The sequence below is a fragment of the Marivita sp. S0852 genome (assembly GCF_046591575.1).
Lineage (GTDB): Bacteria > Pseudomonadota > Alphaproteobacteria > Rhodobacterales > Rhodobacteraceae > Marivita.
The window spans coordinates 115,343-210,760 of the sequence record NZ_JBIQWA010000008.1 but is presented as its reverse complement, the minus strand read 5'-3'; the positions used below and the strand labels follow the sequence as shown (position 1 = coordinate 210,760).

Here is a 95,418-nt window from a genome sequence, read left to right as displayed (position 1 = left end):
AATTCCCTCGCCGCGATGTTCAGGATGCCGTGGACATGCGGGAGGTATGATCGCCAGACTTCGATGCGGAATGTGTCTTCGGCGTCTCGGATGAGGGTGATCTGTGCGTAGTCGAAGACTGTCCGCTTGGCGCTGCCTGCTGGGATGCGGGACAGGTCGAGGGGGCATCCGACCGAGAGCAGGTCTGCGGCGGAGGGGCCTGTGAGTTCGATGGTCACTTCGCGGTCCGAGATCACCACGAGGCTGTGGGCGGTGTCGTCGCGCAGGGCATCAAAGGCCGATACGATGGCCTGCTGGTCCTCTTCGGCGGCGTGCAGCAGCCATTCATCGGGGCCGATGCAATAGGCGGCGCGGGTGTCCTTGCGGCTGCCCTGCCCGATCTTGCCGGGCAGGTCGAGCCCGAAAGCCGCCGAGGCTTTGGCCAGGTCGGCCGGCGCAATGCGCAGATTAAAGCGGGCCACGGGTGGCAGGATGGTCACCGATACGGTGTCGAAAGATGTTACCGGAGCATTCATGGGTTTGCCCTCCTCACTCGACCTTGAGGCGGTCGCCCGCCGGGTCATAAAACACGGTTGAGGTGACTTTGGCCGGAACGGCCTCACCATTTTCGGTGGGGATGTGCAGCGTGTCATCCATGCGGTCGAACCCGCCTTCGACCACCGCCATCGCAATGGACCGGCCCAGAGCCTCTGACCAGTAAGACGAGGTCACATGCCCGATCATCTTCATCGGCTTGGCCTGTTTCGGGTCGTCCACAATCTGTGCGCCTTCGACCAGCACGGTTTTGGGGTCGTCTGTCAGAAGACCAACCAGCTGCTTGCGGTTCGGGGCCACGATATCGGGGCGATCAAGCGACCGCTTGCCCACAAAGTCGAGCTTTTTCTTGCCAATCGCCCAGCCGATGCCCGCATCCTGCGGGGTGACCGTGCCATCAGTGTCCTGACCGACAATGATAAAGCCTTTTTCGGCGCGCAACACGTGCATGGTTTCGGTGCCATAGGGGCAGATGTCGTATTGCTGACCGGCCTCCCACAGCTTTTCCCAAAGTTCTTTACCGTGACGCGCAGGCACGTTGATTTCAAAGCCCAGCTCGCCGGTAAAGCTGATCCGGAAGAGCCGCGACGGGAAGCCCGCGACGGTACATTCGCGCACCGACATATGCGGGAACGCTTCGCCGGACATATCAATGCCCTCGACAAACGGCGCCAGCAGCTTGCGTGCGTTTGGACCGTTGAGCGCGATGGTGGCCCATTCCTCGGTGGTGGAGGTCAGCCAGACCTTGAGGTCAGGCCATTCGGTCTGCAGGTAATCCTCCATCATGTTCAGCACCCGGGGTGCCCCGCCCGTCGTCGTGGTGACATGGAACAGGTCATCGCGCATCCGGCCAATGACGCCGTCGTCACGGATGAACCCGTCCTCGCCCAACAGCAGGCCATAGCGCGCGCGGCCCACACCCAGCTTGGTCCAGGGGTTGGTATACATGCGGTTCATGAACTCGGTCGCATCGGGGCCAGAGACCTCGATCTTGCCCAGGGTAGAGGCGTCAAAGATACCGAGGCTCTCGCGCGTCGCCTTGCATTCGCGCGCCACCGCCTTGTGCATATCCTCGCCCGCCTTGGGGAAGTACCAGGCCCGCCGCCACAGCGCGACCGGTTCGAACTCGGCCCCATGCTCTTCGGCCCAGGCATCGATGGGCGTTTTGCGCGTCACCTCAAAATGCGCCCCCTTGTGATAGCCGCAGAACGCGCCAAAGGTGGTGGGCGTATAAGGCGGACGGAACGTGGTCAGACCCACCTGCGGGGCGTCCTTGCCCAACGCATCGGCGGCAATGGTCAGCCCGTTCATGTTCGACAGCTTGCCCTGATCGGTCGCCATGCCGTTGGTGGTGTAGCGCTTGACATGTTCGATGGATTTCATGCCCTCGCGCACGGCCAGACGGATATCCTTGGCGGTCACATCGTTCTGGAAGTCGACAAAGGCCTTGGCCTTGCCGGGGCTGCGATCGGTCGGCAGTTCCTTCTGGGTGATGCCGGTGCCGGTGCGGTCATCGGCCACCTCATAGGTCGCAGCACCCGCTGTGCCACCCAGCGATGCAACCGCGTCGGCCCCGGCCTTGGTGCCGTCTTCCAGTGCGGCGGCGATACCCCAAAGCCCGCGACCCGCACCTGCAATGTGCACATCCTCGGTCTTGTGACCGGGCAGATAGGCCTTGGCCTCGGCGTCCCAGTCCAGCGATCCCTTGGTGTGCGAGAAGAGATGCAGCGACGGTGTCCAGCCGCCACACACCAGTACGGCGTCACAGAACAACAGATGAGCAGACCCGACCTTGCCGTTGCGCACCGGGTTCACCCGCAGCGCACTGACCCGCAGGCGGCCCTTGGTGCCGGTGGCGGTGTAGCCAAGATAGGTCTTGATGCCGCGGTCCTTGGCTGCGTCCTGCAAGGCCTGGGGCACATCGTCCCGCGTGTCGACAATCGCCACAACCTTTGCGCCCGCATCGGCCATATCAAACGCGCTGTACCAGGCGCTGTCATGGCTGGTCAGAACGACGGGTTTCTTGCCCACCAACACGCCAAAGCGGTTGAGGAAGGTCTGCGCGGCCCCCGCCATCAGGATGCCGGGTGTGTCATTGCCGTCAAACACCATCGGGCGTTCGATCGCACCCTGCGCCAGAACCACCTCTTTGGCGCGCACCCGCCACATCCGTTCGCGCGGCGCGCCTTCGGGCACATCCGCCATGTGGTCGGTCAGCTTTTGCACCAGACCGATCATGTTCTGGTGGTAATACCCCATCGCCGTGGTCCGCGTCATGCGGGTGACATTGGCCATCCGATCCAGTTCGGCCAAAGCCCCGTCCAGCCAGTCCCATGCGGGCTGGCCGTCGATCGACACCGATGGTTCGGACAGAAGCGTGCCGCCCATTTCCGGGTTTTCATCAACCAGAACAACCTTGGACCCGGCACGCCCGGCCGCCAGAGCCGCCGCAATGCCAGACGGGCCAGAGCCCACAACCAGCACATCGCAATGCAGATACCGGCTGGCATAGGTGTCGGGGTCAACATGGGTGGGGGCTTTGCCCAGGCCCGCCGCCTTGCGGATCAGCGGCTCGTAGACACTGTCCCAAAAGCTGCGCGGCCACATGAAGGTCTTGTAATAAAACCCGGCCGAGAACAACATATAAAGCCGGTCATTGATCGCGCCCAGATCGAACTTGAGGCTGGGCCATTTGTTCTGGCTCTCGGTTTTGAGGCCGGGATAAATCTCTTGCATCGTGGCGCGGGTGTTCGGCTCGAACCGGCCCCGCCCCCGGGTTGTCCCGATCAGCGCGTTGGGCTCTTCCGAACTGGCCGTGACCACGCCGCGCGGGCGGTGATACTTAAAGCTGCGCCCCATGAGGTGCACCCCATTGGCCAGCAAGGCCGAGGCCACGGTGTCGCCCTCGAACCCCTGATAGGTCTGGTCGTCAAAGCTGAACTTGACAGGCTTGTCCGTGTTCACACGGCCCCGGCCTTTTACGCGATACTCGGTCATTCTGCGGCCTCCAGTTCGGTCATGTCAGGACGGGACTCACCGGCCTTGTAGGTGGTCAGGAAACGGTCGCTGACCGTGTCGCGCAGCGCGTTGAAAAACCGCCCGCAGCCGTTGATGTGACGCCAGCGTTCGGCATGCACTCCTTTGACATTGGTGCGGATGAACAGAAAATCGCGCCATTCTTCGTCGCTCAGTTTCGACGGATCGGCAGGGCGGCTGATATGGGCTTCACCGGCATAGGCAAATTCCAGTTCGGGAAGCGTATCGTCGCAATAGGGGCAATGAATCAAAAGCATCGGTGGTCCTCCCTTAATGTGCCACAGCGGCAGCAGCGGCTTCGTCGATCAGACGGCCGGTGGTAAAGCGTTCAAGCGTAAACGGCGCGTTGACCGGGTGCGGCTCGTCCTTGGCCACGGTCCAGGCCAGCGTATGCGCCGCCCCCGGTGTCGCCTTGAACCCGCCCGTGCCCCAGCCGCAGTTGACGTACAGACCCTTGACCGGGGTCTTGCCCAGAATGGCCGACCGGTCCGGCGTCACATCCACGATGCCACCCCATTTGCGCAGCATCCGCATGCGGTTGAAGATCGGGAACACCTCGCAAATCGCCGAGACCGTGTGTTCGATCAACGGCAGGCCGCCGCGCTGCGAATAGCTGGTATACTGGTCGGTGCCCGACCCGATGACCAATTCGCCCTTGTCGGACTGGCTGATATAGGCATGCACGGTGTTGGACATCACAACGCAGGGGAAAACCGGCTTGATCGGCTCGGACACCAACGCCTGCAGCGGATAGCTTTCCAGCGGCATCCGCACGCCCGCACTGTCCATGACAACCGATGTGTGACCAGCAGCCGAGACCGCAACTTTCTTGGCCTTGATGAACCCCTTGGCCGTATCAACACCCTCAACCGACCCATCGGCACCGCGCCGGATCGCGATCACCGGGCAGTTCTGGATGATGTCCACGCCCCGCTTGGCCGCCGCACGGGCATAGCCCCAGGCCACCGCGTCATGCCGCGCGGTCCCGGCGCGCTTTTGCAGCGCAGCCCCCATCACCGGATAGCGCGCATCCGGCGAGATGTTCAGCGGCGGGCAGAATTCCTTGGCCTGTTTCGGCGTCAGCCACTGGTTGTCCACCCCGTTCAGGCGGTTGGCGTGAATGTGGCGCTGGAAGCTCTGCACATCATGCACATTATGCGCCAGCATCATCACGCCGCGCTTGGAATACATCACGTTGTAGTTCAGTTCGGTCGACAGATTGTCCCACAGATCCAGCGCGTGATCATAAAGCTTGGCGCTTTCGTCATAAAGATAGTTCGACCGGATAATCGTCGTGTTGCGCCCGGTGTTGCCACCGCCCAGCCAGCCCTTCTCGATCACCGCAACATTGGTGATGCCATGTTCCTTGGCCAGATAATACGCAGCCCCCAGACCATGACCGCCCGCGCCGACAATGATCACATCATATTCGTCTTTGGGCTGTTTGTCGGGCCATTGCTCGGGCCAGTTCTTGTGGCCGGACAAAGCATTCTTGAGAAGCGACATCGCAGAGAAATGGGTCATGAGGCTGTCTTTCTGAGCGGGAAAATACCAGGATCGAAACACCCTACACAGGTCTCAGCTCCAGCACTGTATATCCCCGCCAGACTCGCGTTATATTCACGCCATGACACACCTCAACACCAACCACAAACCACGCCTCCGCGTCGGGTTCATCCTCACCAAAAAGTTCACCCTATGCGCATTCGCCAACTTCCTAGACGTCCTAAGACTCGCTTCAGACGAAGGCGACAGATCAAGACCTATACTGTGCAAATGGAAGGGTCTTGGAGACATAGCCTACGAGGTAGAGCCAGCTTGACCTGCATCGCCTTTCGGAGATCCAAAATGGAAACACGCCACGCCCCTTTACAGGCCTTTCTTGATGCCCTCGGGGATGCCTATTTCGCGCGCACAAGAGATGCGGCCGCCATCGTCTCTTTGCATAAGATCTTTGCAGATCTGGAAAGCGTAGAGCATCCAGCCCTTGCAACGGGCCGCAGATTGCCGATCTGCGGTGTTCTGGACGACCTGAAGCCGTCGTCACAGGCCAAGGATGAGCATGATCTGCAGCATGTTATGACGCGGTTTTTAGCGCTTGAGCCGACTTTGGTTTGGCAAAGGCGGCAAGGCGATTGGACCGGGGCCAGTGAGAATTTTGGCGAAAATCATGCCAATACGATCATTGTGGGGCCCGGGGGATTGGAACAGCGCACAGATGTTTGGCTGGGTGTTTCATTGTTGGCACCACATGTGCTTTACCCCGATCATCGGCATACGCCGGAAGAAACCTATCTGGTGATGACACAGGGCGGGTTTAGACAGGGCCGCAACCCGTGGGTGGATGTGACGAGGGGTGAAACCTTTTACAATCCCCACAATATCCTTCATTCAATGCGCTCCGGGGATCACCCCTTGCTGGTCTTTTGGGCGCTGCGAGAGAAAAGCGAGGCGGACGCATTGGTTTGAATGCCAATGAAAAAGGCAGGCTTTGGCAGCCTGCCTTTCCAGGGTGTGATTGGAGATGCGCGGATCAGGCGGTAACGACGCGCTTATCCTGACCGAATGTCACAACGCTCACTCCGACATAAAGCGCGGTTGATACGGCGCATCCGACCAGAGGCCCGACAACCCAGCCCGCATCGCCCCAGACCAAAAGATAGCCTGACGTGCAGAATCCTCCGATCATGGCAGCCAAGGCACCGTAAGCGTTGCCGCGCCAGAAGGCCGAGACAAAGATCGGTCCAACAAGGGCGGCGAGCAACGTCCCCGTGCCCAGAATACCCAACCAGGACAGGAAAAACGGTGGCGCGTAGATCATCATCAGCAGGCCGATCAGGCCGAACACCACAACCGCCATCCGGTTGATAAACAATGTCGTCTTCGGATTTTCGTGGCCTGGGAAAAGCGCTCTGCGCAGATCGTGTGATGCGGCCGATGCCACCGTGTGCAACAGCGAGTTTGCCGTGGACTGCATCGCAAAGAGGATGCACAGCGTGATGAAACCGCCCAAAACGGGATGTAGGAACGTCTCAAGGTAAACCGGCATGGCCTGATCCGCCTCGGCAAGCTCTGGCATCTTCAACCGCATGTAGAGGCCGACAATCGGGATCAGCGATAGAATACAGGCAAACGGCGCAACATAGAGCGCGACGGTCGAGAACTTTACGTCCGCGCGGAATGCCAGGAACCGGACAGCCATATAGGGCAGAACAGCCGAGAACATGAAGGCATAAGGCAAGACAAGATAGACAGCCCCTTTGGCCTGACCATACGGATCAGAGGTCACAGGGTTTACAAGATTGGGATCAACTTCGTTCAGTTGCGCAATCATTTGTGTCAGGGGAATATCACTGAACATCTGGATACAGACGATCAGCGCTGCAATCAGCATACCCATCAACATCAGGGTGTCGGTCCAGGCAACGGCTGTCAGCCCTCCCAAAACCGTATACAAGATGATGATAGAGATCATCACAGTGGCACCCCAGACCTGCGGCAAGTCAAGCCAACCCGCGGCCAGGATACCGACCGCCTTGATCTGGCTGGTGAGAAACACCAGCAGAAGCACGATTGTCACAAGCGCGGCGACACCCTGAACCAGCCTGGACAGACCACCGGTACCATGCAGATTGGCGGCGTATTCCGGAATCGTGTTACTGCCCATGTCGGCGGCACGGCGCGACAGGAACTTGGCAAAGAACAAAACGGCAATCACCATCGCGGGGGCAAACATGAAATTGCCCAGAATTTCGATCGCGCCGAATTCATACGCAACACCCGGCGAGCCCATGAAGCCCCAGCCGGAATAACCGGTCGCCACAATTGTCGCGGCACCGACAAATGGGCCAAGCGACCGACCGGCAACCAGAAAGCCGCTTTCATCATCATTGTTGGAATGTACGACTTTGCTTGATTTCCAACCCAGCCAGATCAGCGCGACAAAGGACGCGGCCATGATCAGCCAGTTGATCCATGGAATACTGTCCATGATATCCTCCTCCGAAAATGTAGATGCGGCGCCGTTTGTCTTCCGGCGCGTGTGATTGGGATCAGTCTTTGTCGCGCACGCGATCCAAAACCCATGCAACAAGCGCGACGGCGATGGTGGCGATGCTCAGAATGACGAACCAATCAAGGACCCAGGAATTCAAAAACATGCGCTCCTCCTGATTTTGATGTTTCCGGATGTAGAAACGCCCCGGCGATGTGACGGCCGGGGCGTTTTGGATGGATCGGGTTCACTTCGATCCTGATTTGACGATCAAGTGATCGGGCCCGTATGGGAAGCCGGTGATGTTCCGGTTGCCATCATCCTCGATGACGAGGATGTCGTGTTCGCGGTAGCCGCCTGCGCCGGGCATGTTTTCCGGAATGGTGATCATTGGCTCCATCGAAACAACCATGCCTTTTTCCAGAACTGTCTCGCAGTCTTCACGCAGCTCAAGACCAGCTTCGCGGCCATAGTAGTGGCACAGAACACCAAAGGAATGGCCATAGCCAAAGCTGCGGTATTGCAGCAGATCAGCTTCCTGATAGATCTCATTCAGCTCTTTCGCGATGTCAGAACATTTTGCGCCTGGCACCAGCAATTCCTTGCCGCGATCATGCACTTTGCAGTTCAGTTCCCACATCTTGATGTGTTCGTCGCTGGCGCTCTCGGCAAACAAGGTCCGCTCAAGCGCGACATAATACCCTGCAACCATCGGGAAGCAGTTCAGCGACAGGATATCACCATGCTCGATCTTGCGGCTGGTGACGGGGTTGTGCGCGCCATCGGTGTTCACACCGGACTGGAACCAGGTCCATGTATCCAGCAGCTCGCCATCGGGCCAAACCTTGGCAATTTCGCGGACCATCGTGCCGGTCGAGTGCAGGGCCACTTCGTGCTCTGGCACGCCAACGGCGATTGCCTCGACACAGGCGGCGCCGCCGATGTCGGCAATGCGCGTCATCTTTTCGATATGCGCAATCTCTTCGGCGGATTTGATCATGCGCAGACGCATCGACGCTTCGGCAATGTCAACGAATTCAATGTTGGGGAATTCGGACTTCAGCAGGTTCAGCGTGTCAATCGTGATGTGATCGAATTCAATGCCCAAACGCTTTACGCCGCCGGTAAGTGTGCGGATGGCATGAAAATAATTGTCTTTCTGCCAATCTGTGTAAGTGACGTTCTTACCACCAAAAGTACGGCGCCACGGCTGGCCGCCATCAATGCCGGCACTGATGGACGTCGCAATGTTGTGGTCAACAAGGAAACCGTAACGGCGGCCGAACTGGCAATAGAGGAAATCCGAATAGTAGTTCACGCAGTGGTAGCTGGTGAAGAGTGCAGCATCGATGCTTTCCTTCGCCATATGGGCGCGGATATCATCCAGACGGCGCTGCATTTCAGCATCCGAGAAAGTGCCCGGTGCTTTTTCGCCGTTACCGACGTAATTTTGTAGACGTTCGCGTTCCATGAAATCCTCCAATTCGTGATAAGAGCTCGCACGACTCTTTATGCCCCCTTAACAGCGCCAGTTGCGTGATTCCGTCAAACGATGTTATCTCAGAGTAGCATTAGTTTTTTTCAACCAGAGGCGATATCATGGCGTTACCACCCTTAAACGCACTGCGTGCCTTTGAAGCGGTGGCGCGATTGGGGTCTTTCAAGGCGGCTGCCGATGCGCTTTTCGTCACGCAATCGGCGATCAGCCATCAAGTCCGCAACTTTGAATCCTGGCTTGGCGCGCCTTTGTTTCAGCGCGAAGGCAATCGGGCAACTTTGTTGCCGCACGGGGTGGAACTGGCCAATTCATTGACCGTTTCGCTGGCTGAAATCGACGCGGCCTGTCATCGCGCGCGATCTGACAACAGCCGTCAACCCTTGGTCATCGCTGCCATTCCATCGGTTGCCATGTGCTGGCTAATCCCGCGTCTGGCGTCCTTTCAGGAGGCGCATCCAGGGGTTGAGACACGCATCGTTTATGCCATCCACGGCTATGAAATTGACTTTTCCGATGTTCACCTGGCCTTTAGTTTTTTGCCCGAAATGCCCAAGGGGCCATCTATTGAGGCCAGCCTTTTCCTGCGGGGGGATAGTATCCCGGTGTGCAGTCCAACTTTGCTGGCGCGCCGTGGCAAGTCTGTCGATGATCCCGGCGATCTCAAGGAACTTGGATTGCTGCATGATGGCGACAAGACAGGATGGCGCCACTGGTTTGATCACAGCGGCGAAGCCGATCCTGGCCCGCTTCCCGGCACGAGTTTTGAAGACTTCAACCTGCTACGCGCGGCTGTGTTGTCTGCTCAGGGCGTCGCCCTTTGTCCCGTCGCCATGATCGAGGCAGATCTTGAGACCGGTGCGCTGGTCAGCCTATCGGACAATCCGATGGCCTACGGGTCGGATTATTTCCTGATCACGTCAAAACGCGCACCGGTGGCATTGCAGGCCCAGATCAAGGTTTTCTCGGACTGGGCCATGTCAGAACGGTGAAACCGCGTCCGGTCTAATCGGTGTCTTCGACGTCTGAAATCCAGGTGCCTGCCGCCACGCCACGCGGGAACCCAAGTGGACCAATGGCCAGCAACGCAACCTGTTGCAGATCCTCATATGGAATGCCCTCGGCCAGACCGCGGCGGGCGTGTGAATGAACCGCCCCTTCCGAAGCCGCCCCGATGGACAGCGCAAGTTTGACCAAACGCCGTTCCCGATCTGTCAGGCCCCCTGCATTTGCCGTTGCTTCGCCAAGATCGGAATAGGCGGACCAGACGGATGGATATTTCTCGGCCAGATCACCGGCCGCGCCGGGTAGGTTTTTGCTCATGTTTGAGGTCCTTTATGTGATATCTGCGTCGGACCATGCCACATTATGTGCGACATGGCGATTAAGAGCGCCGGGTTTTTAACCACCCAACACTGACATATGTCGCGCAACCGCTGGGATCGCCATTTTGCCCGCGTCGAATTGATGGCGTTCCGGTTTGGCTTGCAAGGCAATCCGGATGGCCTCAACAGTCGCGTCTTCGGAGTGGCGCAAGGGCGCACGCAGATCGACAGAGCCGTCGTCTCCCATACAGGTATAAAGCCGCCCGGTGCAGCTTACGCGGACACGATTGCACAGCGCACAGAAATTGCAGGACATCGGCTGGATAAAGCCAAGCAGACCGCCGGTTTGCGCCACATACATAAACCGTGCCGGCCCCCCCGTACTGCGATGATGCGGCTTAAGCGTCCAGCGTTGGGCCAGATCGTGTTGCAGATCACGCAATGACAGCGCTGTGTCATCGCGGTTTTGGCCGGTTTCGCCCAGCGGCATCTCTTCGATCAATGTCAGATCCATGTCACGGGCATGGGCAAAGCGGATCAGGTCATCCACTTCGTCCTCGAACGCACCGCGACTGGCGACGGCATTGAGTTTCACCTTGAGCCCGACCGCAAGGGCCGCATCGATCCCGTCTAGAACATTGGAAATGTCACCAAGCCGCGTCACTGCGCGATAGCGGGCCGGATCAAGCGTATCAAGCGACACATTCACCCGTCGCACCCCGCACTGCGCCAACGCCTCGGCATGGCGAGCCAATTGTGTGCCGTTCGTCGTCAGGGTCAGTTCATCCAGCGCACCCGTTCGCAAATGGCGCGACAGATCGTGGAAAAGGTCAATAACATCCCGCCGCACAAGCGGTTCGCCCCCGGTCAGGCGTAGTTTGCGCACGCCGTGACGGATAAAGACATCACTCAGCCGCGACAATTCCTCAAGGCTCAGCACATCGCGCTTGGGCAGAAACACCATTTTTTCAGCCATGCAATAGGTACAGCGCAGGTCGCACCGGTCAGTGACGGACAGGCGCAGATAGCTGACGCGGCGTCCAAAACTGTCAACAAGCTGCGATTTCAGCGTTGATGCATCAAGCGGCATGGCTTTGCTCCGTTTGTGCCAATATCCAGTTCAGAACCACATCGCGATCCATGGGCAAATCACAGGCGATGCCATCACCGAACTTAGCCCATGCCTCTGCAAAGGTCGGTCGCACTGCCGTCAGAACAGGTATGCCAAGGGTGATGGCGCTGCCAATCAGATCGCGAAACCCGCGCCCTTCGCTTTCGCCTTTGCCAAATCGATTGAGAATTAGAAGATCCGCACCCTGGTCAAGTTCGCGTGCGATGAAAGCAGAACATTCGGCAAGCGCACCCGGATGCAAGCGACAGCCATGCGATTCGTTGCCCAAAGGTTGCGAAATGCGGAACGTGCGGTTTGAATGCAGCGTCGTGAGATCCATGTCAGCGCAATGGCATGCGCCGAAGGCCATACCACGGCTTTGCAATGCGCCGCGCACCCGCAGCCCGCGTTGGGCGGTGTATTGTGCGATGTCGGCCAGAAAACCGTCAATATCGGCGCTTTCAAAAGAAACGGCGGCAAGCGGGAAATAGGTCATTCATCTGGTTCCATTTAACAGAAAGACTGCCACTGCACGGACATGCCACAGGCAATTTCGTCGCAATCGGCGGGCACAATGGCCAAACCGTCTGCTGCGCTCAGCGGAAGCAATGTTGCGGAAACACTGTTGCCCAGACGGGTCAGAACAGGCCGGCCAAGATCGTCATATGCCGTCACACAAACTGGAAAAACCTCGGCACGTCCGGGCTTGCGGGTCCAGTCGAACCCGGCAATCCCGGTGTCGGGCGCGAATTTGCCTGACGGCGTTCCCGTCAGGTGCGCAAGTTGGGGCAACAAAAACAGATGAAACCCGACATGTGCTGCAAACGGGTTGCCCGGCAATCCGGTAAAGGCTGCCTGCCCCAATCTGCCAAACATCACCGGTTTTCCCGGTTTCAATGCAACGCGCCAGCCGTGCAGATCACCTCCGGCGGCGATCAATGCGTCGCGTATGTGATCCTTGCCGCCCATCGACACCGCGCCGGTTGTGACAATCAGATCAACCCGGTTGCATACCGTGCTCAGGGCCATCTGCGTTGCAGATGCATCGTCAGGAAGAATACCCATATCAACCACCTCGGCACCGGCTTGTGTCAACAAGGCGCGCAGCAACGGGCGGTTGGCATCCGGAATTTGTCCGGGCTGAAGAGATCCGGTTTTGACCTCATCTCCGGTCGAAAACACAGCCACACGCGGACGGCGCATGACCGCTATGGTGCTGATGCCATTGGCCGCCAGCAATCCGATGTGATGCGGGGCAAGCACAGTCCGTGCCGCGATGATCTGTTGATCCTCTGTCTGATCGCTGCCGTGGCGGCGGATGTTGGTGCCCTTAGCCGGAATAGTGTTCACATGAACTTTGTGGGTCTTGTCGATACAGGCTTCGATCATCACAACGGTATCCGCGCCTTTCGGCACAGGGGCACCGGTGAAGATGCGGAGCGCGGTGCCTTTGGGAAGGCCACGCGGAGCATCCCCGGCCGCAACAGTGCCCGAGATCGGAAGACAGCAGCGCCCTTCAAGATCAGAGTGACAAAACGCAAATCCATCCATTGCGGCATTGTCAAAAAACGGCATCGCATGGGGGGCAAAAACAGCTTCAGCCGAAACCCGGCCTAACGCATCATCAATCGCAAGGTGTTCGGTGTCACAAAGTGGCGTGACCTGACGCCGCGCACACGCGATTGCGTCGGGTATGCTCAGAAGATCACCAAGTGCTGCGACGCTGTCACAATCACAGCCGCCAATAGTGCGATCCATATGCATGAGGCACATCCCTTCTTGCGTGATCAAACTTTGTGGAAAACGCGCAGGCGATCGGAAATTCCGGTCGCCTGCACAGGTTTCGTGCTTACATCGCAGCGTCAGCGGCGTTCTTCATGAGGTAGTCCATGACCAACGCGGCTTCGTCTTCATCAAGCCCAGCCCTTGGGAACATTGACGGGGTGATGCCCTTCCACTGTTGCTGGGTGAAGTGGGTCACTTCACGCGGCGCGTGGCAGACGGTGCAACGCTCAAAGTAGATCTTCTCACCCGGCCCCATATCCGCATAGAGCTTTTCGGTCAGTTCATAAAGACGGTCGACCCCGATCTTGTCATAGTCGATGGCTGCATATTCGTAATCCTCAAGGATCTCGGGCTTCTCATAAGCCAGGTTCGGACCTTCCGGATCTTCACATTTGCGCATCGAACACAGCGTGGTGTTGGCGGTGGTCGCCTGTGCCACACCCGAGGACCGTTGAGTCGAGGTCAGGAAGTTGACCAGACCAGAGTTACACCGCCCTTTGCTGTCAAGCTGTGGCCATGCGCCCTCATAGATCGACACCACGCCTTTCATGATTTCGTCGCTGACAACAGCGCCTGCAATCACGGTGCCACGGTCGTTATACAGCTCGACCAGATCACCATCTTCGATCCCGCGCTCTGCGGCATCCTCGGTGTTGATCCGAACCGGCTCACGCCCCTGCACCTTGTAAAGGTTGCGCAGGTTTTCCGATTGGTCCATCTGGCTGTGCAGACGGAACCACGGGTGCGGCGATACGACGTGCAGCTGGCCTTCCTTGGCGTTGCCAAGATACTCGTGCTTCTCCATCCACATCGGCATGCCAGGCATGTCTTCGATGTCCAGTTTGGCGAAATCTTCGCAGAACATCTCGATCTTGCCGGATGTGGTGTGCAACGGTGCGCCTTCTGGATCATTGTAGAACTCGCCGTGACGGGTCCACTTGCGAGCCTCGTCGGGCACCTCCTGACGGGCAAAGCCTTTTTCCCAGAACTCCTCGAACGGAGTGTGTTTGGATGCACTGGATTTCTCGTAGGCCATACGGATGTGGTACATCTTATCTTCACCATCGGTGAACTGTGCCCAAAGACCCAAGGTATCAGCCAGCCCTTCGAAAATCTCGTAATCGGGGAGGCTTTCGCCAACCGGTTCGATTACCTTTTTCATCGCATAGACCTTGTCGTTGGAATAGGTTCCGCCAGAGCTGATATCGTCTTGTTCCAGGGTCGACGCTGCAGGCATGACGATGTCGCACCACCGGGTTGCGGCTGTCCACCAGACGTCCACGCTGACCACGGTTTCCACCTTTTCCAACGCTTTGATCAGACGGTTGGTGTCTTGCTGATGGGACATGAAGTTGTTGCCCGCGTTAAAGACGACCTTCACATCTGGATAGGTGTGTGTGTTGCCGTTGTAGAACACCTGCTTGCCCGGGTTTTCCAGCATATCGGTGATCCGGCTTGCCGGGCAGACAGTTTTGACAAAGTTCCGACCTTGGGACAGTCCGGCAGGGTTCGATTTGCCCGAGGCAGGCATACCGCCGTTGCCGTAGTGCCAGCTAAAGCCGACACCGCAACCGGGTTTGCCGATCTTGCCGGTCAGGGCGGCAAAGTTGATGATCGCCCAATGGGTCATCTCGCCGTGTTGCGCACGCTGCAGTGCCCAGGCACCCGCAATGTTGGTGTTCGATTTGGCAAAGAGCTCGGCCATCTCACGGATTTTCGCCGCATCAATGCCAGTAATCTCGGCCGCCCATTCCGGTGTTTTCGGAACGCCGTCATCATCGCCTTTGACATAGGCGATCCACTTGTCGGCACCCACTGTGTAGGTGTCCATATAAGCGCGGTCCTCAAGACCCTGCTCAAGCACGTGATGCGCCATAGCAAGGAACAGCGCGACATCGGTATTCGGAACAATCTTGACCCAATCAGCATCCAGATATTCGTCGGATGCAGTTTTCTGTGGGTTGATCGAAATGAATTTCACGCCCGAGTCGCGGATGGTTTCCCAATGCGCATACATGCCGTGGTCTGCAACACGGTATTCGACACGGTTGTTTTTGATCGGGTCACAGCCAACCAGGACGAACACTTCGCAATGATCGCGGATGGTTTCCCAGGCGGACTGGGTGGAATACACTTCCATATCCCCGATGATGTGCGGCAATGCCACCTGCGACGCGCCCGCAGACCAGTCACCCGCGGTCACCGTGCACCCGCCGATGAGGTTCATCAAACGGCCCTGAAGCACGTTCGGACGGAACGTGCCGGCGTTGGACCAGCCACCGTAGGACGAAGAGAAAATCGCTTCGTTGCCGTGGTTGGAGGCGGTATCAAGCAACGCCTTGGCGGTGAGGCTCCAGGCGGTGTCCCAATCGACGCGCACATAAGGTTCTTTGCCGCGCAGTTCAGGTTTGATATCGCCGGTTTCCCATCCTTCAAGATAGGATTTGCGCACCATCGGATAGTTAATGCGGGACTTGTCATATGTCCGGTCGAGGACACCTTGTGTCAGCATCTCTGTCGGCCGGGCGTCGATATCCATGATATGGTTGATGCCCACCAGCTTGCCATCGCGCACAACCGCCTCGAACGGGCCGTAGTGTGTTGCGTGGAAGATTCTGTCATTGAAAGAGTTTGGGTCAAGAGCGGCCAGTGCTGTTGTTCCCATAAGGTTTGCCATGCCGAATGCGGCAGCACCCCCTTGAAAAAATGCGCGGCGGGTTGGGTTTGAAAAGGACATGCGGGCCTCCTGTGGCTTGCGATCTGGCCTCACATTATTCGTTGGGGGATCTGCAAACCTTGACTCGGCGCAATTCAGCTTGTTCGAAAATGTAAAGAAATGTAATATCCACACTATGAGCCAACATATCCTCATCGTCGAAGACGACCGCATCACGCGGATGCGTTTGGCGGCCTATCTGCGAGAGCAGGGGAATCGAGTCAGCGAAGCCGAAAACGCTGACGACATGGAAGAGATCATCGCAATGGACCCACCAGAGCTTTTGCTGGTGGACATCAATCTGGACGGCAAAGACGGGCTGACCATCACCCGAGAACAGCGCGCCGTGTCGCGGGTTGGAATAATCCTTTTGACCGCACGCGACGATCAAGTCGACAAGATTGTCGGGCTTGAAATGGGTGCCGATGATTATGTCACCAAACCGTTTGACAAACGCGAGCTGGCCGCGCGGGTCAAGAACCTGCTGGCCCGCATTGCCGACATTGGACAAGCGCCGCAAGGGGCACCACCCGTCACCGATTTTGGTCCCTGGTGCTTTGACCGCATCCGCCGCCGGTTGGTGTCAGCTGCGCGGACCGAAACATTGACCAAACAGGAATTTGAAGTGATGACAGCGCTCGCTGATCATCCCGGTCAAACCCTGAGCCGCGGGCGATTGGCCGAGATGATGGGGCGCGACGCGATGCGATCTAATGATCGGATGATTGACGTGGTCGTCGGACGGCTTCGCAAGAAACTCGAAAACGACCCAGCCGCCCCAGAGTGGATCTTAACAGAACATGGCAAAGGCTATCATTTTGTCGATCCACAAACCGTTTGAAGCCCGGCCCTAAGTGTGTCGGCGGCGTCGCCCGCTTGCGCGCGTACTTCATCAAGCAGGTCCTTTCCGGCACCGCCCGTGCTTTTTTCCACCTGCGCCAATGCTTTGCACAGGCCATCCAACCGAAAATTCGACGCGGCCCCTTTCAAACGATGCGCCAGCTTGCGCTGTAGCTCTGGTGCTGCAGTTCGCATCGTTTCGATTGATTTTGGCAAATCATCAAGGAACTCTTGAACAATCTGCTGTGTGGTCTCGGCTCCAAGATCGGCAATATCTCCGCGCAGACTATCCACCACACGACTGGCCTCTTTTGATTTGGGCCGGTTCAAGACGTCGGTCAATGCACGGGGCGAGATTGGTTTGGCCAGAATGCGTGCGACGCCAATCTGTGCCCGGTTTTCGGCGGTATCCTCGATCAGATGAGCGGTCAACGCGACCAACAACGGACCATCATCCGTTTGACCAATTTGCGCCGCAACCTCTTCTCCGCGCATGTCGGGCAAGTCCAGATCAATCAAAACCAGATCGAATGTCTGTGCTGTGACTGCCCGCAAACCATCACCGCCGGTTTTGGCCTCTGTGACATGACATCCCAACCGTTCCAGATAGCCACGCGCAACCATAAGGTTGACCGGATGATCATCAATGACCAACACGCGATGATCCATGGGGGCCTCTGGGGAATGGCGCTCGTCGGGTTTCACAAGATCCGGATCACCCATGGCCAGTGGCACGGTCAAGGTAAAACGGCTGCCGACGCCAACCTCGCTTTCGATGGAAAGCGAGCCGCCCAAAGCCTCTGTCAGGGTCCGCGAAATGGCAAGCCCAAGCCCCAATCCCTCAATCGCGGAACGCTGTGCAGAATCCGCACGGGTATACGCCTCAAAGGCAGAGGATACGGCTTCGCGGCTCATGCCGACACCGGTGTCGATGACGCTGAAGCTGACAACAGGCTGATCTGTCACTTCGTCAATGGCGTGATCTACGGTCAAGGTTACTGTCCCGGCTTTGGTATACTTCACTGCGTTGGAAATCAGGTTGGCGACCACCTGACGGATTTTGACCATATCGCCGAACAGAACCGGCGGTGCAGGCTCTGCTAGGTCCACACCCCATGTCAGACCTTTTTGCACAGCCAGTGATTGCAGCTGATGTCCCATCTGCCCGACCAGATCGCGTAGTATGAAATGCACTGGCGTTACACGATTTGTGCTGTCCTCGCTGCTTGCAAAGTTAAGAATATCGTTTGTGATCTCCAACAGGTTTTGGGCGGATGTCAGCGCCGTGTGAACCCGCTCTTTGCGTTCTGTGTCTTTGGTTTCGGCCTCTAAAAGATCCAGCATTCCGATAATGCCATTTAAGGGTGTCCGGATTTCGTGGCTCATTCTGGCAAGAAATTCGGTTTTGCTGCGGTTGGCCGCATCCGAAGCCTGCATTTGTGCGACAACATCACCCGTCCGTGCGATCACCTCCTCTTCCAGACTGTCCCGAAGTCGCGCAGCGTCGCGGGCGCGGTTGCGCAGGATATTCAGCGCTTTTTCCATGCGGCCGATTTCATCTGGCCCGCTGATCGCGATAGGATCGCCATACTGGCCCCGCGCCACCGCAACGATCCGGCGAGAGATATTGGCAAGTCGCGCGATCAACTGTTTTCGGGCATAGAACCAAAGGGTGCCGCCAAGCGCGATCACCGTTGCGACGAGCGCCAGCAATCCACCCAGCATCCAGGTCGATTGTCGATCGACCGCTGCAATCCGGGCCAACCCGTCGGCTTGCACCCTGTCGCGGGTTTCGCGCGCCTGTTGAAACAAGTTCGAGATAATATCTTGCAAAAGCACCCGGTCTTGCAGGATCTGGTTTTGCTGCTCAATCAATTCGATCTGCAGATCAAGCAGACCACCCGAGTCCAAGGCGCCTTGCTGACTTTTCAAAAGCTCTGTCGCTTCCGCCGCAGACACGGGCGACGGCATAAACAGAACGCGGCGCAACACGGTGTTGATATTTGTCGATATCCTTTGCCGCGCTGCGTTGACCTCTGCCTTGCTGCGCATCACAGGCACCCGTTGAAACTGCAACCGCACGGCGTCCGATATCCGCGCCAGTTCGGTCAGACGTTCAAAGGCAAAGAAATACCGATCCGCCAAATCATCAAGTGTTTGCCGGGGAGAGTCGCTCGGGTCTGCATACAGATCGGCGATACCAGCGGTAATTCTAAGACGGGCGAGATCCGTCTCTGCTGTAATCAACGTGTCCAACCGCGCGCCGTTTTGCGCAAGCGTCAACATCTGTTCATCAATGCGGGCTTCAAGGCGCAAGACATCCCGCGCGTTTGCGGTCATGCGTTCGACAATCTGTTGCGCGCGCGACGTTTTAGGGGCCACCGTATCGGACGGTTGCAAATCCGCCAGTGACAGCGCGCCCTCTTCGATGGTCACGACCGCCTGCTCAAGCGCGGTTGCAACTTGGTCCAGCGCTTCGGGAGTGTCGGCCTCGACGAACGACGATGCAAGTGACCCGACCAATTCTGCGGATGCGCCAATCCTGCTGGCAAGTTCGATGGCAGGCAGCGTGTCTTGAACCAGTGTATTGTGCGCATAGACCAGATACCGGTTGACCGCAATTGCAGCGATGCCCACGATAATGGCCAAAGCTGCCATTGCGCTCAGGATCTGGATCAGTCTCGTGTCAAAGCTTGTTCGTCGCATTGTCCAACAGTACGGGGCCGCTTTTGCCGGCACAATGATTGCTGTCGGGCTTTGTGCAACGATACTGATCACAAGCGCCAACGCACAGAAAACGCGTCTTATCTGTGTGCTTGTCCCGCATTTCAAGGATGAGTACTGGCTCAGTGTTGGATACGGGCTCGAACAGGAGGCCGCACGTCAGGATATTTCACTGCTGTTCTTTGAGGCAGGCGGCTATCGCGCCCGTGCCACCCAGATCGCGCAGTTGGACACCTGTGTCGACAGGGGCGCGGATGGCATTCTGATTGGTGCTGTGACGTCGGATCATCCGGAACTGACCGACGCCATTGCGCGTGTGGCCCGAACTACACCGGTGTTTGGCTTGGTAAATGCGCTGAAATCGCCGGAACTTTCCGGGCGTATCGGTGTCGATTGGACGGATATGGGCCGGGTTCTGGGCGAATATCTTGGTCAGATGCATCCGACGGGAACCGCGGTCCAAACTGCGGTTTTTCTAACCGGACCAAAGGAAGCGGGATGGACTGGTCCACTTGAGCAAGGGTTGCGCCAGGGTCTGGCGAATAGCGCCGTTAAAATTCTTGATGTGTTTGCCGCCGACACTGGGGTGCGGGCACAATTGGATCAGTTGGAGCGCGCAATTTCGCAATACCCAGATGTCGATTACATCATCGGAAACGCCCCCGCGATTGAAACGGCTTTCGGGTTTCTGGCGGCGCAGAACATGCCCGATCCTCCGGCGCTTCTTTCAACATATGTCAACCATTCGGTGCGGAGGGGTTTGGAAAACGGAAGCGTTCTGGCAGCGGCCTTCGACAATCCTATGGAACAAGGCATCCTTGCGATCCGGAGCCTGTCATTGTCGAATTCCCGCACCGAGGACGACAGGGTCACCGAACCGATTGTCGAGCTTCTGACCCACTCTGACAGCAGTTTCGATCACGTCCGCACCTCGCCCTCGGACTATTTTCCTACTCTGCGATAAGTGACACGCGCCACGGCGTTTCATACCGTGGCATGTCTCGGATCATCAGAATGCCGGTCAATGACTTGTCCCATCCGAAAACGTGATCTTGTTGTGCACATTGTATTTGCCAGAGGGTTTGCTCATTGGCAGTCGTTTGACCTCTTCCAAGGTCGCCGCGTCATAGACAATCACCGCGCCGTCCTCTTCCCAAAGGCTGACCAGCGCGTGTTCACCGGTCCGGTCAAATTCAACATGGGCTGCGGTCTGGCCCGGAGCAGGACGCAGGGTTTTCACGATCTCAAGCGTGTCTTTGTCAATCACGTGCATCACATCGCGGTTCGGGCCAAAGAACACATCTGCCCAAAGATATTGCGAATTTTCGTGACTGCGCAAAAAGAAGCCCGGACCCATTGTGTCGATCTGGGTCACAATTTGCCATGTCTCAACGTCGATCACCGACAGCTTTGCCTCGCGCAGATGCGGCGTCGCCATAACCCGGCGGCCCTGATATATCCACGAAATACCAGAACCCAGATGCGGAAGCCCGGACAGCGGCAGTTCGTGGGTGGGGCGACCGACATTCAGGTTTACCACAACGCCATTTTCGCTTTCCCGCGCGGCACCGATCAGGAACCGGTAGTCAGGGGTAAAGAAAAAGTCGTCCAGCGGTTCTTCCAACTCGATCCGTTTGCGCGCAAAAAGACCTTGTGACGACGGGATGCCCTCGACCATATCTTTTTCGTGACTGTGCACAAACCCCTCGTAGACGGGTTCGGCATTTGGATCTGTGGCGACTTCCCAGATTTCCGGGATGTCTTTGAGAGCCAGAATAAAACTATTGCGCTGTGGGGCTTGATAGACCGCTGACACCCGAGAGCTTTCGCCCTCTTTGCCGATCACATCAAAGATTTTCTGCACCGAGAGGTCTTCGGTAGACAGGATGGTCAGGCTGTGCGGCAGGTAGTTGGCCACGGCCAGAAATTTCCCGTCTTTCGACATCGCAATATTGCGGCTGTTTACTCCGGCGCGCAGGCGGGCGACCTCTTTCATCGACCAAAGATCAATTTTCTGGACCCATCCGTCACGCGACATGACAAACACATATCGCCCATCGGGACTGAATTTCGGTCCCCCATGGACGGCCAAAGGAGTGGGCAAGCGGGCCAGCACCTCAAACCGGTCGCCATCCACGATGCTGATATGGTGATCGCCGGTTTCGACGACGACAAAAATGTTCAGAGGATCGGCATTGTGCTGCGGCGCATCGGGCGCGACATAGTCGGGGTTCACCTCAAGCGTTTCGGCAATGCGGTCCGCGTCCCAAACCGGGATATCCGGCAGGGGCGTATGAAGGAATGCCGCCAATTCGGCCATGTCGTCCGGCGTGATCTGATCGTCAAATCCGGGCATTTGCGTGCTGATGCGGCCTTTGCCAATCACCGCAATCAGATCATCGCCCTTCAATCTGCGCAGGCTTTCCGGGATCAACGCAGGACCAAGCCCGCCAAGGCGGTCATCGCCATGGCAGACCGCACAATGCGTGGCGTATGTCACGGCGGGGTCCGATTGTGCAACAATCGGCAAAAGCGCCAAAAGACTAGCTGAAAAGATGCGCCGGATCATGCCGTTTCCCTGTAAATTTACGAAGTTCAACGCGCGGAGTGGCGTCCTCGACACCGATTTCCGCGTCACTCAGATAACATGCGGGATCTTCCTCCCACGGATCGCCCGTCAGTTGCAGGGCGCGAATGCGCGTGTTGCCACCACAGACCGATTGATACGCACAGGCACCACAGCGCCCCTTGAGCGGACGTGGCCGGGTGCGCAGAAGCGCGAGCATGGCATCATCGCCTGTCCATAGTTCTGAAAACTTGGTCTGTTTGACATTGCCGACGGTGTAGTCCGACCAATAGGTGTCGGGATGCACCTTGCCGGTGGGGTCGATATTGGCCACGCCAACGCCCGACGAATTGCCGCCCCATGCCTCTAGATGCCGGGTCAGATGGGCGATCTTTTCCTCTGGGAACCGCTCGGACGCCCAGTTGAGAAAGCGCACTGCGTCGGCATCGTTGTTGCCGGTGACGACCTCAAAGTGCTTGCCGTTTTGTAAGGCTGTCCAGGCGCGGTCGAGCAATAGATCTACGCATTTGCGCGCACGCGAGTGTCCGGCATCTTCGCCCCGATTCTTGTTGCCGCGGCCTGCGTAGACCAGATGCGAGACATAGAATTTGTCGATGCCCTCGGCCTCGCACAGATCAAGGATATCGCCCAGTTGATCCGCGTTGTCCTCGGTCGGGGTAAAGCGCAGGCCCACCTTGATGCCATGCTCTTTGCAAAGCCGCGCACCTGCCAATGCTTCGTCAAACGCGCCCTCCTGGCCACGGAACCAGTCATTGGTCGCCCCCACGCCATCGATGCTGATGCCAACGTAGTTAAATCCGATCTCGGCGATCTCTTTCACCGCCGCTTCATCAATCCGCGTGCCGTTGGTCGACAAGGCGAGATAACGCACTTTCGTGCGGGCATAGCGCGCCAGTTCGAACAGGTCCGGCCGCGACAAGGGTTCCCCGCCCGACAGGATCAGTGCAGGGATTTTGAATTCGGCCAGATCATCAATCACGCCAAGCGCCTGTTCGGTCGACAATTCACCGGGAAAGACGTTGTCGGACGAAGTGGTATAGCAATGACGGCATTTCAGGTTACAGCGCCGCGTCAGGTTCCAGATCACCACAGGGCGCACATCACCGCGTCTTTGGCGCGGCGGCGTTGGCGTGATCAGTTGCTCCATATATTGGGTCAAACGAAACATCAGGTTCCCTTCTTTGCGGTTAGCCGCAATCCGGTTTTCTTGAGAATTTGGGTGGAATAGAGCACATCACAGCTGCGCACAGCGTCGCCAAGGAACCCGCGCAGATGCTGGCGTTTGGCCTCGACCTCGGCACGGTCGGCACCATGCAGCATCGCAAACAGGTTGTAGGGCCACAGCGGCAGGTGACGGGGGCGCAGGTAGCAATGGGTGACGTCCTCCATCGCGCCAACCAACGCGCCCAGCTCTTCGGCTTGGGTATCGTCGACATCCCAGACGGTCATGCCATTGGCGACCATGCCCAGCTTGTAATGGTTGGGCGCAATGCCAATCCGGCGGATGATCCCCTGCCCCATCAGCGCATCAAGACGGGACATCATGTGGTCTTCGTCGATGCCAAGCTGATCGGCAATCACCGCGTAAGGCTCTGACACAAAGGGCAGGCCCGCTTGGCAGGCTTTGACGATGGCGCGGTCTTCTACAGATATGCTCATGCCGCCACCCGGAACCCGATGAAAAACTCTTTGAGTTTCGGGAATTGATAGACCGGAAGCCCGGTCGCCTCTTCGATCCGCGATGCCGTTGCCCCAATCCCTTCTGGCGTTTCCGTCGCCAGCACGAACCACATGTTCAGGCGGTGGTCTCGGGCGTAGTTGTGGGCAACTTCGTCAAATCCGTTGACGATTTTGGTCATCTCTTCGAACTGGTCTTCGGGGATTTCCATCGCGCACAGGCAGAAGGCACCGCCCATCGCGGCGGCATCAAGGAACGGGCCAAATCGGGTGATTACACCTGCCTCTTTCATTGCGGCAAGTCGCGCGATCAACTCTGCTTCGGTCAAACCCAACTCTTCTGCCGCCACGGCAAACGGGCGCTTGGCGACCGGGAATCCCGACTGCAGCGCGTTGATGATCCGGCGGTCGGTGTCGTCAATTTCCATTCGGTGTCTCCGATGCAACGTCGATCAGGGCCCCGCGCTGGCGAAAACAGCGGGTGCTGAACAAAATGCGGTATTCATAATTGACCATCCCGGCGGCAACGCGCGCCTGCGTTAGCACATCCAGTGTTTCAGACCGGCTGCGCCCGTGGATCATGCAATACAGCGTATAGGGCCAGACATCGGGTTCAGCCCGGCGCTCGTAACACAGCGTCACGCCCTGAACTTTGGTCAGAGCCGCACCGCAGGCTTCGATCTTGTCGGGTGGCACCACAAATACGCACATCGCATTGGCACGCCAACCCAACGCGCGATGGCGCACGATCAGGCCAAGTCGGGACAATATTCCTGCCTCGGCCAATACGCGGACCCGATGGATCACCTTTGCTTCGGTTTGACCAAACCGGTCGGCCAGGAATGCAAAGGGTTCCGGTATGACCGGTAAACCATCTGACAAGGCCTGCATCAAAGCGCGATCTCCATCTTCGATGTCAATGTCATCGACATACACACGCGGCGCAGGCACCGCGTTCGAGCCGTCCAGTGCAAAGCCAAGATCCACGTTGAACGGGCGCCGCAGCCGAAGATCAAGCACGCGCAATCCAGTTTCATCGCTGATCCGCGTCAGGATATCGTTCACAAACGCCCGCGTCGGTCCGGTGGCGACAAACCAGATGTTCCATTCGTTTTCGCGCTGGTAAGAGTGATTTACGCCTTCCTGCGCGTTGATGATTTTTGCGACTGTCTCAATCTGATCTTCAGGGGCGGCGACTGCGGCCAGGGTGCTGGCGGCCAGTGTATTGGGGCGACAGGTGGCCCCCACCCGGCTGATGGCCCCTGATTTGAGCAACGCTTGCAGCCGGTCAATGACGCGCGCCTCGGTCGTGTCCAGGTGATCAGCGATCACCTGAAATGGACGCGAAACGAGCGGTAAGGCCCGCTGCCAGTCGTTCATCAACCGCCAGTCCAGCGCGTCCAGCGACAGGTTTGTTTCCTCAAAGCCCAATGCGATGTGCCCTTGCTGTAAAGAAAATACCGGATGGCGTATCAGCGGGAATTTCGCCCAGCTTTTCAAATGTTTCGGTGTCGTAGATGTCAATTCGATTCGCATCGCGCACCGACATCCACACCTGATGACCCCGTGCTGTGAATTCCATGTGCAACACCGCAGGACCAGGGTTCAGCGTATGAATGACCTCGCCAGACTGGGTGTCGATCACCTCGACCGTGTCGTTGTTGGGATGAGCATAATTCACCCAGACATGGCGCCCGTCCGGTCGCGCAACGGCAAAAATCGGTTGTCCATGTGTTTTCGTGCGCCCCAGTTCGGTGAGGTTCTGTGCGTCCAGCCAAAGCACCTCTTGCCGTCCAACCGCCGGCAACGCAAACCGATCCCCGGCCAGCGCCCATCCTTCAAGATGCGGCATTTTGTAGACCGGCAACGGCTCTTCCCCGCGTCCGTAATTTGGAAGAATACGCTGTGCTGTCGGCGTATCGGACCAAAGATCCAACGTGGTCAGACCATCTTCGCCAAACAGGCCAACGATATAGCGGCGCCCATCACCGGTAATCAGCGCATCATATGGGTTGATCCCGATCTCGGCGATCTTGGTCAATTCCGGCGCATCGCCGGACATATCCGCAATCCAGGTTTCTCCGTCATCCCAAAGCGTAAAGACAAAGCGGTCGCCCGGAGCATCCACAAGCCCGATGGTTTTCGATCCTGTTGGAAAGTCCGCGACCATTTCAAGCGTGTCTGCATCAAACACCCGCACGCCGCCGGGTTCGTAATTTGACACTGCCACCAACTGTCCGTCATCGGAAATCGCGCCGCCGATGGAATTACCGCCCTGTATCACCCGCCCGGCGATGGATTGAGTAACAAGGTCGAGTTTGGTCAATGCACCATCGCGACCGAAAATATAGGCATAGCGTTCATCGGGCGAAAACACCGCACTGGCGTGGGACAGATCGCCAAAGCCGTCAACTCTGGCGAGCACATCCATGTCGGATTGGTCAACGATCAGCACCGATCCGGTGGCACGCTCGATCACAACGCCCAGATCGCCGGTGGCATGTACCTCTGTCTGTGCCATCGCCGTGCTTGCGAGGCCCAAAGAGACAAAAAGACTGGCTATCAACCGTTTCATTCGCGGGCCTCTAGAAGATATGCGGCAATCCAGGCCGCCTCGGCTTCGGTAAGCAACGCGCGCCATGGCGGCATCGCGGTGCCGGGGATGCCATCAAGGATTATGGTTTGCAGTCCATCGACGGTGCGACCTTCCAGCGCTTCTGGTGTGATCGGGCTGCCCAATCCACCGGTCATTTTCAACCCGTGGCAAGATCCACAATCCTGAACCACCAGATGCGTCAGTCGTTCCTCATGCGAGGACGACAATGGTGTCTCGGCCAGTGCGGCCAAGGGGAATATCAGCGCCAGAAGGAATGCCGTCTTAGCCATGAAGCACCTGTCGCAATTCGGGCGCATCCAAAATCGCATCAGTCGCGTTTTGACCCATATCGTCAAGCAAGCTGACAACACGACCCACAATGAACAAAACCGGTCCGGGAACCGGGATCACGGCACGTTTCGTTTGCAGCGCACCCAGTTGCGTGACCAGGCGTGTTTCATTTGGCCGCGTTCCGTTCACCACGACCAGGACGGGGTGTTCGGCCGGAAGCCCATGGTTCATCAATTCGCCTGCAATATACTGCATATTCGCGTGGCCCATATAGACGACCAGCGTGGTGTCGGTATGGGCAAGCCCGTCCCAATCAAGATCAAGCGGCATGTCTCCACGGCAGTGGCCAGTGACGTAGCGCACGCTTTTGGCAAGGCCGCGATGGGTCAACGGGACACCCGTAGATGCCGAAACCCCCTGAGCGGCTGTAATGCCCGGGGCAAAGCTAACCGGGATACCTGCGTCGCGCAGGACTGCGGCCTCTTCCGATCCGCGGCCAAAGATCATCGGATCGCCACCTTTGACGCGGGCAACACGCTGTCCGGCCTCTGCAAGACGCAAAAGCAAAGCATTGATCTCATGTTGTGGCACCGGATGGTGGTTGGGCTTCTTACCAACATCAATGCGCTGAACGTTGGCTGGGATAAGGTCGAGAATGGCTTGCGATACAAGCCGATCGTGCACGACCACATCTGCCTCTTGCATCATGCGAAGTGCCTTGAGTGTGAGTAATTCCGGATCACCGGGGCCTGCCCCGATCAGAAAAACCTCACCTTGGGTTGATCCATTCAGCATATTGCGTCCTTGAATTCGCGTTCCAACCTGGAACAAGGGAAAAACCGGGCGCGGCAGGAGGGAGACCCTGCCGCGCCCGAAAAGCACGACGATTTTAGTAAACGTCTGAACGTGTGTTGAAGACGTTGAACTTGCCGGTTGGTGTGACCAATCGCTCGTCTTTAATCACGTGCTTCATCTCAAGTGTCTTGTCGTCAACGATGACAATCGCACTTTCGAGGTTGGCCGCGTTCCAGACCGAGAACCAGATCTCGTTGCCTTCTTTGTTGAATTCGCCCTGAACAACACGGGGCTGGCCTTCGGCGATGCCGGCCCATTCAACAATCGGAAGCACGGTATATTGCGGGTCTTCCTGATCAAGCTCGTCGATCTTGAAGACAGCCACCGAACCGGACACCTCTGCATCGGGATTAAGTGTGGCATCGACATAAAGGTTGTTCGATGTCGGGTGCGACTTCACGAACAAAGATCCGCCACCAAGCGCATAAAGCTGCTGCACCATTTTCCAGGCATGCTCGGGATGTCCTTCTGGGTCTGTGCCGATCAAAGCAACAGTTTCATCCCCAAGGTGCGAGGTTGCCCAAACAGGTCCGTAGGTCGGATGGTCGATATTGGCACCACGGCCCGGATGCGGAGTCTCGCCATCGGTTTCGATGATCGCGACCTTCTTGCTTTCCTTGGTGTCAATCACAACGATCTTGCCGCGCGCATTGGCTGCGGTCAGGAAATAGCGCTGCGTACTGTCCAGACCGCCATCGTGCAGGAACCGCTCGGCGTTGATTTCCGTTGTTTTGAGCGCATCAATATCGGAATAGTCGACCATCATGATCTTGCCGGTCTCTTTCACATTAACCAGGAACTCCGGCTTGTAATGTGATCCGAGAATCGCCGCGACGCGGGGTTCTGGGTGGAACTCCTGTTCGTCATAGGTCATGCCGCGTGTCGATTTGATCCGCAGAGGCTCAAGCGTATCGCCATCCATGATCACAAACTGCGGAGGCCAATACGCGCCCGCAATGGCATATTTATCCTCGAAACCTTCAAACTTGGACGTTTCGACAGACCGCGCTTCGGAACCGACCTTGATCTCGGCCACAGGTCCAGGTGTTTCCATCCAAAGGTCGATCATAACGACCTTGGCGTCCCGTCCGATGACAAACAGATAGCGACCAGAGGCCGAAATCCGGCTGATATGGACGGCATATCCGGTTTCGATGATCGTCTTGATTTCGTAATCAGCGCCATCAATCAGCGCGATTTCACCAGCATCCCGCAGGGTAACCGAGAACAGATTGTCGATATCGATATCGTTCATCTTTTCTGTCGGGCGTTCCTCTGGCGGAACAATCACCTTCCAGCTGGCGCGCATCTTGTCCATGCCCCACTCTGGCGGCGTGGCAGGCTCAAGCAGCAAGTAACGCGCCATCGCGTCAACCTGCTCTTCTGTCAGATCGCCGGACGTACCCCAGTTGGGCATACCAGCGGGCGAGCCGTATGTGATATAGTCACGCACATATTCATAGCCGTTTTCGCGCATGATATCCGGCGTCAGAGCCTTACCCGTCGCACCTTTGCGCAGAACGCCGTGACAGCCAGCGCAGCGTTCGAAGTAAATCTGGTTCGACGTCTGGTATTCACTCGGTGTCATCACGGGATCACCCGGCTTGCGACCGGGGATTTCGACCCGCAGCTGCCCCAGCGTTGTCATCGAGGGCTGATAGGCCCCCGCTGCGTCATCGCCGTGATCAGCAGGCTTTTCCTGTGCAAATGCCAGCGTGGCAGAAAGGGACAGAAGTGCCCCAGCCGCAACTGAACGTGTTAATGTTGAAATGGACATGGTTGTTGCTCCAACTGCGAAAAAATTCGGCTTTGTTCAGGCTAAACGGCGCTGGCATGCGCGACCTTGACTTAGGTCAAGACGCTCCTAAGGAATGCGTGCCTAACTCGGCCCAGCCATGAAAAAATTTTCGATATCTTTCGCGTTCCTCATCGCTTTCCTGTCTCTTTTCGGGATCAATCCCGCATGGTCACAAAGCGGTATGGACACCATGCAAGCCGCGCAATTGCTTGATCTGGATGACGCCAATATCCTGATTCAAAAAGAAGATGAGCCTGTACCGAAATGGCGGATCATTTCGGCGGGTGACAGAACCCTTTTAGGATATATCGGCTCCACCTGGGATCTGTTGCGATCAACCGGGTACTCTGGAAAACCGATTGACATGCTGGTTGCTGTCAATGCGTCTGGCACCATCACCGGGGCGCAGCTTGTCGACCATGCAGAGCCTATTCTGACACTTGGTTTGTCCGATGAGGACATTGCGAATTATGTCAGTGGTTTTGCTGGCCTGCGAATGGGTCCTGAGGGTCTTGAAGGCGATGCGCCTGATGTCATCAGCCGGGCAACCGTTTCGACAGGTGTGATTCGCGATTCGATTCTGCACACGGCGCGCGTTTTGGCGCAATCCGATTCGGGTGGCCTTGAGCGTGTCACATATGAGCCCGCCACATGGGCAGCCTTGGAGCGGATGGGTGCCTTTGCCACAACCCGGGTCAGCCTGCGCGACGCGCGGGCAGCCCTGCCCAATGCCAATCCGCCGATCCCCGATAAAGAGGGTACCTTCCTTGAGCTATGGATCAGCGTGCTGGACCCTGCCACCATTGGTCAGAACCTGCTGGGTCCACCGGGGTTTCGACGTGCGATCGCAGCCGTTCCCGCAAATCACGACGCGCTTCTGGTGGCCTCACGCGGGCTGCATTCGCATCGCGGCACGGCCTGGCGCAGATCGGGCGTCTTCGACCGCGTTGTGGTTGAACAGAACGGCATAGAATACACCCCCCTCTCGGAAGGGTATCAACGCTTGAATCAATTCGAGGCAGCGGGCGCACCCGAGGTCAAAGACGCAAGCCTCTTTGCGATCCCGCGTGATCAGATTGATCTGTCGTCACCGTTTACCGTGACGATTCTGGCGACGCGGGATGACGAGGTCCTGCCGATATCTGCATCGCTTGCTTTGGGCGAAACCTTTTTGCGGCCCGCCACGGCCGTGCCGGTCCCTCCTCCGGCATGGCGCGAGGCCTGGGAAGACAAGACCCTGTCACTTGTCACACTCTTTATAATGCTCGCAATCCTGTTCCTGATTCTGTTTTTTCAGGATGCCTTTGTCAAACGGCCGCGGCTTTGGTTCTGGGGTCGCACCCTGTTCTTGCTGACGACATTTCTGTGGTTAGGCATGGTTCTAGGAGCCCAGCTTTCGGTGGTGCAGGTGGTTGCGTTTCTTCATTCCCTGCTAACCGGATTCCGTTGGGAAACCTTCCTGATGGAGCCGATGATCTTCACACTGTGGGGCTTTACCGCGCTGGGTTTGCTGTTTTGGGGCCGGGGCGTGTTCTGCGGATGGCTTTGTCCGTTCGGCGCATTGCAAGAACTCATGAACCAAGCGGCGCAGCGTCTGGGCATCAAACAAATTGTCGTTCCCAACGCCGTTCATGAACGACTATGGGTGATCAAATACACGCTCTTTCTGTCTATTTTGGCCTTGTCATTTTATTCAATGAAAGATGCGCTGATCCTTGCCGAAGCAGAACCATTCAAAACCGTCATTTCGATGCGTTTCATGCGGGCCTGGCCATTTCTGCTGTTTGTGGGAATTATCCTGTTTGCAGGGCTGTTCATAGAACGGGCCTATTGCCGCTATATCTGCCCACTGGGTGCAGCCCTGGCGATCCCGGCCAAACTCAAGATTTTTGACTGGCTGCGCCGTCGGCCCCAATGCGGGCGGGAATGTCGGTTATGTGAACAGAAATGCACCGTTGGGGCCATCGACCCGCTCGGTCGGATCAATCCGAATGAATGTATTTTATGTTTGCGGTGCCAAATGATCTACCACGACCCGCATACTTGCATCGTTCTCAAACGCCGCAATCGCACGGCGTGACCATGAGTCAGGCGGCTGCGTCCACGGCATTTGCCAAGGGCGCAGGCAGGTCGAATTCCGCCAGCACACGTTTTCGTGCCTCCGGCGACATTTTGCGTGCGGTTTTGGCGACGATATCCAGAACCTTGTCTTCGGGATGTTTGGCGGCGAAAGGCGCGAAGTACCATTTCAGGAATGTGAAACAGATCACGTCCTCAAGCTGCTGAACCTCCTTGTCGCGTTTGATACCTTCTTTGCGCAAAAGAACACCAACACGATCGCAGGCATCTGCCGGATACCCCGCTTCCGCCATAAGACCAGCCAGACGTTCGCCGTGTGCGCGACCTTGATCGCGGCGCCAGGTCAGATACCCTGCCCGGCCCTCTGGATACTCTGAACGTTTGAGCAACCAGCGTTCGATATGTTGTCCACGCGCCGCGATGCGCAGCACATCACTGGCGCTGTCGCCAAATAATCGATCAAGCTCGGATGTCATGCGGACACCGTAAAGATACGCCTCTGGCTGCTCTGTTCCGGTGTCATCAAGGTCTGTCTTTGGATCAGCACGATTTGCCGCGTCAATCGCCGCAAGCACACTCCCAAGTCGATCTGTCATACACGCGCGCTCCATGCCTCTGCGGGGTCTTCGTCGGCATAGTCCAACAAACGTTCCACTGATTCAATCACTGCGTGGTTCTTTTTGATTGTCACGCCATAAAGCCTGAGCCGCCGAAACGCCCGAGACAAAGATTCCGGCTTCATGCCAAGCCAGGCGGCTATCAAAACCTTGTCATAGGGCAGTATGACTGTGCAGTTGCCTTTTTCATCCCGACACAAGGATAGCAAAAAATCGGCGATCCTTTGTCCAGCCGTGTGGCTTTTCAACTGTTCGACATGCTGAACAAGACAGCTTTTTTGATGCAGGGCGCCTGACAGCATAGACTGGCACAGCGCCAGATCCTCTGCCATTGCCTTGGACAGAAATTCCGACTCGATCTGCAAAACAGCGGCTTCGGTCACAGCTTCTGCGCCTGCCAGGAATGTCTGATCCGGAACGGCGGCTTCCTCGCCGAATGTGTCAGATTTTGTAAACACTCCGACAACGGCCTCATTGCCGCACGGTGTCATGCGATATGTTTTGATCCAACCATCCAGCACGATAAACAAACTGTGTGCCGCTTCGCCCTGAAGAAAGATAGAGGCTCCGCGGTTTACACGGCGCATAACAGAGTTTTTGATCAGATTCAGCGCATTATCCTTCGACACATGTTGAAATATCGCAGCCTCACAGGCCGTTTCAAACATACAATCCATTCTGCAGCGTCCCTTAGTTCCTGCAGCAGGCTGGCTAGGCCGCTGCACATAGTGAGTCCCGGTACATCCAGGAAACAATTTTGTGTCACAATAAGTTGACAGTTTGGTCTGTCTTTGTGATTCCTCAAATTTCTGAGCGAAAAATGTGAACCGGGACTTTTGCAAATCTGAGCAGCGCAACACGTCCGCTCAATATGCGTTGCGACAAAGGCTCAAACACCAGTGGATAGAGTGACGGCGGAACAGTCAGTGACGTATTGCCGCTGGTTGGCTATGGGGACAGGTCGCCTGCAAACTTATCCCAGATCGCACCGGACACGCCCTGTCGCTTTCCAGTGGAAGAGCGCTTAAACAGACATTCGCAATGACGCAAAAGCACGACACCTCCCGCTAAGCCTAAACAGCAATTGCCCAAGGAAACAGCTCATGGATGCGTCTCTTCTTACGCGGCAGGATCGCGATGTCCTGAAGACATCTGCCCTTTGCTCGGCGATGCACCCGGATGAGATTGCGGATTTTGCGGCGCGGGGAACGATCAAAACGCTTGGGCGATCAGACTATCTGTTTCAGCAAGGCGATGCCGGTCATGATTTTTTTCTGATCCTGGAGGGATGGGCACAAATCACCCGCGATGAACGTGACGGGTCCAACACGTTAATCGCCACATTCCAAAAAGGAGACACACTTGCCGAAGCTGCGGCTTTGCTTGGCAAGGCGTATCCCGCGTCTGCGCAAGCCATGACCGAATTGCGGGTCTTGTCCATGCACGGCGCGTCACTGCTTGATTTGATGCAAACTGACCGCAGGATGCTGGCGCATACGCTTGCCTCGCAGTATCAAAAACTCCACGCTTTGGTGGACCAGATCGAAGAGCTGAAATCCAATACCATTCGGGAGCGTCTGGCCAAATTTCTGCTGGATCTGAACGCAGACATGGAAACCCCGACTCAGGTGACACTGCCCTTCAGTAAATCGCTGATTGCAGCGCAGCTTGGAACAAGCCCGCAACAATTGTCGCGCACTTTTTCGGATTTGCGAAACCATGGCGTGCGTATCAAGGGGCACCATGCCCAGATCGAAAACCCGGCCGCGTTGCGCGCACTTGTTGCCAAAGACTAGCTTTTTGCCCGATAGGCGATTTTCGCACCGTCAAACGCTTTCAAAAGATGGTCGGTTTCGGTCTCGGTCAAACAACAGGCGGCTGTCGAAACGGCATCGGCAACCGCCGCATGATCATGCGTGATGCTAAGCGTGGACCACAGGTCCGCCGACACTCCCGTTCGCGCGTCAAGGATATGCCCCGCCCCCTGCCCCAGCAGGGTTCCCGCACCCGAAGATGTGGCAAGCGCGTGATCCCGTAGTGATATCATCTTAACAACCTGACCGGCAGAATCCGCAACACCCGCCCGCCAAGCGGTTCCATCCGGTCGCGTGCCCAGCACCCGCTGCTCGCCTGCGTCGACCACAACATCGACCAAACCCTGCCCTCGTAGCATGTCGGCGATTTGGTCAGTGATATACCCCTGCGCAACTCCGTTCAGCGTGAGCGCCATATTCGGCCGAAGGGTGACAAGGTCAGATGAAAACAGAACATCAGCAAAGGTATACTTGTCAGCTGGCTGTTCCAGGTCCATCGCGCGCGCCTGCCACAGCGGCTGCACCGTTGGGTCAAATGCTCCGAACGAAGCGGACCAGACCGTGTGCGACAGATCAAGCACCTCAATCAGCTCTGGCGACGGGCGCGCCAAAGTCTTGTCTGAGTTCAATCGCGACAGCTCTGACATTCGGTCATAGAGGCTAAAGATGCTTTCAAGGCGCGCGATCTCGTCACGCACTAGCGCGAAAACAGGGGCGGCCTCATCCTGATCCAAACCGGACAGCACGATTTGCGAGTCAGCGCCCAAAGCCGTGCCACGCCACTGCGCAACCGGCGCTTCCGCCCATGCATGTGCTGATACGCCTGCAAATGGCAGCGCAGCCGCTATTTGCAGAACTCTACGTCGCGTCCAGACAGATTGTGTCACCTGTTATCCTCCCGCCTGACGACCGCCGCACCTTACATTCACGCACTGTATCGGCACGGTTCGACCCGCGTAGCAACTCCTCTGAAGGATGCTTAGCACCTATGCGCGGAGAGACCTTGATCAAAGTCAAAACCAGTTAAGCGCGCTGTTTGACAAATGGGTTTCAAACGATACGCACACACCACGAACATCGCGTCCGGTTCACTTTGTCGATGCATGAAGTTCCCGCGTTGTGAGCACCGGTGATGCATCAAGATCATTGGCATCCAACATGGATGCGACGCGTTGCAAGGATGCAACAAGCTGGGATTGCTCCCAATCATGCATCCGATCAAAGGCGCGCACAAACCGTTGTTGAAGAGCGTCTGGCGCGGCGTGCACGGTTGCACGGCCGACCTCTGTGATTGCCAGATTTGTCTGACGCCGGTCGGTTTCCGACCGGTTGCGTGTCAGCATACCAGACGCTTGCAGTTTGTCGATGATGGCCGTCACGGTGGCCTGCGCAATGCCCATCTGGGCGGCCAAAGCCTTTGGCGTCATCGTAAAGTTGTCTTTGAAATCCAAAAGCTGCAGAACCCGCAGCTGCGCTGGTGTGACACCTGTCGCGTTGGCAAGTTCGCGATCGTACATCGACGTCGCGCGCAGAATGCGCCGCAGGGCAATGAGGCATTCATCAATGCGTTCCGAAGACGGGCTTTCCATAAACGGATTATGCCACAGCATCTGCAGAAATTTCAACGTACGAAGTATATTTAGAAAATATATTAGCTTTACTAAGGATACCATTCAGAATGCTAAGCTATTTTTGTGGAGTTTTTTACATTTATGGGGGTTTTTTGCCTAAATTTCCGTATAAGCGCACAAAATTGTGCTTCACTGGTTGAATTATTTTTTCAGTCCTTTATCTACGAAGCAGCAATTTTGATGAGGACCCATGCCCGAAGATATGACCGCTTCGACCACCCCGAGCCTTCGCCTACGCACGCCAGACCCTAGCGACGGCGCAGATATCTGGAGCTTGATCAAAAGCTGCAAACCTCTTGACGAGAACTCGATGTATGCAAATCTGATCCAAGCGGATCATTTTCGCGATACCTGCGTGGTCGCCGAATTCGAGGGTGCCATCTTGGGCTGGATCTCTGGCCACATTATTCCCAACACCAAAGAGCTTTTCGTCTGGCAGGTTGCTGTCAGCCCGAATGCGCGCGGGCTGGGGCTTGGCAAGAAAATGCTTCTGGAGCTGATCAATCGCGATAGCGCTCGCGATGCGGTCGCGCTCAAAACCACGATCACGCGCGACAACGACGCGTCATGGGCCTTGTTCAAAAGCTTTGCATTCGCCGTCGGCGGCGATTTGCAGCACGCATCACATTTCGACCGGGACGCGCATTTTGCCGGCCAGCACGAGACCGAACACATGGTCACGATCACGCTTCCCGAACGCGGCACGCTGCAACACGCAGCCTGAAATCAACACTGACCCCAATTATCCAACGCATCGAATGCGAAAGGAAAAGCTATGCCTAAAGACATGACCTCAGAGACAATATTTGAACGCCGCGAAAGCGAAGCCCGGTCATATTGCCGAAGCTTTGAAACCACCTTCGTCAAAGCCCAAGGCGCTGAAATGACGGATGAGTCCGGTCGGACCTATATTGATTTCCTCGCCGGATGTTCTTCGCTTAACTACGGACACAACGATCCAGACATGAAAAAAGCGCTGGTCGATCATATCATGGCCGACGGTGTCACCCATGGCCTGGACATGCACACCGACGCAAAAGCCCAGTTTCTTGCCGCGTTTGAAAATATCATTCTGAAACCGCGCGGTATGGACTACAAAGTTATGATGACCGGTCCAACCGGCACCAATGCCGTCGAAGCAGCAATGAAACTGGCGCGTAAAGTAACAGGTCGCCGCAATATCATCGCCTTTACCAACGGATTTCACGGAATGACGATGGGCGCGTTGTCCTGCACAGGCAACGCTGCCAAGCGGGACGGGGCCGGCGGTGGGCCGCTGTGCGGTGTTTCGCGGATGCCGTTCGAAGGCGCGTTCGGCAATGATGCCGATACCTTGGCGCAGATCGAAACCTTGTTGGAAAACCCGTCAAGCGGTGTGGATGCTCCGGCTGCGTTCATCGTCGAACCCGTTCAAGGCGAAGGCGGCCTGAACGCCGCATCAACGAAGTGGCTGCGCGGCATCGCCAAGCTGGCCAAAAAGCACGGTGCGTTGTTGATTATTGATGACATCCAGGCCGGTTGCGGTCGCACCGGCACGTTCTTCTCATTCGAAAAGATGGGGATAGAGCCCGATTTGATCCCGATGGCAAAGAGCTTTTCCGGAATGGGCTTGCCCTTCGCGGCGTTGTTGGTGAAGCCAAAACACGACATCTGGAAACCAGCAGAACACAACGGCACATTCCGGGGCAACACACATGCATTTGTAACGGCACGGGTCGCTTTGGAAAAATTCTGGTCTGATGATTCCTTCGAGCATGACATCGCCAAGAAATCAGAAGCCCTGACCGAAGGGTTGCAGGACGTGGCAGCGCTTGTCCCGGGGGCGACGCTGAAGGGGCGTGGCATGATGCAGGGCGTTGATGTTGGGTCGGGCGACTTGGCCGAGGAGATCTGCGCAAGGGCGTTTGAAAAGGGCCTGATCATCGAAACATCCGGTGCCTACGACGAAGTCGTGAAGGTGCTTGCTCCTTTGACAATTCCGGATGCTACCTTGCAGACCGGTCTTGAAATCCTAAAGGATGCGACATGGGACGTGACGGTTGGACAAGAAAAACACGCAATGGCGGGAGAATGATTCATGATCGTCCGTGACTTCAATGAAATTGTCAAAACCGAACGCAACCGCGTGGTGACAGATGCGAATTGGTCATCTGTGCGAATGTTGTTGGCCGATGACGGAATGGGTTTTTCCTTTCACATCACCTTTCTGGACGCCGGGTCCGAACACACGTTCGAATACAAGCATCACTTTGAAAGCGTGTATTGCGTGCAGGGCAAAGGTTCGATCACCGATCTTGCAACTGGCGAAACGCATCAGATCCATCCGGGTGTGATGTACGCGCTGAACGAGCACGACCGTCATACACTTCGGGCGGAAGAAGAACTGGTCATGGCCTGTGTCTTTAATCCCCCTGTCACCGGCACAGAGGTGCATCGTGAAGACGGTTCTTACGCACCCGCAGAGGATGCCTGACATGAGCCACACCGTAGAAAAAATCGGCGGCACATCCATGAGCCGTATCAATGAACTGTGCGACAGTCTGATCATCCGAGGCCGCGAAGGCGACGCGCTTTATGGGCGTATTTTTGTGGTGTCCGCCTTTAGCGGCATCACCAATCTTTTGCTGGAGCACAAAAAAACCGGCCAGCCCGGAGTGTTTGCCGCCTTTGCCAACCAGGATAGCGATCATGGCTGGTTTGAATGTCTGGATCGCGTGTCCGAGGCGATGACGGACGCGCATAGTCAGGTGCTTGGCAATTCTGCCGACATTGAACGTGCCAACGCTTTTGTCGATGATCGCCTGCTCAATGCCCGCAATTGCCTGATCGACCTGCAGCGCTTGTGTTCTTATGGGCATTTCCGCCTGTCAGAGAACATGGCGCAAACACGCGAGTTGCTCTCTGGTCTGGGGGAGGCACATTCCGCCTTTGTCACAACGCTGATGTTGCAACGCGCGCAGGTGAACGCGCGGTTTGTCGATCTGTCCGGTTGGCGCCAGGAAGGGAATGTCACCCTTGAGGAGCGGATTCGGACCGCGATGGACGGCATTGACCCCTCGACGGAAATGCCCATCGTGACAGGCTATGCGCAATGCGCTGAAGGTCTGATGAGCCAATATGATCGCGGCTACTCCGAGGTTACGTTTTCCCAACTGGCAGCGTTGACCGGGGCGCGCGAGGCGATCATTCACAAGGAATTTCAACTGTCTTCCGCTGATCCAAATCTTCCGGGCATCAAGTCTGTCCGCAAGTTGGGGCGCACGAATTACGATGTTGCCGATCAGCTGTCCAATATGGGAATGGAAGCGATCCACCCCAAAGCGGCGAAAACCCTGCGACAGGCCGAAGTTCCATTGCGCGTCACCAACGCCTTTGAGCCCGATGACCCAGGCACCTTGATCGACGATCAAGCCCCGGAAACGGCGGCGGTTGAAATCGTGACCGGACTGGAGCTTTTCGCGCTAGAGCTGTTCGAGCAGGATATGGTGGGTGTCAAAGGATATGACAGCGCAATCCTCAATATACTGACACGGCACGATGTGCGCATTGTCTCGAAAGTGTCCAATGCCAACACGATCACGCATTATGTCGATACATCCATGAAGGTGCTGCGCCGAGTCGAGAAAGACCTTGCAAGCCTGTACCCTGCTGCTGAAATCTCCTCGCGCGCGATTGGCATGGCGTCGGTGATCGGGCGTGATTTGGCTGGATTGTCGGTTCTGACCCGCGGATTGCAAGCGATCGCCGATGCGGGACTGGAAGTCATCGGTGCCAGCCAAGGCCCGCGCAATGTCGATGTGCAGTTCATTCTGGAACGGCAATTCGTGAACCCAGCAATTGCCGCATTGCACAACGCTTTGGTTGATCAAAAGAACGACATGCCGGTCCAGGCCGCTGCGTGATACCACCTGAGTGGCCTGGATTTGTCCGGACGATTTGGACAGAACTTCGCCTACACGGTGAGGACCGCGTGAGCCTCTGACAAGGGGGGGGAAATACGCATTCCAATCGCTAAGGTTGTCTTTGGAATAGCCACCGATCCTGCCTGACGCCTTAAAGTAGAAGTGCTTCGCAATTCTAAAGTTTTTCCTTGATATCCGCACAGTGCGGTGAAAGTGTGGCACCGCTGGTCGGGGGGAGTTCGACCAGATTGGACAATGCAAATCGTGCGCGCCACTGTGCTGCGCCGATTCATTTTCACGGGGAGGTAGAAAATGACAGATACCAATAAGATGGGACGCCGATCCTTTTTGAGAAAAGCAGCCCTTGGCGGCAGTGCCGCAGGGGTTGCGGGCCTTGCCGCGCCAGCGGTTTTGGCGCAGGCACCGATGGTCCTCAAGATGCAGACATCTTGGCCTGCCTCCAACATCTGGCAGGAAATGGCACAGGATTACGTCACCCGCGTCGAGGCGATGGCAGGCGGGCGGCTCAAGATCGATCTGCTGCCAGCCGGTGCCGTCGTCGGCGCGTTTCAGGTGCTTGATGCAGTCAATGACGGGCTTCTGGATATCGGTCACGACGTGCCGGTCTACTGGTATGGCAAGAACAAGGCGGCCTCGCTCTTTGGCACCGGGCCGGTTTTTGGGGGTTCGGCCACCACGATGCTGAACTGGTTCTACGAAGGTGGCGGCAAGGCGCTTTATGATGAACTCACGCAGGACATCATGGGCCTTGACGTGGACGGCTACATGGCTTTCCCAATGCCCGCACAGCCCTTTGGCTGGTTCAAGGACCCGGTCAGTCAGGTGTCTGATCTCGATGGTTTCAAGTACCGCACTGTGGGGCTTGCCGCCGATCTGATGAACAAACTCGGCATGTCGGTGGCGCAGCTTCCCGGTGGTGAGATCGTGCCCGCGATGGAGCGTGGTGTGATCGACGCGTTCGAGTTCAACAACCCCTCTTCGGACCGCGATTTCGGTGCGCAGGACGTCGCCAAGAACTACATCCTGTCCTCGTATCATCAGGCGTCAGAAAGCTTTGAATTCCTGTTCAATGGCTTGACGATGGAAGATATGGAGCCCGATCTGAGGGCGATCCTGATCCACGGTGTCGAGGCCGTCTCCACCGCCAATACCGCCAAGGCAGCGCGGCGCTACTCGGCCGATCTGGCCTATCTGCGCGACGAGGCCGGTGTCGATGTGCAGCGGACCTCGGAAGAGATTCTTGCGGCCCAACTTGACGCCTGGGACGAACTTATCCCAGAGCTGGAGCAGGATCCCTTCATGAAGAAGTGCCTCGACAGCCAGCGCGCATGGGTCGACCAGGTGGTCTATTACGAGTTGATGAACTCGCCCGACTATACGCTCGCTTACGAGCATTACTTCCCCGGCAAGCTGAACCTGTAATCCAAACGACCCCTTCCCGCTCAGGGCGGGGGTCACACCTTTGGGGAAGGACGGACCCTTGCTGAGTTATATCCGCTTTGCCGACGCCCTGTCCGCGTGGTTCGGCAAATCCTTTGCCTGGCTGATTATCTTCATGGCAGTGGGCACAGGGTATGAGGTGGTTGTGCGCTACCTCTTTAATAATCCCACGGTCTGGGCGCTTGATGTGTCTTTCATCATGTATGGCACGCTTTTCATGATGGGCGGGGCCTATACGCTGTCGCGCGGGGGCCATGTACGGGGCGATTTTCTCTATCGGCTCTGGTCGACGCGCTGGCAGGCGCGGGTCGATCTTGTGCTTTATTTCGTTTTCTTCTTTCCCGGCGTGTTGGCGCTGATCCTGGCGGGCTGGAAATACGCTGACCGATCCTGGCAATACGGCGAAGTGTCGGTCAACAGCCCGGCCGGCATTCCGATCTACCAGTTCAAGACCGCGATGGTGGCTGCCGGTATCCTGTTGTTCATTCAGGGCATCGCAGAAGTCATGCGCTGCATTCATTGCATTCGCACGGGCGTCTGGCTCAAGGCCGACGAGGACGTGTTCGAAACCGAGGATCTGCTGATGCAGAAGGCCGCAGAAGCCGAAAAGGACGCCCATCCATGACCGATCCCCAGGTCGCCCTGTTCATGCTGGGCTTGTTCATTGTCTTTGTCTTTTTGGGATTTCCGATCGCCTTTACGCTGATGGCCATGGGCATCGGCTTTGGCTATTACGCCTATTTCGACGAACGCCGCATGTGGCGCGCTTATGACCGGCTTGAGGCCGAAACGGCAAGTTGGTGGGACAGCACCAGCCTTTGGATCGAAGGGTTATTCAACAACCGGATATTCGATCTTTTCGTCAATCAGACCTATACGGTAATGTCGAACGAGGTGCTGACGGCAGTACCGCTTTTCCTGTTCATGGGCTATATCGTAGAGCGCGCCAATATCGTTACGCGCCTGTTCGATACGCTCAACATCGCCTCGCGCAACGTACCGGGCTCGATGGGGGTTGCAGCACTTATCACCTGCGCGCTTTTCGCCACTGCAACCGGCATCGTCGGCGCGGTGGTCACGCTGATGGGGCTCTTGGCGCTGCCGGCGATGCTCAAAGCGCGTTATTCGCACAGTTTCGCCTCGGGCATCATCTGCGCGGGTGGTACGTTGGGCATCCTAATCCCGCCGTCGATCATGCTGATTGTCTATGCGGCGGCCTCCAACGTGTCGATTGTGCGGCTTTACGCCGGGGCGCTATTACCGGGGCTGACGCTCACCGGGCTTTATCTTGTTTATGTGGTGGGCCGGTCGATCCTGCAACCCAGCGTCGCCCCCAAGCCCACTGTCGACGACATTCCGGACGTCCCCAAGGGCAAGCTCATCATGATGATGGTCACGTCCTTTTTGCCACTGGCCTTCCTCATCCTGGCGGTTCTGGGCTCGATCCTCTTTGGCCTTGCCACCCCGACCGAAGCAGCCTCCATTGGTGCGCTTGGTGGTATCCTTCTGGCGCTGATCTACCGCGCGATGACATGGCAGCGGCTGCGCGAAAGCGTCTATCTGACGGTGCGGACCACCGCGATGGTGTGCTGGCTTTTCGTCGGCTCCTACACGTTCTCGTCGGTCTTTTCCTATCTTGGCGGCGAACATGTGATCAGCGAATTCGTACAATCGCTGAACCTGACGCCCATCATGTTCCTGATCCTCGCACAGCTTATTATCTTCCTGCTGGGCTGGCCGCTGGAATGGTCCGAGATCATCATCATCTTCGTACCAATCTTCCTGCCGCTTCTCGCCATCTTCGAAATCGACCCTCTGTTTTTTGGCGTGCTGGTGGCGCTTAACCTGCAAACCAGTTTCTTAACCCCGCCAATGGCAATGTCGGCCTATTATCTCAAAGGGATTGCTCCGCCGCAGGTCAAACTGACCGAGATTTTCGCAGGATGCCTGCCGTTCCTTGTGTGTGTGATCCTGTCGATGCTGCTCATGTACATTTTCCCGCAGATCGTCTTCTACCTGCCGGAACTGTTTTATGGGTGACACGGCTGTAGCAGATGCCGTCACCCTGCGGGACCGGATCGCAAAAGGCGAAATCCTGGCCGCCGATGTGGCCGAGGCGCAGATCGCCCGGATTGAAGAGGCGGACAAAAAGATCGGTGCCTATTGTTGGTTCGATGCGGATTATGTCCGACGACAGGCGCAGATGCTTGACAAACAACGCAGCGCCGGGCGGCCCATCGGTCCTCTGCACGGGCTGCCGGTGGCGCTTAAGGACGTGATCGACAATGCCCGCATCCCGACCGAAAACGGCACCTCTGTCGATGCGGGGCGGGTTCCGACCGAAGATGCGGACTTGGTGAAACAGCTCAGGTCCGCTGGTGCACTTATTCTTGGGAAAACCGTAACAGCCGAGCTTGCCTTCATGACTCCAGGCAAGACGCGCAACCCGCATAACCTCAACTGCACCCCCGGCGGCTCTTCTTCGGGGTCGGCAGCGGCGGTCGCAGCGGGAATGGCACCGCTGGCCGTGGGCACGCAGACCGGTGGATCGGTGATCCGCCCGGCCGCGTTTTGCGGCGTAACCGGCTTCAAACCGACCTTCGACGCGATATCGCGCCGCGGGGTGCTGGCACAATCGCCGAGCCTCGACACGGTGGGCGTCTTCTCAACCACCCCGCGCGAGGCGGCGCTTTTATGCGACACGCTCTTTGCGCACGAACGCGCGGGCGTGCCGATGCCGCCGCCGCACTTGCTGAAAACCGTTGATGCCGGCGCGCCGCTGCCGCCGGTTTTCGCCGTATTGCAACCACCCGCCTGGGACCGCGCCGCGCCTGAAACGAAAGATGCCCTGGCCGAGCTGACCGAGGCGTTGGGCGAACAAGCCTTTGAATTCACCCTGCCTGCGCTGTTCGACGAGGCCGCCGATATCCGCTACCGCATCAACATCGCGGAAATGGCACGCTGCTATCACCGCTATAATGGGCGCGACGGTGTTGGCGACGCCGTGCAAATGGCGCTTAAAGAGGGCAACAAGGTGTTGGCGCGCGACTACATCGCAGCGCTTGACTGGCCTGATGTGCTTAATTCCGCACTGGACGAGGTGTTTTCGCGCTGCGACGCGATCCTCTGCCCTGCCGCTCTTGGACCTGCTCCGGGGATTGAAACCACAGGCGATGCCATCTTCAATGGCCTTTGGACGCTGTGCCGCACACCTGCTGTCACCGTCCCAATCATGGATGCGGGTGGATTGCCGCTTGGCGCACAACTTGTCGGTCCAAGGGGCGGAGATGCCCGCTTGCTTCGTACCGCCCAATGGCTCTACGATTGGATTGACACAGCAGGAGGCTCGGAATGAATCGCACCATGGCCGTGATTGCCTTTGCCGTTCTGGCGGGGTTTATTGGTATCCTTGTCGTCAAGGTGCCCAGCCCGGACCTGATCGCGGTCGCCCTGCTAACGCTTGGCCTGGCGGCTTATGATCTGGCAACATCCTCCGGAAAAAAGTGACCGGTCGGCCACTCGGCAGGTGCACATTCACGCGAACCGCTATGGCCCCGCACCGGAGATGGCGCGCCGAAACAGGGTGAGTGACATCACAAAGAAGGCCAGGCCCAGTGTGGTGACCAACACGAATTCCGGCCAGACGATATCAAGCCCGGCCCCGCGATAGACCACTGCTTCGGAAAAGCTCATGTAGTGGCGCGAGGGCAGGAACCAGGTCACGTATTGGAGCCATTGCGGCTGGCTTTCGACCGGGCTCATGCCTCCTGACAGGATCATCATGGGCAGGATGGTGATGATCATCAGCAGGGCGAATTGCGCCATGGAGCGCGCGGCCGTCCCCAGCAGGATGCCCACCGCTGCAGCCGCGAACAGGTAGACGAAGGTGCCCGCCAGAAACAGCGGCACGGACCCGGCTACCGGCACGTCCAGAAGCCCCTGCACAACGAACACCAGCGAGGCGGTGAAGGCCACAAACACAATCGCCGCATTGGCCAGCACCTTGGACATCGCGATCTCGAACGGGGTCACGGGCATCACCAGCAGGTGACCGATCGTACCGTGCTCGCGCTCGCGGATCAGGGCGGCACCGGTCAGGATAACGGTCAGGATGGTCAGCCAGTTCAGCAGAGCCGAAATCGCCTCGAACCAGGTGCCATTGCCGTTGGGGTTGAAGGCCCGGCGCAACACCAGATCGACGCTCAGATCGGGGCTGATCCCGGGGCTGACGAAATCGCGGGCCTCGGACATGAGGATCGAGCGGATGTAATTTGCGCCCACCGTCGCCTGCATCACGTCGGTGGCATCCACGTTCAACTGGATCGTCACTTGCCGACCTTTGCGCAAATCCGACGCCATATTATTGGGAAGCACAATGACAAATGTATAAAGATCTGAATCCATTGCGGTGTCGATGCGCCCGGCGTCAATGTTTTCCGGGGTCTGAAACCACGGATCATAAAGCGCCTCATGCATGGCGCGCGACAATTGGGACCGATCATTGTCCACAAAGGCCACGCTGGCATTGCTGACCGTGCTGCCCGCCGATTGGGATTGGACATAGATGCCTGGACCAAAGGCATAGGCCACCAGCACCAACAGCAGCCAGTCGCGCAAGACACTGAACAGTTCCTTGCGGCTCAGCCAGACGATATTCCCTAAAATCCGTCTCATCGTTATTGCGCCTGTTTCTTGAGCAGCAGCAGCGCCGGGATCAGAAAGACGGGAATGAAAAGCGCGATCCAGGCGATATCTGTGCCAACAGAGCTCAGCCCAAGCCCCTTGGTGAAAGTGCCGACGCTCATGTGCATGTAGTAATGCGTGGGCCAGGCGGTCCCGATCAACCATGCCCCTCCTTCCAACGTCGAAACGGGTTGCAACATGCCCGAAAAGATCACCGTCGGCATCATCGAAATCACCGTTGTTGCAAAGACCGCTGCAACCTGCGTGCGTGTGAAAACAGAGACCAGCATTCCGTAACTTGTGGACGCCATCACATAGACAAGCGCCCCCGCCGCCAGCACCGGCAGGCTGCCTTTGAAGGGCACGCCGAACAGGTAGACGGCCATCACTGTCATGATCACGAAGTTGATCAGTCCGATTGCGATATAAGGCAACTGCTTGCCCACCAGAAATTCAAACCGCCTTGTCGGGGTGACGTGAAAGTTCGTGATCGTGCCGATTTCACGCTCCCGTGCCACGCTGATCGCCATGAGGATCGCCGGAAACATCAGCAGAAGAATAGCGGGAACCGCCGGGGCGATGGCGTAGATGCTGTCAACTGTCGGATTGTAGCGAAACCGCGTCTGAATGCTGAGCCCCTGATCGGTCGGTGCGGTGCTCCGCGCTGTTTCGGCCTGGGCGGCCAGATAGTTCGAATGCCCACCCTGCACATAGCCCTCGATGGTCGAGGCGCGTTGCGTGTTGGCCCCGTCGATCCAGGCCGACACATCTGCCGCGCGCCCTTCGCGGAGGGCCTTTCCAAAGCCTTGCGGAATATCAAGGATCAGCGTGGCGTCGCCGGATCGCAGCCGGTTCACCAACGCCTCGCGGCTGTCCACCGGCGGCATCTCCTCGAAATACTGTGAACCCCGATAGGTCTCCAGATAGGCACGGCTTTCGGGCGAACGATCCTGATCGAAAACGGCAAACGCCATATCCTCCACATCCATGGAAATCCCGTAGGCGAACAGGAACATCAAAATAATACTGCCGCCAAAGGCAAAGGTGAGCCTGATCGGATCGCGCATCACCTCGAAGGTCTCGCGGCGCGTATAGGCCAGCAAGCGGCGCAGGAAGGCCCCGCCCGCCGTGCTGCGCTCTTGCTCTGTCTCATCGTCGTTTAGATCGGCACCAGACCCTTCTGCGGCGGCGTCCTCATCGGCGGCTTTGATATGGGCGATGAAGGCTTCCTCTAGATCACCGTTGCCCTTGTCATCCGCAATGTCGGACGGCGTTCCCACCTCCAGAACCTGGCCTTTGTGCATCAGTGATATGCGATCACACAGGGCGGCTTCATTCATGAAATGGGTCGAAATGAAGATCGTCACACCGTCCTCGCGTGACAGGTCTGACAGGATTTGCCAGAACGCATCGCGCCCGGCCGGGTCCACCCCCGATGTCGGCTCGTCCAGGATCAATAGTTCGGGACTGTGAATAATCGCGGCGGCCAGCGATAACCGCTGGCGCAGGCCAAGCGGCAGCTCTCCGGCTGGGTCAGCGGCGTGGGAAGTCAGCCCGAACTGATCCAGCAAATCGTCGATCCGGTCTTCGATTTCACCCGGGTCCAGACGAAACAGCCGCGCATGCAGCCGCAGGTTCTGGCGCGGGCTGAGTTCGGAATAGAGCGAAAACGATTGGGTCATATAGCCCACCCGCTGCCGGGTTTTGATATCGCTGGCGTCTACTTTATGGCCAAACAAAGAAACCGACCCCTCGGATGCGGGCAACAGTCCGGTCAGCATCTTCATCGTCGTTGTCTTGCCCGACCCGTTCGAGCCGATGAAGCCAAAGATCTCGCCCTGCTCGATCTTGAAGCTGACATCATCCACAGCGGTGAAATCGCCAAACCGGCGGGTCAGGCCGCTGGCCTCGATCGCAATGTCGCGCTTGTTGTCTTCAAGCGGTGGTATCTCCAGATCGACCTCTTCACCCCGTTCGTCTTCAGGCAGAAGCGCGGTAAACGCCGCCTCCAGCGTGTTCGTGTCAGTCTCTTCGCGCAGCTCCTCGGCGCTGCCACTGGACAGGATGCGCCCGGCGTGCATCGCATGCAGATGATCAAAATCCTCGGCCTCGTCCATATAGGCGGTCGAGACCAGAACGCTCATGTCCGAGCGGGACTCGCGGATATCGTTGATCAGCCCCCAGAATTGCCGCCGCGAGAGCGGATCGACACCGGTGGTCGGCTCGTCCAGGATCAACAGATCAGGATCATGGATCAGCGCACAGCACAGACCCAGCTTCTGCTTCATGCCCCCCGACAGCTTGCCCGCGATGCGGTCCGCAAACGGGTCCAGACGTGTGGCTTTCAGCAAACGGTCGATCCGCGCGTCGCGCTCGGACGCGCTTTGCCCGAAAAGCCGCCCGAAAAACTCAAGGTTTTCGCGCACGCTCAGCGACATATAGAGGTTCTGGCCCAGACCCTGTGGCATATAGGCGATGCGCGGAAAAACAGCGTTGCGGTGCGCGGCCTTTCGCATCGGTCCGCCCAGCACCTCGATCTCGCCCTGCTGCATCTTGCGCGCGCCGGCAATAAGCCCCATCAGTGTGGATTTGCCCACGCCATCCGGCCCGAACAGGCCGACAAGCCGACCGGGTGCAAGCTTTAAGGATATATCGTCAACCGCAACCGTCTCGCCATAGCTGTGGCACAGGTTGCGGACCGTGACGACAGGGCTTTCACTTTCCGACATGCCTAGTTCCCGCGCGCCAAAGGTGCCGCGTCACTCAGGGTCAGGTTGTCGGGCCACGCCACATCCTCAGAGCCTGCCAACCGGATATGACCAACGCCGCGCATGCCCGTTTTGACATAGTCAATATTCCGCTCGATCAGGTCCTGCGGTACACGCAAACGCACGCGAAACATCAAATCGGCACGCACGTCCTGTGTTTCCACATGTTCGGGCGTGAATTGCGCCTCTGGCGAGACAAATGTCACCTGTGCGGGGACCACCAGATCAATCCCGTCAAGCGCGATACGCGCCTCGGCCCCGATGGCCACACGGGCCGCCTGTGCAGTGGGCAGGTAAATCTCCATATAGATCCGCGACAGATCCACCAGCGTCACGATGCGCGCGCCAGAGGCCAACACCTCGCCCGGCTCTGCCAACCGGTAAAGAACCCGGCCCGTGACCGGCGCTTCGATCTCTGCATCCTCGATCTGGGTGGTGATTTCCCGACTTTGCGCGCGCGCCGCGTCGGCCTGCCGTTCTGCTGCAGCCAAACTCGCCTGCGCTGCCGCCAGCCCGGCGCTCGCCACATCCCGTTCCGATCTGCGGCGATCCACCTCTTCTTCGGTGCCAAATCCACGATCAAACAGCTGCTGCGCACGGGTCAGCTCTTTTTCCGCGAATGTCAGATCGGCCTGGCGCTGATCGATCATCGCCTCCGCCTGTGTCGCCTGCGACTCGGCGCTGGCCACATCTGCTTCGGCGCGCGCCAGTTGCGCCTCTAGCGTGTCTGTCTTGATGCGGGCCAGAATGTCGCCCGTCTCGACCAGATCGCCCTCCTGCACCTGAACTTGCAGAACACGGCCCGTGATCTCGGTCGCCACATCAACCAGATTGGCTTCGATGCGGCCGTTGCCCTCGGCAAAATTCAGCGGACCGTCATTCTGTTGCGCCTGCCAATAGAAATAGCCGACACCACCCGCAACAGCTATGACAGCGGCACCGATCCAACCAAACAGTTTGCGCTTTTTCGTCATGTCGTCACTCCGCTAACCTCATCTGGTTCTAAGCTCTCGATGACCGTCTGGATTTGACACAGGTTAATGGGAGTGCAGTTTTGAACTGGAATAACGGTTTGCATATTCACAGACCGCAGGCATCGCTTTGGCCTATGCACGGCGCTGAAGACCCAACCGCGTGTCGCGAACAGGAGAAACCGCGTGCCCCATGATCATGGTCATATCGACCCAAACTCAGGAGACAAACGCGTCGCTATCGCCATCTGGGCCAACGGGTTACTGACTGTTGCTCAAATCATCGGCGGCATCCTGTCAGGCAGTCTTGCGCTTATCGCTGATGCGATTCACAATTTTTCGGACATGGCGTCATTGGTGATTGCCTATGGCGCGCGCAAAATCGCCCGGCGCTCTGCCGATGAAAAAATGACATTCGGTTATGGACGCGTCGAGATCGTGGCTGCGCTCATCAACTACACATCGCTGATCCTGATCGGGTTTTATCTGATCTACGAAGGTGCGATGCGCTGGATCGACCCGCCAGAAGTTGCCGGATGGACTGTTGTGATCCTGGGCTGCATTGCTTTGTTTGTCGATGCTTTGACTGCTGCGCTGACCTGGTCGATGCAGAAAGACAGCATCAACATCCGCGCGCTCTTTTTACACAATCTGTCAGACGCGCTGGCCTCTGTGGCGGTCATCATCGGGGGAACCCTAATATTGCTTTACGATCTGCACTGGATTGATCCCGCAATCACCATAGGGATCGCAGTCTATATTTTGTGGCTGGCCTTGACCGAGATCGGTGGCCCGATCCGCATTCTGATGCTTGGAAGCCCGCCGGGGATCGACACCGAGGCGGTGATCGCCGCCGTTGAAAAGGTGAATGGCGTGAGCGAGGTTCATCATGCGCATTTCTGGCAGATGGAAGAACATGCGGCTGCGCTCGACGCCCATATCGTTGTCCATCAGGAACGTTGGACTGACATTGAGGACATAAAGATCGCGATCAAGGCCCGTCTTGAGGAGCATTTCGGCATCACCCACTCCACGCTGGAATTCGAGCGTTCTGATCATAAACATCACGATGCGAAACGCTACGGACACGGATGAAGTGGCGCGGATTGAGTAATCTTGAAAATTCAAAACCCAGCCAACTCGCCCTATGCAGGCAACACACCGTCAAAATGCCGGGTTGCGGGTCGTCCGATCAGCGGCATCCGCCATCGCGTTTCACCCAGACATACCGCCCGGGCGTCACGACCACCTCGCGGGTGACTTGCTCTGTGTGGCCGGGACGCTGGCGATGAAGGACTCGCCCGTCTTGAACTGTCACACGGTCAACCACGTCCTTGTAAAGCGCCGGGATGACCTGGCGTACCCTCCGTTCGGGGGCGATCTGAACCTTGCGTGTTTCAATACGGGTGACGGCGGGTTCGACCCTTTCGATCTGCTGCGCCGGCTGCACCACAACGCGGCGGGTTTCCGTGCGATAAACCGCCTCCTCCTGGCACAGCACACGTTCTTCCTGACCGTTGCGGACCTCAATTCGGTAATAATTGCGCGCGGGGCGAACCAGCACCTGAACGGGTCGCGCCTCGATTAAGGCTGGAATGTTCTCCACCACTTTGCGCGCGGGTTGGACGACAACGCGCACGCGCCGTGTCTCGAACCGTGCCGGGATCACACGCCACTCCACACGCTCCGGGCGCACGAGAACGCGGCGAATGCGCGACTGCGTGATTGGCGGGACATATTCGCTCACTGTGCCGGGATAGGCGCGTCACCGTTTCGGTGACACGCCGGGTGACCGGCGGCACCCATTTGCGCACCAGGCAGGCATCAGTTGGCGGACTCGGAGATGGGGCCGGGGTCACAATCGGATCAGAAAGCCCGTCCGCCAGCGCCGGCATCGGGACAGTTGCGAGCAGCAGCCACAAGAGCACCGTCTGCTTCATTGCGTTGCTCCGTCCGCGTTTTTTCCGGGCCGCCGACGCATGTAGTAATCAAGACTGGCCCGCGCCTCGTCATCCAGCGCACCGGTTAAAGCGAAACACGCCTTGGCCTTCATGAACGAACGGATGCGCGCCCGATCTTCGCCACGCTCGGTCGCTGTCACATCCGCCGGATCAATCCGGTCCAGACGCGATAGCGCGGATTGAACCGTGTCGAAATCGCCTTGGCGATAGGCAATCACCGCTTGGGCAAATTCCGTATCGGGGCCATCTTCGCCCATCTCGGCGAGCGCGTCGACCAGCACCTGCGCTTCTTTGAAACGCAAATGCTGGACGCGCACGAGGATAGAAAGCATGAAATAATCACGCTCTCGTTGGGTCAGGGTGGAGGCCCTGGGCAGTGCCACTCCCCGTTCGGGGTCCGGCGAAAGCGACGCAAGCGCATCGGATGGTCCGTCCATGCTCATTGCGCCGCCTTTGTGTTATGCGACGTTACGGACGATGGTTTTCAACGTGTCCGACACCGATTTCATGATGTTGGTGCGCAAGTTGGTCACCGCCGACCAGGTGTTCATCGCCATCTGCATGGAATACATCTTTTCGGTATCCGACAGGTTGGCGTTCTGTTCGATCAGGCGGATGTCTTCCTCGATATTGGCGATCTGGGTCTGCAGGTATTCCTGTCGCCAGATCAGGTCGAACCCGTCGCGTTCGCTAAAATTCGCGTTTGTGGAAACAGCGGGGGTGGACGTTCGGGAATTGCCGGTAATGGCCATATAGCCTTCAGTTGACATAGCATTAATCCTTGTTGACTGGGGGTGTCTTCAAAATGGTGTCTGCCGCATCAAGCGCGCCAAGAAGCGCGGTGCCAGCGGCGTGATCCTCCGGGCTGACCCCAGCGTCGATACGGCCCCGCACGGCCTGACGCGTCTGCGCGACCCAGGTCAGCGTATCGGCCAGAATGCGCGCAGCATCCTCGCCAAGCAGCGCCTCTTCCAGCGCGGAGAAACCCAGCGGTGTGTTTTCGGTCTGGTTTGAAACCGGTGTCACGATGCCTCCGTCAGCAATGCGGTTTACGCGATCTTTACGCAAACTATGCCAGGCTTGGCGTGCCAAACGGCACAAGCCGTCAATCTGTCGAGGTGGCCCAGCGGATCTGTTCCGTCAGCCCGCTTAGCCCATGTGAATTGCGCACCACGCGCGGGGTGATCATAATGAGCAATTCCGAGCGTGATTGCAGGTTCGACTTCTGATTGAAAAGCCCGCCCAGAAGCGGCACCTTGCGCAGCACCGGCACGCCACCTTCGCTGGTGTCGGTGCGTTCGCTGATCAGCCCGCCCAGAAGCACGGTAAAGCCCGAATCCACGTTGACCTGCGAATTGACGCTGCGCTGAGAAATGACCGGGTTTTCCCCCGCCGCCGTATTCTCGCGCCGCGCCGCGCTGACCGTCTGCGCGATGTCGAGCAGCACCGAGTTGTCGGGCCGGATCGTCGGCGTCACATCGAGGATCACGCCCACATCCACCGTCTCGATCTCTTGGGTGACGACGACATTGCCATCCGAGCTTGACGATTGCGATGCGGTGACGAAGGGGATCTGATCGCCCACCGACAACCGCGAGGTCGCGCCATCGACAACGGTGACGTAAGGCGATGAAATCACCCGTACATTCGTCACCGATTGCAACGCGGTAATCACCGCCTGAATGTCTGTGCCGCCGCCCGTCGTGTCGCGGATGATCGCGGCAAGCCCCTGCCCGCCCGGATCGCTGGCGCTGGTGCCGCCGCGCGAGGAGCGGATGCTAAAGCCCGCGCCATCAAGGAAGGTCTGCACGCCGTAGGATAGCTCGTCCGAGATATCGACCTCCACGATGGTCGCCTCGATCACCACCTGCGCCAGCGGAATGTCCAGCGCTTTAACGACCTTCCGGATGCGCTGAAACTCCTTGTAGGTGGAGCGGATCAGCACAGCATTGTTGCGCGGATCGGCCACGACGGACAGGCCCTCGCCCGACGGCAAGGTTGGATCACCTGCTGCGCGTGACTGAGTGGCCGCCGGTGCGGCGGCAGGCGCATCATCCTGACCGCGAAAGGTCGATGGCGCGCGAATGCCCGTCGCTTCGGCAGCGCTGCTGGAACCGCGTTCGGCTGCAACGGCCAGGATAGCAGACTCGTTGGCCGCCTCGGTCGTGTCCCGGGGGCTGGTAATACCCGCGCCAAAGACCGAGGCGATTTGTTCAGCGACCTCTGTCGCGCGCCCATGGGTCAACTGGATCACCCGCAAAGACACAGAGTCGCGGCGATCCACGTCAAGCCCCCTGGCAAGACGCCGGACCTCATCCAGTGCGGCATCGGTATTGGCTGCAACCAAAAGACCCTGCCGCGTGCTGAGCGGGATGATCGTGACGCCGGAAATGCCCCGGTCGGCATAAAGCGCATTGAGTTCCTCGGCGACGACCGTCGGATCGTTCTGGCGCAGCGGCAGGATCGCGACCTCTTGCCGGGCGACGCCCGTATCGATCAACGTGCGCACCAGATCTTCGACCGACGCGAATTGCGTGGAATCGCCGCGCAGCACAATCTTGTTGGTGTCGGGAACGCTGGCAACCTGCACCGAGGGCGGAGCAAGCGCCGTCAAAAGCGACGCGATTGCCTCCGGATCGCCGCGTTCGATGGGAATGGTGGTCAATTCGTCCCCCCCCAGCCCCGACCGCGAACGCGTTTGCGCGAGGCGTTCAAGCTCTTCCGGCAGGCCGACCTGGTAGACACCGTTAAGATACTGCATCGCATAGCCGTTTCGGGCCAGGATATCAGCCAGCACCTGCACCAGCTGCGCGCGCGTGAAGCGGGTGTTCGACTTAAAGGTAACCCGCCCCTGCACCGATTCCCCGATGATGAAATTCTGCCCGAGGATGCCGCCAAGGATGTTCTGGATCACCTGTGTCAGCTCTTCACCGTCATAGTTCAACGTTACCGACGGCGTGCTGGCATAGCGCGGCTGCCACGCAGCTCCTTGGATGCGCGCCGATTCAAGCGGGCGGATAATCGGGCTGGCCTGGTTGATCTCAGAGAAAAAGTTGCCGTCAGGCCCACGCGCAACATCCGGGCCTGCATTGATGTCGCCGGTATCTACAAAACCGGTCTGACCCGCATCGGCGGTATTGGTCAGCCGCGCGCTGGTATTGCCGCTGAACACCGTTTCGCGCTGGAACGCTTCGGAAAAGAACCCGGGGTCGCCATAGGCTTCTTTGGACGTGGTAATGATTTCCTGACCAGTGACCGGATCAGTGGCAACAACAAGGGGCGGCGGGGCATCGCCAGCTCCGTGCGCCTTGCCATCACCGGCGGCGCATCCCGACAGCACGGCGAAAAGAAGCGCAGCCATGACGCCCATGACGGATCGCAGTAGCAGCTTTCGACGAGGCAAAGCCACCCCGCCCAGATTGGGCCGTTGCACGATGATCTGTTCCCCCGCGCGGATCTGTTGCCCGCTCTTGCCTGTTTCGATTGCGTGTCATGGCGATTTGGCAGCACCCTTACGGGAAAGCACGCCGACCCGCTTCGCGTAAGAATAATGCTCGCGACCCGGGAGGTGGTGTGTTCTTTGTCTCACCCCAACGCGACCGGTGTGGATAACAAGGGCTAAAAACCGTCGGGGCTTTGGTGCAGCACCGCTTTATCGAGGCGCAGCTTTCTTTCACCGCAATTGCGACCGGTGGCGCGTCTCTGTTCCGAACCAGATACAGGACCATTCATGGCGCAGCCTTCCGATACATTGCTTCTCAAGATCCTTGGCGGGGCGCAATTCGGAGCCGAAGTGGCGCTCGAACCCGGTACTTACAGCTTTGGATCAGGCGACGGCTGCGATCTGGTTTTTGCCGATGCCCTGCTTGCAGAGGCACATGGCAGCGTCCGTCTTGGCGAGGGTCGGATCGAAATTCGCGCCGAAAGTGGAGCGTTACAGACGGCGGCGGGTCTGTCGCTGGAACCGGACAACGAAGCGTGGCACGAGATTGCCCAGCTCGATACCATCACAGCGGGCACCACTCGCTTTGCCATCGGCACGCGTGGCGCAAACTGGTCGCGGCTCGAAACGGCTGCCGGTCGCGGCGACGCGCCGCCTCCCCCGGAAAGCACCGGTCGATCGCGCCGTCAGCTCATTATGCCAATTGGCCTTGCGGCGCTGGTCGTTTTTTTTATCATCGGCTCTGCCCTGTTCAGCAGCGAAGGCGCGTCGAGCCGGATCGCAGAGTTTGTAGGTACCGCCCGCCTGTCCGACGAAGCCCGCGTGGCGCGCGCGCTCGAAGATCTGCCCTTTGCACATGATATCAAGGTAAGCGTGGCTGACGATGGCCGCGTGAGCGTGCGCGGCTATGTCGAGAATGTCGCCCAACGGCGCGCAGTGCGCCAAGTGCTGTCGGCGACCGAGAGCGCCGTTGCGCCCAATATCTCGGTGATCGAGGTGATGGAGAACGACATTCGCGGCCTTGTCCGTGCGCGTGGCCTCGATTTGCAATCGCGCGTGGCAACCGGTGGCATCGTGACGCTTTCGGGCAACGAACTCTCTGACAGCGCGGTGTCCGATCTGGCCGATACGATCCTTACCCAGGTTCTGGGCGTCACCGCCGTGCGCGATGAAGTGCGCAGTGCCTCCGACATCCTTGCCGAGGCGCAAGACATGCTCGAAGCTGCACGGCTTGATGGGCCGGTGATCCTGCGGCTGACGGATGGGCTGGCCGAGGCGACGGGCGTGGTTCCGTCCTCCAAGGTCGACAATTGGGTCGGTTTCGTAAGCGGCTATGCCTCGCGCTACGCCGCAGATGTGCCGCTGCGCTCTTTCGTGGCGCTGGAAGGGCGCGGCGCGCCGCAGCCCATCGTCATTGCGGCAGGCCAGTCGGTGTCTCCCGATTTGGGCACCGCCCTTGGCCCCGCCCCAAACGAAAGCGACATCCTCGATGCATTGACAACCGGACCCGTGGCGCTGGCCGCTGCCACGCAAGACTCCGCTCCTGTTCAGCCCGCGCCTGCGCCAGAGTCAATCGCCGCCGCGCTCGCCCCGTTTCGTGTCGCCTTCGACGCCGATCCGGATGCGATGCTGGACCGGCTTGGCCTGCCCGCAGGCACCCTGTCCGCCAATCGCGTACTGGCCCTGCTCGACCTGGCCGAGGCCGACCCCCAAGCAGCAGCAGCCGCGTTCGAGCAATTGCCGCAAAACCTGCAGAAAACCCTGCGGTCCGTGCTGGGCGAGGTGCAGAAATCCGAAACCGTCGCGCAGACCGGGCAACCCGACGCTCTACGCGACACGACACAGCCGGGCACCGGCGCGGCCTCCCCGGTCTGGTCCTCACTCCTCAGCTTTGCGATGGGCAATCCCGCAGCAGAACTCGAAGCCGCCGCGTCGGCGCTTGTCCCGACGGATCGTGAGACCGGCGAGATTGAACCGCCAACATTCCCGGCCGGACCTGCCGCTGACAGCCAACCAAACACTCAGGGTGATCCCCTCTTGCGCAACCTGTCGCAAATTCTGAACGGCACGCCACCCCCGGATACTGACATTTCCACTGAAAGCTCGCCGCCATACGGACTGCTTTCACCCGATCCGAAACCCAACACCTCAGGATTCGGAGCCAGCCAGCCCGGTATGAGCCAGACGGGAACCTCTGAGCGGTTCACCCGCCCCCTGCCCGCCTCGGTCACTACCTTCGACGCGCCGTTCCGGAGGTTGATTCAAGCCACAGACCTCGTGCTGGCCGATGACAGCGTCACCGTAAAGACCGCCGGTCCGGGCATTCGCCGCGCGCTGTCAACGCTGTCGCAAACGCTGGTCTCGACCGTTCGCGACCAGCAAGAGGCGCTGGCACAGGGGCGCACGATACTGCCTGCGCAGGCGGTGCAGTCGTCCAGTGCCGAAGCATGCTGGCCCGGTGCACCGATAACCCCTGCCCAAATCCCGACGGTGCTGTTTTGGCTTGATTATTTCAGCGTCGATGCAAACGCCGATCTTGCCCAGCTGGACGGCCCAAACCAACGCGTGATGCTGGAGGCCGCCCTCTCGCCCCGGCGCCTGCGCGCCTGCCTCGAACGGCTCGATCACCCCACTGCCGACACTCTGATAGAGGAATCGATCTTTCTGCAGGAAATGTCGGTCAACAACCGCTTTGGCGGGTTTTTACTGCGCAACGTACCGCAAGTTGAGCTTGATCTGGCGGGTATCGATTTCACCGGCACACGCTATATCGAACTACGGGATGGAAGACGCCTCGAAATCGGCTCTGCGCCCGATCTTGAAAGTCGAATCGCGGCAATTGGTGACTTTGGGGTCTTACTGCGCGAGCCGGGCCGCTTTGCCGCACGGCTTTTCGGGCCGGACATCGGTTGGCAAATCAACGAGTTCTAAGCTTACTTTGCGAAAACCTGCCAATGTCACCTGATCGACTGTGTCAGGCGGCCCACTTATGGGACAGGTCCGGGCTAATGTGTTAACATAACCGCCAGATGGGATGCTGTGTCAGCACGTTAGTTTCAGGGCGGTTAGTATGAGTATTTTTTCGGGAGAACCCCCCATGCAGGACATGCTCCTTCCCCTGCCGCCCACGCGTGCCGCAAAAATGGTGGCGCACGGCTTTGCGGTCGTGTCTGACGCAACCCAGAAAGACGGCGCTTCGCTTCACGGTGCCCGCATCACCTTTCCAGGACAAACCGACGACATGGCGCTCGCGACACTTTTGCGGGGCGCGATCCAGGCCGGTGTCCTAAGCAGCGATCTAAAGGCACCGCCCGATCCGGATACCGCCTATACCGATGCGGTACGCGCGGTCGAAGCCGGTGAAACCGCCGCCGCCGGAATGTTGTTTCTCGCACTGGCGGTGAGCGGGCACAATGTCGGCGGGGCGCTGCACGGCCTGGCGTCGGCGCTGTGCAAAGCGGGGCGGCATGACGATGCGCTGCGTTTGTCATTGGCCTTGGGCGAGGCCGGCTTCACCGATCCGCGCGCGCTGATCCTTGCTGGCTTTGCCGCGCAAAAAACCGGGGACAAAGCGCTGGCCCGCCGCTGCCTGGCCCGCGCCGCGCGCATGGCCCGCGGTCAGCCCGACTATGTCGAGGATCTGCATTTCGCGCAGCGTCTGCTTTTGATGCAACAATTGGGCGATTGATCTATGGCTGTTGGGCCCACATCCCGTGCCACGCACCATTTGCGCGATGCCGATCTTGGTGTCGCGGGCATCCATCGCTGGCGTGTCGAAGACGAGGTACACCTGCCCGGAGGGCCACCTTCCGCGCCGGGGTTCTTGCCCCAGGAACGTCCGCTCGATGCGGTTCTGCGACGCGACACGCTCGATGAACGGCTGGTGAGCCACATGGTCCCGTCGCAGCTGGATGCCGACCTTCTGTCGCCAGCTGTGATGACCCGCACGCGCGAAACGCTGGCAGGCAAGCTTGCCCTGGCCGCCGATATCGGGAACAGCGCAACACTCAATCGCGCGGCGCTCCTGCTCGAAGAGGAACTGGCCCTCGATGAAGAAGTGCGCGCCGCGCTGGCCGCGCTTTTGAAAGGATAATCCATGGCGCTTGACGGCCCCGACGATGCCCTGCGGGTTCTCGAAACCGCGCTTGGCGGTGGAACGCTTGCCTTCGATACAGGCAGTGTCTGCCAGGTGACTGTTCAAAACGCCTTTGTTCTTAATCTGCGAAAGATGGACGACACGCGCCTGCGGCTTATCACCTATCTCGACGGGCAGATTCAGCCAATGACCGCGCGTTTTCTGCTGAACGCGATGACGGAAAACCATCTGGGCGGCACCGGCCCGCATGGCCGCTTTGGTCTGCACCGCGACCTGGGCATCCTGGCGCTTGAGGAAACGATCGCCTGCCGGGGGCTGGACCCGACCGCGTTCGAGGCCCGGGTTCTCGCCTTTGTGAAAACCGCTGCTTACTGGGTTCTGAACGGTGACAATCTTTTCGACGACCCCAATGCGCTCGAAGATCAAGTGCACGCTACGGGTGCGCGCATGTCCGAAGATGTCTATGCCGCCTATACCGGCGACGAGGCCGACGCGGTTTTCGTAAAGGTCTGACGCGATGATCCCACCCCGTATCGGTGGGCCCTCCGGCCCGCCCCCTCCCGCCACACCACCGCCGCCCGACGCGAATGTCAGGCAACGCGTGAAATTGGCCGCCGAAGCGACCGAGCTTTCCGCGCTTGGCTTGCGCGGCGGCGCACCCGACGGGACGGTCAAACCCTACGCGCCCGATGCCGACCGCGCCGCGCGGTTGCAAGGGGCCGGGCCGAAAGACCTGAAAGAGGCACTCGGCACCGACATCGCTCAGGTTCAGGGCGCGCGAGCCGATCGGTTCGAACGCCGTCTGCAAGAGGCGCTGGCCGCGCTGCCCGGCCCATCCGGCCGCGCCATCGAGATCGGTTTCGACCGAACTGCGCCCCTTTCCATCGCCGCAACGACAGCCACGCTCACGCTTGGGACGCAAACGCGGGTGCCGCTGCCCTCGGGAGAGGCAACGCTAGAGGCCGGCTTTGCGGCGCTCGATGCGGAGGATCGGATCACACCCGCCAATGATGCGCGGATTAGCCCCGACGGCGATCAACCCGAAAGCCGGGGCACTCGGCAGGCCAGTTCGCTGGGCGGTCTGATCGCAGCGAATGCTGCCATGACCGAAACCATCGTTATCGCGCAAGAGGGTGAACGGACGGTTGCCATCCGCATTGCGCTTGCGGGTGATATTGATCTGGCGGAAACACTGGCGCGCGGCTGAGGGTCAGGCAAGCACTTTGTGATCGCCGCGCTCCATGTCGATATCGCCGCGCCGCGCGGGGCCATCATAAAGCTCGCCCTCGTGCCGCGCGATCCAAGCCAGGATCTCGGCCACCACCGAAAACACCTCGTCCGGCACGTAGTCGCCCGGCACCGTATCGGCATAAAGCCCGCGCGCCAGAGCGATATTGCGAAAGACCGGCACGCCCGATTGCTCGGCCACCACGCGCAGCCGCTGCGCCTCGGGCCCGCGCGCGCGGGCGGTGACCATCGGCAGCGGCGTCTGCCCCTCGCGGTAGCGGATCGCCACGGCGATATGCGTCGGGTTGACCACCAGCGCCGAGGCGTTTTCGACCTGCTTGGGCGCATCGCCCATGACCAGCTCCTGCGCGAATTGCTTGCGCTGGCCCTTGGTCAGCGGATCGCCCTCGCTTTCCTTGAACTCGCGCTTGACCTCTTCTTTCGACATCATCAGCGATTTGGTATGCGCATGGCGCTGATACCAGAAATCGAACAAAGCCACGATCACGAAGGCCAGCGCCGAATAGGCCGTGACCTGATACAGCACCCGCACCGTGACCGATTGCAGACAGACCATGCCGCAGCTGATCGCGGTGAAATAGGCACCGATGGCGTGATAAGTGACATAATACAGCAACAAGGACAGAAACAGGATCTTGAACACTGATTTGATCAGCTCGACCACCTGCCTCATGCAGAAGATGCGTTTGAAGCCTTTGGTGATCGAGATTTTTTCAAGCTTGGGCGTGATCGCCTCGATGCTGAACAGCGACCCGAACTGCACGTAATTGGCCACGATCCCCAGCGCCAGTGTCACGCCGATCACCGGCAAAAGCGCGAGAACCCCGATATCGAAGGACACCGCGATCCCGGTTTTGAGCGAGGCGACACCACCCTTGGTGGCCAACAGCGCCACAGTGTCCATCAGGTTGATCAGCCGCCACCAAATCTCTCCGCCCAAAGCAAGAATGACCACGATCACGCCAAACAGCGAAATCGTGGTCACAACCTCCTGACTGCGAGCAACCTGCCCTTTCTGTCGCGCGTCGCGCTCTTTCTTGGGGGTCGGTTGTTCGGTCTTTTCGCCGGTCTCTGACACCCTGGCGCTAGAGCGTATCGATATTCATGGTGGCGTAGGCAAACATTTTGACCGATGCATCCAGGGATCTGGCGAAGTCGTCAAAATCGGCCTTGACCGCCGGGTCAGAGACGCCGGGGAATTCACTGTTGAAATCGGCACCATCCGCGCCCGACGAGATCAGCTCTCCGATAAGCTGGATCGTGGCGCCGGCGGAGCCTGTCAAATTGTTGACGTTTTCAGAAAGCGCCGGCCCCAGGCGGCCGTGCAGCAGGTCCTTTGCCAGGGCAAGGTTCGCCTCTGTTTTCACGTCAGGCGGCAGGTTGCTATCGTTGATCTGTCCGCCCAAATGCGCCATCTCGTCCATATATTCGTTGCTCAGCACCTGCCGGATCGAGATTAGTCCCTGGATGGGACCAGAATTTACCCCACTGGACACAGGATTGAGAGCCGATGACACGATCCCCTTGGCGGCCTTGAGCAGCCCGTCGAAATCCTGTTTGTCCAGCTGGCTCAGATCATACGCGCCATTGTTGAGCTTATTGTCAGGGTCATTCACCGCACTTGCCAGGGCATCCCTGTGTTTTGCGATCTGGTGCATCGTCAGGTCACGGAATGCCGCTGTGTCACCACCCAAAGTGGTCAGCCCCTTGGTGATGCCGCTGTTGCTGCCCAAAAAGTCGTCCATGCCACCGGTCGGGTCCGCCTCGAGCGCGGAAAGTGCCGTGGCAAAGTTATCTCGGACATCGCGCTGTGCGTTTTGAAGCACCCGACTATCCTTGCCCGCCTCTGTCTCGATCCGCTTGAGCGGATCGCCAGGCGCGTCAATCCAGCGGAATTGAGCGGCCGTCCCCTCGAAGCTGGGTATGGGGGGCAGGTCGGAGGCATCCGCTTTAGAGGAATACAGACTGGCAAGCGCGCTCACGATCTTATCCGCGGTGCTGTGGATCATGGAGCCGATGGAGGAAAAGAAATTCTTGACCGCAGCGCCGGCGACTTCCAGTTTGCTGGGCGCGTTATGGGCGGTGCCGACCTGCGAATTCGCAAGCCCGCCATGTTGCACGGATTGCGGGGCGTTCAGCGCTTGCGTGGCCTGCGCCGTGTTGGATTGGTTGACGGACGTGGTGGTCATGGTTGTATCTCCTGAAGGTTTGGCCCCGGCCCCATCGGGGAGTGTCGCTGTGAATCGCGTGGTCAAACGCGCATGATGATTTCGTTTTCGGCACCTGGCAGGGGTGGCCCGTCATTGGCGGGAACATCCAGCACCCCGCGCCCCGGGCCGGCGGTCCAATAGGCGGCATAGGCCGTGAATTGGGCCAGCGCGGTGTCAAGCGTGTCAGTCTCCAGCGTGTCGACCCGGATGCGCCGCGTCAGAACCGCACGACCCTTCGGGGTCAGCGCCATACGCGCATCGCCGGTCTCTACCCCGTTCAGGCAGGCCTCCAACAGTCGGCGCGCGGTCGGCGCGTCGCAATCGTCGGCCAAAAGCGCATCAAGCCGCAGCTCTGACACGCCCTCGCGGGTCATCCGCAGTGCGATGCCTGCGGGCAGCCCGCCGATATGGGTACCGTCGCCTCGGTCTTGGGTGTTCAGCGTGTCCGCCGCCTGTTGAAATGCATCCTGGATATTCATCGTTTGCGTCTTTCCTTGTGATGTTCCGATCTTGTCGCATGGTCGCCCGGTCGCTTGTGTCATCCGACCCACGATTGTGCGCCTCCGCCAAGCAGAGTGTCATGCGTCACGCGATGGCGCGGGCCTCGGCCACCAATTCTTCGACCTGCGCGGCCAGCCCGCCGTCATCCGTGGACGTGATCGGCGCACACAGAAACACCCGCCCGCTATCAGGTTCGGCGGCCAGGCGCGCGCTGCCGGTCGCTGAGTCGTTCATCTGCAAAAGCCGCAGCGCCTCTTCGGGGTCGCGCGCAACATTGGCGGCCAGTTCAACACTTGCCTCAAGCGCATCGTTGCGCCCGGTGAAGAAATAGACCGACGTGCCATTGACGATCAGTTCGGCATAGCCTTCGGCATTGGCGGCAAAACGGGTTTGCCCGGCGATCTCTCCGATACGGGCAAGCAGTTGGTCAGTGTCTGTCATGGAATGTCCCTTCCTTGGTTGTCAGTTGATGATCGACCGCAAGATCGTCGTCATCTTGTTGAGCATATTGGTCGCCATGTCGTAATGGCGGTTCTTGATGCGGTTGAGCTGGGCTATGTCGCCCATCAGGATCTGGTTATCTTGTCCCAGCTGCCGGGCACCCTCGCTGAGTGCGATGGCCAAGCGGTCAAATTCTTCCTTGAAATGGGCAACCCCGGTATTGCCCGGATCGGTGACAAGCTGGCTTGTTGGCCTGTCAAGCCCGACAGCGGCCTCCATCGGATGCACCGCGCTGCCCGACAGTTTTTCGTCGAACATCGCAACGGTGCGCTGCATCTCGGTGGTGGGGAAATCCACCGCCTTTTGTTCGCGGCTGTTGGGATCGCTCAGCTTGCTGGCGTCGAACTTGGCCAGGGTGGCGTTCACGATCTTCTGCATCCGGGTGTAATCCTGAAGCAGCAGGTTGCGCTGGTTCAGCTCTTCGGTCTTGGCCTCGGCCAGCGCCTCGTTGCGGTAATTGGCGAAGGTCTGCAAAACAAAGGTCATGCCGGGGGTGTCCAGTTTCCGGCCCTCGAACATCTGGGTCTGCGCCACCTCGCGCGACAGCCGCGCCAGATCGTAAAGCTGCAATTCGATCCGCACCAACGCGTCGCGACCGGTCTGCAACGCGCCCGGCCCCTCAACCGCGTTCACATTGGTCGGCATCGTGCCACGCGTGCCCTCGGCAGCAACGCTGGCAACCCGGTCAAGACGGATGAACCGCTCTGACAGGCTGCCGATATCGAGACTGAGCTGGTCCAGGTCAAACACCGCCATAGCATCCAGCGCTTCCAGCATCAGATCGTATTGCGCCACGAAAGCCTGTTGCCAAAGCTGGGCGCGCTTGCCTGGATCGCTTTTGAACTCGGCCAGGAGCGCCGCATTGTCGCCCGTGACGCTGTCGGTGACGCTCTTGCGCGCGGCCTCGACAAGGCTTTTGGCGGCGGTGCGGGCCTCTGCCACGGTCTCGCCGGGTTCGGGGCGCAGGTTCGGCCGCGCGGCGACGACCTCCTGATACGCTGGATGCAGCACCAGCGCGCGCTGATCGTCCAGCGGCAGTTTCGCGATATCGCTGGCTTGCAGATGGTTCAGCACGACGATCCGTTTGCTGTCCTGCGTCAGCAGGACATGCAGGTTCGACAGCGCATCGGCGTTGGTGCCGATGCTGCCATGGCGGAAACTGACATCACCCGCCCCATCATTCGCGGTCGTGGCACTGCCATGCTCCTTCAGCCACGCCATCTGATGCGCGCTGTGCCAAAGCATGAAGGCGGCCTTGTCGGGTGCAGCGCCATAGCCCGACGGGCGCGAGCCGATCAGCTTGCCATCCGCGTCGAATGTCGGAAACAGCGCTTCGGCATCGGCAGCGCGCTTGGGGTCGATCACCGTCGGATCGCCGGTGCCGCGCAGCAGGGTCTGCGGATTCACGACACCCAGCACCTGCGCACGCCCATCGCCCAGCGTCGCCTCGTTATAGCCCGCGCCGCTTGTGGAAACGGGCGGCGGCAAGGTCGGAGGCAACGCCATCACATCCGCCCGATCGCTTGCAACATCTCGTTCATCTTGCTCAGCGCATTGTTGCCAAGGTCGAAATGCCGGTTCCGCTGCTTTGTCGCGTTCTCGATCTCGTTCTGCTTGATCTGGTTTTGCTGGTTGAGCTGCGTGACCGTGTCCGACAGCTGGGTTGCATAGCCATCCCATGTGGTTTTCTTGTATTCCACCAGAACGCCATCTGGGTGCACGAAGGTCTGGCGCGCTCTTTCTATGCCGTACAATTCCTCGATCGGGTGTTTGGTATCCGCATTGGAGGTGCGTCCGTTCCCGAACATCGCAAATGCTGCCAGGTCTTCCGGTGACAGCCTCGACGCCAAAGAACTGGGATTGTCGGTGCGATACCACGCCTGCGGACTAAACTTCGCGCTATCGGTGGTAGAGTGGCGATGGTATTCAAAGGGAATTCGGACGATGGACACAAACTGCAATGGCAGATAACTGTATCCGGACGGCAACGTGGTGAGGTCCCAAGGGGGGCTCGTGCCTTGGTTCGCGTCCAGAAATTCGATCTGTTGATCGGTATTTGAAGGATCGAAAATCTTTATGGTCTCGTTGACCATGCGCTGCATCCGCGCATAATCATTCAAAAGCTGATGAAGCTGCTTGATTTCCTCTGTTCCGGCATCGGCGACGCCTTCCTGCTGCGTCTCGTAAAGCGATTGCAGCCGGAAAATAAGGTTGGCGACATCCATGCGCGGATCGCGCAACCCGCCTGCAACCGGCGCCAGCGCGTCTCGGGCCATGGCGCTTGCACGGATGGCCCGCTCAGCCCGCATAAACTCTGACAGGCCTTGATCAATCGTGGCATTCATATCGGTGGAATTGGCGTAGCCAGGGGTATTTACAGGAAAGCTGCGCCTGATATCGAATTCGTTGATTTTGGGCCCCAACAGCGACCTGCGCACTTCACCGAACAGAAACTCGTCGACCGTAACTTTATCTGGCTCCGGCACACTGGCGAAGGCCAGCGCGCGTTTGAACCGCTCTCCGATCGCGCCCGCTTCGCTGTCCAGCAGATCGACCGCCGCGATCGTGCTGGCCCCCGCCCGGCGCGCAAGCAAGTCAAGCTGATCCATGAACACCTTGGCGTTATCGTCGCCCAGTGTCGTCTTGGCGTTGGTGATCTCGGTCCTCAGCGCCGTCATCGCGGCGGTGTTATAGGTGGGCGGCGTATCGGTTGTCGGCGTCACCTTGGTCAGGTTCAGCCGCGCGGCCAGATCTTTCCAGATGGAGGCATCGGTCAGCGACGACTGGTCGGCCTGGCTCAGCCGCGCGATATCCGAGATTGTCAGCTGATCCACCGGGATGACCGTCTTGCCATCGTTGGACAGCATCACGTTCACCTTGGCCGCGCCCAGGTCGATCTCTTTCACCGAGCCTGCGGCGACCTTTTGCGAAATCAGCCATTCCGCCTGAACCGCGCTGTGCCATTGCAGGAACGTCTTGGGGTTGGTATCCCCGAAATCGGCGGGCCGCCCGCCCGGCACTGTCACAGTCTTGCCGTCGAGATGCTGAAACACGCCCCGCGCCGTGACGGTCGAGGGGTGCATCCCGCCCGCGATCAGGGTTGCGGCCTTTTCTTTGAGCGTCTCGATATTGGTGGTGATGCTTGTCTCGGTTGTCTTTATCGCCTCCTCCGCCGTCTCGATCGCGGCCTTGAGCGTCTTCACCTTCTCCGCATCCGGGGTCGGCTTGGCGTTCTCCGCGGCCAGATCGGCCTGCAACGTCTTGATTTCCCCCCGCTTCGTGTCGATTGTCTGGAGCAATGTTCGGTTGGTGCGCACAAGTGCATTGCGCTCGGCCAGCACCGTGGCCAGATCGCCTGCCGGCTCCGCCCCAATCCCGCCCGCTGCCGCGCCGGGAATCTGGCGATGCGCGGGCGTGTCAACGCCGGCCGGCGACGGCACCGCAATGAGGTTCGAGACATTCGAGGACCAGAAATTCACCATCTTGCCTTTTTCCCCTTCAAAGCCGCAGCACATCGCGGCGGGCCGGGCGCGGCGCGTCCTTGCCGCCCGCAATCGCGAAATCGTCGCCAGAAGGGCCGCCCCCGCCGCGCCGGCCACTTACCGGCCGCTGCACGCTGGGCGGCGGCGCTTCGCCCGTCAATTCGGCGCGGAAGGCCAGTTTCGCATCGACATATTCCGCCAAGCGGTCGAGCCGCAGGTTCATCTCTTCGAGGTCATCCGCAGACAGCGCCTCGACCAGCCGCCGCTCGGCCTCGAAATCGCCGGCAAGGAACGGATGCACCGCCAGCGCCGTGGCGGCATCGCGCAACTGGCGGAACAGCGTCTGCCACTCCGCCTTGCCGATCCGCTGCGCCGCGCGTTTGAGCCGCGCCAGATCGGCGGCGGCGATATCGGGGTCGAACGTCTCCATGCTTACAACGCCATCCGCATCCGTTCGCCCGCAGCAGCAGGGGGGCCGGCGATGGCCGAAAACAGCCGGTCGTCACCCACCAGCCAGTGCAGCGCCGCCATGGTCGATCCGACACCGGCGGCCATGCCAGCGCCGATCCCGGCCACGCGGGCAGCCGTGCCGGGGGCGGCACCAGCTTCGGCCAGCGCCTCGCTCAGCTCGCTTTCCAGATCAAGCAACGCCTCGTCCGCACCCTCGCGGCGCGCGGCCAACAGATTGAACACCTGTTCAAGGTCCACTTCACCGCCGGATGCGCCATCCACCAGATCGCGCTGTTCGCGGCTGGTCTGCGATGCGGCAAAGGCGGCGGCGATCAGCGTTCCAGCCAGCCCGGCCTCGATCCGCTTGTTCAGATCCTCGACCCGGCGTTCGGCATTTTCTTTCCGGCCTTCTGCGGCGGAAATGGTAGCCTTTTCCGCATCGACCTTGCCGCCTTGCGTGTCGATCACGGCAGTCTGACGGTCGATTTCTGCGCGGTCGCTGGCATTGGCCGCCTGCCATCCCACGATCTTGCCGGTGTCGGGGCTATCCTTTGCGCGCTCCGCCTCGATTTTATCGTCCCTCTCGGCAATGGCGTCGGTCAGCCTGCCAATCTTGCCTTCGGCGCTGTCAATCTTGCCCTGCGCGTCATCGCGGCGATTGGCGGCGTCGGAGATGATCTTATTCTCATCGCCGATGGTGGCTTGTTCGGCATCGACCTTATCGGTCAATCCGGCCAGAGCTGCATTTTGCATCAAAAGCGCAAGCAACCCCGTTCGATTGCTTTCGCTGCCTGCAATCGCGCCTTCGGCCTCGGTTGTCTTGACTGTCTTGCCAAGGGCAAGGCTGATCTCGGCGACCATCGCTTCAAGATCACCCGACTCGCGCGGGGCGGCCAGACCGGCACGCGCGGCGCTGCCACCGCCGGAAAACCCGGTGGGCGTAACAAGCGCGCGGAGAGCGGCATTGACACGATCCACCTCGGGTTTCGGAACTGTCGGTTGTTGGGGGGTCGTGACAACCGGGCCAGTACCTGAAATGGGAATCGACATAAGAATTCATCCTTTCAACATCGTCTCCGCGCCCGTTCACCCTAGCGCAGGCCAAAACCGCCCCCCTGTGTCTTGCAACACCCCGGCTCAGCGCACGATTTCGGGGAACGTGTCGAACAAGCCTTCGGTGTAATTGTACATCTCGGTGCCTAGAATCCCCGCCGTCGCCGCCAGCGTGATCGCCACCGCCACCAGCTTGACCGCAAAGCTCAGCGTCTGTTCCTGCACCTGTGTGAGCGCTTGCAACAGGCTGATCACGATGCCCACCACCGACGCCACGATGATCGGCGGCATCGACAGAAGCATCACCAGAAGCATCGATTCGCTCAGTTGGAACAGCGCGTCTTCGGGGGTCATGGCAGCCTCATGTATAGGTGGTGATCAGCCCGAGGATCAGGCGCGACCAGCCATCGACCATCACGAACAAAAACAGCTTGAACGGCAGCGAAATCGTGAGCGGCGACACCATCATCATGCCCATTGCCAGCAGGATGTTCGACACGATCAGGTCAATTGCGATGAAGGGCAGATACAGAAGAAACCCGATCTCGAACGCCTCGCGCAGCTGACCGACGACAAAGGCGGGCAGGATGATCGCAAGGTTCTGCTCGTTCACCGATCCGGCCATCTCGGGCGGCCAGATCTCGCGCGCGGCCTCGACGAAAAAGGTCAGTTCGCGCTGGTCGGTGTGGCGCGTCAGCCAGTTCAGCAGCGGGTCCTTGGCGGCGTTGAACGTCTCGGTCACCGCCTCGACCGAATTGAAACTGTATTCGCCCGAGGACAGGATCTGGAACGTCTCCACGAAAACCGGTGCCATGATATAGCCCGCGATGATCACCGCCAGCGCATTGAGCACCATGTTGGGCGGGATCTGCTGCACCCCAAGCGCGTTGCGTACCAGCAGCAGCACGACCGAGATCTTGATAAAAGCCGTGGCCACCACCGCGATGAACGGCACCAGCCCGGCCACCACCAGCCCGAGGATAAGGTTGAGCGGATCGATCACCGGATGTTATCCGTTCGGTGCCGTGTCGATCGACGTGATCCGGACCGCCGGCGCGCCGTCGATATCGATCAGCGTGCCGCGCCCCCAGCCGCGCCCGTTGGCCAGGATGCGCAGCGCGTCGCCCGGCATCGCCGCAGCGCCCGGCGCGCTGTCGAACGGGATCGTTCCGCCCTGCGCCAGATCGCGCAGATCGGCCAGCGTCATCTCGGTGTCCGCCAGAACGAAGGTCAGGCGCACCGGTAGATCGTCAAGATCGGCCAGCGCGGGGTCCTCGCCCCGCGGGGCATCCGAGATGGAGGGGATCAGATCCGACGGATCGTCGTCTTGGGTCATTTGGCTTTCCTCTATGGTCCAGCCCGCCTCGGCCCGCGACAGGGCCATGCGCAGGCCGGGCGCGCAGAGTTTCGGGGCGGCATGGGGCAAAAGGGCGTCCTGCACGCGTAGGCCGCGCAGATCGTTCACTGTCAGGTCGAGTTGGCCCAGATGTAGGGCCACCGCAATCTGCACCGCTTCGGCCGCAGCGCGGGCAAGCGGATGCGGCCCCAGATCGGGCAGGCGGCGCGCCGCACGGGACAGCCCCGCGCGGGTGCCGCCGATCAGCAGGCGCGCGGGGCTGTCCCACCCGGGCGCGATTTCGGCGGCGATCCAGGCCAGACCGGCGGGAGGCTCTACCGGCGCACCGACCTGCGGCAGGGGAACCCCCAGCGCGTCGCGCAGCGCAGCAAAGGCCGCGTCTTCCAGCGCGCGCGCCAGCAGCGGCGGCAGGCCCGGCAGATCGGCGGTGTCGATTTCGGCCCCCAGCGTGGCGGCAAAGGGAAACTCTGCCAGCGCCACGAACAACTCGCTGCCCACCGACCGTACGGCAGCCCCCTCGGGCGGAGCATCTACCTCGCTCAGTCGCAGAGTGCCGTTGGGCAGGGGGATGTCGCGGTCAAACAGCCGCGCGAGCGTCGTCCAACCCTCAAGCGCCCCGGCCCCGGTGAGGCCGCGCCGCGCTGTGCTTCCATCGGCCACGGCTCAGACCTCCCTGATACGCTGTTGCGGCGTGCCGAGGGCGGGCGGCAGGGCCGTGTCCGCCTCGGCCTCTTCGCGCCGCACGCGTACGGTGCGGTTGGGATGGCGTTGCGCCAGAGACGCGGCCAGATCGCGCAGCGCCGCCTGCTGCGCGGCATCGAGCGCCCCGCTGCCGGTAAAGGTCAGATCGAGCCCGCCCTGCGACATCACCAGCATCACCCCGGCAATCCCCAGCCCCGGCACCGCCAACGGAAAGGACAACGTCAACCCCCGCCCGCCAGAGAGCGTGGGCGCTGCGGCCAGTTCGCTCTGCACCGCCGCCAGCACCCGCTCCACCCGCGCTTCCATCCGCGCGGCGTCATATTGCGAGGGCGCAGGCACGGCGGCGGGCCGCTCTCCGGGCGAGACGGTGACGATAAACGCCACGTCCGGGCCGCGCCGCGCGTCGTCATCCAGATCGCGCGGGCGGGCGGAGTTCGGCGCGTCCACCTCTGCCATGCCCGACAACAGCGCCGAAAACGCCCGTTCGGCGCGCGCCACGTCCCCGGCGCGCATGGGCTGACCGGGGCGGTCCTGCGCGTGGCCTTCGGATTTCGCCTGCATCTGCGATTGCGCCTGCCCGCGCGGGTCGCGTGGTGCGTTCTGACCCGCGCCATCGCCCATGTCGCGTTGCGGCTGGCCCTGCGCGGGGCGGTCCGGTGTCAGCCCGGTCATGGCATCGCCCCCACCGCCTCGGGCGGCGCGCGGCGGCCCGACACGCTTTCCTCGATCTCGGCTTCCTCGGCCTGCGCTACGGCGGCACTCCGCTCTTGCGCCAGTTCCCCGGCCACGATGTCGATCTTCTCCGTCTCGGCCCGCCGCGCGGCATGATCGGCGCGCGCGGTGTCGAGCGCCGCCTCGCAGCGTTTGACGTGATCGCGGGCGCGGGTGGCGCGGTCCTCCAGCCGGCGATGCGCCTCCATCAGCGCCTGAACGCGGTCCTTGGCATCGTCTATCGCGCCCATGCCGACGACGCGGCGCATGATCTCGGCATAGATCGCGGCTTCGCGCGCAGGCAGTGTCGCGGCGCTCTCGGCCACCGCCGCGCGCGCGGCCTCAAGCCGTTCCCCGGCGCGCGCCACCTCGCGCCGCGCCGCCTGCACCGCGCGCAGCGCCTTTTCCTCGCGCAGCCGCTTGACGCGGCCGAGGGTGGCCACCTGCGCGATCATGACGCCAACGCCACAAGTTTGGCCAGCGTGTCGTCATAACGCTCAAGCGCATCGGTCGGCTGGCGCAGAAAGTCGCGGATCGCGTCCTGCTTGTCGATGGCCAGATCGGCGCGCGGATCGGTGCCGCGCTGGTATTCGCCGATCTTCACCAGCAATTCGTTTTCGGCATAAAGGGCAAGCCACTCGTTCACCCGCCCCGCCGCCGCGATATGGTCGGCGGTGGCCACCTTGGTCATCACCCGCGATTTCGACGCGAGCACGTCAATCGCCGGATAATGGTTCTGCGCCGCCAGCTTGCGGCTGAGCACGATATGCCCGTCGAGGATCGATCGCGTCTCGTCTGCAACAGGCTCGTTCATGTCGTCGCCTTCGACCAGCACGGTATAAAGTGCTGTGATCGAGCCGCGATCGTTCATGCCGACCCGCTCCATCAGCTTGGGCAGGTTGGCAAAGACCGACGGCGGAAAGCCGCGCCGCGTCGGCGGCTCTCCGGCGGCCAGCCCGATCTCGCGCTGCGCGCGGGCATAGCGCGTGACGCTGTCCATCAGGAACAGCACCCGCTTGCCCTGATCGCGGTAATATTCGGCAATCGAGGTGGCGACGCTCGCCGCCTTGGCCCGCTCCATCGAGGATTTATCGGAGGTGGCGACCACGATCACCGATTTGGCCAGCCCCTCCGGCCCCAGATCATGCTCGATGAATTCGCGCACCTCGCGCCCGCGTTCACCGATCAACGCAAGCACGGTGATATCTACATCCGCACCCTTGACCAGCATCGCCAGCAAGGTCGATTTCCCGCCCCCCGCGGCGGCAAAGACGCCCATCCGCTGTCCCTCACCGCAGGTCAGCAGACCGTCCAGCGCGCGCACGCCGAGCGATAGCGGCGTGTCGATGATGCGCCGCGTCATCGGGTCGGGCGGGTCTTGATAAACGGGATACTGCGTCTCGGGTGCAAAGGGGCGGTCGAGCCCGTCGATAAAATTGCCGAACCCGTCCAGCACCCGGCCCTGAAGCCCCGGCCCCACGCCCACGGTCTGCACGCGGCCCGTCGGGATCACCTCGGTGGCGGGGGACACGCCCTGCGTCTCGCCAATGGGCGACAGCAGCGCCTCGACGCCCATGAAGCCGACGACTTCGGCGGCCAGCCGGTGGCCTGTGGCGCGGGTATAAAGATCGACCAATTCGCCGATCTGCACATCTGGGGCGACCGCGTGGATGATGGTGCCCACCACTTTGCGCACGCGGCCCGTCATTCGGTAGGGGTGAAACTGCGCTGCCCGTTCAGACAGCCGCGCGGCCATGCGCTCGGGGGCGGCGGCAAGGCGTAGCGCGCGGGCCTGCGCGATGTCCTGCGCCGCCTGATCGATATGAAGCGCCCCTGCCATGCCTCAGCCGCCCGGATACAGAAGCGCGCCAAGCTCGGCTTGCGTATCATCAAGATCGAAGCGCACGACGCCCATATCGCTTTCCAGCCGCAATTGCGGCGGCACCAGCGCGGCATCCTCGATCACGTCGATCATCTCGAGCCCCGGCAGATCGGCATGCGCGACCTCGACCGCCGCGCGCACCTCATCGGCCGCGCCATGCGGCACATAGAGCCGCACGCGCCGTTCGGTGCGCAGGGTCGACAGCGCGGTGCGCACAGTGCGCGCGACCAGATCGCCATCTTCCAGCGTGCCGATGATGCGCCGCACCGAGGCGCTGACCAGATCGGCCAGCTGCCCCTCGATCCGCGCCAATGCGGCATCGAGCGCGACCTCTTCCTCGGCCAGCCGCTGCGCCGCCTCGCGGGCCGCCTGCGCCAGACCTTCGGCATGGCCGTCGCGCCGCGCCGCCTCGCGCACGTTTTCGGCATCGGCGACGATCGTTGCTGCGCGCGCCTCGGCCTCCTCGATCAGGGTGAGGGCGCTTTCGGCCTCCGCGATCTGCGCGGCGCGCAGGATACCGCCCCGGGCGGTGGCGCGCAGGTTCAGGCCGGCAAGGCTCAGGCGTCGGTCCATGTCGGTTCCCTCGCCCCTATCAGCCGCGCGACCTGGCGCGATGCCGCCTCGCCCATCGGGGCGTCCGGTGCGGCGTGACCGCTGCGCGCGGCCCAGATTTGCGCCGCCAGATCGCTGCGCCCGGCAAGCCACGCCGCGAGAAGCCGCTCTGCCGCATCGGCGGAATACGCGGCCCCCGGCGCGACACCGGCCAGCGCGGCATAGAGCATCGGCCCCTGACGCAGCGCCAGATCGACGCCATCACTGCCGACACGGTCGATCCAGGCCTGCCGGTCCGCCTTGCGCAAGGCACCGCGAATGGCGTCTTGCCAGACCGCCCCTGCCAGTGCGCGCAGGATCGGATCGAGCCTGCCGAACGGGGCCAGCGCCACGTACAGGGCGAGCGCCTCGGCACCGGTCGGCATATGCGTCACCGGCAGCGCGCGCAGGTTCAGAACGCCTGCGATATGCCGCCCGAAGGCCGCAGCACAGGCCGGAACGCCGATCAAGGGGGCCGCGGCCCCGGCCAGTTCGCGCAGCCGCGCCGCGCGCAGGCGTTCATCAGGCCGCGCGCAGAACCGCGCCAGATCGCACAGCACCGCGCCGCCCGCGCCTGCGATTTGCAAACCCGCGTCAGACAAGGTCTGCCCCCTCGTCATCTGGCGCAGCAGGCGCACGCATCCGCATCAGGCGCCAGGCCAGAAACCCGACCGCGCCCGTCAGCAGCGCCAGAAGCGTCACCGCGCCGATCCCCAGCATCCGCATCTGCGACACCGCCGACGCCTCGACCCGCATCCCCGGCAGCAGTTCGGCCAGTTCCGGCCCGGTGGGGCGGTCGGAAACGACCACCGGCTGCGCCTCGACCAGCACGACGGTCACGGCATCATAGGACACGCCCTCGATGGCGTTGGCGACCAGCCTGCGCACCTGCGGCATCAGGAAATCAAGGTCATAGCCCGGCTTTTGCTTGATGAACACCGCCGCCGAGGACGGTTTGACATCCTGCCCCAAAGCAGGGTCTTCTGGCATGACGATATGCACCCGCGCGACGGTGACGCCGTCGATCTGTTCCAGCGTGCTGGAGACTTCCTCGCTCAGCGCATAGACGAAGCGGATGCGTTCCTCGAAGGGCGAGGACACAATGCCCGACTTGGCAAAGACAGCCCCCAGTGATTGCCGCGATCCCCGCGGCAGGCCTTGCGCGTCGAGGATCGACAGCGCACCACGCACCTGACCGTCTGGCACCGTCACCGAAAAAAGCCCGTCACCCGCCGCGACCTTCTGCGCGTCGATCCCGTCGCCCAGAAGGGCTGCCAGCATCTCGTTCGCCTCGCGTTCGGTTAGGCCGGAGTAAAGATCGGTCTGGCACGCGGCAAGAAACAGCACAAGGCCGAGCATCGCCAGCGCCCGCAAGGCGCGTTTCACAGGGTGCAGGACACGGGTCATCACGCCGCCTATTGCGCCTTCATCAATGTATCCATGGCCTGCGTGGACTTGCCCGCAAGCTTGCTGCTGACATCGACCATCATGGAATACTGCACCACTTCCATCTGCAGCCCCATCATGTCCGACACATCCATATCGGTCGCCGCGACCTTGTCATTGACGCGCTGTAAACCACCGTCGAAGGCACCGCGAATTCGGCTCAGCCCATCAAGGATCGCCTGCCCGGTGCCGATCCCGCCATTGGCGGCGGCAGCGCCCGCACCGGCGACCGGCGCGTCAAGCTCCAGCCCGTCGATGGCGCGCTGACGGGCGGCGTCATCGGCCGGGGCGGCCTGTGCCGGGGCGGTCGTGCCCTGGACGCCGGTTGCGGCTTGCGGTGCATCCGCGCCCGGTACGAATTGCGCCGGAACGACCTGCGCGGGCCCAGATGCCCCCGAGGCCGCATCCATCGCGTTTGCAAAGGCGCGCAGCGACGATCCCGGCGCGTTGCCCTGCGGCTGGAACGCGCCGCCCGCGGCCTGATCCACGCCTGTCGCGGACGGCAGGCTGGGGGGCACAAAGAAAGATTGTGTCATGGTCGGTCACTCCGTTATCGCGGCACGGATCGGCGCGACCCGCTTCTGTTATCTTTTCGGCCCGGCCAACACTGGGGCCGGTCTAGCCCTGCACCGCCGCCTCGGCGATCCGGGCGAAATCGGAGCCGGGCGCAATGGCTTCCAGTTCCTCGTGCAGGTCGCGGGCGGCGGGTTTGTCGCCCTGCTGGGCAATCGCCAAGCAGGTAAAGGCCATCACCGCCTCGGTCTGCGGGGCCTGCGCCAGCACCGCGCGCGCCGCCGCCGCATCGCCCGCGCCAAGCCGCGCCAGCGCCAGCCCGATGGGCCCCACCTCATCCCCGGGGCGCAACCGCGTCAGCGCGTCGAAAATGCGCGCGGCCTCGGCCACCCTGCCCCGGCTGATACCCAGAAAGCCGATATCGGCCAATGACCTGACGGCGTCGGAATCAAGCCTGATCGGCATAAGCTCTCCTTGGTCAGCCTGTAGAGGGGGTGCCCCGGTTTACGGTGCGATTGTTGTTGTCCCTTTCAATCGCGCACTCGGAGGTGGGGCGTGAGTGTCAAACATCACCCACAGGGCAGGCCCCGCCGCGCGACATAAAGGTTCCGCACCCATCCACGCCTTTTGATGCGCGCGATACCCGCCGCACCGGCTTTCAGGACCAGACCGAACCCGACATGACCCGCCTTCTGCAAAAGCTGTCCAAGCGCAATGACGTGGTGCTGGCCTTCCTTCTGATCGCCATCGTCTTCATGATGATCCTGCCGCTGCCGACGCTGGTGGTGGACATTCTGATCGGTATCAACCTCGCGCTGTCGGCGATCCTGCTGATGGTGGCGATCTACCTCAAAGACATCGTCACCTTTTCCGCCTTCCCCTCGATCCTGCTGCTGACCACGCTGTTCCGCCTTGCGCTGTCCATCACCACGACGCGGCTGATCCTGCTGCAGGCCGACGCGGGCGAGATCGTCGAGACCTTCGGCAATTTCGTCGTGTCGGGCAATCTGGTCGTCGGCGCGGTGATCTTCCTGATCCTGACCATCGTGAATTTCATGGTCATCACCAAGGGGTCCGAACGGGTGGCCGAGGTGTCGGCGCGCTTCAGCCTCGATGCGATGCCGGGCAAGCAGATGAGCATCGATTCCGACATGCGCGCGGGCATGATCGACATGACCGACGCCAAGGCGCGGCGCGGCAAGCTGGAAAAGGAAAGCCAGCTTTACGGCGCGATGGACGGGGCGATGAAATTCGTCAAGGGCGATGCGATTGCCGGGTTGATCATCATCTGCGTCAACATCATCGGCGGCATCACCATCGGCATGACGCAATACGACATGACCACCGGAGAGGCGCTTGAGGTCTATTCGATCCTCACCATCGGGGACGGCCTCGTCGCGCAGATCCCCGCGCTCTTCGTGTCGATCACCGCCGGGTTCATCGTGACCCGCGTCGCCTCCGAGGAGAACGAGGATCTGGGCGCCGACATCGCCCGGCAGGTGGTGGGCGAGCCCAAGGCGTTGCTCATTGCGGCGGCGATCATGCTGGGCTTTGCCGCGATCCCCGGCTTTCCGACGCTGGTGTTCCTGACGCTGGCGGCGATCACCGGAACCGCAGGCATCACCATCATGCGCGGCACCGCCCGCCGGGCCGAGGAGGACGAGAGCCGCTCCATGCCCGCGCTGGCCAGCGCCGCTGCCCCCACCGCCATGCCCGCCTTTCCCGAAGAGGGCGAGGCCGACACCGCGCCCGAGGTCGAACCGGTCAGCTTTGCCCTGACCGTGCCGCTGATCGTCGATGTCGCCTCCGGCATCCGGTCCGAGATTCAGCCCAAGGTGCTGGATCGCGAGGTCGCCCGCGTGCGCCGCGCGCTTTACTTCGATCTGGGCGTGCCCTTTCCCGGCGTGCATCTGCGGCTCAACGATACGCTGCCGGATGGCGCTTATCGCATCCTCGTGAACGAAATCCCTGTCGCCTCCGGTCAGGCGCGCGAGGGGCATTTCATGGTGCGCGAGACGACGCAGAACCTCGATATGTTCCAGATCCCCTACGAACGGGGCGACGATTTCCTGCCCGGCACACCCTCGCTCTGGGTGGCGATGCGCCATGCCAACCTTGTGAAACGCGCGGGCGTTCAGGCGATGGCGCTACCGGGCATGCTCACCTTTCATCTGGCGCATGTACTCAAATCCCATGCGGGCGAATTCATCGGGGTGCAGGAAACCATGTTCCTGATGAACCAGATGGAAAAGGATTTCGCCGAACTGGTCCGCGAAGTCACGCGCGCGCTGCCGGTGATCACCATCGCCGATGTGCTGCAACGGCTGGTGTCCGAGGAAATCTCGATCCGCGACATGCGCACGGTGCTGGAGGCGCTGGTGGAATGGGGCCAGCGCGAAAAGGATGCGATCCTGCTGACCGAGCATGTGCGCTCTGCGCTTGGCCGCTATATCACGCATAAATTCTCGGCCGGGCAATCGGTGATTCCGGCCTATCTGCTGTCCAAACCCGTCGAGGACGAGATTCGCGGCGCAATCCGCCAGACCTCGGGGGCGAGCTATCTTGCGCTGTCGCCCGACACGCATAAACAGCTGATCGGCGCGCTAAAACGCGCAGTCGGAGAGGTGGAGCGGCATACGATGGCCCCGGTGATCCTTGCCCCGATGGATATCCGCCGTTTCCTGCGCAAGATCGTGGAGCGGGAATTTCCCAGCCTTGCGGTGCTGTCTTTTCAGGAACTGTCCGCCAATGTGAACGTGCAACCGCTCGAACGGATCGAACTTGTCTGACGCCGCCACCCTCCCCGATCCACGCGGCGCTGCGGTGCTGGCGGGCATCGGTGCCGCGCTTTACTGGGGCGGGCTGACGCTCGGCGCGGGCGGGGCCGGTGCAGGTGCCGATACCGCGATGGGTGCGCTTTACCTCGCCGGTGCGCTATGCGCTGCGGCGCGGGACGACCGGCTGCGGCGGCTGGCTGTTGCCTTCATCGCCCTGCCCGCGCTCTGGGCGGTTCTGGCCCCGCTGTCGGCGTCGGTGCTGGCAGGCGATGCATTGGCGCGCCTATCGGGGCTGCGGCTTTGGCCCGAAGCGCTTTGCGCATTGGCGGGCGCGCTGGCGCTGTCGGCGCTTGGCCCGCGCGATGCGGCAGGGGCGGCCGACCTCTGTTTCGGCGCGGCGCTCGGAATGGCTATTTTGATGGCCCTCGCTCTGCTCTGGCCCGAGGCCGCCAAGACCCTGACGCGCAGCCTACTGCACCTCGCGTTGACGCTGATCGCCGCGAGCACCATGGCCGTGCTGCTGCGCGCCGCTCTTGCGGGCCTGACGCCGCGCAGCCGCCGCATGGCGACCGGGCTGATCGCGCTTTTGCCGCTGCTGGGCTTTGCCGGAACGATCCTCGGCATCATGGGTGCGCTCTCGGCCTTGCCCGATCTTTTCGCGGATGGTGCGGCGGGCGGCGATACCGCCGCGCTCGGCGCGCTGCTTGGGGGTCTTTCAGGCGCGTTCGAGACGACGCTGATCGGCCTTGTCGCCGCGGCAGCAGCCAGCCTCGCGCTCACCCTGATCGACACCGCGCGTGATGGCTGAGCCCGACGCATCGCGCCTGCCCTCGTTGGCGATGGCCGATATCATGATCGGCCTTTCGGCGATCCTGCTGGTGATCGTGGCGGCGCTGTCGACACAAGCCGCGCAGCTCGCCAGCGCGGCGCTGCAAAGCAGCGCGGAGGCCGAAGCGCGGATCGCCCGCGCGGCCCGGGCCCATGCGGATCAAAGCGGCGATCCCGTGCTCGTCGCGGGGGCCGCTGGCCTGTCGCTTGTCACGCCATCGGGGATTTCGGCGATTCCCCTTGATGCCATCGCAACATGGACCCCGCCGCCCCTGCCCGCCGCCCCGCTGCTGATCGTCGGGCCGCGCGGGCTTGAGGCGGATTTCCTGCTTGGTCCGGCGCTCGCCCGCGCAGGCGTGGCACAAGTGCAACGCCTGCGCGTTGCGGGGGCGTGCGACCGTCTGCGGCGCGACGCGGCGGGGGGCTTGCGCTGTGAATGATCCTGTCGCCCCCGGCGGCGGCATCTGGATCGCCGACATCGCCGCGAACCTGCTTTGCGTCGTGGTCATCGTGCTGTCCCTGATCGCGCTGACCAAACCGCCCGGTCTGTCGGCGCAAGACAGCGCGCCGGCCCGCACAGCCGCGCCGCTGACCGGGGCCGCGATGGTGGCGATGCTGCACCGGCGGCTGGTGCCCGAACCGGGAATCGGCGCGGTCGATCTGTTGCCCGGCGGGCCGCGCGCGGCGCATATGGAGGGTGCCGCGCGGGTCGATCTCTTTGTCTTCGACCATGCCGCCTATGGATCGCTGCCCGATGCGGGTGCGCCCCGGCAGGAACTCTCCGTCCCCCGCGCGCTGCGCCGGGCCGATGGGGCCGATTGGTCGGGCGCCTTTCTGGCCCTGCGCCGCGTGGGCGCGGATCGGGCGGCGTTTACCAAAGGGTTGATCGCCTTGCTCGCTGCGCCAACCGAAGGCGCTACGCCGCAAAGCGCACGCCGCGCGCTGCTGCCCCGGATCAAGACCGCGCTCAACGCGCTTGGGGCCGCGATGACGCTGGGCCTGATCCTCGGTCTGGTTCGCCGACGCCGCCGGATCAGAGCGTGATCCGCCGACGCCCCGTCGCATCCGCACCCTGCCAATCTCCCGGCGGCACCACCTCGCGCAGCGCGGCCAGAACGGTGTCGAGCAAGGCGGCCAGCGCCGCAATGGCGTCACGCGCCTGCCCCGTCGCCTGCGCCTCAATGATCCGCAGCGCGCGCACCAGCCGCGCCAGATGGGCGGCAACGCGGGCGAGATAGGCGGCGATTTCCTCGGGCGTCATGCTGGCGCTTTGCTCTGCTGCGCGCAGCTGCGCCGGGGGCCCATCGCGCGCCACAGGCATGGCGGGGACTATCGGCAAGTTCACAACGAGCGTTGACGGGTCCGGCACGCCACTGACCCTGCCTGCAGCACCGAAGGCGGCAGACAATAGCCCCGTATCCGACTGCGCGGTATCCATATTGCTCAGAAATGCCAGGATCGCCTCGGTCGAAAACCCGGACAGACCGCCCAGATCCTCGGGAAGCGGCGAAATCTCAGGCGCGGGCAGACCGGACAGCGCCGCCAGCCCAAGGGGGTCTTCCCCGTGCCCGGCGAATGGATCAATCGCTTCTGTCTCGATATCGCCGCCTACGCCAATCACCCGCTCGGCCACTTCGGCTGCGGCCAATCCGCGTACAAGCGCCAAAGCATGCCGTGCATCAAGATCCATCAGCCAGCGGGCTCTTCCATCCCAAGGCTTGCCGCGATGCGGTCCACCAGAGGCGCGAGCGCCATATGCCCCGAATCGCGCGGTGTGCCCCAAAAGCTGCGCACCGCCCGCGCCGCGCCGCTCCGATCCCCCATCGCCAGCCGCACCCGCGCCAGATGTCCCCGCGCCGCGCCGCTGGCCGGATCAAGGCGCGCCGCGGTCTCTAGCGCGGCCAGCGCCAGATCAGTCGCGCCGGTTTCAATGAGCGCCACGCCAAGCCCCATCCACGCCGCGGCACGGCCCGGATCAAGCGCGCAACAGCTTTGAAACAGCACCGCCGCGCGCTGCGCATGCCCGGTATCGAGCCAAGCATAACCTTGTGAATAAAGCACATCCGCCACCCCCGGCGGCAGCCCCAGCGCATCGCCGATATCACGCCCCTCGGCCAGCGCGTCAAAGACCGGTGCCAGCGGCCCGGCCTTCTGCGCAAGATCGGCGAGACAGTGACGCAGGAGCGCGCCCTGATCGCGGGCGGCCTCTGGCGTCACGGCGCGCGCCGCGCCTGTGCCGCAGCAAGCCCGCCGCGCGCGGCATCGGCCAGCGCGCTGCCCTCGGGGGCGCGGTCGAGCGCGCTCTGGTAATCCTCGATGGCGGCATCGACCTCGCCCATGCCGGTGGCGGCCATCGCCAAGAGCAGGAACCCTTCGGCCCGCGCCGGATCGCGCATGACAAGCCCGGCGGCCAGGTTCATGGCGCTTTCGAATTGCCCTTCGGCCAGTGCCACGCGCGTCAGACCGATCTGGGGCCCGGTATCAAGCGGATCGAAAAGTGCCAAAGCCGCGAACCGCTTTGCCGCCTCGGCGGTGCGACCTGCCTCCAGATCGGCATCCGCAGCACGTAGACCCGCATGGATCTCCGCGCGCTCCAGCCCCAACGTCCCGGCGATATCGGCGTCGATCAGGGATTGCACCGCGCCATCCAGTGCGGCCCTTTCTTCGGTGTTCATGTCGTTTGCCCTTGTGTTTTGGCCCCGGTGTCAGGGGCGGAAAATCATCATCTCATCCGCATCGGCAGCAGGTGCGGCGCTGCGCGGTTCTGCCGGTCCGTCGGCAAGCGCCGGGGCGCGGGCCAGCGTGTCGGCGCTGTGGTCGGCCCAGTGCAGAAGATCGCGCAGCGCCTCGCCGGCCTGCGCCGGATCGAAACTCCGGATCGCGCCAAGCGCGGTTGGACGGCCCTTGCCGAGCGCGATATCGGCCAGCCGCGCGCTGCGGTCGGCCACGCTCGCGTCGCTGCCCAGAACCGTCAGCGCGGCGCGATTCACCGCAGGCAGCGCGAGCCCGATGCGCATCAGCCGCGTCACCTGATCCTCGGCCCGGCGTGGATCGGGGTCGAGCCAGCCCAGACGCGCCGTCATCAGCGCATCGCGGCCGTCAGGGGCGGCGACGATCTCGATCTCGACACCGTTCGCTTCGAGCGTGTAGCTGGCACCTACCGATTCGGTCGGCGCGCCGAGCCCGAGCGCCGCGCGCAGCGCCAAAGCAGCGCACGGGACCGGGCCGATTGGGGGTGCAGAGGCCATGATGCGCCTAGACCCGCGTCATGCTCATCATCATGTCAGTCTCGGCCTGCCGCATCTGCTTGAGAAATTCGAGCGTCGCGCGCACCATGTCGGCCAGTTCTTCCATGACCTTCTTGGCCATTTCCTCGTTCGACTGGCTGACCTGCGCGGCGGCGGCGTCTTCCATGCCCTGCGCTTCGTCCAACTTGGCGCTCTTGGTCAGGATGCCTTCCTGAAGGTTGCTCGCCGCGCCGAGGGCTTGGGTCCCGGCCTGTCCGGCGGCGTCGACGGCCTTGCCCATGGCTTCTGTCACCTTGGCCCCTGCTTCAATCACGGCAACCATATCCTTGAGCGAGGTGGCACTCTTTCCCGCATTCTCAGCCGCTTTGGCGGCGTTTCCAAGCTGCGAGCCGCCCATCGACAGGCCGGCAGACGCCACGGTTATGCCGGCGCTGACCATCGATACGCCGATGGTGACCGCAGCCGAAACGAGCCCGATCACCGCGGAGACGACCGCGGCCTTGAGCGCCTTGTCGGCGGCCTCGCGCGTCTCTCCCGCCTGCCCCAGCAATTGCGATTGCGCCGCATCGCGTGCCGCAAGCCTCTGGTCGAGCGCCTGATCGCGGCTCATCGAGGCGAATTCGATCAAGAGCTTGCCGAGGATGTTGTCGGACCGCAGCGTCGACAGGAACGCCTCCAACCGCTCCATCGGCGTGCTGCTTTCGTCCTCCAGAACCGCAAGCGCGGATTCGAGACGTTTCAGGCTGGCATCCGCCACCTTCGCGTCGCCTTCGCCGCGCAAAGCGGCCCCGAGCGCCGCCGCCCCGTTTTCAGATGCGCGCGCATCGGGCAAGGCCCCGGCCCCGCCAGCGGTGCCCGCTCCGGCGCTACGCGTCTGAGCGGCACCCGCAACCGGTGTTTTCCCACCGGCATTATCGTTCGAGGTCGGGGTCTGGATGCTGGTGTTCGGGGTCAGATTGTTGATCTGGGTCATATCCGTTTCCTTCTGCAATGCACGCCGGTCAGACGGCGAAACGCTGGGTGGACATCACGTCGCCGGTGTCCTTCATCATGGCGATCGCTTCGTCGATCATGCCGTTGAACCTGTCGGACGAGGCCATCATCATCTGCAGCGCCTGGTCGATCAGATCGTCCAGAGCAGCCATCATCGCCTGCAGTTCGGCGGCGTCCGCGTGCTTATTGGCCGCCTCGTGTTCGAGATCGGCAACCTCAAGCTTGTTGACGTTTTCGGCAATCTGCACACCCGCCCCGGCGATCGAGATGGCCGCCTGCACGAGACCGCTTGCCAGATTGGCGGCGGTCGACACGGCCTTGGCCCCGGATGCAACGCCGTTGCCGATGGCGATGCCCAGGCTGGCAAGCCCCGACTTGATGGCGACGATCGCGCCCGCACCGGCGACGCCCAGCGTAACTGCCGCCAATGCAAGACTGGCCAGAACCATCACGACAGCGGACGCAATGTTGAGCCCCATAATCCAATCGTCGCTCAGTTCTTCGCCGAACATACCGGCGACGACATCGGCGACCGACGCGATGATCCCCTTGCCGTCGTTGAATTCACTCACCATGCCATCGATTCCGCCCAGCATCATCAAGGCCCCGGCCCCCATGATCGCCACGCCGGCAAAAGCGGCCATGCCGCCGCTGAAGACGCCGCCGATGACGGCAGCAGCAAGCCCTATGGCGATCAGCGCGGCCCCACCGACAAGCTGCAACGCGGCGGCGATCTTGCCGAAGATGCCGCCGGAGTCGCGTTTCGCGGCGGCCTCGTCCATCTTGCGTTGCGCTTCCTCGATCTTGACCTGGTTCTCGCGCAGGTTCTGTTTCTTGATCTCCTGATCGGTCACGACACGGTCGGTTTCGGCCTGCCCTTGCGTTTCCTTCATCTTGGCGGCGATCTCGGCCAGGCGGACCTCGAAATCGGGGGTATTGGCGGCGGGCATGAAGTTGCGCAGCGCGCCCATGATCGACAGACCGGCGGCCAGCGCGGCTTCGGGCACGGCGGCACCGCTGGCGGCGGCGGCACCTGCGCCGGTGATCGGCTTGGCCTCGGCGGCCTCTGCGGCTTGCGGGCGGACGGGCGTGTTCTGGTTTTCGATCCGCATCTTAAACTCCTTCACTGGTCAGTTCGGCGGCGAGCCGGGAAAGCTGCGCTTCGGCCTGCGCACGGGTTTCGGCATGGTTCGGGGCATCGCCGGAAAAGCGGATGGCCTGGCGGAAGAATTCGCCCGCCATGTCCAGCTCGTCCGCTGCCAGATGCAATTCACCAAGCCGCATGTAGCCATCGGGGTTCGTCGCATCGAGCGCGAGGAATTGCAGGAACATATGCGCGGCGGGCTGCAATGCGCCCTGCAACTGAAGCACAAGGCCAAGACAGTAACGGTGCCGCGCCTCCAGCGGGTCGATCTGGCCAAGATGCTGGAACGTGGCTTTCGCCTTGTCCAGCTCGCCCGCCTGGATCTGGCGGATGCCCATGCCGTAAAGCACATCCAGATCGTCCGCCGTCAGGCCCATGATCTGTGCCGGCGTTTCGCCGTTCCGCATCCGTTGAAGCCGGTCTCGCAGGGGGTTGTCCTCATCCATCGAGTGCTCGACCGTTTCGAGCAGCGGGGCGACAAGCTCCGCGACCTCTTGCGGGTCGGTGCCTTCGAAGGGCAGATCGTCGAGTAGCGCCATTCAGAGAATCCTCGTATCACCATGTTGTTGCGTGTGATCCTGCCCGATGCGCAGACCGCCGGTTGTGCCGGAAGGCACAGCGCCGCTCACAGGCCCGCCTGCGTGAAGAGCCCGTCCAGCGCGGTGAAGCCCGCATCCAGCGTCGGCAGGTCGAACCCGCGCGGCGGGAAGGCGAGCGTCAGCACCGGCTGATCGGTGCGCGTCAGCCCCGGCATGGCGGTCAGGCCAAGGGCTGCGTGAAAGCCACCGGCGGCCAGCGCCGCGCCCTTGCCGATCAGGTCTTGCAGGATCACCGGGCGCGTCAGGCTGACCAGCACATCGCCGTTTTCACCCGCAAGGATGCTCAGCCGACCGGCCTTTTCAAAGGCGAAACTGTAGCCGCCCGAGGCATCGGGCGCGGCCTCCAGCCCCATCTGGGCGGCAAAGGCGGCAACGGCATCGGCCTGCGCGGCATCGAGGTGGGGCATGTCAGACCCTCCCTTTCAAGACATCATGCGCCATAGCTGGCTTCCTCCTGTTCGACAACCTGGTCCGACAGCGTCAGCAGCACCCGCGCCTGCGGTTCGCGCTGGCCGTCGGGCAAAAGCGCATCGGGCATGGCGGCGTGCAGATCGCGCACGAGGTTGACGGCGGCGACCGGCAGGTCGGCAGGCTCCGGCCCGAACCCGTCGATCAGGCCGCGCGCGCCCTGCAGGCTGGCCACGGGTGCCCCGGCAAAGCCCAGAACGCGGCCCGCCAGATCGGTGGCATCGGGGCGGGCGTCATCGGCACCGAACATGCGGTCGATCTTGCCAATTGCCTCGGTCGAGGCATCCAGCACCGTGCGCATCTGCTTGAGCCGCGACAGTTCGGTCAACACCCCGCCCAACTGCGCAGGCTCGGTCGAGGGGCCGAAACTGGCCATGTCATCGCCCGCAACGCGGATGAAACTGTCGAGCACCGCTTCGAGCTTTTCGGTCAGGGAAAAGTCGCGCAGCGCGGCAAAGATGCGCCCGGCATCGGGCGTGTCGCGCAGCATCGCGCGGTAGCTGTCGCGATAGTCCTGCGGGGTCGCGCCCAGCCCTTCGGCGGCGTGAGCAGCCTCGGGGGCGGCGGCGAACCCGGCGGCGATGTCGCGCGCCAGATCGGGCTGGCGCATCTCGGCGCGCAATTCATCGAGCAGCGCCAGATAGGCGGCGGGCGCGCCCGAGGTCGCGGCCACGTCGCGCACTGTTTCAAGGGCCGCAAAGCGGTGCGCGATATCGCCATCGTATTCCGCCAGAAGCGCACGCAGATCATCGGCGCTTGGCAGATCGTCGCCCGTCGCGCCGCGGCGGAAATACTCCTCGAACTTGTTGAACTTGGCGACCAGATCGCGCAGCGCCTGATCCTTGGGCAGGTTCGGCAGCTTGTCGAGATAGTCGGCAATCCGCCCCAACGCATCAAGGTCGGTGCCCGCGCCCTTGCGCACCTTGACCTTGTCAAGGTCCACCTTGGCGCGGTTCGACGCGGCCATGCCCAATTCTTCCAGCGCGTCGGTGATATCGGCAGCGGCGGTCGAGACCATCACCGCCTCCCCCGATCCACGCGCGCGGCCCGCCATGATCTCGGCCCCCACCGGAGAGGCGGCGTTATGGGTGGCGATCTGTGTCTGGATAACCTCGCGCGGGGCGGTGATGGACATAGGCGTTCCTCGGGCAGCGGTGACTCGAACGCCCCTACCCTGCCCGGCCCGGCCACGCCCGCCCGTGTCGGTTGGCACAGAGCGCCCCGCGTCCCGCGCTATGAAAGGACCACCGCTTCAGGAGCCGCGCTTGGACCCGACCACCGCCCAGACTGACCTCGCCGCCGCGATGTCCACCGCCGTGATGATGTTTCGCGGCTTCGAAGGCTGGCTTCTGGGCTTTCTTCTGTGCCTGCCGCGCGCCTATGCGTTTATCGCGGCGTCCCAGCTTTTGCCGCCCACGGCGGTGCCGCGCCTTGCGCGCACGGCGTCGATCCTTGTCATCGCACTTCCCATCACGCCCGTGGTCGCGCCGCAAGCGCAAACGCTGATCGAAGGCGAGGTGGCGCGCTTGCTGCTTTATTTCGCCAAGGAGTTCGCCATCGGCTTTGTCATGGGCTTCTTCGTGACATGGGTGTTCTGGGCGGTGCAGGCGGCGGGCGCCTTCATCGACAACCAGCGCGGCGCGGCCATCGCGGCGTCGATCGATCCGCTTCAGGGGCATGAAAGCTCGCCTCTGGGGCTGCTCTTCAGCCAGGGGTTCATCACATATTTCTTTGCCGTGGGCGGGTTTACCGTGATCGTCGGGCTGCTTTACAATTCGTTCCAGATCTGGCCCGTCACGCGCATGCTGCCCGTCTTTGCCGAGGATTTCCCGGCGACGATCTTTGCCCTGCTCGATCTGGGGATGCGGCTGATGTTCATATACGCCGCGCCGATCATCGCGGTGATGTTTCTCGCGGAATTCGCGCTTGCGCTGGTGTCGCGCTTTGCGCCGCAGGTTCAGGTCTTTATCCTCGCGATGCCGATCAAATCGGGTATCGCGGTGTTTCTGCTGATCTTCTACCTGCCGATCCTGATGCGCCAGGCCCTTGGCGAAGCGGGCGATCTTGAGGCATGGATGGCGCGGCTCTGGTCGATCCTGGAGGCCGGAACCGGCCTGCGTTAATCGAGGTTGATGGCGAGGTTATCCAGCCTGTCGCGGTCCAGCACGATGATGTGCCGATCCTCAAGCGCGAGGATGCCGTCCTTTTGCCAGCGGCGCAGGGTCTTGTTCACATTCTCCCGCGTGCCGCGCGCCATGACGCCCAGATCGCGCTGCGTCACTTCGGGGCCAAGGCACAGAACCCGGGATCCGCGATAGGCCAGATCGTTGCCCATCGCATCGAGCAGACCGCCCAGAAGATAGGCAAGCCTCTGGCTCAGGCTCGGAAAGTAAAGCGCACGGGTGAATTGCATGTGCTGGCGATAGCGCTGCGCCACAAGCTGCGCCAGCGCCTGCCGCACCGCGGCCTGCGCCGCGCCGTCTTGTCTGATCCAGCTCGCATCGATCCCCATGACACGCGCAGGCCCGATGGTGGAGGCGGTGTCGCAATGCGGCAGATTGTCGAGCAGCCCCGATTCCCCAAAGCTGCGCCCGGCGGAGATGATGTTGTAAAGCGTGACAAACCCATCCTCGCCGATATAGGTCAGACGGATATGACCGCTCAGCAGGATATAAAGATATTCGGTCGCATCCTCCTGGAAATAGATCACCGCATTGGCCTCGAGATCTTTTGTCCGCGCATTTGCCAGCAACGCTGAACAAACATCGTCGTCCAGATCGGAAAGATCGCCCAGATCTTGCGATGACGAGCGCCCTGGCTCGGCCCTCGACGACACGTTGCACGGTCTATTGACGCGTGTTTCCCACGTTGATGGAACGGTCTCTGCGCCCGTCCTCTCCCACTCCACTTTACGTTCGCAGTTCATGTCCTGACTTTCCGCCTGTTTCCCCGCGCCAGTCACCTGCCTCTTAGGATGGGCTATTTAGATATCGCGCAAGACACAAAAGATACATAATATGCGCCACATTGGTATCGATGGATTCATTGAGTTTCGGCAATTTACCCGCCTGAGAACATTAAAAAGCAAGCAAGAAAATAGACGGCCTAAGACCCCCACCCAAGAAACAGACGGCTTCCCTCTGCATCACTTTCCAGCGTCAGGCGGGCTCCAATAGCCCCGGCGCGGCGTGCTTGAGAGCGTAAACCGTGCCCCTGCCCCTGCGCCGCCGCCACGTCAAAGCCTTTGCCGTCATCCTTTAACAGAATATGCGACCGCCCGGTGATCACGGTAATGCAGTCTGCGTCAGCATGTTTCAAAACGTTTGTGATGAACTCCTGCACGATGCGCAACAGGTTGATATTGCTGGTCGGCGTTGGGTTCGGCAGACGCGGGGTTTCCTCTACCTGCCAATCAAAGACAACGCCCTGCCGCTCCAGCATCGGTTCGATCCGGGCGCGCAAGGCGCCCAGAAGGCTGACCACGTCGCCAGGATTGTAAAGACTGTCGACCATAAGCCCCAGATCGGTCTGCGCCTCTTCAAGAACCTCGCGCAGATGCAGATCGGGCAGCGGCGACTGGCGCAGCCCGGCCAGCGCATTGGCCAGATGCCCGCCCACCCCGTCATGCAGATCCATCATGATCCGCTGCCGCTCCTGCGCCAGCAGAGCTTCGCGTTCGCTGGCCTCAAGTTGGCGGGCGGTCTGACGCAGCGCGCGGGTGCGTTCGATGATCCGCCCGCGCATCCGGTCCGACAGCGCCTCCTGCCGAGCAAGCGCAGTGACCAGCTGCACCACCACCAGCCAGCCAGTGACGAACATGAAAACCAGCGGCATGAACTGCCCCAGCTGCATGTCTACGGGCGGCGGCGACAGATAGAGGAACATCGCGTCATGTGTGGCCAGCGCCGCCGTCAGAGAGGCTGCGCCGTAAAGCGTGGCAAAACGGCCCGGCGTGGTGAAGCGGCGGTCGCGGATCAGGATGGACAGCAGGTAGAACGTGATCCCCAGCATCCCGCATTGCACCAACGCCGACATGATCAAAAGATAAGGTTCGGGCGTCAGCGCCATGACAATCAGCGCCACCACCGCATAGCCCAACGTCACCCGCTCGGCCGTATCCGTGCGACGCCGCAAAAAGCGGCGGATAAAGCGGTGCAGGCTGGCCACGAGAAACGGCACCGTAGCGGTCCAGATCACCATCCAGACCGCATCGGGCACCGGCGGGTTCTGACCCAGGTAATGCAGGCTCAGGACCGTGGTCGCCGCCCCTGCGAAGGCGGCCCAGTGATAAACCCTGTCGCGCCGCCGCACGACGGCCAAAACACTTAGCCCAATGGTGCACAAAAGTGCCAGCAACAGTCCGAACCACGCGACATCCACTGTCAGCCGCGCGCGGTGTTCAAAGGATTGGCTCAGCACCCGGTCCGGGCCGAACTGGAACGGTGCCAGCATCGGCGGAAAGAGCGGTGCGCTATGGATGATTATATCGAGCGTCACGCCGGGACCCGTCACCATCTCTTGCGGGATGCGCACATGGGACGGCGCGCTCCAATGCCAATAGGGCCCGCCTTCGGGCGCGGTGCGCAAAATGAGCGCGCCATCAAGATAGACATCAAGCCCATCGGCAAAGCGCGGAAAGTAGAGCGCCAGCGGACCCGCGTCGTCGACATCGGGCACCGGAACCACGGCCCTCACACGCAGTTTCGTCTCGATTTCGCCCAGTAAGGGAAGCGTCACTGCTGGCCCGTCGCAGGGGCCATCCGGCACAAGCCCGTCGCAGGACGTTACCTGGTCGATGACCACCGCGCCGGGCGGTGCTTCATGGACCGGCCCAAGCGCAAAGAGCATCACCAAAAAAATCCCGACGGTTCCAAGCGACAGCACAAGCCTGCCGCCCCAGACACGCGCGGTCATAGCAGCCCCAGCCGTCCGGCGATGGCGACCGCTTCGATGTTCGAGCGCACTTCGAGTTTGCGATAGATCGCGTTGATATGTGTGCCTACGGTGCTGACGGAAATACCCAGCCGCGCCGCCACTTCCTCGCGCTTGTAGCCGCGCGATACGAGCCGGAGGATTTCCAGCTCGCGCTTGGTAAGCGCTGCAGCGCTTGCAGTCTCGGTTTCGGTGCCCGGCGCACGTTCGAGCAAGGCCAGCAGATGCCGCGCGACTTGTGGGGAAACCGGGCTTCCCCCCTCCAACACCGTGTGTACCACCTCAACGGTGCGATCCAGTGCCTCGAACTTGAGCATGTAGCCCCGCGCGCCCAATCGGATCGCGTCGATCACCTGCTGCTCTTCGCCCATAACGCTGATGACGATCGATTGGCATTCCCAGTCTGCCGCTGTCACCGCGCGCACGATCTCTAACCCCGATCCATCCGGAAGGCCCATATCCGTAAGCACGATGCGCGGACGCAGCTGCTCCAGCGCCTTGAGCCCATCGGCGACGCAATACGCAGGCGGCAACGCACGCAGGCTACTGCTTATATCAATCTGACGAATGATCTGTTCCGCAGTCCGTTCGCGGTCTTCAACAACAAGAATCAGGGGGCAGTCAGTGTCTGTCATGTCCTGTGGGGTTCGGGCCGTTGGGGTTGAAACAAAGCAAACTGTGGAATGGCCCAAAGCCCTCGCGAACACAATCCGCGATCAAACGGCGATCTTGAAAACGTAAGGGCATTTATCCGTGTGTTGCTGCTGTTCACTTAGACGGGTGTGCTCTCTGACACTCATGATCTGACAAAAATGAAAACCTCGAAGCTTATCTTTGCGATCTGGAGCTTCACGCATGTCTGGACGTGCCAACAGATGAAAAACCATCTGCAATTGCGGAACTGCCTTTTGCAGGCTCTGGATGACTTTGGCGCTGGCTGGGTGGCACTGGCGATGATCTAAATCGATGAGGCCCGTTTTCGCCGCAACCCATCTACAGGGCCGCCGATATCACAAGCCACTTGAAACGGCTCTTTTGAAACGCCTCGATGATGCACACACCGTTGATCCGCAGCTATAGTTTCATAAGCATATCGCGCGGAACCTGTCCTGCCGCCAGAACGCAAAGGATCTGCATCAGTTACAACAACGCGCCCGGCGTGACGCACCACGTCAGCACAGCTCTTGTTGCCGCAAAGCCGCAGAACCCGGTTACGCGCATTTATGGTGCGCCGCCGGTTCGGTCAAAGAGGTCGTTCGCCTCAGCAGCACCCGAGAAAAGCAAAAATCTGCAATATTTATTCCGATCATTTTAATCGGGATTGACCATTCCGACAAAATCAATCAAGTATTTCACCGACGTTCCAGCCAGCCGACACACGGATAGCCCGAACATCCTCAGACGCAACGAGGGATCGCATGCTAACGTTCAAAGCCGACAGGCACTACACAGCCCGACTGGCCAACACGACAAAACCGGGCGCATCATGAATGCGTATTCAACCGTGCATCAAACTGACAAAACCAGCACAACGATACCACAAGAGCCGACATACGATGCGCGCGACCTGATCAAAGACGACGCGCGCGCGTGCATCGTGCTTGATGACCAGCCGTATTATTTGCGCATCACGCGTGCTGGTAAACTGATCCTGACGAAATGACCCGGCAGCACTGCCCTCGTCCCGATTTCAGAACTCCCACCCGTTTTTCACACCAAAGAGCGCATAAAAGCGCCGAATAACATTAAACCTACACGAGGGACTATTCACCAATGAAACTCAAACTCACAACAGCCCTTGGCACCGCGCTTTTGGTCGCCTCCCCTGCTCTTGCGGATAAAGCCGCCGTTCTTGACAACTATGCCAACATTGCGCTGGCCAAGTATCAAGACAGCTTGACGTCCGCGCAGGCGTTGCAATCCGCCGTTGATGCACTTGTTGCCAACCCATCCGCTGAAGCGCTGCAAGCCGCGAAAACCGCATGGTTGCAGTCGCGTGTGCCCTATCAACAGACCGAGGTGTACCGCTTTGGCAATGCCATCGTCGACGATTGGGAAGGCAAGGTAAATGCCTGGCCGCTGGACGAGGGTCTGATAGATTATGTGGATCCGTCTTACGGCACCGCGACCGATGAAAACGAATATGCCGTGCTGAACGTCATCGCAAACCCAAGCTTTACGCTGTCGGGCGAAACCATCGATGCCACCGACATCACGCCCGCCCTGCTGGAAGAGGCGCTGCACGAAGCGGATGAGGTCGAATCCAATGTGGCCACGGGCTATCACGCCATCGAATTTCTTTTGTGGGGTCAGGACCTGAACGGTCACGGCCCCGGTGCAGGCAACCGTCCCTGGACGGATTACGCTGCTGGCGATGCCTGCACAGGCGGTAACTGCGACCGCCGGGCTGACTATCTTCAGGCAGCGACTACGCTCCTGGTTTCTGACCTTGAATGGATGGTCGCCCAATGGCAGGACGGCGGCGAGGCCCGCGCCCAACTCATCGCAGACGAAAACGCGGGGATCTCGACCATTCTGACGGGGATGGGATCACTGTCTTACGGCGAGCAGGCCGGTGAACGGATGAAGCTGGGCGTTATGCTAAACGACCCAGAAGAAGAGCATGATTGCTTTGCCGACAATACCCATAACAGCCATTTCTATGACGCATTGGGCATCCGCAACGTTTATGTCGGCAGCTACACGCGCATTGACGGCACGGTTGTGTCTGGCCCGTCTTTGTCATCATTGGTTGCAGCGGCAGACGCTGGGGTCGATGCACAACTGACAGCCAGGCTGAACGCAACCATGATGGAAATGACCGAACTGAAAACTGCCGCCGAGGCTGGCTTTGCCTATGACATGATGCTCGAACGCGGCAACAAAGCAGGTGAGGCGTTGATCATGGGTGCAGTGGACGCGCTGGTCGATCAAACCCGCTCGATTGAACGCGCAGTCGCGGCTTTGGGTGTTGATCAGATCGACTTCGAAGGTTCCGACAGCTTGGACAATCCGGACGCGGTCTTTCAGTAAGCCCAAACGCATCAAACCGGGCACCACTCGTGCCCGGTTTCCAAGGAATTTCAGGGATCGAAGATCTGCCGAAGGGCCCGATCGCTGGCGTGCTTGATATGAGACATGCGTAGCGCGCCAAAGTGCGCAAGGTGTTCCGACCTTTTTTAATCCAGAGAAAAGCACGCGGCGATCTTATGCACGAGATGCGCCACCAACCGACGGTGTTCATGCGCCACACGCGAATTCAGCAAGAAGCGCAGGCTCAGATCATCGCCCTGCGCGCTTGCAAGGCCAACCTGGATCAACCAACGCTCGTCGAAACTGATCTCATCAACGCCGGGCGCGAAAAGCCGTGGGCATGTGCCCAATGCCTCTTGCAAACACCGCATCAAGGCTTCGGCATAGGCCTGCTGGGTCGCCGATTGCGTTGCATGCAGCAAAGCACAGGCTTCGAAAAGCCGGGTCTTCGGCATGGCGCGGCAGTTCATTGAAACAAAGCGGATGTAGTTCAGAAAGCCCAATGCGGATTGCGGAACCTGATAAGGCGTTGGGGTTTCAAGTTGGGTTTCACGCCATTCAGTTTTGGTTAGCAAGGACACCATGTCGCGGGTTTCTCCTACTGCGGGGGCACGATTGGAGTGGCCACAGCGTATTCCTGAGTATATTTATAAGGAATGACTCGTTTTGCAAGCTTTTCCCTGAGTCTTCTAGTCGGATTGTCAGCCGTCCCGGTTGATGCAGATCAATCCTTAGAAGATTTACATTTACTTACCGTCCCGCGCACCGAGGACGAACGCGCGCGCATCGCAACCGCGACGGCACCGACAATTGATTTCACGCAAGCCGAAAGGTTTGAAGCAAATCAGGCAGGTGCCGCAACAGTGCGTGTGCGCGACAATTCAAACGCCTTCAGCCAAGCTTCTGGCAATATCAGCTTCGAGCGGGAGCTCGACTTCAAAGTCGGAAACGGGCTTTTCCGAAAACTCTGGGTCTCGTCTCCGTCCTCAACGCTGGCATCGGACGGGCTTGGCCCGCTTTACAACGCGCGATCCTGTCAGCGCTGTCACCTCAAGGACGGACGTGGCCACCCCCCCGAAAAACCGGATGACAGCGCGGTGTCGATGTTGATGCGCGTGTCCATTCCGGGCGGACCCGGTGTCGACGAAATTGAAGGCTATATCGCCACCTTGCCTGATCCGACCTATGGCGGCCAGATACAGGATTTCTCGGTTGCGGGGCACGCAGCAGAGGCCAATATCGCGATCACCTACACAGAAGAGACGATCGCTCTGTCGGATGGCGAAACGGCCAGTTTGCGCAAACCTGTCTACGATCTGACCAACCTTGGCTACGGGCCACTACACGACGATGTCATGATGTCCGCGCGGGTTGCGCCGCAGATGATCGGGCTGGGCCTGCTGGATGCGATTCCGACCGAAGATATTCTGGCATTGGCAGATCCGGACGATGCCGATGGGGACGGCATCTCGGGCCGCGCCCAGATCGTGATGTCGGCGCAGTTTGGCCAACCGATGCTGGGGCGGTTTGGTCTAAAAGCGGGGAAACCATCCGTGCGGGAACAATCCGCAGCCGCGTTTAGCGGTGATATCGGCATCTCCAACTCCATTTTCCCGGCGGCGGCGGGCGACTGCACAGCCGCGCAAACCGCATGCCAAGAAGCGCCCAATGGCAATACAGCGATCCACGACAACGCCGAAATTGGCGATGAAGGGCTGGATCTTGTGGCGTTTTATTCCTCCAACCTTGGCGTGCCGGCCCGTCGGGATGTCGACGATCCAGAGGTGCTGCGCGGAAAGCAGGTGTTCTATGAAACAGGCTGCATTTCGTGCCACACGCCCAAACACGTCACGCACCGGCTTGAGAACCAGCCAGAGCAAAGCTTCCAGCTGATCTGGCCCTACACTGACATGCTATTACACGACATGGGAGAAGGTTTGGCCGACAACCGCCCGGAAGG

Annotated in this window: 95 protein-coding genes and 1 pseudogene (1 of these 96 running past the window's edge); 31 read left to right on the top strand and 65 right to left on the bottom strand. The window is 60.5% G+C overall.

Features of this window, described 5'->3' with window-relative positions:
• The 4 genes from ACG74X_RS16815 to ACG74X_RS16800 all read right to left on the bottom strand — a co-directional run.
• Positions 1-515: sarcosine oxidase subunit gamma (locus ACG74X_RS16815; RefSeq protein ID WP_411236356.1), on the bottom strand; the 515-nt coding region annotated here is incomplete at its 3' end.
• Positions 516-528: 13 nt separating this feature from the next.
• On the bottom strand, positions 529-3,531 hold the full coding sequence (locus ACG74X_RS16810) for a sarcosine oxidase subunit alpha (protein WP_411236354.1): 3,003 nt from the start codon (positions 3,529-3,531) through the stop codon (positions 529-531).
• Complete coding sequence (locus ACG74X_RS16805) at positions 3,528-3,827, bottom strand: sarcosine oxidase subunit delta (protein ID WP_411236353.1); 300 nt, start codon at positions 3,825-3,827, stop codon at positions 3,528-3,530. The genes ACG74X_RS16810 and ACG74X_RS16805 overlap by 4 nt, the downstream gene beginning before the upstream one ends.
• 13 nt (positions 3,828-3,840) lie before the next feature.
• Entirely contained in the window at positions 3,841-5,094 is a 1,254-nt protein-coding gene (locus ACG74X_RS16800; protein ID WP_411236351.1) for a sarcosine oxidase subunit beta family protein, read from the bottom strand.
• A 103-nt stretch (positions 5,095-5,197) separates the two neighbouring features.
• Here ACG74X_RS16800 and ACG74X_RS16795 point away from each other — a divergent pair.
• Both ACG74X_RS16795 and ACG74X_RS16790 read left to right on the top strand, forming a co-directional pair.
• Positions 5,198-5,359, top strand: a pseudogene (locus ACG74X_RS16795) (GlxA family transcriptional regulator); the annotation flags it as partial.
• A gap of 59 nt (positions 5,360-5,418) precedes the next feature.
• Complete coding sequence (locus tag ACG74X_RS16790) at positions 5,419-6,039, top strand: dimethylsulfonioproprionate lyase family protein (protein WP_411236350.1); 621 nt, start codon at positions 5,419-5,421, stop codon at positions 6,037-6,039.
• A 64-nt stretch (positions 6,040-6,103) separates the two neighbouring features.
• On the opposite strand, the gene ACG74X_RS16785 is transcribed toward ACG74X_RS16790, so the two are convergent.
• On the bottom strand, positions 6,104-7,561 hold the full coding sequence (locus tag ACG74X_RS16785) for a sodium:solute symporter family protein (RefSeq protein WP_411236348.1): 1,458 nt from the start codon (positions 7,559-7,561) through the stop codon (positions 6,104-6,106).
• Between the two features lie 250 nt (positions 7,562-7,811).
• Positions 7,812-9,035, bottom strand: coding sequence for an aminopeptidase P family protein (locus ACG74X_RS16780; RefSeq protein WP_411236346.1), 1,224 nt, complete (start codon positions 9,033-9,035; stop codon positions 7,812-7,814).
• Positions 9,036-9,163: 128 nt separating this feature from the next.
• Between ACG74X_RS16780 and ACG74X_RS16775 the strand changes: the two genes are divergently transcribed.
• Entirely contained in the window at positions 9,164-10,051 is an 888-nt protein-coding gene (locus ACG74X_RS16775) for a LysR substrate-binding domain-containing protein (RefSeq protein ID WP_411236344.1), read from the top strand.
• A gap of 13 nt (positions 10,052-10,064) precedes the next feature.
• Here ACG74X_RS16775 and ACG74X_RS16770 read toward each other — a convergent pair whose 3' ends face one another.
• From ACG74X_RS16770 to ACG74X_RS16750, 5 genes are all read right to left on the bottom strand, one after another.
• On the bottom strand, positions 10,065-10,382 hold the full coding sequence (locus tag ACG74X_RS16770) for a carboxymuconolactone decarboxylase family protein (protein WP_411236342.1): 318 nt from the start codon (positions 10,380-10,382) through the stop codon (positions 10,065-10,067).
• Between the two features lie 78 nt (positions 10,383-10,460).
• Positions 10,461-11,474 (bottom strand): GTP 3',8-cyclase MoaA, encoded by a 1,014-nt coding sequence (gene moaA / locus ACG74X_RS16765; RefSeq protein WP_411236341.1) that lies wholly within the window; start codon positions 11,472-11,474, stop codon positions 10,461-10,463.
• A complete protein-coding gene (locus ACG74X_RS16760; RefSeq protein ID WP_411236340.1) occupies positions 11,464-11,991 on the bottom strand; it encodes a DUF2478 domain-containing protein in 528 nt (175 codons plus the stop codon). The genes moaA and ACG74X_RS16760 overlap by 11 nt, the downstream gene beginning before the upstream one ends.
• Before the next feature lie 14 nt (positions 11,992-12,005).
• Positions 12,006-13,259 carry a gephyrin-like molybdotransferase Glp gene (glp, locus tag ACG74X_RS16755; protein ID WP_411236339.1) on the bottom strand — a complete coding sequence of 418 codons (1,254 nt, stop codon included), beginning with the start codon at positions 13,257-13,259 and terminating at the stop codon, positions 12,006-12,008.
• Between the two features lie 85 nt (positions 13,260-13,344).
• Complete coding sequence (locus tag ACG74X_RS16750; RefSeq protein ID WP_411236338.1) at positions 13,345-16,017, bottom strand: molybdopterin-dependent oxidoreductase; 2,673 nt, start codon at positions 16,015-16,017, stop codon at positions 13,345-13,347.
• Between the two features lie 115 nt (positions 16,018-16,132).
• Here ACG74X_RS16750 and ACG74X_RS16745 point away from each other — a divergent pair, with 115 nt between their 5' ends.
• Complete coding sequence (locus tag ACG74X_RS16745; RefSeq protein ID WP_411236337.1) at positions 16,133-16,837, top strand: response regulator; 705 nt, start codon at positions 16,133-16,135, stop codon at positions 16,835-16,837.
• Here the strand turns inward: ACG74X_RS16745 and ACG74X_RS16740 are convergent.
• Entirely contained in the window at positions 16,810-19,542 is a 2,733-nt protein-coding gene (locus ACG74X_RS16740) for an ATP-binding protein (RefSeq protein WP_411236336.1), read from the bottom strand. The genes ACG74X_RS16745 and ACG74X_RS16740 overlap by 28 nt on opposite strands.
• Between ACG74X_RS16740 and torT the strand changes: the two genes are divergently transcribed.
• The gene (gene torT / locus ACG74X_RS16735; RefSeq protein ID WP_411236334.1) at positions 19,520-20,524 is read left to right on the top strand and encodes a TMAO reductase system periplasmic protein TorT; all 1,005 of its coding nucleotides are present in this window, start codon (positions 19,520-19,522) and stop codon (positions 20,522-20,524) included. The genes ACG74X_RS16740 and torT overlap by 23 nt on opposite strands.
• A 57-nt stretch (positions 20,525-20,581) precedes the next feature.
• Here the strand turns inward: torT and ACG74X_RS16730 are convergent, their stop codons facing one another.
• The 9 genes from ACG74X_RS16730 to ACG74X_RS16690 form a co-directional block, all read right to left on the bottom strand.
• Positions 20,582-22,129 (bottom strand): cytochrome D1 domain-containing protein, encoded by a 1,548-nt coding sequence (locus tag ACG74X_RS16730; protein WP_411236333.1) that lies wholly within the window; start codon positions 22,127-22,129, stop codon positions 20,582-20,584.
• Complete coding sequence (gene nirJ / locus ACG74X_RS16725) at positions 22,104-23,315, bottom strand: heme d1 biosynthesis radical SAM protein NirJ (protein WP_411236332.1); 1,212 nt, start codon at positions 23,313-23,315, stop codon at positions 22,104-22,106. Before nirJ ends, ACG74X_RS16730 begins: the two co-directional genes overlap by 26 nt.
• Entirely contained in the window at positions 23,315-23,806 is a 492-nt protein-coding gene (locus tag ACG74X_RS16720) for an Lrp/AsnC family transcriptional regulator (protein ID WP_411236330.1), read from the bottom strand. Before ACG74X_RS16720 ends, nirJ begins: the two co-directional genes overlap by 1 nt.
• Positions 23,803-24,252, bottom strand: a complete 450-nt coding sequence (locus ACG74X_RS16715) for an Lrp/AsnC family transcriptional regulator (protein ID WP_411236328.1) — start codon at positions 24,250-24,252, stop codon at positions 23,803-23,805. The genes ACG74X_RS16720 and ACG74X_RS16715 overlap by 4 nt, the downstream gene beginning before the upstream one ends.
• Complete coding sequence (locus tag ACG74X_RS16710) at positions 24,242-25,234, bottom strand: Lrp/AsnC family transcriptional regulator (RefSeq protein WP_411236362.1); 993 nt, start codon at positions 25,232-25,234, stop codon at positions 24,242-24,244. Before ACG74X_RS16710 ends, ACG74X_RS16715 begins: the two co-directional genes overlap by 11 nt.
• Before the next feature lie 10 nt (positions 25,235-25,244).
• Positions 25,245-26,399, bottom strand: a complete 1,155-nt coding sequence (locus ACG74X_RS16705; protein ID WP_411236326.1) for a cytochrome D1 domain-containing protein — start codon at positions 26,397-26,399, stop codon at positions 25,245-25,247.
• A complete protein-coding gene (locus ACG74X_RS16700) occupies positions 26,396-26,710 on the bottom strand; it encodes a c-type cytochrome (protein ID WP_411236324.1) in 315 nt (104 codons plus the stop codon). Before ACG74X_RS16700 ends, ACG74X_RS16705 begins: the two co-directional genes overlap by 4 nt.
• Entirely contained in the window at positions 26,703-27,506 is an 804-nt protein-coding gene (gene cobA, locus ACG74X_RS16695) for a uroporphyrinogen-III C-methyltransferase (protein WP_411236323.1), read from the bottom strand. Before cobA ends, ACG74X_RS16700 begins: the two co-directional genes overlap by 8 nt.
• 94 nt (positions 27,507-27,600) lie before the next feature.
• Positions 27,601-29,343: a cytochrome D1 domain-containing protein gene (locus ACG74X_RS16690; protein WP_411236322.1), complete on the bottom strand. Its 1,743-nt coding sequence runs from the start codon at positions 29,341-29,343 to the stop codon at positions 27,601-27,603.
• A 118-nt stretch (positions 29,344-29,461) separates the two neighbouring features.
• Between ACG74X_RS16690 and ACG74X_RS16685 the strand changes: the two genes are divergently transcribed.
• Entirely contained in the window at positions 29,462-31,444 is a 1,983-nt protein-coding gene (locus tag ACG74X_RS16685) for a 4Fe-4S binding protein (RefSeq protein WP_411236320.1), read from the top strand.
• A 7-nt stretch (positions 31,445-31,451) separates the two neighbouring features.
• Here ACG74X_RS16685 and ACG74X_RS16680 read toward each other — a convergent pair whose 3' ends face one another.
• Together ACG74X_RS16680 and ACG74X_RS16675 are read right to left on the bottom strand one after the other, a co-directional pair.
• Positions 31,452-32,039: a DUF4202 domain-containing protein gene (locus tag ACG74X_RS16680; RefSeq protein WP_411236319.1), complete on the bottom strand. Its 588-nt coding sequence runs from the start codon at positions 32,037-32,039 to the stop codon at positions 31,452-31,454.
• A complete protein-coding gene (locus tag ACG74X_RS16675) occupies positions 32,036-32,920 on the bottom strand; it encodes a Crp/Fnr family transcriptional regulator (protein WP_411236317.1) in 885 nt (294 codons plus the stop codon). The genes ACG74X_RS16680 and ACG74X_RS16675 overlap by 4 nt, the downstream gene beginning before the upstream one ends.
• 243 nt (positions 32,921-33,163) lie before the next feature.
• On the opposite strand from ACG74X_RS16675, the gene ACG74X_RS16670 reads away from it, so the two are divergent.
• Complete coding sequence (locus ACG74X_RS16670; RefSeq protein WP_411236315.1) at positions 33,164-33,856, top strand: Crp/Fnr family transcriptional regulator; 693 nt, start codon at positions 33,164-33,166, stop codon at positions 33,854-33,856.
• On the opposite strand, the gene ACG74X_RS16665 is transcribed toward ACG74X_RS16670, so the two are convergent.
• Entirely contained in the window at positions 33,853-34,761 is a 909-nt protein-coding gene (locus ACG74X_RS16665; RefSeq protein WP_411236313.1) for an FAD:protein FMN transferase, read from the bottom strand. The two genes, ACG74X_RS16670 and ACG74X_RS16665, sit on opposite strands and share 4 nt — an antisense overlap.
• A gap of 201 nt (positions 34,762-34,962) precedes the next feature.
• Positions 34,963-35,463 carry a MarR family winged helix-turn-helix transcriptional regulator gene (locus ACG74X_RS16660; RefSeq protein ID WP_411236361.1) on the bottom strand — a complete coding sequence of 167 codons (501 nt, stop codon included), beginning with the start codon at positions 35,461-35,463 and terminating at the stop codon, positions 34,963-34,965.
• Positions 35,464-35,695: 232 nt separating this feature from the next.
• Between ACG74X_RS16660 and ectA the strand changes: the two genes are divergently transcribed.
• The 9 genes from ectA (at position 35,696) to ACG74X_RS16615 (ending at position 44,375) form a co-directional block, all read left to right on the top strand.
• Complete coding sequence (gene ectA, locus ACG74X_RS16655; RefSeq protein ID WP_411236311.1) at positions 35,696-36,229, top strand: diaminobutyrate acetyltransferase; 534 nt, start codon at positions 35,696-35,698, stop codon at positions 36,227-36,229.
• Positions 36,230-36,280: 51 nt separating this feature from the next.
• A complete protein-coding gene (gene ectB / locus ACG74X_RS16650) occupies positions 36,281-37,579 on the top strand; it encodes a diaminobutyrate--2-oxoglutarate transaminase (RefSeq protein WP_411236309.1) in 1,299 nt (432 codons plus the stop codon).
• Between the two features lie 3 nt (positions 37,580-37,582).
• The gene (locus ACG74X_RS16645) at positions 37,583-37,978 is read left to right on the top strand and encodes an ectoine synthase (protein ID WP_411236308.1); all 396 of its coding nucleotides are present in this window, start codon (positions 37,583-37,585) and stop codon (positions 37,976-37,978) included.
• Position 37,979: 1 nt separating this feature from the next.
• Positions 37,980-39,407: an aspartate kinase gene (locus ACG74X_RS16640; RefSeq protein ID WP_411236307.1), complete on the top strand. Its 1,428-nt coding sequence runs from the start codon at positions 37,980-37,982 to the stop codon at positions 39,405-39,407.
• Positions 39,408-39,719: 312 nt separating this feature from the next.
• Positions 39,720-40,850, top strand: a complete 1,131-nt coding sequence (locus tag ACG74X_RS16635) for a TRAP transporter substrate-binding protein (protein ID WP_411236306.1) — start codon at positions 39,720-39,722, stop codon at positions 40,848-40,850.
• A 58-nt stretch (positions 40,851-40,908) separates the two neighbouring features.
• Positions 40,909-41,493 carry a TRAP transporter small permease subunit gene (locus ACG74X_RS16630; protein WP_411236305.1) on the top strand — a complete coding sequence of 195 codons (585 nt, stop codon included), beginning with the start codon at positions 40,909-40,911 and terminating at the stop codon, positions 41,491-41,493.
• Positions 41,490-42,908, top strand: a complete 1,419-nt coding sequence (locus ACG74X_RS16625) for a TRAP transporter large permease (protein ID WP_411236303.1) — start codon at positions 41,490-41,492, stop codon at positions 42,906-42,908. Before ACG74X_RS16630 ends, ACG74X_RS16625 begins: the two co-directional genes overlap by 4 nt.
• The gene (locus tag ACG74X_RS16620) at positions 42,901-44,223 is read left to right on the top strand and encodes an amidase (protein WP_411236301.1); all 1,323 of its coding nucleotides are present in this window, start codon (positions 42,901-42,903) and stop codon (positions 44,221-44,223) included. Before ACG74X_RS16625 ends, ACG74X_RS16620 begins: the two co-directional genes overlap by 8 nt.
• Complete coding sequence (locus ACG74X_RS16615; RefSeq protein WP_411236300.1) at positions 44,220-44,375, top strand: hypothetical protein; 156 nt, start codon at positions 44,220-44,222, stop codon at positions 44,373-44,375. Before ACG74X_RS16620 ends, ACG74X_RS16615 begins: the two co-directional genes overlap by 4 nt.
• Positions 44,376-44,414: 39 nt before the next feature.
• Here ACG74X_RS16615 and ACG74X_RS16610 read toward each other — a convergent pair whose 3' ends face one another.
• From ACG74X_RS16610 to ACG74X_RS16600, 3 genes are read right to left on the bottom strand one after another with little or no spacing between them, the layout of a single operon-like run.
• The gene (locus ACG74X_RS16610; RefSeq protein WP_411236298.1) at positions 44,415-45,542 is read right to left on the bottom strand and encodes an ABC transporter permease; all 1,128 of its coding nucleotides are present in this window, start codon (positions 45,540-45,542) and stop codon (positions 44,415-44,417) included.
• Positions 45,543-45,544: 2 nt separating this feature from the next.
• Positions 45,545-48,280 (bottom strand): ribosome-associated ATPase/putative transporter RbbA, encoded by a 2,736-nt coding sequence (rbbA, locus tag ACG74X_RS16605; protein WP_411236296.1) that lies wholly within the window; start codon positions 48,278-48,280, stop codon positions 45,545-45,547.
• Positions 48,281-48,282: 2 nt separating this feature from the next.
• Positions 48,283-49,293 carry an HlyD family secretion protein gene (locus ACG74X_RS16600; RefSeq protein WP_411236294.1) on the bottom strand — a complete coding sequence of 337 codons (1,011 nt, stop codon included), beginning with the start codon at positions 49,291-49,293 and terminating at the stop codon, positions 48,283-48,285.
• A gap of 183 nt (positions 49,294-49,476) precedes the next feature.
• Between ACG74X_RS16600 and ACG74X_RS16595 the strand changes: the two genes are divergently transcribed.
• The gene (locus ACG74X_RS16595) at positions 49,477-50,385 is read left to right on the top strand and encodes a cation diffusion facilitator family transporter (RefSeq protein WP_411236293.1); all 909 of its coding nucleotides are present in this window, start codon (positions 49,477-49,479) and stop codon (positions 50,383-50,385) included.
• Positions 50,386-50,482: 97 nt separating this feature from the next.
• Here ACG74X_RS16595 and ACG74X_RS16590 read toward each other — a convergent pair whose 3' ends face one another.
• The 5 genes from ACG74X_RS16590 to ACG74X_RS16570 all read right to left on the bottom strand — a co-directional run bounded on the left by ACG74X_RS16590 (position 50,483) and on the right by ACG74X_RS16570 (position 54,612).
• Positions 50,483-51,037 carry a hypothetical protein gene (locus tag ACG74X_RS16590; protein ID WP_411236291.1) on the bottom strand — a complete coding sequence of 185 codons (555 nt, stop codon included), beginning with the start codon at positions 51,035-51,037 and terminating at the stop codon, positions 50,483-50,485.
• Positions 51,038-51,226: 189 nt separating this feature from the next.
• On the bottom strand, positions 51,227-51,694 hold the full coding sequence (locus ACG74X_RS16585) for a hypothetical protein (protein WP_411236290.1): 468 nt from the start codon (positions 51,692-51,694) through the stop codon (positions 51,227-51,229).
• 15 nt (positions 51,695-51,709) lie between these two features.
• On the bottom strand, positions 51,710-52,021 hold the full coding sequence (locus ACG74X_RS16580) for an EscF/YscF/HrpA family type III secretion system needle major subunit (protein WP_411236289.1): 312 nt from the start codon (positions 52,019-52,021) through the stop codon (positions 51,710-51,712).
• A 4-nt stretch (positions 52,022-52,025) separates the two neighbouring features.
• A complete protein-coding gene (locus tag ACG74X_RS16575) occupies positions 52,026-52,277 on the bottom strand; it encodes a hypothetical protein (protein ID WP_411236288.1) in 252 nt (83 codons plus the stop codon).
• 79 nt (positions 52,278-52,356) lie between these two features.
• Positions 52,357-54,612, bottom strand: coding sequence for a secretin N-terminal domain-containing protein (locus tag ACG74X_RS16570; protein ID WP_411236287.1), 2,256 nt, complete (start codon positions 54,610-54,612; stop codon positions 52,357-52,359).
• 369 nt (positions 54,613-54,981) lie between these two features.
• Between ACG74X_RS16570 and ACG74X_RS16565 the strand changes: the two genes are divergently transcribed.
• From ACG74X_RS16565 to ACG74X_RS16545, 5 genes are all read left to right on the top strand, one after another.
• Positions 54,982-57,624 carry an FHA domain-containing protein gene (locus tag ACG74X_RS16565; RefSeq protein ID WP_411236286.1) on the top strand — a complete coding sequence of 881 codons (2,643 nt, stop codon included), beginning with the start codon at positions 54,982-54,984 and terminating at the stop codon, positions 57,622-57,624.
• Between the two features lie 166 nt (positions 57,625-57,790).
• Positions 57,791-58,381, top strand: coding sequence for a hypothetical protein (locus tag ACG74X_RS16560; protein WP_411236285.1), 591 nt, complete (start codon positions 57,791-57,793; stop codon positions 58,379-58,381).
• A 3-nt stretch (positions 58,382-58,384) separates the two neighbouring features.
• Positions 58,385-58,786 (top strand): hypothetical protein, encoded by a 402-nt coding sequence (locus ACG74X_RS16555; RefSeq protein ID WP_411236284.1) that lies wholly within the window; start codon positions 58,385-58,387, stop codon positions 58,784-58,786.
• Between the two features lie 3 nt (positions 58,787-58,789).
• Positions 58,790-59,302 (top strand): type III secretion system chaperone, encoded by a 513-nt coding sequence (locus ACG74X_RS16550; protein ID WP_411236283.1) that lies wholly within the window; start codon positions 58,790-58,792, stop codon positions 59,300-59,302.
• Positions 59,303-59,306: 4 nt separating this feature from the next.
• Positions 59,307-59,996, top strand: a complete 690-nt coding sequence (locus ACG74X_RS16545; protein ID WP_411236282.1) for a hypothetical protein — start codon at positions 59,307-59,309, stop codon at positions 59,994-59,996.
• A gap of 3 nt (positions 59,997-59,999) precedes the next feature.
• Here the strand turns inward: ACG74X_RS16545 and sctU are convergent, their stop codons facing one another.
• The 19 genes from sctU to ACG74X_RS16450 all read right to left on the bottom strand — a co-directional run bounded on the left by sctU (position 60,000) and on the right by ACG74X_RS16450 (position 75,901).
• Positions 60,000-61,115 (bottom strand): type III secretion system export apparatus subunit SctU, encoded by a 1,116-nt coding sequence (sctU, locus tag ACG74X_RS16540; RefSeq protein ID WP_411236281.1) that lies wholly within the window; start codon positions 61,113-61,115, stop codon positions 60,000-60,002.
• 7 nt (positions 61,116-61,122) lie between these two features.
• A complete protein-coding gene (locus ACG74X_RS16535; RefSeq protein WP_411236280.1) occupies positions 61,123-62,226 on the bottom strand; it encodes a hypothetical protein in 1,104 nt (367 codons plus the stop codon).
• A gap of 62 nt (positions 62,227-62,288) precedes the next feature.
• The gene (locus tag ACG74X_RS16530; protein WP_411236279.1) at positions 62,289-62,726 is read right to left on the bottom strand and encodes a type III secretion system chaperone; all 438 of its coding nucleotides are present in this window, start codon (positions 62,724-62,726) and stop codon (positions 62,289-62,291) included.
• Between the two features lie 106 nt (positions 62,727-62,832).
• The gene (locus ACG74X_RS16525) at positions 62,833-63,189 is read right to left on the bottom strand and encodes a type III secretion system chaperone (protein ID WP_411236278.1); all 357 of its coding nucleotides are present in this window, start codon (positions 63,187-63,189) and stop codon (positions 62,833-62,835) included.
• A 21-nt stretch (positions 63,190-63,210) separates the two neighbouring features.
• Positions 63,211-64,755, bottom strand: a complete 1,545-nt coding sequence (locus tag ACG74X_RS16520; RefSeq protein ID WP_411236277.1) for a hypothetical protein — start codon at positions 64,753-64,755, stop codon at positions 63,211-63,213.
• Positions 64,755-66,731 (bottom strand): hypothetical protein, encoded by a 1,977-nt coding sequence (locus tag ACG74X_RS16515; protein ID WP_411236276.1) that lies wholly within the window; start codon positions 66,729-66,731, stop codon positions 64,755-64,757. Before ACG74X_RS16515 ends, ACG74X_RS16520 begins: the two co-directional genes overlap by 1 nt.
• Positions 66,732-66,747: 16 nt before the next feature.
• On the bottom strand, positions 66,748-67,161 hold the full coding sequence (locus ACG74X_RS16510) for a hypothetical protein (RefSeq protein ID WP_411236275.1): 414 nt from the start codon (positions 67,159-67,161) through the stop codon (positions 66,748-66,750).
• A gap of 2 nt (positions 67,162-67,163) precedes the next feature.
• Complete coding sequence (locus ACG74X_RS16505) at positions 67,164-68,231, bottom strand: hypothetical protein (RefSeq protein WP_411236273.1); 1,068 nt, start codon at positions 68,229-68,231, stop codon at positions 67,164-67,166.
• Positions 68,232-68,318: 87 nt separating this feature from the next.
• Positions 68,319-68,588 (bottom strand): type III secretion system export apparatus subunit SctS, encoded by a 270-nt coding sequence (gene sctS / locus ACG74X_RS16500; RefSeq protein ID WP_411236272.1) that lies wholly within the window; start codon positions 68,586-68,588, stop codon positions 68,319-68,321.
• 7 nt (positions 68,589-68,595) lie between these two features.
• Entirely contained in the window at positions 68,596-69,237 is a 642-nt protein-coding gene (sctR, locus tag ACG74X_RS16495; RefSeq protein WP_411236270.1) for a type III secretion system export apparatus subunit SctR, read from the bottom strand.
• Between the two features lie 6 nt (positions 69,238-69,243).
• Positions 69,244-70,251, bottom strand: a complete 1,008-nt coding sequence (locus tag ACG74X_RS16490; RefSeq protein WP_411236269.1) for a FliM/FliN family flagellar motor switch protein — start codon at positions 70,249-70,251, stop codon at positions 69,244-69,246.
• Between the two features lie 3 nt (positions 70,252-70,254).
• Positions 70,255-70,965, bottom strand: coding sequence for a hypothetical protein (locus ACG74X_RS16485; RefSeq protein ID WP_411236268.1), 711 nt, complete (start codon positions 70,963-70,965; stop codon positions 70,255-70,257).
• Complete coding sequence (gene sctO / locus ACG74X_RS16480) at positions 70,962-71,459, bottom strand: type III secretion system stalk subunit SctO (RefSeq protein WP_411236267.1); 498 nt, start codon at positions 71,457-71,459, stop codon at positions 70,962-70,964. Before sctO ends, ACG74X_RS16485 begins: the two co-directional genes overlap by 4 nt.
• On the bottom strand, positions 71,456-72,844 hold the full coding sequence (gene sctN / locus ACG74X_RS16475) for a type III secretion system ATPase SctN (RefSeq protein ID WP_411236266.1): 1,389 nt from the start codon (positions 72,842-72,844) through the stop codon (positions 71,456-71,458). Before sctN ends, sctO begins: the two co-directional genes overlap by 4 nt.
• A gap of 3 nt (positions 72,845-72,847) precedes the next feature.
• Positions 72,848-73,459, bottom strand: a complete 612-nt coding sequence (gene sctL / locus ACG74X_RS16470) for a type III secretion system stator protein SctL (protein ID WP_411236264.1) — start codon at positions 73,457-73,459, stop codon at positions 72,848-72,850.
• Positions 73,444-74,079, bottom strand: coding sequence for a hypothetical protein (locus ACG74X_RS16465; RefSeq protein ID WP_411236263.1), 636 nt, complete (start codon positions 74,077-74,079; stop codon positions 73,444-73,446). Before ACG74X_RS16465 ends, sctL begins: the two co-directional genes overlap by 16 nt.
• Entirely contained in the window at positions 74,072-74,884 is an 813-nt protein-coding gene (gene sctJ / locus ACG74X_RS16460; RefSeq protein ID WP_411236262.1) for a type III secretion system inner membrane ring lipoprotein SctJ, read from the bottom strand. The genes ACG74X_RS16465 and sctJ overlap by 8 nt, the downstream gene beginning before the upstream one ends.
• Positions 74,885-74,892: 8 nt before the next feature.
• Positions 74,893-75,459 (bottom strand): type III secretion system inner rod subunit SctI, encoded by a 567-nt coding sequence (gene sctI / locus ACG74X_RS16455; protein WP_411236260.1) that lies wholly within the window; start codon positions 75,457-75,459, stop codon positions 74,893-74,895.
• 82 nt (positions 75,460-75,541) lie between these two features.
• Complete coding sequence (locus ACG74X_RS16450; protein WP_411236259.1) at positions 75,542-75,901, bottom strand: hypothetical protein; 360 nt, start codon at positions 75,899-75,901, stop codon at positions 75,542-75,544.
• Between the two features lie 215 nt (positions 75,902-76,116).
• On the opposite strand from ACG74X_RS16450, the gene sctV reads away from it, so the two are divergent.
• The 4 genes from sctV to ACG74X_RS16430 are packed head-to-tail and all read left to right on the top strand — an operon-like array spanning position 76,117 to position 80,085.
• Positions 76,117-78,225, top strand: a complete 2,109-nt coding sequence (gene sctV / locus ACG74X_RS16445) for a type III secretion system export apparatus subunit SctV (protein WP_411236258.1) — start codon at positions 76,117-76,119, stop codon at positions 78,223-78,225.
• Positions 78,218-79,021: a hypothetical protein gene (locus tag ACG74X_RS16440; RefSeq protein WP_411236257.1), complete on the top strand. Its 804-nt coding sequence runs from the start codon at positions 78,218-78,220 to the stop codon at positions 79,019-79,021. Before sctV ends, ACG74X_RS16440 begins: the two co-directional genes overlap by 8 nt.
• Positions 79,014-79,481 (top strand): hypothetical protein, encoded by a 468-nt coding sequence (locus tag ACG74X_RS16435; RefSeq protein ID WP_411236256.1) that lies wholly within the window; start codon positions 79,014-79,016, stop codon positions 79,479-79,481. The genes ACG74X_RS16440 and ACG74X_RS16435 overlap by 8 nt, the downstream gene beginning before the upstream one ends.
• Positions 79,474-80,085, top strand: a complete 612-nt coding sequence (locus tag ACG74X_RS16430) for a hypothetical protein (protein WP_411236255.1) — start codon at positions 79,474-79,476, stop codon at positions 80,083-80,085. The genes ACG74X_RS16435 and ACG74X_RS16430 overlap by 8 nt, the downstream gene beginning before the upstream one ends.
• Here ACG74X_RS16430 and ACG74X_RS16425 read toward each other — a convergent pair.
• The 9 genes from ACG74X_RS16425 to ACG74X_RS16385 all read right to left on the bottom strand — a co-directional run bounded on the left by ACG74X_RS16425 (position 80,075) and on the right by ACG74X_RS16385 (position 86,628).
• On the bottom strand, positions 80,075-80,731 hold the full coding sequence (locus ACG74X_RS16425) for a hypothetical protein (protein ID WP_411236254.1): 657 nt from the start codon (positions 80,729-80,731) through the stop codon (positions 80,075-80,077). The genes ACG74X_RS16430 and ACG74X_RS16425 overlap by 11 nt on opposite strands.
• On the bottom strand, positions 80,731-81,258 hold the full coding sequence (locus ACG74X_RS16420; protein ID WP_411236252.1) for a tetratricopeptide repeat protein: 528 nt from the start codon (positions 81,256-81,258) through the stop codon (positions 80,731-80,733). The genes ACG74X_RS16425 and ACG74X_RS16420 overlap by 1 nt, the downstream gene beginning before the upstream one ends.
• Entirely contained in the window at positions 81,255-81,716 is a 462-nt protein-coding gene (locus ACG74X_RS16415; protein WP_411236251.1) for a tetratricopeptide repeat protein, read from the bottom strand. The genes ACG74X_RS16420 and ACG74X_RS16415 overlap by 4 nt, the downstream gene beginning before the upstream one ends.
• Before the next feature lie 30 nt (positions 81,717-81,746).
• Positions 81,747-82,247, bottom strand: coding sequence for a hypothetical protein (locus ACG74X_RS16410; RefSeq protein WP_411236250.1), 501 nt, complete (start codon positions 82,245-82,247; stop codon positions 81,747-81,749).
• A gap of 49 nt (positions 82,248-82,296) precedes the next feature.
• Positions 82,297-83,262, bottom strand: a complete 966-nt coding sequence (locus ACG74X_RS16405) for a hypothetical protein (protein ID WP_411236249.1) — start codon at positions 83,260-83,262, stop codon at positions 82,297-82,299.
• A 28-nt stretch (positions 83,263-83,290) separates the two neighbouring features.
• The gene (locus ACG74X_RS16400) at positions 83,291-84,394 is read right to left on the bottom strand and encodes a hypothetical protein (protein ID WP_411236248.1); all 1,104 of its coding nucleotides are present in this window, start codon (positions 84,392-84,394) and stop codon (positions 83,291-83,293) included.
• A gap of 1 nt (position 84,395) precedes the next feature.
• A complete protein-coding gene (locus tag ACG74X_RS16395; protein ID WP_411236246.1) occupies positions 84,396-84,965 on the bottom strand; it encodes a hypothetical protein in 570 nt (189 codons plus the stop codon).
• Between the two features lie 86 nt (positions 84,966-85,051).
• A complete protein-coding gene (locus ACG74X_RS16390) occupies positions 85,052-85,432 on the bottom strand; it encodes a hypothetical protein (protein ID WP_411236244.1) in 381 nt (126 codons plus the stop codon).
• 23 nt (positions 85,433-85,455) lie between these two features.
• Positions 85,456-86,628 (bottom strand): HrpJ domain-containing protein, encoded by a 1,173-nt coding sequence (locus ACG74X_RS16385; protein WP_411236243.1) that lies wholly within the window; start codon positions 86,626-86,628, stop codon positions 85,456-85,458.
• 100 nt (positions 86,629-86,728) lie between these two features.
• Between ACG74X_RS16385 and sctT the strand changes: the two genes are divergently transcribed.
• A complete protein-coding gene (gene sctT, locus ACG74X_RS16380) occupies positions 86,729-87,616 on the top strand; it encodes a type III secretion system export apparatus subunit SctT (RefSeq protein ID WP_411236241.1) in 888 nt (295 codons plus the stop codon).
• Here the strand turns inward: sctT and ACG74X_RS16375 are convergent.
• The 3 genes from ACG74X_RS16375 to ACG74X_RS16365 form a co-directional block, all read right to left on the bottom strand.
• A complete protein-coding gene (locus ACG74X_RS16375) occupies positions 87,613-88,329 on the bottom strand; it encodes a Crp/Fnr family transcriptional regulator (protein ID WP_411236239.1) in 717 nt (238 codons plus the stop codon). The two genes, sctT and ACG74X_RS16375, sit on opposite strands and share 4 nt — an antisense overlap.
• 269 nt (positions 88,330-88,598) lie before the next feature.
• Positions 88,599-90,407, bottom strand: a complete 1,809-nt coding sequence (locus ACG74X_RS16370) for a sensor histidine kinase (protein WP_411236238.1) — start codon at positions 90,405-90,407, stop codon at positions 88,599-88,601.
• Entirely contained in the window at positions 90,404-91,060 is a 657-nt protein-coding gene (locus ACG74X_RS16365) for a LuxR C-terminal-related transcriptional regulator (protein WP_411236236.1), read from the bottom strand. Before ACG74X_RS16365 ends, ACG74X_RS16370 begins: the two co-directional genes overlap by 4 nt.
• A gap of 177 nt (positions 91,061-91,237) precedes the next feature.
• Here ACG74X_RS16365 and ACG74X_RS16360 point away from each other — a divergent pair, with 177 nt between their 5' ends.
• From ACG74X_RS16360 to ACG74X_RS16350, 3 genes are all read left to right on the top strand, one after another.
• Positions 91,238-91,387, top strand: coding sequence for a hypothetical protein (locus ACG74X_RS16360; protein WP_411236235.1), 150 nt, complete (start codon positions 91,238-91,240; stop codon positions 91,385-91,387).
• Positions 91,388-91,911: 524 nt separating this feature from the next.
• Positions 91,912-92,088, top strand: a complete 177-nt coding sequence (gene hemP / locus ACG74X_RS16355; RefSeq protein WP_411236233.1) for a hemin uptake protein HemP — start codon at positions 91,912-91,914, stop codon at positions 92,086-92,088.
• 110 nt (positions 92,089-92,198) lie between these two features.
• On the top strand, positions 92,199-93,458 hold the full coding sequence (locus tag ACG74X_RS16350) for an imelysin family protein (RefSeq protein WP_411236232.1): 1,260 nt from the start codon (positions 92,199-92,201) through the stop codon (positions 93,456-93,458).
• A gap of 146 nt (positions 93,459-93,604) precedes the next feature.
• Here ACG74X_RS16350 and ACG74X_RS16345 read toward each other — a convergent pair whose 3' ends face one another.
• On the bottom strand, positions 93,605-94,042 hold the full coding sequence (locus ACG74X_RS16345) for a hypothetical protein (RefSeq protein ID WP_411236231.1): 438 nt from the start codon (positions 94,040-94,042) through the stop codon (positions 93,605-93,607).
• A gap of 72 nt (positions 94,043-94,114) precedes the next feature.
• Between ACG74X_RS16345 and ACG74X_RS16340 the strand changes: the two genes are divergently transcribed.
• Positions 94,115-95,418, top strand: partial view of a di-heme oxidoredictase family protein gene (locus ACG74X_RS16340; RefSeq protein WP_411236229.1) — the 5' portion only. It continues 220 nt past the right edge of the window; 1,304 of the gene's 1,524 nt are visible here — the first part of the coding sequence; its start codon is at positions 94,115-94,117; the stop codon falls past the right edge of the window.

Coding starts and splice junctions, on each gene's coding strand:
- ACG74X_RS16625 (WP_411236303.1), top strand. CDS start 41,490: ATGACCGATCCCCAGGTCGCCCTGTTCATGCTGGGCTTGTTCATTGTC.
- ACG74X_RS16585 (WP_411236290.1), bottom strand. CDS start 51,694: ATGAGCATGGACGGACCATCCGATGCGCTTGCGTCGCTTTCGCCGGAC.
- ACG74X_RS16715 (WP_411236328.1), bottom strand. CDS start 24,252: ATGGAAATTGACGACACCGACCGCCGGATCATCAACGCGCTGCAGTCG.
- ACG74X_RS16385 (WP_411236243.1), bottom strand. CDS start 86,628: ATGTCCATCACCGCCCCGCGCGAGGTTATCCAGACACAGATCGCCACC.
- ACG74X_RS16360 (WP_411236235.1), top strand. CDS start 91,238: ATGAAAACCTCGAAGCTTATCTTTGCGATCTGGAGCTTCACGCATGTC.
- ACG74X_RS16690 (WP_411236322.1), bottom strand. CDS start 29,343: ATGTCCATTTCAACATTAACACGTTCAGTTGCGGCTGGGGCACTTCTG.
- ACG74X_RS16790 (WP_411236350.1), top strand. CDS start 5,419: ATGGAAACACGCCACGCCCCTTTACAGGCCTTTCTTGATGCCCTCGGG.
- ACG74X_RS16415 (WP_411236251.1), bottom strand. CDS start 81,716: ATGAACACCGAAGAAAGGGCCGCACTGGATGGCGCGGTGCAATCCCTG.
- ACG74X_RS16555 (WP_411236284.1), top strand. CDS start 58,385: ATGGCTGTTGGGCCCACATCCCGTGCCACGCACCATTTGCGCGATGCC.
- hemP (WP_411236233.1), top strand. CDS start 91,912: ATGAATGCGTATTCAACCGTGCATCAAACTGACAAAACCAGCACAACG.
- ACG74X_RS16775 (WP_411236344.1), top strand. CDS start 9,164: ATGGCGTTACCACCCTTAAACGCACTGCGTGCCTTTGAAGCGGTGGCG.
- ACG74X_RS16730 (WP_411236333.1), bottom strand. CDS start 22,129: ATGATCCGGCGCATCTTTTCAGCTAGTCTTTTGGCGCTTTTGCCGATT.
- ACG74X_RS16425 (WP_411236254.1), bottom strand. CDS start 80,731: ATGGATCTTGATGCACGGCATGCTTTGGCGCTTGTACGCGGATTGGCC.
- ACG74X_RS16805 (WP_411236353.1), bottom strand. CDS start 3,827: ATGCTTTTGATTCATTGCCCCTATTGCGACGATACGCTTCCCGAACTG.
- ACG74X_RS16530 (WP_411236279.1), bottom strand. CDS start 62,726: ATGAATATCCAGGATGCATTTCAACAGGCGGCGGACACGCTGAACACC.
- ACG74X_RS16370 (WP_411236238.1), bottom strand. CDS start 90,407: ATGACCGCGCGTGTCTGGGGCGGCAGGCTTGTGCTGTCGCTTGGAACC.
- ACG74X_RS16610 (WP_411236298.1), bottom strand. CDS start 45,542: ATGAGACGGATTTTAGGGAATATCGTCTGGCTGAGCCGCAAGGAACTG.
- ACG74X_RS16620 (WP_411236301.1), top strand. CDS start 42,901: ATGGGTGACACGGCTGTAGCAGATGCCGTCACCCTGCGGGACCGGATC.
- ectA (WP_411236311.1), top strand. CDS start 35,696: ATGCCCGAAGATATGACCGCTTCGACCACCCCGAGCCTTCGCCTACGC.
- ACG74X_RS16745 (WP_411236337.1), top strand. CDS start 16,133: ATGAGCCAACATATCCTCATCGTCGAAGACGACCGCATCACGCGGATG.
- ACG74X_RS16390 (WP_411236244.1), bottom strand. CDS start 85,432: ATGCCCCACCTCGATGCCGCGCAGGCCGATGCCGTTGCCGCCTTTGCC.
- ACG74X_RS16810 (WP_411236354.1), bottom strand. CDS start 3,531: ATGACCGAGTATCGCGTAAAAGGCCGGGGCCGTGTGAACACGGACAAG.
- ACG74X_RS16350 (WP_411236232.1), top strand. CDS start 92,199: ATGAAACTCAAACTCACAACAGCCCTTGGCACCGCGCTTTTGGTCGCC.
- ACG74X_RS16525 (WP_411236278.1), bottom strand. CDS start 63,189: ATGACAGACACTGACCAACTGCTTGCCCGTATCGGAGAGATCGCCGGG.
- sctI (WP_411236260.1), bottom strand. CDS start 75,459: ATGACACAATCTTTCTTTGTGCCCCCCAGCCTGCCGTCCGCGACAGGC.
- ACG74X_RS16515 (WP_411236276.1), bottom strand. CDS start 66,731: ATGGTGAATTTCTGGTCCTCGAATGTCTCGAACCTCATTGCGGTGCCG.
- ACG74X_RS16570 (WP_411236287.1), bottom strand. CDS start 54,612: ATGGCTGCGCTTCTTTTCGCCGTGCTGTCGGGATGCGCCGCCGGTGAT.
- ACG74X_RS16685 (WP_411236320.1), top strand. CDS start 29,462: ATGAAAAAATTTTCGATATCTTTCGCGTTCCTCATCGCTTTCCTGTCT.
- ACG74X_RS16680 (WP_411236319.1), bottom strand. CDS start 32,039: ATGACAGATCGACTTGGGAGTGTGCTTGCGGCGATTGACGCGGCAAAT.
- ACG74X_RS16545 (WP_411236282.1), top strand. CDS start 59,307: ATGATCCCACCCCGTATCGGTGGGCCCTCCGGCCCGCCCCCTCCCGCC.
- ACG74X_RS16640 (WP_411236307.1), top strand. CDS start 37,980: ATGAGCCACACCGTAGAAAAAATCGGCGGCACATCCATGAGCCGTATC.
- sctJ (WP_411236262.1), bottom strand. CDS start 74,884: ATGACCCGTGTCCTGCACCCTGTGAAACGCGCCTTGCGGGCGCTGGCG.
- ACG74X_RS16740 (WP_411236336.1), bottom strand. CDS start 19,542: ATGCGACGAACAAGCTTTGACACGAGACTGATCCAGATCCTGAGCGCA.
- sctV (WP_411236258.1), top strand. CDS start 76,117: ATGACCCGCCTTCTGCAAAAGCTGTCCAAGCGCAATGACGTGGTGCTG.
- ACG74X_RS16800 (WP_411236351.1), bottom strand. CDS start 5,094: ATGACCCATTTCTCTGCGATGTCGCTTCTCAAGAATGCTTTGTCCGGC.
- sctL (WP_411236264.1), bottom strand. CDS start 73,459: ATGGACCGACGCCTGAGCCTTGCCGGCCTGAACCTGCGCGCCACCGCC.
- ACG74X_RS16635 (WP_411236306.1), top strand. CDS start 39,720: ATGACAGATACCAATAAGATGGGACGCCGATCCTTTTTGAGAAAAGCA.
- ACG74X_RS16520 (WP_411236277.1), bottom strand. CDS start 64,755: ATGGCGTTGCCTCCGACCTTGCCGCCGCCCGTTTCCACAAGCGGCGCG.
- ACG74X_RS16535 (WP_411236280.1), bottom strand. CDS start 62,226: ATGACCACCACGTCCGTCAACCAATCCAACACGGCGCAGGCCACGCAA.
- ACG74X_RS16345 (WP_411236231.1), bottom strand. CDS start 94,042: ATGGTGTCCTTGCTAACCAAAACTGAATGGCGTGAAACCCAACTTGAA.
- ACG74X_RS16510 (WP_411236275.1), bottom strand. CDS start 67,161: ATGGAGACGTTCGACCCCGATATCGCCGCCGCCGATCTGGCGCGGCTC.
- sctN (WP_411236266.1), bottom strand. CDS start 72,844: ATGGCAGGGGCGCTTCATATCGATCAGGCGGCGCAGGACATCGCGCAG.
- ACG74X_RS16780 (WP_411236346.1), bottom strand. CDS start 9,035: ATGGAACGCGAACGTCTACAAAATTACGTCGGTAACGGCGAAAAAGCA.
- ACG74X_RS16365 (WP_411236236.1), bottom strand. CDS start 91,060: ATGACAGACACTGACTGCCCCCTGATTCTTGTTGTTGAAGACCGCGAA.
- ACG74X_RS16705 (WP_411236326.1), bottom strand. CDS start 26,399: ATGAAACGGTTGATAGCCAGTCTTTTTGTCTCTTTGGGCCTCGCAAGC.
- ACG74X_RS16405 (WP_411236249.1), bottom strand. CDS start 83,262: ATGACCCAGATCAACAATCTGACCCCGAACACCAGCATCCAGACCCCG.
- ACG74X_RS16785 (WP_411236348.1), bottom strand. CDS start 7,561: ATGGACAGTATTCCATGGATCAACTGGCTGATCATGGCCGCGTCCTTT.
- ACG74X_RS16645 (WP_411236308.1), top strand. CDS start 37,583: ATGATCGTCCGTGACTTCAATGAAATTGTCAAAACCGAACGCAACCGC.
- ACG74X_RS16750 (WP_411236338.1), bottom strand. CDS start 16,017: ATGTCCTTTTCAAACCCAACCCGCCGCGCATTTTTTCAAGGGGGTGCT.
- ACG74X_RS16400 (WP_411236248.1), bottom strand. CDS start 84,394: ATGCGGATCGAAAACCAGAACACGCCCGTCCGCCCGCAAGCCGCAGAG.
- cobA (WP_411236323.1), bottom strand. CDS start 27,506: ATGCTGAATGGATCAACCCAAGGTGAGGTTTTTCTGATCGGGGCAGGC.
- ACG74X_RS16505 (WP_411236273.1), bottom strand. CDS start 68,231: ATGTCGATTCCCATTTCAGGTACTGGCCCGGTTGTCACGACCCCCCAA.
- nirJ (WP_411236332.1), bottom strand. CDS start 23,315: ATGTTTCGTTTGACCCAATATATGGAGCAACTGATCACGCCAACGCCG.
- ACG74X_RS16395 (WP_411236246.1), bottom strand. CDS start 84,965: ATGGCGCTACTCGACGATCTGCCCTTCGAAGGCACCGACCCGCAAGAG.
- glp (WP_411236339.1), bottom strand. CDS start 13,259: ATGCATATGGATCGCACTATTGGCGGCTGTGATTGTGACAGCGTCGCA.
- ACG74X_RS16435 (WP_411236256.1), top strand. CDS start 79,014: ATGGCTGAGCCCGACGCATCGCGCCTGCCCTCGTTGGCGATGGCCGAT.
- sctS (WP_411236272.1), bottom strand. CDS start 68,588: ATGACCCCCGAAGACGCGCTGTTCCAACTGAGCGAATCGATGCTTCTG.
- ectB (WP_411236309.1), top strand. CDS start 36,281: ATGCCTAAAGACATGACCTCAGAGACAATATTTGAACGCCGCGAAAGC.
- ACG74X_RS16720 (WP_411236330.1), bottom strand. CDS start 23,806: ATGAGCATATCTGTAGAAGACCGCGCCATCGTCAAAGCCTGCCAAGCG.
- ACG74X_RS16565 (WP_411236286.1), top strand. CDS start 54,982: ATGGCGCAGCCTTCCGATACATTGCTTCTCAAGATCCTTGGCGGGGCG.
- ACG74X_RS16615 (WP_411236300.1), top strand. CDS start 44,220: ATGAATCGCACCATGGCCGTGATTGCCTTTGCCGTTCTGGCGGGGTTT.
- rbbA (WP_411236296.1), bottom strand. CDS start 48,280: ATGTCGGAAAGTGAAAGCCCTGTCGTCACGGTCCGCAACCTGTGCCAC.
- ACG74X_RS16560 (WP_411236285.1), top strand. CDS start 57,791: ATGCAGGACATGCTCCTTCCCCTGCCGCCCACGCGTGCCGCAAAAATG.
- ACG74X_RS16580 (WP_411236289.1), bottom strand. CDS start 52,021: ATGTCAACTGAAGGCTATATGGCCATTACCGGCAATTCCCGAACGTCC.
- ACG74X_RS16450 (WP_411236259.1), bottom strand. CDS start 75,901: ATGCCGATCAGGCTTGATTCCGACGCCGTCAGGTCATTGGCCGATATC.
- ACG74X_RS16600 (WP_411236294.1), bottom strand. CDS start 49,293: ATGACGAAAAAGCGCAAACTGTTTGGTTGGATCGGTGCCGCTGTCATA.
- sctO (WP_411236267.1), bottom strand. CDS start 71,459: ATGATCGCGCAGGTGGCCACCCTCGGCCGCGTCAAGCGGCTGCGCGAG.
- sctT (WP_411236241.1), top strand. CDS start 86,729: ATGAAAGGACCACCGCTTCAGGAGCCGCGCTTGGACCCGACCACCGCC.
- moaA (WP_411236341.1), bottom strand. CDS start 11,474: ATGCCGCTTGATGCATCAACGCTGAAATCGCAGCTTGTTGACAGTTTT.
- ACG74X_RS16700 (WP_411236324.1), bottom strand. CDS start 26,710: ATGGCTAAGACGGCATTCCTTCTGGCGCTGATATTCCCCTTGGCCGCA.
- ACG74X_RS16670 (WP_411236315.1), top strand. CDS start 33,164: ATGGATGCGTCTCTTCTTACGCGGCAGGATCGCGATGTCCTGAAGACA.
- ACG74X_RS16760 (WP_411236340.1), bottom strand. CDS start 11,991: ATGACCTATTTCCCGCTTGCCGCCGTTTCTTTTGAAAGCGCCGATATT.
- ACG74X_RS16770 (WP_411236342.1), bottom strand. CDS start 10,382: ATGAGCAAAAACCTACCCGGCGCGGCCGGTGATCTGGCCGAGAAATAT.
- ACG74X_RS16660 (WP_411236361.1), bottom strand. CDS start 35,463: ATGGAAAGCCCGTCTTCGGAACGCATTGATGAATGCCTCATTGCCCTG.
- ACG74X_RS16550 (WP_411236283.1), top strand. CDS start 58,790: ATGGCGCTTGACGGCCCCGACGATGCCCTGCGGGTTCTCGAAACCGCG.
- ACG74X_RS16485 (WP_411236268.1), bottom strand. CDS start 70,965: ATGACCGGGCTGACACCGGACCGCCCCGCGCAGGGCCAGCCGCAACGC.